The following is a 110,871-nucleotide window of genomic DNA, read 5'->3' on the forward strand; positions in this document are numbered from 1 at the left end:
GATCGCGCGGCGGTCCATTGGACTGAAGCGCGGCGGCACGACGGGCGGCATCGGCTTCGACCCGGCGCACCGCATCTTCGAGCGCCAGCCGCTCACGGGTGATTTCGGCTTCACTCAATGCGGGCTGCACGCCGCGCAGCTGGGAAATCAGGGCCGTCCGTGCGCGCTCATAGAGCGCACGACGTTGTTCGCCGGGAGCACTGGGGTCCAGTCCGGCGATGGCACGGGCTATGAGCGGATAGTAATCAGCCATTCTGGTCCAGTTTGCAGGATTCTCCCCGAACCCTGTACTTAAAAAACGTCAATCAACAGAACACAGTCAACACGCTACAGGCGATCTTTTGCGCAAGCACGGCCCGATCCGAAAACCGGGTCCCACTTTTCGGGGCCACGCTTATGCCTCAAACGGGTTTTGCACGAGGATAGTATCCTCGCGTTCCGGGCTGGTGGAAAGCAGCGCAATCGGGCAGCCGACCAATTCCTCGACCCGGCGAACATACTTGATGGCTTGCGCCGGCAGATCCGCCCACGACCGGGCGTTGGCCGTCGGCTCTTTCCAGCCTTCGATGGTTTCATAGATCGGCACGACGCGCGCCTGGGCGCCCTCACCGGCCGGCAGATGATCGATCTCCTTGCCGTCGAGCGTATAGCCGACACAGACCTGGATCTCATCGAAGCCGTCGAGGATGTCGAGCTTGGTCAGCGCGAGACCATGAATGCCGCAGGTCCGGGCCGTCTGCCGCACCAGCACGGCATCGAACCAGCCGCAGCGGCGCTTGCGTCCCGTGTTGACGCCGAATTCCTTGCCGCGCTGGCCGATCAGTTCGCCGATCTCGTTGGTCAGTTCGGTCGGGAACGGGCCTTGCCCGACGCGAGTCGTATAGGCCTTGCAGATGCCGAGCACATAACCGACCGAACTCGGGCCCATGCCGGTGCCGGTCGCGGCCTGCGCCGCCACGGTGTTGGACGAGGTGACGTAGGGATAGGTGCCGTGATCGACATCGAGCAGCGCGCCCTGCGCGCCCTCGAACAGGATGCGCTTGCCTTCGCGGCGCTTGTGGTCGAGCAGGTTCCACACCGAATCCGCGAACGGCAGCACCTGCGGCGCAACCGCCATCAACTCGGACAGGACGTCTTTGCCATCGATCTCGGGCAGGTTCAGGCCGCGACGCAGCGCGTTGTGATGTGTCAGCAGGCGGTCGATCTTGTGCGGCAACGTATCGGGGTCGGCGAGATCCATCAGCCGGATCGCCCGGCGGCCGACCTTGTCTTCATAGGCCGGGCCGATGCCGCGCTGGGTGGTGCCGATGGCGTTAGCCTTGCTGGCGTTCTCCCGCACCGAATCCAGTTCGCGATGCAGCGGCAGGATCAGCGTGACGTTCTCGGCGATGCGCAGATTGTCGCGCGTGATGGACACGTCCTGGCTGCGGAGCTTGTCGAGTTCGGCGAGAAAGGCTTGCGGGTCGAACACCACGCCGTTGCCGATGACCGACAGCTTCGACGGCCGCAGCACGCCCGAGGGGAGCAGCGCGAGCTTGTAGGTCTTGCCGTTGATGACGAGCGTATGGCCGGCATTGTGGCCGCCCTGAAAGCGAACGACGATGTCGGCTTGCTCCGACAACCAGTCGACGATCTTGCCTTTCCCTTCGTCGCCCCACTGGGCGCCGACGACAACAACGTTAGCCATTTCCAGACATTCTCCCGCAACCCGCAAATCCGCTCGAATTCCAGCCGGCAGAATTCCAGCGCCTTGCAGCTTGGGTGGCGCGCTAGCGAGGCATGTCACCGGATAACGGATGCGCGCAGGGGACGCAAGCGCCAACGGGTATCGATGCTCGCGCCGAATGGGGTGCAAACCATTGATATCCCCAAATAATTCTGGATAGCCCCAGCCATCCTTGCAAAGTCTCCAATTCGCCACCGACATAAACAGCCTCGCACGGCGTTCTCCCGTCAAACTGCGGAGTTTTCACTCCTGGTTGAGGGGGGAGCGAGGAAGGCCCACCTGGCCTTCGCTTGACGGCGCCTGTCGGGATTGCTGCTTCGCTCGCAATGGCAAGGCGATGCAGGCAAGCGCCAATTCGCGCGTTGCCCGCATGGTGCAATGGAGCAATCCGGGATTGGCGGTTGTGACGGTGCGAAATATCGGCACAACTTGACGCACCCTCTTTCCCAAAGCCCCATGACCGTCGCCGATCCGCCCTTGCGCAAGCCCTCGCCGGCCAGTTGGCTTTTCAATCAGCCCTATTTGATGCTCAGCCTGATGTCGCTGTTCTGGGCGATGAACATCGTGCTCGGCCGTTTCGTCGCGGGTCATGTGCCGCCATTCGCCCTCACATTCAGCCGCTGGGCCGGGACATTTCTTGTACTCGTTCCTTTCGCCTGGCCCTACCTCGTGCGCGACTGGCCGGTGATCCGAAAGAACCTGCCGCTGTTGCTGCTGCTCGCGTTTACCGGCTTCGCGTTCAACAACGCGCTGTCGTACTGGGGCCTGCAACACACCCAGGCCCTGAACGCGCTGCTGATCCAGTCGTCGGGGCCGCTGTTCGTCGCGCTGTGGTCGCTGATGCTGTTCGGCGTGAGGCTGTCATGGATGCAGGCGGCCGGCATCCTCGTCTCGCTGCTCGGTGTGCTTGTCATCGTCCTGCGCGGAGATCTCGCCGCGCTGGCAGCGATCCAGGTCAACGCCGGCGACATCAGTTTCGCCGCCGCGCTGTTCGTGTTCGGGCTGTACTCCGCCCTGATGCCGAAACGTCCGAGGATCAATCCGCTGTCGCTGATCGCCTTCACCACCGGCATGGGCGCGGTGATGCTGGTGCCGCTGGTGGGATGGGAAATCTCCACCGGCGATCATTTGAAATTTGATACGCTCACAATATCGACGGTCGTGTTCGTCGTGCTGTTTCCCTCGACGCTGGCCTACATCTTCTTCAACCGCGGCATCGAACTGATCGGACCTAACCGCGCCGCGCCGTTCTTCCATCTGGTGCCGGTGTTCGGCTCGGTGATGGCGATCGTGCTGCTCGGCGAAAAGCCGGAGCTGTTTCATCTGGTGGGCTACGTGCTGGTGCTGGCGGGTATTTTCACCGCATCGCGGCGCGGATCGGCCGGGAAACGTCCCGCTTCCTAGTGGAGTGGATTTGACATTCACGCCCCCCCCCGGCAGCGAGTCCTCAAGCGAATGTCAAATCCAAAACTCCACTAGAAACTTATATTTGCCAGTGGTCCTTTGATTCTAACATTTGCAGGAATGCCTGCTGAAACGGGGTGCGAATGTTAGAATCGGACCACTGACTGGCAATTCGCCAGGACTTCGCGCAATCTCTGCCCCAAGCGAACGGCGCAGGTCACCGATGACCTGACGATCGGCGCATAAAGAATCGACAGGGCGGAGACACCATCAATGAACTTTCTGAAATCAACGATTTCGCCAATGGCCGCGGCGCTCGCGGTTGCCGCAGGCGCTCTGGCTGCCGGACCGTCGTCCGCGCAGACGGCCTGGCCCGCGCCGGGCAAGAACATCACGCTGGTGCTGCCGTTCGCGGCGGGAAGCGGCACCGACAGCACCACGCGCCTGATCTCGAAGGAACTCGCCACCGGGCTCGGCGCCAACATCGTGATCGATAACAAACCCGGCGCCAACGGTTCGATCGCGGCGAGTTATGTCGCGCGTTCGGAGCCGGACGGCTACACGATTTTCGTCACGACCAATACGTCGCACTCGGCCAATCCGTATCTCCTGAAGAACATGACGTACGATCCGATCAAGGATTTCACGCCGATCGCGCGCACCGGCGACCTGCCGTTCATGCTGGTGATCAATCCCGAAATCCCGGCCAAGTCGGTCGCCGAACTGGTCGCGCTCGCCAAGGCGAATCCCGGCAAGTACTCCTACGCCAGCGGCAGCTCGTCGGCGATTGTCTCCGGCGCGACCTTCGCGACGCTGGCCGGCATCGATCTGCTTCACGTGCCCTACAAGAGTTCGCCGCCGGCGCTGACCGACGTGATCGCCGGCCGGGTCTCCATGATGTTCGTGGACGTGCCGACCGGCCTGCCGCACGTCAACGCCAATGCACTGAAGGCGCTGGCGGTGACCACGATGAAGCGTTCCGCGCTGTTGCCCAATCTTCCCACGATGGACGAAGCCGGCGTGAAGGGCTTCGACATCACGTCATGGCAGGGCTATCTCGGCCCCGCCAACATGCCGAAGGATATCGTGACGAAGCTGAATGCGGAGATCCGCAAGGTGATCGAGCGGCCCGACATGCAGAAGGAACTGGCCGGCCGCGGCATGGAGGCATTTTCCGGCACGCCCGAGAGCTTCGACAAGTTCCTGAAGGAGCAGCTCGTGGTGTGGGAAAAGCTGATCCGCGAAGCCAAGATCGAGAAGCAGTAGTTTTATCCCTCCCCCTTGTGGGGAGGGTGGCTGGCCCAAATCCTTTTATTTGGGCCAGTCGGGTGGGGGATTTTTTAGAAGCACTGGCGGCGCTGGCCCCCCACCCTGACCGGCTATGCCGGTCTTCCCTCCCCACAAGGGGGAGGGAGAAGACGAACGCGGCCGTTAAGCCGCCCGCACCTTGCCGAGGAATTCGTCCACCGCCGAGCGCAGCATGCCCGATTGCTGGTCGAGATCGCGGGCGCTGGTAAGAACGACCGACGCCGCATTGCCGGTGGCCGAAGCCGCCGCGCTGACGCCGCCGATGTGATCGCTGATCTCGGCGGAGCCCGCCGCCACCGACTGAATGTTGCGCGCGATCTCCCGGGTAGCGGCGCCCTGTTCTTCAACGGCGCTGGAGATATTCAGCGTGATCTCGCTCATGCGCGCGATCGTCGCGGTGATGCCGCCGATCGACGTCACCGCATCGTTGGTCGTCGCCTGCATCGCTGCGACCTGAGCCGAAATCTCTTCGGTTGCCTTGGCGGTCTGGGTGGCCAGCGCCTTCACTTCCGATGCGACGACGGCGAAACCGCGCCCCGCCTCACCCGCGCGCGCCGCCTCGATGGTGGCGTTGAGCGCAAGCAGATTGGTCTGCGCTGCGATACTGTGAATGAGCTGCACCACCTCGCCGATCTTTTCGGCGCCGCTGGAAAGAACCTGCACCGTCGCGTTGGTGCGCTCGGCATCGGCCACGGCCTTGCTCGCGATCTCATTCGACTGATTGACCTGGCGGGAGATTTCCGCGACCGAACTGGACAGTTCCTCGGCGGCGGCCGCCACCGTACCGACGTCGTTCGATGCCTTCTCCGAAGCCGATCCCACGGTCGCCGCGCGGGCGCTCGCGTCCGTCGCCGAATGGGTCATCGATTGCGCTGTGGTCTGCATGCCGGCCGCAGACGATGCCACCGAACGCACGATACCGTTCACGCTGCTCTCGAATTCCAGGGCGATCGCATGCATTGCGTTCGTGCGTTCCTCCGCCGCCCGCTTCCGCGTCTCGGCGTCGGTGCTTTCAAGGTCACGCATGCGCAGCGCGTTGTCCTTGAACACCTGCACCGTCTCCGCCATGGCGCCGATCTCGTCGCGCCGGCCGATGCCCGGTATCTCCTCCTCAAGCCGGCCATCAGCCAGCGTCTTCATGCGCGCGCCGAGCTGGCCGAGCGGACGGGTAATGCTGCGGCCGATGAACCAGGCCACCGCGCCGGAAATCACGCCGATACCAAGGATCGCGGCGCCCAGCGCCATTGCGATCTGCATCAGCTTGGCGTCGAGGTCGTCGACATATGCGCCGGTGCCGACGAACATATTCCAGCCGGGAATTCCGGCGGCATAGGAGACTTTCGGGGCCAGTTCGGGCTGGCCCGGCTTCTGCCAAAAGTAATGGATCGTGACGTCGCCCTTGGCGGCAACACCGTCGCGCATTTCACGGGTGGACTTGCGCCCGTTCACCTCATTGTCGAGATGGCTGGTGCCGATCTGCTTCGGATTGAGCACCGCAACCGCAATGCCCTCCATTGTGTAGACGAACATGTAGCCCGCGCCGTTGTCGTAAGTCATGTTCTGGACCCGCTGGACCCACTGCTCGATCGCAGCGTCCTTGGTCAGCTTCCCGGCATCCACCTGCTTCTGGTATCCGATGGCCATGTTCTTGGCAGTATCGACGATCGCACGGAGCTGCTCCTTCCGCGCGCTGAACATTTCGTTCTGCATCATGCGGGCGGCAAAAAAGCCTGCGGCACACAGACCAATCAGAGTGACGCACACCAGAACGCCCAGCTTCAGGGCAACGGGCCAGTTATTCAAAAATTTCACGCGGCTTCTCCGGGAAAATTGGCGCGGACGCGCCACAAGCAAGAAGTAAGAATTCACTTCCTTTATAGGAAGATTGTTGAATCTTTCTTACCCGTCGTCCGCCTGGCGCCCACGGCTGGCATTCGAGACACTGAGACAAAAAGGCGCGGCTGCCTTCCAGCAGCCGCGCCTGTTGTGTGTTCGATGGTATTCGATGCTTCCGGATCAGCACCGGAGGATCGCTCTCCTCAGCGGAGAGATTACGCCGCCCGCACCGCCGTGCCGGTCGCGGCGGCCGCCGCGCTGACGCCGCCGATGTGATCGCTGATCTCGGTCGATCCCGCCGCCACCGACTGGATGTTGCGCGCGATCTCCCGCGTAGCGGGCGCCCTGCTTTTCGACGGCGCTGGAGATATTCGGCCCTAAAAGGTCAGCACCTTGGCCTGCTTGACCTGCGGCAACGCCGCCACCTTGGCGAGAACATCGGCCGGCACCGCGCCGTCGACTTCGACCAGCGCGATGGCGTCGCCGCCCTGCTCGTTACGGCCGAGATGGAAGGTCGCGATGTTGATCTTGGCGTCGCCGAGCAGCGAGGCGAACTTGCCGATGAAACCCGGCTTGTCCTCGTTGGTGATGTAGATCATCGACTTGCCGAACTCCGCATCGACGCGGATGCCCTTGATGTCCACGAGGCGCGGCTTTCCGTCGTGATAGACCGTGCCGGACACCGACCGCTCCTGCCGTTCGGTCGTAACGGTGACCGTGATCAGGCTTTCATAGTCGCTCCGTGCGGCACGAGTCACCTCATCCACCACCATGCCGCGCTCCTTCGCCACCACCGGCGCGGAAACGACGTTGACGTCGCCCAGCATCGGCCGCAGCAGCCCGGTCAGCGCCGCCGAGGTCAGCGCCTTGATCTTCATGTCCGCGACCACGCCTTCATAGGTGATCGTGACCTTGGCGATGCCGGTCTCGGTCAGCTGGCCCGCGAATGAGCCGAGCTTTTCGGCCAGTTCAATAAAGGGCTTCAGCTTCGGCGCTTCCTCCGCCGTGATCGAGGGGAAGTTGACGGCGTTGGAGATCGCGCCAGTCAAAAGGTAATCCGACATCTGTTCGGCGACCTGCAACGCGACGTTTTCCTGCGCTTCCGTAGTGGATGCGCCCAGATGCGGCGTGCAGATGACGTTGGGATGACCGAACAGCACGTTGGTCTTGGCCGGCTCCTCCACGAACACGTCGAAGGCGGCGCCCGCGACCTGCTTGGAATTCAGCGCATCGACCAGCGCCTGCTCATCGACCAGACCGCCGCGCGCGCAATTGATGATGCGCACGCCCTTCTTCATCTTGGCGAGCGAGGCCGCATCGATGATGTTCTTGGTCTTGTCGGTCAGCGGGGTGTGCAGCGTGATGAAGTCGGCGCGCTTGAACAGATCCTCAAGCTCGACCTTCTCGACGCCGATGTCCTTGGCGCGCTCCGGCGACAGGAACGGATCGAACGCGATGACCTTCATGCGCAGCCCAAGCGCGCGGTCGGCGACGATCGAGCCGATGTTGCCGGCGCCGATCACGCCGAGGGTCTTGGCGGTGATCTCGACGCCCATAAAGCGGTTCTTTTCCCACTTGCCGGCCTGGGTCGAGGCATCGGCGGCGGGAATTTCGCGGGCCAGCGCCAGCATCAGCGTGATGGCATGTTCAGCGGTGGTGATCGAATTTCCGAACGGCGTGTTCATCACGATGATGCCCTTGGCCGTGGCGGCCGGGATCTCGACGTTGTCGACGCCGATGCCGGCGCGGCCGATCACCTTCAACCTTGTCGCCTTCTCGAGGATCTTCGCCGTCGCCTTGGTGGCGGAGCGGATCGCGAGGCCGTCATAGTTGCCGATAATCCCGGCGAGCTTGTCCTTGTCCTTGCCGAGATCCGGCTGGAAATCGACCTCGACGCCGCGATCCTTGAAGATCTGCACCGCGGCAGGAGACAACGCATCGGAAATGAGTACTTTGGGTTTGGACATGGAAGCTCCAATCAGAAATTTGGGGGGCGCGGCCGGTTCTGCCGCGTCTCGATGATTTCGTAGTGTTGGGATGTCGCGTCGAAGCGCGACAGCACGGCACGCGCCTTGTCAGGCACGACGCCTTCTTCGTAGTTCGGCCCGGCGAAGGCGATCACCGCGTCGAGCGTCTCGAACGTCATGATGGTGACGAACTCGACCTCCACGCCGGCATCACGCCGCAGAAGCTGAATGTCGTGGAAGCCCGCGACCTTGCGCGCGAGAATCCCGGGGAAGATTTCCGTCCGCAGCAGACGTTCGTAAACGTCTGCGTTCGCGGGCGTGGTCCAACCATGCCAGATGCGCGAGATCATGAGGGCCTCCGAAGCGGAGAACCCCTCCCCCATTATGGGAGAGGGAGACGTCATCTTTGGAAAATCACGCCGCCTTGGCGAGCGAAGCCTTGGTCTCGGCGAACGCCCAGTCGATCCACTGCGTCAGGACCTCGACGTCCCTGGCCTCAACCGTCGCGCCGCACCAGATGCGAAGACCCGCAGGCGCATCGCGATAATGCGCGAAGTCGTAACCGGCGCCTTCTTTCTCGACCGCAGCGACGAGCTTCTTGGCGAAATCCGCCTGCGCATCGGCGGACAGCGCCGTGATCGCCGGATCGACGACCTTCATGCACACCGAGGTGTTGGAGCGGATTGCCGGATCGGCCGCGAGGAAATCCACCCACGGCGTCCTGGCCTTCCAGTCCGCCAGCACCTTGGTGCTGGCATCGGCGCGCGCGATCAGCGCCTTGAGACCGCCAACAGACTTGGCCCAGTTCAACGCATCGAGATAGTCCTCGACGCAGAGCATCGACGGCGTGTTGATGGTTTCGCCCTCGAAGATGCCGGCATTGAGCTTGCCGCCCTTGGTCATGCGGAAGATCTTCGGCAGCGGCCACGGCGGCGTATAGCTCTCGAGCCGGGCGACAGCGCGCGGCGACAGGATCAACATGCCGTGCGCAGCCTCGCCGCCCAGCGCCTTCTGCCAGGAGAAGGTCACGACATCGAGCTTCGGCCAGTCGAGCGGCTGCGCGAACGCGGCGGAGGTAGCGTCGCAGATCGTCAGACCTTCGCGGTCGTCGCGGATCCAGTCGGCGTTCGGAACCCGCACGCCGGAGGTGGTGCCGTTCCAGGTGAACACGATGTCCGAGTTCTTGTCGGCTTTCGACAGATCCGGAATCTCGCCGTAGCCCGCGTGGAGCTTGACGACGTCCTTGAGCTTCAATTCCTTGACGATGTCGCTGACCCAGCCTTCGCCGAAGGATTCCCATGCAATGGTGGTGACGGGGCGCGGCCCGAGCAGCGACCACAGCGCCATCTCGACGGCGCCGGTGTCGGACGCCGGCACGATGCCGATCTTGTAGTCGGCGGGAACTTCAAGCACTTCGCGCGTCAGTTCGATCGCGAGCTTGAGCTTGGCCTTGCCGACCTTCGCGCGATGCGAACGGCCGAGCGCTGCGTCCTTGAGATTTTGGGGGTTCCAGCCGGGGCGCTTGGCGCAGGGGCCGGACGAAAAATGCGGCACGTTAGGCCGCGAAGCGGGCTTCGCTACAGTCATCGTCTATCCTTCCAGATAGTGAGCCTCCCGTTGGGGGGAGGTGTCCCGCCGCCGTCAATATGGGAGCTTCCTGTTTTCGTCAAGAAACTTCGCCCTTCCCCGTTCACAAGGCTGGGATGCAACGGGACAAGCAGCAGTGACGAAGCGGCTCCCTCTCCCCGTAAACGGGCGAGGTAATAAAGGATCAAAGCCCCAGCACCTTCTCGGAATCCGCAACCCAGCGCCGCACCGAGGCATAGCCGTCGAGGTGAAAGCCGCCTTCATGGGCGACGCGGGTATAGGCCAGCAGCGCCACGTCCGCGAGCGACAGCGCGTCGCCGACCAGAAACCGTGTGTCGTGAAGCTGATGCTCCATTCGCGCCAGCGCGAAGTAACCGCGTTTGACCTTCTCGGGATCAAGGTCGCCCTGCGACTGGCCGAGGTAGAACATCTGGAAGCGGCAAACCGCGAGGTAAGGCTCATGGCTGTACTGTTCCCAGAACAGCCACTCGTCCATTTTCGCCGCGAGAAAGGCCTCTGCGGGGATCAGATCGGTGCCGCGCGCCAGATAACGGATGATGGCGTTGGATTGCGCCAGCGTGCGCCCGTCGTCGAGCTCGAGCACAGGCACCTGCCCCGCCCCGTTGAGCTTGAGAAACTCCGGCGTGCGGCTTTCATTCTTCAGGGTATCGATCTCGACCCAGGTGTAGCGGCGCGAAAGCCTGTCACACACCCATTTCACCTTCAGGCAATTACCGGATTTCAGGTCACCATAGATTTTCATGACCGCACCTTCCCGATGGCCGCCGCCTTGAGACGAACGACAGCACAACAGGCGATACGGCCCCTGTCAACGACAGGAACCGCAGGAATTGCGCAAGAAAAAATTGCAGACGACGGATCAATCAGAACCGGTAGCCGAGACCGCCGCGCACGGTATTGATGCTGGTATCGATGGGGCCGACGAACTTGAGATACTCCCACTCGCCGCGCATGAACAGGCCGCCGGCGAGCATCACATCGACACCGAGACCCGCTGCATAACCGTAGATGAAGCGATTGCTCTGGCCTTCGGTCTGACTGACCGAGAAAGGAACAACAGTGTTTGGAGGAGCAATTTGCACTTGCGTGCCCGAAACGGTCGCACTCTTAAAGACGTCGGCCCGGCCGAGCGAAACACCGCCGAACGCATAGGGCAGGAAACTGCCCCAGGCGTATCCGGCGCGCGCGCGGATCGATCCCATGTCCTTGATCGTGAAACTCGACTTGGCGGAATAGTCCACGAAGTTGGTAGAACCTCCCGCAACGAAGAACCGCGACATCGTGCCTGAATCGCTACCGCCGAAATTGCCATGCATGTAATTGGCTTCAATGCCAAGCACGACGTCATCCCACTGCGAGTTGTAGCCGACGAAACCGCCGACGCCATCGCCCCGCTGCGATTTCCTGCCCATGACCGGCCACTCGGAAACCCGGCCAACGTTTTCGATCGCGGTATTCACCAGAAGTTTGGCTACGATATCCTGCGTCGTGCCGGCGAAATTCATATCCGACGAACCGGTCCCCGCCTGTCCGCCGACGTAGAAGCCCTGCCATCGCGGGATCACTCCGTCGCGAAAGCCTCCGCGCAGGACCGGGAGATCGGTCAGGTCGGGCAAGTCCGCGGCATGCGCGCCGTGCGCCGCCGTAACCAGAGCCATCGCCAAAACAATTCGACGCATCACGAACTCCGTCATAAACGCTTAACTACGTTCGATGATGCCGCGTTAACCTTAATCAATCGTTCCCGCCGCACGCTTCGCACAAAAGAAACGGCGCGCCGCGCCAAAAAGAAAACGGCGCGGAAAGATCCGCGCCGTTGAAGTTGTTCCGGAGGGAAGAAGAAAAATTCCGATCAGCCCTTGCGCATGAGCGGAGGCATCGGCGGCGCGTAAACCGGAGCCGGATCGAGCGCCCAGCGCACGCCGAACTTCAGATCGTGCGAGGTGATTTCCTTGAACTGCATGGGAACGCCTCGGGTGAAACCATCATAGGTCGAGACCGCTCCGGTGGTGCCGTCGCCGAGATTCATGTAGCTGTAACCGAGTTCGATGGTCATCGCCGGATTGACCTTGTAGGCCAGACCAGCGTGAGCGGCCCATGCGAAGTTCCACTTGGATGCAGCAGGCGCGCTGGCATAACTCGCAAACGGGCCGCCGAAGAAGGGCACACCGCCGGCATAGCCAATATTGATCGCACCGTTATCCGTGTAGTCCGCGATACTGACGCGGGCCATGCCGACGCCGGCGCCGATGAACGGCGTCACGCTCCACCAAGTGCCAAGATCGACATAGCCATTGGCCATCACCACCCACTCGGACTTGGTGCCGGTGTAGTTGTTCACGCCGTCGCCAATGAGACCGCCGCCCGCAGGGAAGGTTATGAGATCGGTGCCCTTGAAGTTCGAATTGCCACGGTATTGACCGGTGATGTCACCGCGCAGCCAGTTATTGAACTGGTAGCCGATGCCGATCTGGTAGATACCCGCGGTATCGAACGAGCCCGTCTGATTGAGTGAGAGAAGGTCCCGCGCGTTGCGGTTGTCGCCCATCTCGAAGCGCTTCACCTTCTGATTGCTGAATCCGATATCGCCGCGCAGATACCATCCGCCGAAATCTTCGACCGGAGGCGGAATGTAGGGCGGCGGCATCGGGAGATCGGCAGCGAAGGCCGCCGAGGAAAGCAATGACGCCGCTCCTGCGGCAAGCAAATTCTTCAGAGTACGCATTGGGTCCGGTCCTTTCGTCCGGTGAGGCAAACGCAAGTCCTCACTCACAAAACTCATGGCCGGACGATGCCATCAAATGCTTAAGCGGCACTTAACCCTAATTCTTAACCGCGATTTTTAATCTGGCTTAAGCAAGACGGTAAACGTTTACACAACGCGCGCGGCGGCGCGCGCCACAAATCCTAATGATGTGTTGATGGGTGAGTCAGAGATGCTGACGAAGTGACGGCCATGGCCACATGGTCACGACTTGCATTCGTCATTGCGAGGAGCACTTGCGACGAAGCAATCCAGAATCTGTGACAAAGACTGGATTGCTTCGCTTCGCTCGCAATGACGAAGCGAGCGTCAGAGCTTGCGGCGTTTCATCTGCGGCAGGAAGATTGCGAGCAAACCGATCGCCGGCAGGAATGCGCAGACCTGATAGACGAAGTTGATGTCCTTCCAGTCCGCGACCTGACCGAGCACCGCGGCGCCGATGCCGCCGAAACCGAACGCCATGCCGTAGAACAGTCCGGAGATCATGCCGAGGCGGTGCGGCATCAGCTCCTGCGCATAGACGATGATCGCGGGCGTCGCCGACGAGATGATGAAGCCGATCACGATGCTCAGCACCGCATTCCAGTAGAGATCGACGTAGGGCAGCGCCAGCGTGAACGGCAGCGCACCGATGATCGAAAACCAGATCACGTACTTGCGGCCGAAGCGATCACCGAGCGGACCGCCGAAGAATACGCCGACCGCGCTCGCGCCCAGAAACAGGAACAGATAAATCTGAGACGCCTGGGTGCTGACACCAAATTTTTGCATCAGAAAGAAGGTGTAATAGCTGCCGATGCTCGCGGTGTAGAACGTCTTCGAAAACAGCAGCACCATCAGCACGGTGAGCGCGACCATGGTGCGCGCCGAAGACGGCCCGTCTTCCGGCAGGGACGTATGAGCGCCCTTGCGCTGCGCGATGCGCGGCTCGTACCAGCGCCCGATCTGCCACAGCACAACGATCGCGAGCGCCGCGACCAGCGAGAACCACGCGATGCTGCCCTGCCCGAACGGCACGATGATCAGCGCCGCGAGCACAGGGCCGATCGCCGTGCCCAGATTGCCGCCGACCTGAAACACCGATTGCGCCATGCCGACGCGGCCGCCAGACGCCATGCGCGCGATGCGTGAGGATTCCGGATGGAAGACGGCGGAGCCGGTGCCGACAAGGCCGGCGGCCAGCAGGATCACCCAGTAATGATGCGCGACGCTGAGCAGGATCAATCCCGCAAAGGTGAAGCCCATGCCGAGCGCGAGCGAGAACGGCTTCGGATACTTGTCGGTGTAGGCGCCGATCACCGGCTGCAACAGCGACGACGTGAACATGAAGGCCAGCGTGATCATGCCGATCTGGCCGAAGTCGAGCGCGTAGTTGTCCTTCAGGATCGGATAGACCGACGGGATCAGCGACTGCATCAGGTCGTTGAGGAGATGCGAGAAGCTGATGGCGCCGATGACGGCGAAAGCAGGCGCGGCCGGCGCCGGCGCCGCCGGTGCATCCACGACGATAGGTGCAACAAGGGTGTCTTCAGACAAAATAACGGGCTTGTTCACGGCAGCTTCCCGGCAAATTCAAAATCGAATGCACCACGAAATACAAATCCAGCGGCAATCCCACCAGTCGCGATTGACCATGGCTGATGTGCCGGATTGGCGAGACTGCGGCGGGAAAAGGCCTGCGTCGTCCCGGCGAATGCCGGGACCCATAACCACGAAGCCCTCAATTGGGCCACGTGATTTGGACATCCTTTCGCAACACAACACCGACAGGGAGTGTGGGTCCCGGCATTCGCCGGGACGACATCGGGTTTTACGCCGCCGCCGATGCCGTTCCCAGGGCCGAGACGATCATGTCGACGGCTTCCTCGACGAGGTCGCGGTTGTCGCCCTCGCCCATCACGCGGATGACCGGCTCGGTCCCGCTTGGGCGGATCAGCAGACGGCCGCAGCCGTTCAGGCGTTTCTCGGCATCGACGATCGCGGACTTGACCGTCGGATTGTCGAGCGGCTTGCCGTTGCGGTAGCGCACGTTTTTGAGGATCTGCGGCATCGGCTCGAAGCGGTGGCAGACTTCCGAGACCGGACGGCCCAGGCGCTGGACCACGGCCAGAACCTGAAGCGCTGCAACGAAGCCGTCGCCCGTGGTCGCGAAGTCGGACATAATGATGTGACCCGACGGTTCGCCGCCGAGGTTGTAGCCACCCTTCAGCATCTGCTCGAGCACGTAACGGTCGCCGACCGGCGTGCGCAGCAGTTCGATGCCCTGCTCCTTCAGATAGCGTTCCAGACCGAGATTGGACATCACGGTGGCGACGATGCCGGGCTTGGCCAGCCGTCCATCGTCCTTCCAGCTCTGCGCGATCACCGCGAGAAGCTGGTCGCCATCGACCACATGGCCGCGCTCGTCGACGATGATGACGCGATCGGCGTCGCCATCGAGCGCGATGCCGATGTCGGCACGCATCTCGCGCACCTTGCGCGACAGCGCTTCCGGCGAGGTCGAACCGCAATCCTTGTTGATGTTGAAACCATCCGGCTCGACGCCGATGGAGATAACATCAGCTCCCAATTCCCACAGCGCTTCCGGCACCACCTTGTAGGCTGCACCGTTGGCGCAATCGACCACGACGCGAAGGCCGTCGAGGCTGAGATCGCGCGGCAGGGTGCGCTTGGCAAATTCGATGTAGCGGTCATGGACGCCGTCGATGCGGCGGGCGCGGCCGAGACTGGCGCTCTGGGCGAGCCGCTTGTCGAGGTTCTCGTCCATCAACTGTTCGATCTGCGTTTCGACATCGTCGGACAGCTTGAAACCGGCAGGGCCGAACAGCTTGATGCCGTTGTCGTCGAACAGATTGTGCGACGCTGAAATCATCACGCCGAGATCGGCGCGCATCGACTTGGTCAGCATAGCGACGGCCGGCGTCGGCATCGGGCCGAGCAGCAGCACGTCCATGCCCACCGAGGTGAAGCCCGCCACCATGGCGTTCTCGATCATGTAACCCGACAGGCGGGTGTCCTTGCCGATCACCACGCGATGACGATGGTCGCCGCGCTGAAACACCAGCCCGGCCGCCTGCCCGACCTTGAGAGCCAGCTCAGGCGTGATCAGACCATTGGCGCGGCCACGAATGCCGTCGGTCCCGAAATATTTGCGCACCATGAATTCCCCCGCTCCGCCGCGTCTCCGGCCAGGTCCCCGTAAAGCACCTGTTTGGCTCTGGCGAACGCCCCATTATAGCGGAGAGCAGATTATAAAGCCTCTGCGGGCGGGAATCCTTCAAATAATATGATGAATCATTACCGCCGGGCCAGATACGGAATTCGACGTATCTAATTGATAAGAATAGAGTTTTATATTTCCATTCCTTCATGAGAGACAGATGCTCCCCGGAAAGCGGTGGGCGACATGCCAAAGCGCATACGAAAGCGGCGGGTGAAATAAGCCGCGTCAGTAAACCCGCAGGCACCGGCGATATCCCCAATCCCCATCTGCTCGTGCCGGATGTCGGTCAGCATGCGCCGCGCCTTCTGCAACCGCAATTCAGCGACACGCTCGGTGAAACCGCATCCGCTGTCCTGCAGGAGAGTCTGCACGTAACGGGCTGAAAGCCGCTGCTGTCTCACGATCGAATCCAGCGAAAATTCCGGATCGTCGAAATGGGCCTCGATCTGCGCGAGGATCGTCCGCAGGCGGGCCGCGCGCAAGCCGCGCATCCGCGCCAATTCGATTCCGTCGCGATTCGGGCCGATCGCCAGAGCGATCAGATCGAGAAGGGAATTGCCGATGTGTTCGGCCAGAGCCGGATCATCACCAGCAGTCCCCTCTTCGGAAAGAAAACGCGCATAGCGCTGCAAATGCTTCATGGCTTCGCTTTGCGAATCCAGAGGCATGGCGACCAGATCCTCGACATTGCGCACGAGGGATCGCAGACGATGGCGCTCCACCGTGAACGCCGTCCAGAGATGGTCTTTCCCGTGCCGGCAATCGCCTGGCTCATAGTAATTCAGGAGAGCCGACGTGCCCGGCTGCACCACAAGCTCGCGGCCGCACTGATGGACTTCAATCGGCGAATGTCCGCAGTTGAAGAACAGAAACAACTCGTCGCGCGCATCCCGCCGCAGCTCATGCCGCGTCCGGCGCGCGCGTATCAGGGCTCCTTCGAACCATCCGGTCGCCACCGGGCCGAACTGGGCAAACTCAAGACGTGCGGTGAAAGGCCGGTCTTCCGCGCGGGTGAAGTCAAGCAAGCCGTATTGCGCCGAGTACAGATCGCGCCACAAACCAAAGCGCTGGCGGTCATCAAAAGCGGCTGGCAGTTGATCCGACGAAAAAAGCATCTTTCCCGTCATGTCGCTCGTTCCTTTTTCGTGACGGGCCCAGAATTGCCAGACGTTCGCGGAGTTGAAAGCGCAATCTGAAGCAAGCCGCTGTGGCAATTTATCACTGCCGTCCGCCGCTGTTTCGCATGACGCAAGAATCCAACTCGATTGCGCAATCGTCCGCATGTACGTGGCGCGGAGGTCACACATACGGGAAACGCGCCGCGTGTGCGCAGCAGTCCGTATCTGTTGCGGCGATGTGCAAGTGTCCCGGCAATATCCGCCTTAGGGTGCTTCCGACTGCTCCCGTCCGGAGCTCTTCTCAGGAACCGCAAATGATTCCACGCACACCACACCCGACGGCGATCGCGCTGCTGCTGTCCCTTTCCGGAACGACGCTCGCCAGCGCAGCCGACCTCGCGCCGGTTTACAAGGCTCCGCCGTCTGTACCCTCATGGTCCGGCTTCTATGCGGGCCTCAATGCAGGTTATGCATTCGGCGATGCCCACACCGCGCTGCCGTTCAACGGTCCCGCAGTGACATCCACCTATGACGGCTTCATCGGCGGCGGGCAGATCGGATTCAACTGGCAGACAGGCGCGGCAGTTTTCGGACTGGAAGCAGACATCCAATATGCCGACGTCAAGGGAAGCGAAATCCTTCCGGGCACAACGGTCACCGCTTCGAATACATTGGACTGGTTCGGGACAGCGCGGGCACGCGCCGGTTTCGCATTCAACAGCGTACTGCCTTATGTCACTGGCGGCTTTGCCTTCGGACGAAACGCCTATCAGTTTACGGATATCACAACAGGGAACGGGGCCGGAGGCACGGCAACACATACCGGATGGGCGATCGGCGGCGGGATCGAATTTGCCGTGCGCGAAGCATGGAGCCTAAAGCTCGAATATCTGCACGTCGATCTTGGAAGTCAGAATACCGTTAGAGGCATTCCCTTCGCCAATGAGGTCACTCCCATCGACCTCAAGTTTGACCTTGTGCGCATGGGCGCGAATTATCGCTTCTGATGCGACGCATCACACGAAAAAGGGCGCTCCGTTCCGCGGAGCGCCCTTTTCTGATTCCGATGTCGGACCAGTGACTGCAGCCGATCGGCCATTGCTGGTAATATAATACAGATCAACTCTTCCGCTTGATGTCCTGATCGTGCCTGGACGGCGGCGGCTGGGTGACATTCACCGGATCGGAGCCCGGAAATGATTCCTCCAGCCCCTTCTCAAGGGCATCGTCGAGCTTCTTTTTCTCCGGGTCTTTCGGCTTGTTGTCGTTTTTCGGCTTGGTGTCGGCGCCGGCCATGATCTGCTCCTGCGTGGGTTCGCGGGGTCAAACGTCCGGCGACGACCCATGTTCCGGCACAGATCAGCGCGGCTGGCCGCTCACTTTTCGGCGTCGGGCTCGACGTGCTGGTCCGGCTGGGTCAGCTTGACCGGGTCGGAGGCGGGGAAGGTGTCCCTCAAGGCTTCATCCAGCTCTTCGTCCAGCTTGCGCTTTTCGGCTTCAGCCTTTTTGACGGCTTCCGGATCAGCCTTTTTCGTGGTCATGACGATCTCCCGGGCGGGCGGCTGTTTGCGCGCGCCTCAACCATGATAGATGATCGTCTCAATAATAAATTCAATGACGTGAGGATGCGTCCATGAAGAACATTACCTGCATCGAGGACCTGCGGCAGATTCACAAGCGCCGCGTGCCGAAGCCCTTCTTCGACTACGTGGACGGCGGCTCCTATGCGGAAGAAACCCTGCGCGCCAATATCAGCGACATGCAGAAGTACAAGTTTCGCCAGCGCATCCTTGTGGACGTCTCCAAACGCGAACTGAACACCACTATCCTCGGCGAGCCCGCCGCGATGCCGCTGATCCTCGCGCCGGTCGGCTCGACCGGAATGCAGTATGGCGACGGCGAGATCTACGCCTGCCGCGCAGCGCAGGCGCTCGGCATTCCCTACACGCTCTCGACCATGTCGATCTGCTCGATCGAGGACGTCGCGGCGAATGTCGACAAGCCGTTCTGGTTTCAGCTTTACGTCATGAAGGATCGCGGCTTCGCGAAATCACTCATTGAACGCGCCATCGCCGCGAAATGCAGCGCCCTGGTGCTGACCGTCGATCTGCAGGTGCTCGGGCAGCGCCACGCCGACGTCAAGAACGGCCTGTCGGTGCCGCCGAAACTGCTGACGCTGAAGAACATCATCGATTTCGCCACCAAACCTGCATGGGTCTCGGGCATCCTCAAAGGCAAGAGCCGGAATTTCGGCAACATCGCCGGTCATGTCGCAGGATCGCAGGATCTCGGCTCGGTTTCCGAATGGGTCGCCTCGCAGTTCGACACCACGCTGAACTGGAAGGATGTCGAATGGATCCGCAGCATCTGGCCGGGCAAGCTCATCATCAAGGGCATCCTCGACGTCGCGGATGCGCGCGAGGCGGTGAAGACCGGCGCGGAAGCGATCGTGGTCTCGAACCACGGCGGCCGCCAGCTCGACGGCGCGCCATCATCGATCTCGGTGCTGCCGGAGATCGTGCAGGACGTCGGCTCGCAAACTGAAATCATGTTCGACGGCGGCATCCGGTCCGGTCAGGACGTGATGCGCGCGCTGGCGCTCGGCGCGAAGTCCTGCATGATCGGCCGCGCTTACATCTACGGTCTCGGAGCCGGCGGACAGGCCGGCGTGACCATGGCGCTCGATCTGATCGGCAAGGAGCTCAACACCACGATGGGCCTGTGCGGCATCAACCGCGTCGACGAAATCGATCGCCGCGTGCTGACCGATTACCTGCAGACCAATGCGGTGAGCAGCCCGCGGAATTGACGTCATTGCGAGCGAAGCGAAGCAATCCAGAGCAGCACATAATAAGACTGGATTGCTTCGTCGCTACGCTCCTCGCAATGACGACTCGCAACGAAGCTTGCACGTCTTACTGACAGCTCCAGGACGTGGTCACCTTGTCCTCGGCCATCGTCGCCGTGCAGGCCTTCTGCTGAATCTCGTCAGAGCCTTGCGCCTTCAGCTTCACCGAACCGACCAGTTCGCGCGGGCCGCGACGAAGCATCGTGATTTCGGTCGCCGTGATGTTTTTCGCGGCGTAGTCCGCGCGCATCCGCTCCTTCAGATTATCGATCGACGCCGGATTGAAACCCTGCGTACCCTGATAGACGGTCCAGGCGCTGTAGAGCACAAGCGCGAGCGCCGCGAGGACAATGAATTTTCCGGTTCTGTTCACATCAATTCCCGTATTGAGGATGCCGCTTTAACTTCGCGCCCGGCGAAGCTGAAGGGCGCGTTTCGACGCAGCCAATCAGCTTTTGGCGACCAGATCCGCCTCGACCAGCGCCCGCAGTTCCGCCGTCACTGCGGGGCGCCTGCCGAACCACAACTCGAACCCGCGTACCGCCTGATGCAGCAGCATGCCGAGGCCGTCGGCGGTTTTCAGGCCACGCGCCCTGGCCGTCTTCAGCAGATCGGTTTCCAATGGCACATACACCAGATCGGCGACGGTCGCACCTGACGGAAGCGCACCGACATCGATATCGAGCGGCGGCTGTCCCTTCATGCCGAGCGACGTGGTGTTCACCAGCAGTTTCGCGCGCGGCAGCACATTGTTGACGGCGTCCCATGCCAGCGGCTGCACCTGCGCGCCGAACTGGTCCGCCAGCAATTGCGTCCGCGACGCGGTGCGGTTCGCAAGATGCACGCGCTTGATGCCGCGTTCGATCAATCCGAAGATCACTGCGCGCGACGATCCGCCCGCACCCAGCACCAGCACCTCGTCCGCGCTGTCCCATCCCGGTGCGCTGGCGTCGAGATTGCCGATGAAGCCTTCGACATCAGTGTTGGTCGATTGCAATGCGCCGTTGTTGAAATAGAGCGTGTTGGCAGCGCCCACCGCCTTCGCCCGCGCATCGGGGGACGACAGAGCAAGCGCCTGCTCCTTGTGCGGGATGGTGACGTTCGCGCCCTTGTAACCGCGCGCCGCAAGATTTCCGATGAAATCCGCGAATGCAGCCGGCTCCACCGCTTCGATACGATAATCGCCGTCGATGCCGAAGGACGTCAGCCAGTATTTGTGGATCAGCGGCGAGCGCGAATGCGCCGCGGGCCAGCCGATCAGACATGCCGCTGGGATGACGCTCATAGGAGACTCCGGTTCGACCTGATCGGCAATATGCCAGAATGGCATATTGCCGGGTCAAATCACGCGCCCCCCGGCGCTGTCAATCGCTTGATCTCGGAGACGGCGCTCGCGATGTCGGAGCGGTATTTCGCCTGCGGCGGCCGCGCGCCATAGGACAGCAGCGTTCGCCGTACACCTGGCGATGCGCCAGTGATGAACACCCGCACGCCCTGACGCCGCGCCTTGGCCGCGATCTGCGCGATGGCATTCGCCGCGGTGGAATCCAGGAGCGGTACCGCCTTGAAGTCAATCACCAGCGCCTTGTAGCCGGACAGGCGATCGAGCACCGATGCGACGGCAGCCACCGCGCCGAAGAAGAATGCGCCGCTGATGCGATAGACCATGATGTCGCGGTCCGCAGCGAGGGCGGGATCGTAGCGTTCGCGGTCGCCGTTTGACCTGTCGGCCTTGTCGTCGACGGTGAGCGGCGCATAAGTGTCGATGCCGGTGATCTGCGACATGCGATGGATGAACAGCAACGCGCCAAGCGCGAAACCGACCACGATGCCTTCGGTGAGATCGCGGAACACCGTGAGCAGGAATGTCGCGAGCAACACGACGGCATCGCCCCATGACGAGCGAATGAGTGTCGCGAACTCGTGTTTCTCCGCCATGTTCCACGCCACCACGGCGAGCACCCCCGCTAGCGTCGCCAGCGGAATGTAGCTCGCCAAAGGCGCAGCCAGCAGCATGAACGCCAGCAGGAACACCGAATGCAGCATGCCCGCCACCGGCCCGCGTGCGCCGGCGCGAACATTGGTGGCGGTGCGCGCGATGGTGCCTGTGACGCAGATACCGCCGAAGACAGCCGAGCCGATATTGGCGAAGCCCTGCGCCACCAGTTCAGAGTTGGAGCGATGGCGGCGGCCGGTCATGCCGTCGGCGACTACAGCGGACAACAGCGACTCGATGGCGCCGAGCAGCGCGAAAGCCATCGCGTCGGGCAGGACAGCCTGAATCTTCGCCAGCGTGATAACGGGAAGCGACGGAGCCGGAAACGATTGCGGAATGCCGCCAAAGCGCGTGCCGATGGTTTCCACCGGCAGTGCCAGCAGCGCCGCCGCTACACCGGTAACGACGACCGCGATCAGCATGCCGGGCCAGGTCGGACGCAGTTTCCGCAAACCGGAGATGATCGCGATGGTCGCGACCGAGATCGCCACCGCCGCAACATTCGTGGTGCCGATGGCGCGTCCCAGTGTTTCAAGCTTCGGAATCAGTTCGCCGGGTTCCTGGCCCGCAAGCGTGAGGCCGAGCAGATCGCGAATCTGGCTGGCAAAGATGATGACGGCAATCCCTGCGGTGAAGCCCACCGTCACCGGATAGGGAATGAACTTGATGTAGGTGCCGAGCCGCAGGAATCCGGCAGCGACCAGAATCAGTCCGGCGATCATCGTCGCCAGCAGCACGCCGTCGATTCCGTGACGCGCCATCGATGCCGCAACCAGCACGATAAACGCGCCGGCGGGGCCGCCGATCTGAAACCGGCTTCCGCCGAGCAACGAGACAAGGAAGCCGCCGAAGATTGCTGCGTAAAGTCCGCGGTCAGGCGTAGTGCCGGAGGCGATCGCAATGGCCATCGACAACGGCAGCGCGACGATGGCGACGGTCAGACCCGCGGCCACGTCGGCGCGAAGTACATCAAGGCTGTAGCCTTCCCGCAGGACCGTGACGAATTTCGGCGTGTAAAGTTCGGCGAATGTCGGCTGCGGCTGGCTCGACTGTGAACTCGATGCGTCCATGTGTCCTGCGCCTCACACGGCGTTGCCGCGCTTTATCGCCGGCGCATGGCCGGCCCTAACTTTGTTCGATCCGCACCGGCGCGGGTTCCTTCAACCGCACGCCGCGTCCACCGCTTTCGCTGCGCGCGTTGTCGCCGATCAGGTCGATGCCCGCGCGGTTCAGCGCATCGACGACCTTGGTCAGCGAATCCACAATGCCCCGCACATTGCCGCCGCTGGCTTCCATCCGCTGGATGGTCGGAAGCGACACGCCGGACAATGCCGCGAGAGTCTTTTGGTCGATGCCCAGAAGTGCCCGCGCAGCCCGCATTTGCGATGACGTGATCAATGCCAGAATTCCATGTTGGGAGACCAGAATGCAAGTATAAAGCGGCTTAAGTGATGTATTATACATCACTTAAGCCGCTTGTATCCTTCAACTTTGCGCGATCTGACCACCACCACCACCGGCAACCCCTCACCTCTCCACGCGCGGGGAGAGGTGAAGACTGCGGGCTTTCTCGTCCGGCCTACGCAGCCGCGCGATGCGCGGCGATGATCTGATCCGCCGCGCGGCCGGTTACTTCCGACATGTGGTCGAACTGCCGGGTGAAGCCGCCCGCGCCGGCCGTGGCGGATCGCACCTCCACGATCAGATCGCCGATCTCCGCTTCAGGCATCATCGCCCGCACCAGATCCCAGCCGGTCCAGCCTTCGCGGGTATCGAAGCCGAGAATTTGGCCGCGCCGCCCGGACAGGATGGAGTTGATCTTCGCAGTCGCGTCGGTCGGGCAAACGATCTCGACCACATGGATCGGCTCGAGCAGCACCGGCGCGCATTGCGGCAGGGCTTCGGTAACGCCGATCCTCGCCGCAGTCCGGAACGCCTGATCGGACGAGTCGACGCTGTGATAGGAGCCGTCCGTCAACGTCACCTCGATGTCGATCACCGGGAAGCCGAGCGGCCCGCGCGCAAGACCATCGCCTGCGCCCTCCTCGACCGCGCCGATATAGTTCTTCGGCACCGCGCCCCCGACGATCTTCTCGATGAACACGAAGCCGCTGCCGCGTGGCAGCGGCTTGATGGCCAGCACCACATCGCCGAACTGGCCGTGGCCGCCGGATTGCTTCTTGTGGCGTCCGCGCTGGGTGATCGTCTTGCGGATGGTCTCCTGATAGCCTACCGGCGGTGCGTGTTGCTTCACGCTGACGCCAAAGCGGTCTTGCAGGCGCTCGACCGCGACGCGCAGATGCATTTCGCCCTGCCCCCACAGCACCATCTGGTGGGTGAGCGGATTGTGGACGACGCTCAGCGACGGATCTTCCTCGACAAGGCGCGTCAGGGCTTGGCCGAGTTTGACGTCGTCCTTGCGATCCGTTGCTGCGAGCGCCGTTGCCAGCACGGGCGCGGTCGGCACGACGTCCACCAGCGTTTCAGGCGCGGTCTTGCCCGTCGTCAGCGTATCGCCGGTCTTCACCGCATCCAGCTTGCCGAGCGAAACGGTGTCACCCGCAACGGCTGATACACGCTTGGTGTCACTGCCGACATTCGGCGCAACAATTCCCGAGATGCGGCCAGCGCTGCCGCCTGAGGACTGCACGGTGTCGCCGTCGGCGACGTGGCCGCGCAGAATCCGCGTCAGCGACAGCTTGCCGCCATGCTGGAGGTGCGTGGTCTTCATGACGTAAGCGAGCGCCGTCTTCTCGTCGGAAGCGCCGAGCCGTTCGGCGGTTACCGTGACACCGGGCGCTTCGTGCCGCAGCGCCTTCATCAAACGCAGCACGCCGTTCTCGCGCGTCGCGCAGCCGAGCAGCACCGGGCATATCTGCCCTTCGCGCAGTTCGCTGGCGAGATCGTCGAACACCGCGTCGCGCGGCGGCGGAATGTCTTCCAGCAACTGTTCGAGCAGCCGGTCGTCATGATCGGCGAGCTTCTCCAGCATCGTAAGCCGGGCTTCCTTTTCGCGATCGAGATCGCCGGGTTCGAGATCGATCACCTCGGAGGGCATGTGCTCGCGATAGACGAAGGCGCGCTCCAGCGCGAGATCGACAAAACCGGCGATCAGATCGCCCTTCCAGATCGGAATCTGCCGCAACACCAGCGGCGTGCGCGACGCCGGCTGCAAGGTTGCCAGCGTTTCGCGGATGCGCTTGTTCGCCTTGTCGATCTTGTTCAGAAACAGGAAGCGCGGAATGCCGAGATCTTCCAGCTCGCGCATGATGAGTTGCAACTGCGGCAGCTTGCGCTCGTCGGCTTCGCACACAATCACTGCGGCATCGACCGCCGGCAGCGCCGCACGCATGTCATGGGCGAATTCGACCGAACCCGGACAATCGATAAAGGTGTAGCTGTCGCCCATGAACGTCGTGGTCGCAGCAGTCAGGCCAACGCTCATGCGATGGTGCCGCGCCTGCGGAGATGAATCCCCGATAGTGTTACACGCCTCGATGGTGCCTGCTTTGGGAATGGCCCCGGTCCGGGCCAGGATCGCTTCAAGTAACGTGGTCTTGCCACTCTGAAATGGGCCCACCAGCGCAATGCACCGGGGACCACGGGGACTTCTCAGGTTGTCTTGTCCCATCTGCCGTCTCCTGTCTGGAGCACGGCCCGCATCGAGCGAGTTCCGGCGAAGCATGTCCCTGGGCAAGCGCTATGGGCCTGACCCGAGGATGGAATCCGGTCGCCGCCGGAACACTCTTACTTCAATGTTGCGCGCATTCCGCTCGCGCCAATCCCACTTCTGCTGAATGCGCTCACGCGGGTCGGCAACAGGATCGTCTCAAGGCGCGGCGGGGTTGGCAAGCGGGAAACATACCGCTGCGCACCATCGACCGATCACCTAAAGTTGCTGTCCTGTTGCAGACATTATCGAAAACAAAAGGCCCGCCGTCGCGGCGGGCCTTCGCAAAAAAATAAATGTGGAGCTTAGAAGCGGCCGGGACGCAGTTCCAGGCTCTGCACGCCGCCAGCCACGCTCAATCCGGTCTGGCCCTGCACGCTGAGCGGCTGCAAGGCGAACGAGTTCTGCGAGCCGCCGATCAGCGCGTTGGCGCCGAGGCCGACACCAACCGCGGCGCTGGCGGTGACGCCGGCATAGTTGCCGGACAGATCGCCGGGGCCGACCTGAACGGTCGGCGCGAACACGGCCCATGACAGCGCTGTCTCGGTGGTGATGCCGATATCGACGCCGAGCTTGGTGATGCGCGCGGTATAGAGATCGTCCGGACGGCCCTGCGAACGCAGGACGCAGCCGAGATTGGAGACCGAGCCGACGATCATGCCGACATTCGGACCGCCGCGGCATTCAAGCACGCCGACCTGGGTGCGCCCCGACTGCGCATGAACAAGAACAGCCGACGCAACGAGGGCGGCCGAGGCAACGGACAGGAAGGTCGAAAGACGGCGCATGGGATATCTCCGGCTGAATGGCGCGAACAGAACTGACGATTTGAAAAGAATACAGGGAGTTCGCGCATCTAGTCATAGCAATGTGGTGGTTCGCAAGTCCGCATCATTCTGGGGCAGTAAATTCCTTTTCGGACTTGTGAACCAAAACCACACGGGCCGCAAAACGAGGCGAACTCCGGATTTAGGACACTGGCGCAGCAATGTTCAATTGCCTTCTGACAACAACACTTAAAGAGTAACAAAAAAGGCCCGCATCAGCGGGCCTTTCTCATTCCGTTTTGTTAACTCAAACGCCTGAAGCGTTTTCCGGCGAAGTGGACACCGGTTCGCCGCAGAAAACGCAACCAACAGGACTTTTAGTGATGGTGGCGATGCTGACGCTTCTTCTTGTAGGCGCGCTTGAAGGTGACGGGTTCAAGCTGGAGGCCGACGATGCCGCCGGTTACGTTCATGCCGGTCTGGCCCTGCAGGCTGAGCGGCTGAAGCGCGAAGGAATTCTGCGAACCGCCCCACAGCAGGTTGCCGCCGCCGCCGAGGAAGAACGAGGCGTTGCCGCCCACACCGCCGTAGCTGCCGGCGAGATCGCCAGGGCCAACGCGCCGGGTTGGCGCATGCACGGCCCACGCAAGGCCGGTGTTCTCGGTGATGCCCAGATCGACGCCGAAGCGGCTGACATGCGCCAGGTAAGGCTCGGGACGGCGGCCTTCGCTGCGGAAGGCGCATTCGAGCGTGGTCGCGGATGTGATCACCATGCCGACGTTCTGGCCGCCGCGGCATTCAAGCACGCCGACGCGCACGCCCTGCTGCTGTGCGTTCGCCGTGGCGACCGAGGCGACGAGTGCCGCGAACGCGACACCGAGGAGGGATGAAAGACGCATGAATTAGAACTCCAGATTGCATGTTTTGGTTAGCGGCCGGACAAAAGGGAAGCGCCGTGTCAAAAACATGGCGCTTCGCCCATTTGCTATCAAAATGTCGGCATAATTCGCAAAATGCCAGCATAATTCACAAGTGTTGCCTTATCGCAAATTACCGCAGAGCACCGGGTGCGTTTGCAGGCCGGACGATCATGTCGTCGCGGCGGCGGCTTCCTCAATAAGCGCCGCAACCTCGCGCGGCATTGATGCGAGGGAGGCGTGGCTTGCCTTCAGGGTAATTATCTTCTTGGCTCCAAGCCGCGCGGACATCCATTCCTGATTTGCCGGGGCGATCATCCGGTCCTCACTGGATATCTGATACCAGGAAGGCTTCTTCTTCCATGCCGGCGCGGAGATTTCGTCCGCAAACGTACTGGCGAGGGGCGCCTTCTGGGTCACGCCCATGACCAGCCCTTCCTCCGGGGCCAGATCCTGACAAAAGCTTTCGTGATATTTGTCCGGCTTGACCCAGAGATAGCCATCACTGTCAGGCGCAAGATTGGCGGCGCCAGCCGGCGGATGCTTTGCGGTAATGCCACCCGGGCTTTCGCCGGCATCGGGAGCAAATGCCGCGATGTACACCAGACCAACCACATTCGGCTGGTTGCCTGCCTGCGTGATAACGGCGCCGCCATACGAGTGACCGACCAGCAGGACCGGCCCAGCCTGCTGCGCAATCATCTTTCGGGTCCGCTCGGCATCATCGGCCAGCGAGGTCAAAGGCATTTCAACGGCATGGAGAGACGTGTGACCGCGTCGCGCAAGTTCGACGATAACCTTGCTCCAGTGCGCGGCACCGCCCCAGAATCCATGCACCAGAATGATCGAAGGCTTGTCAGTCATGACTGTCCTCCCGAGGTTTGGTCCTGGCCCCTTACCTCACGGTACATCGAAAGGCCCACCCTGTCGAAACAAGGTGGGCCGGAAGACACCGCCGCAAAGACTTGGCAGTTACCTATTATCGCAGGTTGCCGCAGAAGCGCTGAATGCGCCTGCAGGCTTCCTCAAGGTCCGAAGTTTTCGTCGCGTAGGAGATGCGAAACGCCGGACCGAGGCCGAATGCGGACCCCTGCACCACCGCAACGCCCTCGGTCTCCAGAAGCTCGGTCACGAAATCTTCATCGGTCGCGAGCTTTTTGCCCGACGGCGCTGTCTTGCCCATGGTGCCCGCGCAGGACGGATAGACATAGAACGCGCCTTCCGGACGCGGGCAATCGATGCCGCTCGCCTGATTGAGCATGGCGACCACGAGATCGCGGCGCTCCTTGAACACGGCGTTGTTGGCGGGGATAAAATCCTGCGGACCGTTGAGCGCTTCAACCGCAGCCCACTGCGCGATCGACGACGGGTTCGAGGTCGATTGCGACTGGATGGTCGCCATCGCCGAAATGAGCTGCTGCGGGCCGCCTGCATAGCCGATGCGCCAGCCGGTCATGCAATAGGCTTTCGACACACCGTTCACCGTCAGCGTGCGGTCGAACAGTTTCGGCTCGACCTGCGCCGGCGTGGTGAATTCGAAGTCGTCGTAGACGAGGTGTTCGTACATGTCGTCGGTCATCACCCAGACATGCGGATGCTTCATCAGCACGTCGGTGAGCACCTTCAACTCCGCGCGCGTATAGGCGGAGCCGGTCGGGTTCGACGGCGAGCACAGGATGATCCACTTGGTCTTCGGCGTGATCGCGGCTTCCAGCGCGGCAGGCTGCAGCTTGAAACCGAACTCCGCGGTACAGACCACAGGCACAGGCGTGCCGCCGGCCAGCGCCACCATTTCCGGATAGCTCACCCAGTACGGCGCCGGGATGATGACCTCGTCGCCCGGGTTCAGCGTCGCCATCAGCGCATTGTACAGCACCTGCTTGCCGCCGGTGCCGACCGTGATCTGGTTCGGCTTGTAGGTCAGGCCGTTCTCGCGCTGAAACTTGGCGATGATCGCCTCTTTCAGTTCGGGAATACCGTCCACCGCGGTGTACTTGGTCTTGCCGGCCTCGATGGCGTGGATCGCCGCCAGCTTGATATTGGCGGGCGTGTCGAAATCCGGCTCGCCGGCGCCAAGGCCGATGACGTTGCGGCCCGCGGCTTTGAGCTGACGTGCTTTATCCGTGACCGCGATGGTCGCGGACGGCTTCACACGGTCAAGCGCAGCGGACAGAAACGACATCATATTCTCCTAAGGATGCTGATGGTCGCGAAGGCCCGGATTCGCGGATTTTTGCGGGCGGGGCACCCTAAAACGGGCGACGCTGCATCGCAAGAAACTTTGCCGGAAACACACGAAATTGGTTGAGGGACTAAGGAAACCTTAAAGCGCCCCGCCTAGGGTCGGTGCGCTCAAAGCGAACCCTGCAACATTCGTAAATTCTGGCGAGAAAATGAGCCATATCTGGCAAGATCTACGGACCGGAAGCTGGCTCACGCCAGGCCGTATCCGCGGCTATGCCCTGCTGGTGCTCGCCATCTCGCTGGCCGGCCTGATCGGCCTGCTTGCGACCTCAAGCCACTTGATCGACCGCAACGGCAAACCGATCGGGACAGACTTCTCGAACGTCTACGCTGCCGGTGCCCTGACGCTGTCTGGCAAAGCGCCCGACGCCTACGATCCGGAACTTCAGCATGCCGCCGAGATCGCGGTGTTCGAAGGCCGCGACGTACCATTCTTCGGCTGGCACTATCCGCCGTTCTTTCTGATGGTCGCCGCACTGCTCGCGCTGATGCCCTACGCGCTCGCGCTCGCATGCTGGCTCGCGGTCTCGCTCCCCGCTTTCATGGCGGCGGTCTATGCCATTGTGCCACGGCGCGAGACGCTGTTGGCGACGGCGGCGTTTCCCGCCGTATTCGTCAATGCCGGTCACGGCCAGAATGCGTTTTTCACCGCGGCCCTGCTCGGCGGATTCCTCACTCTGCTTGATCGTCGGCCTGTGCTGGCCGGGATATTGCTCGGCCTGCTGTCGTACAAGCCGCAATTCGGAATCCTGATTCCGCTCGTGCTGCTCGTGACCGGACGCTGGACCACGATCCTGAGCGCCACCGCCACCGTGGCGGCGCTGATCGTCGCATCGACACTGCTGTTCGGCATGAGCGTCTGGCACGCCTTCGCCGAGTCCGCGACTTTCACGCGGACGGTGGTGCTGGAAGCCGGCGGCACCGGCTGGGAGAAAATCCAGTCGCTGTTCTCGGCGGTGCGGATGTGGGGTGGGAGCATCGATGTAGCCTATGCCGCGCAGGGCGCGCTGGCGCTGGCGCTCGCCGCCTCCATCGTCTGGCTATGGCGCTCGCAGGCCGCGTTCGAACTCAAGGCCGCGGCGCTCGCGGTCGCCAGTCTCCTCGTGACACCCTATGTGCTGGACTACGACATGGTGGTGCTGGGCATTGCCATCGCATTCCTCGTCCGTCACGGATTCGCACGCGGCTTTCATTCTTACGAAGTGTCGCTGCTGGCGCTGGCCTGGGCCGCGCCGTTCCTCACCCGCAGCATCGCGGGACTGAGCGGCATTCCGCTCGGCCTCATCGTCATGCTCGCGCTTTACGCCATGACGCTGCGGCGCGCGGCGAGCGACCTCGGCATTCATGCAATCGGGAGCAGCCGCCTTGTCAAAGCTTGACCGCGTCCGCGACGAAATCGATGACCTGTTTCCGCACAGTGCGATGGTGCGCAATCGTTCCATCGCGGTGCTGCTGCCGTGTTACAACGAGGAAGCCGCGATCGGCACCGTGATCGACGGCTTCAAGCGCGCGCTGCCCGGCGCGCGGATCTACGTCTACGACAACAATTCCACCGACGGCACCTATGAGGCCGCCGTCGCAGCCGGCGCCATCGTCCGGCGTGAAATGCTTCAGGGCAAAGGCAACGTGGTCCGCCGCATGCTGGCCGACATCGATGCCGACATCTACATCCTCGCCGACGGCGATGCGACCTACGATCCGAGCGCCGCAGGCGCGCTGATCGAGGCGCTGGTGACGCGCAATCTCGACATGATGGTCGGCACCCGCAACGGCGGCGACGGCGCATTTCCGCGCGGACACCGTTTCGGCAACCACCTCTTCAACCGCATCCTCGCGCACATGTTCGGCGACGGATTCACCGATATTCTCTCGGGCTACCGCGTGCTGTCGCGGCGCTTCGCGAAATCGTTTCCGGTCACGTCGAGCGGTTTCGAAATCGAGGCGGAGCTTTCGGTGCACGCGCTCGATCTCAAGATCGCCACCGGCGAGATGCCGCTGCCTTATGCGACACGGCCTGAAGGATCGCAAAGCAAATTGCGGACGTATCGCGACGGCACCCGCATCCTGCTGACGCTGATCAAGCTCTACAAGGAGACGCGGCCGCTGCGCTTCTTCAGCGCGATCGGCGCGATGCTGCTGCTGATCTGTCTTGGTCTCGGTGCGCCGCTGATCGTCACCTATCTGGAGACTGGCCTCGTACCGCGTTTTCCGACCGCGATTCTCGCCGCCGCCATCGCGCAACTCGGCTTCCTCAGTTTCGCCATCGGCTTGGTGCTGGAAGCCATCGCGCAGGGCCGCCGCGAAGCGAAGCGCATGCGCTATCTCGATCTTGACGCAGTTGCGAACAAATCCTGACGATCACGGATTGCAGATCATTCCTTCACGCCGATTTGCGTGAAATTGACGCGCGAGACCCCGTTCCGCAGCATAAAATCGTGGTCACGCGCATGGCTGTGAGCGATTTGACTTTTTCTAACGTGAAGGCCTTGCGGCACGCGGCCCGGAACCTCATTGTACATCGGCCGAGGGTCGGGCCGGACAGCACTCCGCTCGCGCCGCTGGTCACAGACGGTATTTTTCGAAGGCCCGCATGTATAAACTTTACTCGATGCAACGTTCCGGCAACAGCTACAAGGTCCGCCTTGCGCTGTCGCTGTTGAACGCGCCCTACAAGGCGATCGAGGTCGACATTCTGCGCGGCGAAAGCCGCACACCGGAATTTCTTGCGCGCAATCCCTCAGGACAGGTGCCGCTGCTCGAAGTCGCCGACGGCCGTTACCTTGCGGAGTCCAACGCGATCCTCTGGTACGTCGCCATCGGCACGTCGCTCGCGCCGGAAGATCGCATCGATCGCGCGCAGGCGCTGCAATGGATGTTCTTCGAACAGCATGCGCTGGAGCCGAGCGTCGGCGCCGCGTATTTCTGGCTGGTGCTGGTGCGCGGCGGCCGCGACCTGCAGACCCATTCGCTGGAAGACTGGATGGAGCGGGGCTACGCCGCGCTGCGGGTGATGGAAAATCACCTCAAGACCCACGACTATTTCGCGGCGGGTCATCTCACCGTCGCGGACATCGCGATGTACGGTTACACCCACGTCGCCAACCAGTGCGACTTCGACCTCTCCGGCTATCCGTCGGTGCGCGCCTGGCTGAAGCGGATTGAACAAGAGCCGCGCTTCGTCTCGATGGCGTGGAAACCCGCCGAGGTGGCGGCCCCCGAAACCGCTCCGGGGACCGAGACCGGCCTGAGGGCCGAGGCCTGAAGCGCGCCGGTTCCAGCCGGGATATCGGGCATAACCCGCTGATTTTGCTCACGTCGCCTCGCTTCCGCCACGTTTAGCGCCCCCGCGCCGCAATATTGACAGCGATTCCTGAGAAATTCCGGTCAGCGGTGATTCGCCGCCCGATTTGAGGATTCACGACCATGATCCGGTCGCCGGTTTCAGGAATTGGTTTCGGACTGCGATCCGCGCGTATTGCATCGGCCCGATTGTCGAACGCCCTCGCCGCGTCGCTCGCGGTGGCGTCGCTGTCGGTATGCCTGCTCGTCACTGTCACGGCGCTGTCGATCAAGGTCGTGGCCGCCATGCCGATTGCCGGCTGAGGCCACTTACTCCCTGCGCACCAAAATGACCCCGCGGCCTCGCTTTGACGTGCGCGGTGGAGAGACACGGATGAAAACACCGCTTGTCGTGGTTTCAGCGACTCTGACGCTGGCGATCGTCCTCCTTGCAGGATTTCTGATCGCGACGCAGGCGCTTGGCCAAAGCCCGGCGCAGCCGCTGGACTGCGTCGCGACGCGACTCACGACCATTTGTGGAAAATGAAAAACGCGCCGGCGGCGATGAACGCGAAGCCGAGGGCGTGATTCCAGCCCAGCGGCTCCTTCAGGTACAGCACCGAGAAACCAGCGAACACCACCAGCGTGATGACTTCCTGCATGGTCTTGAGCTGCGCCGCCGAATAGACCGCGCTGCCCCAGCGGTTGGCCGGCACGGCGATGCAGTATTCGAAGAAGGCGATGCCCCAGCTCACCATGATGACCAGCGGCAGCGAGTGTTCCTTGTATTTCAGATGCCCGTACCAGGCGAAGGTCATGAAGACATTGGACACGAGGAGCAGCAGGAACGGCTGAAGCCCGGGAGAGATGGCAATGGGCATGGAGATCCTTTCGAGAGGGAAGGCAATTTGGCGGATTCTGGATCGGGACTTTGAGGGCAACAGGAGACGGCTGAAGTTTGCGATGAATCCCAGCGGCGCAACCAATCCGATGTCATCCCGGCGAAAGCGGGACGGCGCAAGAATTCTCATTCGGCATATCATCGCAGATTGAGGCGCCCTGTGGACAATTTGCCCTGTCATGGCCCTGTAATACTCAACCTCTAGCCTGACGACGGCGCGCGATCCCGCCCCCGTCATCGATCGCGCGTTTCGGCGGCCCCCGGCCGCGTAAATCCCCTCTGCGCTGCATCCGGCCGGGGCCGCATTTTTTCGGGAGAGTCAGCGGGAGATTCATGCCGCGACGTGACGGTAAACAAGCCAGCCCGCAAGCACAGCAGACGCAATCCAGACACAAACGATTGCAAATGCAGCGATGCGGCTCACTGGGCGATCCTGCTGCGCCAGCGCCAACGCGCGATGTTCGGCCATGATCGATGGCGGGATCAGCTTCAGAACCAGCACGATTCCCAGCGGCACAAGAATGATGTCGTCCAGATAACCGAGGATCGGAATGAAATCGGGAATGAGATCAATCGGAGAAAGAGCATATCCCGCCACCGCCACGGCCAATGCTTTCGCGTACCACGGCACGCGCGGATCGCGGCTGGCGAGGTAGACCGCATGAACATCGCGCTTGAGAGCACGCGCCCAATCTCTCAGCTTTCCACTCATGCCTCGACCTTACCCGCTTTTGCCAGCCGCGCACGACCCGCTATAATCGGTCTGCAGGTTCCCCGCAGCCGCGCGCTTTTTCACTCTCACGACACGTCATCATGATCCGCTGTATCTACGTGACCATCGTCATGGTCTTTATCGCCCTGCTGCTGTTGCCGTTTCAAGCCGCTGGCATTCTGTTCAATTCCCGACTCCAGCGTATCGTGCCGAACCTGTTTCATCGCGCCGCCTGCGCCGTGATCGGCATCCGGATTACGCAAATCGGCGAACGCACCCGCGAAAGTCCGGCGCTGATCCTGTCCAACCATGCATCCTGGCTCGACATCATCGTGCTTGGCGCGATCGCGCCGGTGGTGTTTGTCGCCAAGTCCGAGGTCGCGGACTGGCCGCTGTTCGGCCAATTGGCGAAACTGCAGCGCACGGTGTTCGTCGAGCGCGAGCGCCGCCACAAGACCGGCGACGCGGCCCGCGCGATGGGCGACCGCTTGCTCGGCGGCGACGCCGTCGTGCTGTTTCCCGAAGGCACCTCGAGCGACGGCATCCGCATCCTGCCGTTTCGCTCCGCGCTGATCGGTTCGGTGCATCACGCCATCGGCGATTCCACCCATCATGAACGCGTCACCGTGCAGCCGGTGTCGCTGGCCTATGTGCGTTATGGCGGCGTTCCGGTCGGCCGCGCGCTCCGCGACAAGGTGGCGTGGTACGGCGACGTCGATCTGATCCCGCACCTGCTCGGCGTGTTCTCGTCGGGCGCCGTCGACGTCACGGTGAGTTGGGGCGAGCCCATCGGCTACGGCATGACCGCGAACCGCAAGGAGATCGCGCGGGACGCCGAAAACGCCGTGCGGCGCATGACGGCGCGCGCTTTGCGCTCGCCTGCGGCGCGGCCGTCAGGTACGCATGAGGCGGCGGCATCGGCCGTTCCCGCATTCGACCAAACCTGACAGGAAAGATCATGGAAATCAGAAATCTGGGGAGCTCCGGCCTTCGTGTGTCCGCCGTCGGCATCGGCTGCAACAACTTCGGCCAGCGCAGCGATCTCGAAACCTCGCGCAAGATCATTCACAAGGCCATCGATCTCGGTATCACACTGTTCGACACCGCCGACATCTATGCCGGGCGCGGCGGCTCGGAAACCGTTCTCGGGCAGGTGCTCGGCGACCGCCGCAAGGACATCGTGCTCGCGACGAAATATTCCAAGGCGATGAGCGATGACGGCACCAAGCAGGGTGCATCGCGCCGCTACATCATGAATGCGGTGGAAGACAGCCTGCGCCGGCTGAAGACCGACTACATCGATCTCTACCAGCAGCACGATTTCGATCCGCTGACGCCGATCGAGGAAACGCTGCGTGCGCTGGAAGACCTCATCACCCAGGGCAAGGTGCGCTACATCGGCTGCTCGAATTTTCCGGCATGGCGCATCGCCGAAGCGCAATTCACCGCGCGCGGCATCAACACCCATGCCTTCGTGTCGTGCCAGGACGAATACAGCCTGATCGTGCGCGGTATCGAAACGGATCTGCTGCCGGCCGCGCAGGCCTACAATCTCGGACTGTTGCCGTTCTTTCCGCTGGCCAGCAGCCTGCTGACCGGAAAATACAGGCGCGGCGAGAAACCATCCGCCGACTCACGCTTCGGCAAGGTAGCGTCTCTCGGCGAGCGCTACATGACGGACAAAAACTTCGACATCGTGGCGAAGCTTCAGGACTTTGCCAACGCGCATGGCAAGACGATGATCGAACTGGCGTTCTCATGGCTGGCTGCGCGGCCGCAGGTCTCAAGCGTGATCGCCGGCGCATCCAGCGCCGAACAGATCGAGCAGAACGCCAAGGCCATCAACTGGAAGCTGACGGCGGACGAGATGGCGCAGATCGACGCCATCACCAAGGGCTGACGTCATCGTCGTCCGCCGCAAGCGGGGCAACCCGGCAATGAAATCATAGGGTTGCGATGCCAGAACGGACCATTGTCCGGGATCGCATCAGCCCCGCGGCTCATCGCCAGCACTGGCCCACCTTTCCGAAATTCACTTGGTGCAAGGGAGCAGGTAACTCTAGACTATCCAGGTTAGCTCGCTTCATCTCCGGGAGTTCGCAAAATGAGGTTATGGATTGGCGTGACAGCTCTGGCGGCAGCTTTCCTTGGCGCTCCTTTTCTCGTGGAACGTGCCTCTGCAACACCGGTGGAAGCATCACATCGTTACGATGCGCATTTGGGTGCGGACCGGGTAACCGATATCAGCGCGCGTCATCGCTATCGCCACCATTCATATTATCATCGTCACGGCTATGCGCGGCGTTATCGCGCTGCACTTCCGTATGACGGCTATCGTCCCTATTACCCTCAACCATATTGCGACCGGACCTATTCGCTGCCGTTCTTCGGCCGAGGTTGGTAGTTTCGAAGCGTATCTGGCGGCGATCGGCGCCTTGATCAGACGACCAATCCCTGAATCGCCTTCACAGCACCGCTGTCGGGAAACACGGTTTCGGCGAGCACGCGGTCGCGCGTATCGAACGTAATTGCCGGCGCATCCAGCACCGAACAGATCGAGCAGAACGCCAAGGCCATCAACTGGAAGCTGACGGCGGACGAGATGACGCAGATCGACGGAATTACGAAGAGTTTGAGTTAAGTTATGATTGAACCGCAGTGCATCCCTCCCCTGAATGGGGAGGGTGGCTGACCGTAGGTCAGCCGGGTGGGGTGATCGAGATCGATGCAGAATGCGCGAGCCAGAGAACTCCGAAAGCGGTTGACGCCGCAAGAAGTGAAACTTTGGGTCAAGCTCCGCGATTTAAGGACGTTGGGTTATCACTTCCGCAGACAAGCACCAATTGGTCCCTTCATCGCCGACTTCGTTTGCTTCAAACACCATTTGATCATTGAAGCAGACGGCGGACAGCACGGTATGAATCCGCATATTTTAAGAGACATGCGCCGCAATGATTTTTTGAGATCGCAAGGCTTTCGCGTTCTCAGATTCTGGAATTCTGACATCGATCATTATCTTGATGGAGTTGTCGAGACGATTGTTGCTGAGCTAAAGCCCCCACCCCGACCGGCTGACGCCGGTCGACCCTCCCCACAAGGGGGAGGGATAAGAAAGCCAACCGTGTGACTACACAACCAGCCCCTGCACCCCTCTAACAGCACCGCTGTCGGGAAACACCGCATCCGCCAGCACGCGGTCGCCGAGCCCGAGGTGATCGCGCAGCACGCCCTTGATGACGCCGCGCAGATCGGTGGTCGGCTTGAGATCGCGGCCTTCATAAAGACTGGCGGCTTTCAATCCCGGCCAATCCGAGATCACGCGTCCGCCGTTGACCGCACCACCCGCAAGCAACGCGACCGTGCCGGTGCCGTGGTCGGTGCCCTCGGTGCCGTTGATCCGCGCGGTGCGGCCGAACTCGGTGGCGACCACGATCACGGTATCGCGCCAGCGCTCGCCGAGGCCGCTCTCGAATTCCCCCAGCGCGCCGTCGAGGCCAGACAGCAATTGTGCCAGGCGGCCGACAGGCCCGCCTTCATTGGCGTGGGTGTCCCAGCCGTCGAATGCCAAGGCCGCGATGCGCGGCCCGTCATCGGCCGCCATCAACCGCGCTGCACCCTTGGCCGCAAGCCGCATCCCGGCCGCGCCGTTCATGCCGGACTTCGGCTTCATGCTATCGTCGCGCGCCGCGATCTTGTCGATCTGCAAGCCCTGCGACAACGCCGCTGCCAGTGCGGGATCACGATGGTTGTAGAGATTAACCAGCCGCATCGCGGTGTCGTCGGCAGCTTGCGGAATATAGGGCGGTGCCCAGCCGACCGTCGGAGCGGCGCCGCGCAGCACCAGCGGTGTGGTGGGCCCGACGGCGAGGCCGCTCATCACGCGCTCGCCGCGCGGCAGCGCTTCCAGGGCGCGGTTGAGCCAGCCGCTTTGCACGCGGCCCGGCCCGCCAAAGCCGCTTTCCAGCACATCCTGCCCGTCGAAATGCGAGCGCTCGCGATATGGCGTCGCCACGGCATGGACGACGGCGGCCTTCTTGTCCTTATACATGCGCGAAAATTCCGGCATCGACGGATGCAGCGCGAAAAATGAATCGAGCGCGGTCGCCGCGTGCGCGCCGTCGAGCGACAGCGCGATCGATCCATGCAGCCCGGCGTAATCGGGATCGCCGACCGGTGCGACGGTGGCAAGACCGTCCAGCGCGCCGCGCAGGATAATGGTGACAAAGCGCGGATCGCGGCCATCTTTCGCGCGCACGAATTTCGGCAGGTAGGCCCAGGCCGCAAAGGTCGCCGATCCGAGCAGCAATGCGCGCCGCGTCAACCCGCGCGCGGTATGGCTTTCGCAGCAATCGGCCGAAATGCTGGACATGCTCATCTCCTCTGGAATTCCGGCGACATCAGCAGCAGCGCGAAGGCCTGCTGCCGCGACTCCGCGCGTTCAACAGTTTGCCGCGTCTCCACCGAGGCGGCCTCCCCCGCCACCACGTCAAGCAGCGCGCGCGGATCGATGCTGTCGGCAATGCGCGACGAAATCTGCGACGCGATATCGAGGCGAAGCTTCAAGCCTTCCGGCGCGGCCCAGGCCGCGTTCGTATCGGCAAATCCATTCGGGCCTGCGGGCGCCCACAACGGCTGGCCAAGCACATTGAGCCCGCCGAGATAGCGCTGCGGATCTTCGGGAATGCGGCCCATCATCCGCCCCGCAGCCACCAGATATTCATACGGCATCCGGATTTTGGTCATCGGCGCGCGCCATGCCTCGTCCGCATCGGCCAGCGCCAGCGTCATCGCGCGCAGATCGCCACCGGTCTTCTTGAACGTGCTTTCGAGCTTCGCCACCAGCGCGGGCGGCGGATCGTCAGCCACGAAGTGACGCACGAATTTCGTGGCGATGAACTTTGCCGTCGCCGGATGCCGCGCGATATCGGCCAGCGCCGCCTCGCCCTGCGCGAGGCCGGTGTCTTCATAGACCTTGCCGAGCAGCTTTTGCGGCCCCGGCTCATGCGCATTGGCGAAGAAGGCGAAGGTGCCGGGTGGCGCGATCTTCCCGTCGCGCCCGGCGAAGGTCCAGCCGGTGATAATGCGCGCCAGCGAGGTCACGTCGTCCTGGGTGTAGCCGCCGTTCACGCCGAGCGTATGCAACTCCATGATCTCGCGCGCGAGGTTCTCGTTGAGACCTCGCTTGCGGTTCTGCCCGGCGCGTGACAGCGGACCGAACGAGCGCTGGTTGTCGAGGAAGAACAGCATTGCCGGATGCTGCTCGACCGCGCGCAACATGTCGCTGAAATTGCCCAGCACATGCGGCCGGATCGCTTCGCGCTCGAACGCGCCGGACCACATCCGCGCCAGTTCGCCCTTGCTGGCGGAGGTGCAGAAATGATTCGACCAGAACGTCACCAGCCGTTCGACGAAGCCACTCTCTGCCATGGTGGCACGTTGCAGCCGCGCCAGCGCCTCGGCGCGGAATGTCTTCTGGATGATGTTGAGCGGCTTCGGCGGCTCCTTGCGCGGCGGCGTATTCGGCTGCATCGCATCGGGCGACGTCATCGACGTTGCAGCGTCGGGCTTCATCTCGAGCCCGGGCTCTGGCGCCAGTTCCTTCGGCAAGTCCTTCCGCATGCCCTTGGTTAGGTCGTCAGCAACAGCTGCCATCGCCTGCGCAGTTTTCGCGGCGGCTTCGCGCTGCTGCTTGATGTCGTGCTGATAGTCGAACACGGCCTGCGCCAGCGCGGGGGATGGCTGCAAACCCGGCGCATCGAGCAGCGCGGCATTGGGCCGGCCCAGTTCCGCCTTGACGAATCCGCGCGGATCGGAGGCCGCACTGGAAAAATCGCTGGCTGCGCCGCCGCGCGCGCCAAACCCGAACCGGTTGAGTGCGATGTGAGCGCCCTGCGGGTCACGCGCCATAGCTGGAACTCACGATTGATCTCGCCGACGGAGTAGCCGAATATGAATCGGGTGCGTAAATTATGCGCTTCCGGCGCATGAACGTCACATGAAGGATTCGACAAAATCGTGAACGGCATTGTGACAAGGCCTCCAACAAATCCCGCAATGCAGCGCGCCCTGAGCTGCTCGCGTTGCGGAACGGCCTTCACTTGCGACCTGTCCGGGCATTGCTGGTGCATGAATGAGCCCGCCAAGCTGCCGATGCCTGCTGAGGGTGAGGATTGCCTGTGTCCGGCGTGCCTCCGGGCGGCGGCCGAGAAAATCACAGCCGGCGAAACAAAGTAGTCCGTCATCCTGAGGTGCGAGCCCGCTTGGGCGAGCCTCGAAGGATGACAGGACAGCACCGGCGGCCATCCTTCGAGGCGCGCAAGAAAAAGCGCGCACCTCAGGATGACGACATTTCGCGCAGCAGACCTTCCCTACACCGCGTAGCCCGGCGAATTCCGCGCCATCCCGCCGAACGCATCGAGCAACTTCTCGCGCCAGGCGTAGATCGGATCGTCTTCTTTCAGCAACTTGAACGGGCTGATCGCACGCGCCCACTGGAACGGGCCGAACGCAATATAGTCGGCGTAGTTTGGCGACGCGCCGCCGAGCCAGGGCTGTGTCTTCAGCGTCAGCCGCATCGGGGTGAGGCTTTGGCGAAACACTTCGACGGCCTCGTCGCGATTGGCAGCCGCCTGCTCCAGCGTCTTGCCGAGACGCGCCTCACGGGTCTTGCGGAAATACGCCTGATCGGCCGGCCGCAAATGGCCGTGAATATCGGCAGCGATCATCGGAAAGATGCCGCCAAGCACGACCGTATCGCCCCACCAGTTCAGCATCCGGCCCATGGCGCGTCCGCCCTCGCCGCCGAACAGCGAGGGACGATCGGGATAGGTGTCTTCCAGATAGTTCGCGATGGCCCACGAGTCGGCGACCGATGTCTCGCCATCAATGAACACCGGCACCTTGTTCGACTGATGCGGCGCGATGGCGTCTCTTTCACTGAAGCGCCAGGGGATCGTTTCGGCCTTGATATCCTTGTGCGCCAGCGCCATGCGCGTGCGCCAGCAAAACGGGCTGAACACACGCTCGGTCTCAATCCCGCAGAGTTCGAAGAGTTTTCGTGTCATCGCTCACCTTGCATCTTGCCTGCTTAGCTCCCTCTCCCCATAAACGGGGAGAGGTGAACGCCGTCTCAGCCCTTCACGACGGCGGCGGTCTGCCCGAACAGCACCTTCTTCTGCTCGCCGGTGAATGTCTTGCCCACATTCGAATTGACCCTGGGTCCGAGTTCGTAGGCGCGCACCGTCGCGGGCTTTGCCCTGATGGTCTCGAACCAGCGCTTGAGATGCGGGAAGTCCTCAAGCTTCTGGCCCTGCCGCTCATACGGCACGATCCACGGATAGGCCGCCATGTCGGCGATGGAATAGTCGCCGGCGACGTACTCGCGATCCGCGAGACGCTTGTTCAGCACGCCATAAAGCCGGTTGGTCTCGTTGATGTAGCGGTCGATCGCGTAAGGGAGTTTTTCCGGCGCGTAGACATTGAAGTGATGGTTCTGTCCGGCCATCGGGCCAAGGCCGCCCATCTGCCACATCAGCCACTGGATCACATCGAAGCGCTTGCGCAGATCGGACGGCATGAACTTGCCGGTCTTCTCCGCGAGATAGATCAGGATCGCACCGGATTCGAAGATCTTCACCGGCGCGCCGCCGTCGGCCGGCGCCCGATCGATCATTGCGGGCATGCGGTTGTTCGGCGAGAACGCCAGAAATTCGGGTTTGAACTGGTCGCCGGCGCCGATGTTAACCGGATGAATCTTGTACGCGAGGCCGGTTTCTTCGAGGAACATCGTGATCTTGTGACCGTTCGGCGTCGGCCAGTAATAGAGATCGATCATCTTGCTATCCTTGGAATGAGGAGCGTCAAGCAGGCAGCGCAAAGTCAATGCGATTGCATGAAATTTGCGCTTCGCGCCTGCGAAGTCAATGCCGCGCTGCGCATATCAAGTATATCTCATTGCTCCCAGCCCGTGCGCGTGAAACATTTTCGTCGCTTCACTCCAACCAAGAAACAGTCCCTCTCGCGTCCTGACGATAGAGTTCCGCCAAATCCAGACTCGGGGTCAAGAAAGGCCGACAATGACAAAGGAATTCGCACGGCGTGATTTTCTGAAACTCTCCACCGCAATGGGGCTGGCCGCGACCGGCGGCTTTTCCTGCGTCAGCATCGCCAGCGCGGCGCCGATCCAGGTGCCGACCATCGACAAGCTGTCGATCCGGGTGCTGGTAGAGGCAGCACCGTGAATGGCGTCGTTCGCGAAGGCCCGGCCTTCATCTATCTCGTCGACCGCGACGGAAAGTATCTCGGCTTCTTCCCACCGGGAACTGACGCGCCAAGACTTGTCGAGATGATCAGGCCGCATTTGAAGGGCGGCGCGGAGCGGTAATCGCGCCGTGTCTTGCCACTACACTATCCACTCGCTCAAAGATCACCCCACCCGACCGGCCCAAGCTTGGGCCGGTCACCCTCCCCCATTCAGGGGAGGGACAAAAATGCGGCGTTCACAGAAGACCTGTCTTCTCCCTCCCCCTTGTGGGGAGGGTGGCGCGAAGCGCCGGGTGGGGGTGATCCGCCTGCGTCTTACTCCACCGCCACCTTCCTCGGCTCCACGATCTCGAAACCGGTGGAGAATTCATCGAACATCCCGAACAGTTCACGCAGCTTGAGCGGATTGCCGCCGATCGAGACGTCACCGGTCAGCACGCTGCCAAGGAATGTCCGCTGCTTCAGCGTAATCGCATCAAGCGCCGCGCGGGTCAGCGTGACGCTGGCGTCGGCCTTGTCGGAAAGCTTGCCCGATGTGTGCGTCAGCGCGGAATTCTCCAGATTCATCACGTAGGTCTCATTGAGATCGGTGAAGGTCCAGTTGATCACGATAGTCTTGCCCTCCGCCTTGGCCGCATTAAGCCGCACGCCGAGGAAATCGAACGCAAGATCAATCGAGATGCCTTTCAGCAGTTCCGCATTCACCAGCGCCGGCGGCTGCGGGCCGACGCCGCCACGCAATTCCAGCGCGCCGAGCAGGTAGGCGTTGCGCCAGGTCGCTGCCTCGCTCTGGTAGCCGAGCTGTTCGAGCGCGTCAGCGCCAAGTTCTCGCGCCGCCTTGTTGGCGGGATCGGCGAACACCACCTTGCTCATCACGCTGGCGACCCACCGATACTGCCCGGCCTTGTAGTCCTCGCGCGCGCGTTTGATCGTCGCTTCTGCCCCGCCCATGTATTCGACCTGCTTCTTCGCCTCCTCCGCGCGCGGCAGCGGATTGAGATCGGCGGGATTGGCGTCATACCAGCCAAGATAGAATTGATAGACCGCCTTGGCGTTGTGACTGAGCGTGCCGTAATAGCCGCGCGCAGCCCAGTCGCTGGCCAGCGATGGCGGCAGCTTGAGCTGCTCGGCGATCTCCGTCGATGTCAGGCCGTGATTGAGCAGCCGCACGCTTTGGTCGTGGATGAACTTGTAGAGGTCGCGCTGCTTCTTCAGAAAAGCGACGACGCGCGCATTGTCCCAGATCGGCCAGTGATGCTGCGCGATCACGATGTCGGTCCTGTCGCCGTAGCGCGCGATCGCGTCATTGATGTAGCGCGACCACAACCGGCCGTCGCGGATTTCCGCGCCGCGAATGGTGTAGAGATTGTGCATGTTGTGGGTGGCGTCTTCCGCCATGTTCAGCAATTTGAACTGGGGGAAGTACATGATCATCTCGGAAGGCGCTTCCGAGCCCGGCACCAGATGAAACTCGATGTCGACGCCATCGACGGTGCGCTTTTCGGAAGGTTGCTTGATCACATCGTTGGGCGGGATCAGCGAGATCGAGCCGCGCGCGAGCGCTTTGCCCAATCCCGTGTCGATCTGCGCCCGGTCTCCGACCGGCAACGCGCTGCCGAACTGATACTGCGCGCGGCGTGACATCGCGTTGCCGGCGATGACGTTCTCGGCCACCGCATGCTCCATGAAGCCATCCGGCGCGATCACCTTGACCTTGCCCTGCCTGGCGTCGTCCTCGCTGATCACGCCTTTGGCGCCGCCGAAATGATCGGCATGGCTGTGGGTGTAGATCACAGCAGCGACGGGCCTCAAAGGCCGGTTCTTGAGATAAAGGTCGAGTGCGGCCTTCGCGGTCTCGTTGGACAGCAGCGGATCGATCAGGATCAGGCCGCTGTCCCCCTCAATGATAGTGAGATTGGCGATGTCGAGCCCGCGGACCTGATAGACGCGCTCGGTGACCTTGAAGAGACCATTGATGGCGTTGAGCTGCGCCTGCCGCCACAGGCTGGGATTCACCGTCGGCGGCACCTGCTCGCTGTTCAGAAAATCGTATTGCTTGGTATCAAACGCCGGTTTGCCCGCAGGACCGGGAATGATGCCGTCGGGCAGCGTGGCGATGAAGCCGCGCCGGGCGTCCTCGAAATCCGCGCGGTCACCGAACGGCAGCGTCTTGAGGAAAGCGTCGTTGACTGCGCGGCTGGCAGGTTCTGCGTCCTTCGATTGAGCGTGCGACGGCGATGGATGAAGGTTGAGGCCAAACAGGACGGCGGCCAGCAGGCTGGCGAGGCGCAATAACGACATGGGACACTCCCGGACTGTGGCGTGGTCCTCGGCATGGACCACGCGTTGGTTCCAGCCTATCAGGGGAAATGCGTAAGTTTCATCGCAAAGTTCGTTGCAGGCAGCGAAGAAAATGCCCTTTTCTCTCCGCGCTTCGCATCCCATATTCCGCCCATGGCGAAGAACCCCGATTCCTCGAAGAAGTCCCCCAAAACCCCGAAGTCGAAAGCACATCGTCCCGATGTGCAGCCGATCGGGCCCGCGCTGGCGGAGCTTTTGAACCCGGCGATCAACCGCGGCGATGCGGGCATGGGGTCGGGCACCGGCTTGCAGCCGCCGCCGGACAATTCAAGGGACCGGCGCTCTGGCGGCGAGGCCGCGATCCATCGTGCACGGAAATCGACGCCGAAGGATTTTAACGAAGGCAAGACGCACACTTCGACGAAACCTTCTGCAAGTTTTCCCCCCACCCCCGACTCCTCCCCACCACTCGCTTCGCTCGCGGAGGGAGGGGAGGAAAATGCGTCTAACTCCCCTCCCCCCTTTGGCGGGGAGGGGGCGGGGTGGGGGCGGTTCGCAAGGAGGTTTCGACGAAGCCCCGCAAGCCAACTACGGCACCAGCGCGCCGATCCCGACTCTCGATCCCGAACTGGCGAAGCAACTCGGCTACACCACCGAGGAAGAAGACGAAGCCGCGATGGCCCGGCCGCCGCGCAACAAGATGGAAGCGCTGGGCGTGCAGGCCACCGCCGACGCGCTGGAAGCTCTGGTGCGCGACGGCCGTCCGGAATTTCGCGGCGAAGACGGTCAGGTCAAGATCTGGGCGCCGCATCGCCCGCCCCGCCCGGAGAAATCCGAAGGCGGCGTACGCTTCGAACTGAAATCCGAATACGAGCCGAAGGGCGACCAGCCCGCCGCGATCAAGGAACTGGTCGAAGGAATCAAGCGCAACGACCGCACCCAGGTACTGCTCGGCGTCACCGGCTCCGGCAAGACCTACACCATGGCGCAGGTGATCCAGGCCACGCAAAGGCCGGCGATCATTCTTGCGCCGAACAAGACGCTGGCGGCGCAGCTGTACGGCGAGTTCAAGCATTTCTTCCCCGACAACGCCGTGGAGTATTTCGTCTCGTATTACGATTACTACCAGCCCGAAGCCTACGTGCCGCGCACCGACACCTATATCGAGAAGGATTCCTCGATCAACGAGCAGATCGACCGGATGCGCCACTCGGCAACGCGCGCGCTGCTCGAGCGCGACGACGTCATCATCGTGGCCTCGGTGTCGTGCATCTACGGTATCGGTTCGGTGGAAACCTACACCGCGATGACGTTCGCGATGAAGCGCGGCGAGCGCATCGACCAGCGCCAGCTGATCGCCGACCTCGTCGCACTTCAATACAAGCGCACCTCGGCGGATTTCACCCGCGGCACCTTCCGCGTGCGCGGCGACACCATCGATATCTTTCCGGCGCACTATGAGGACCGCTCGTGGCGCGTGAACATGTTCGGCGACACCATCGAAAGCATCGAGGAGTTCGATCCGCTCACCGGCCACAAGCAGGACGAACTCGAGTTCATCAAGATCTACGCCAACTCGCACTATGTGACGCCGCGCCCGACGTTGATCCAGGCCATCAAAGGCATCAAGAGCGAGTTGAAGTGGCGGCTCGACGAACTGAACGCGCAGGGCCGCCTGCTCGAAGCGCAGCGCCTCGAACAGCGCACCACCTTCGATCTCGAAATGATGGAAGCGACCGGCAGCTGCGCCGGCATCGAGAACTATTCGCGCTATCTCACCGGCCGCAAGCCGGGCGAGCCGCCGCCGACACTGTTCGAATATGTGCCCGACAATGCGCTGGTGTTCGCGGATGAAAGCCACGTGAGCGTGCCGCAGATCGGGGCGATGTTCAAAGGCGACTTCCGCCGCAAGGCGACGCTGGCGGAATACGGCTTCCGCCTGCCGTCCTGCATGGACAACCGGCCGCTGCGCTTTGAAGAGTGGGACATGATGCGCCCGCAATCGGTCGCGGTGTCGGCGACGCCGGGCGGCTGGGAATTGAACGAGAGCGGCGGCGTGTTTGTCGAGCAGGTCATCCGCCCGACCGGACTGATCGATCCGCCGGTCAACATTCGCCCGGCCCGCACCCAGGTCGACGATCTCGTCGGCGAGGTTCGCGGCACCGCGCAGGCGGGCTATCGTTCGCTGATTACCGTTCTGACCAAGCGCATGGCGGAAGACCTCACCGAATACCTGCATGAGCAGGGCATCCGCGTGCGCTACATGCACTCCGACATCGACACCATCGAGCGCATCGAGATCATCCGCGATCTTCGCTTGGGCGCGTTCGATGCGCTGGTTGGCATCAACCTTTTGCGTGAAGGTCTCGACATTCCGGAATGCGCGCTGGTCGCGATTCTCGATGCCGACAAGGAAGGTTTTCTGCGCAGCGAAACCTCGCTCATTCAAACGATCGGACGCGCCGCGCGTAACGTCGACGGCAAGGTCATTCTCTATGCGGACCAGATCACCGGCTCGATGGAACGCGCCATCGCCGAGACCGACCGCCGCCGCGAGAAGCAGGTCGAATACAACACCGCCAACGGCATCACACCGGAAAGCATCAAGCGCGATATCGGCGATATTCTCGGCAGCGTCTATGAGCGCGACCATGTGCTGGTGGAAATCGGCGACGGCGGCATGGCTGACGACGCGGTGGCCATCGGGCATAACTTCGAGGCGGTGCTGAGCGATCTTGAAACCCGGATGCGCGAAGCCGCCGCCGACCTCAATTTCGAGGAAGCCGCCCGGCTGCGCGACGAAGTGAAGCGCCTGCGCGCCACAGAACTCGCCGTGGTGGACGATCCCACCATCAAGCAGCGCAGCGTGGCGGCAAAGGCCGGTGCCTATGCCGGCAAGAAAAAATATGGCGACGCCGCGAATCTGCCCGCGCAACTGGACAAGGCCGCAGCACGCAACAAGTCCCGCGCGCGCAAGCCGACGCTCGACGAAATGGGACCGGGGATGGAAAGCAAGATCTTCCAGCCGACCAACTCGCGCCAGTCCGGCCCGGAGTTCTCAGGCCGCTCCACCGGCGGCGCGCCGGGCAAGCGCGGCGGATGGAAGAAGCGGTGAGGGATAAGCTTCCTACAGAGGGCGGTTCATTGAGCCGTTTAATCATTGAAGTTACCCACTGAGTTCACAAGAACCAGCGCAGAGAATTCTTGGAAAGAATTTATCGAATGGATTGGCTTTTCGACGCTTCGTGAGTCGCTGAATAGAAAGCATAAATCTCTAGAAGATTGGGCTGCATTTAAAGACATGGCTCCCCGACTCTTCTCTATCGAATACGGCTTACAGTCGGTTTTGAGAAAATGGAGGTCGACCCGAAAACTTTGGTACCCCAAAGAAAAGCCGGTATATGACGCCTACGCATTTGTCAGTTCGTGCATAGAGATAAAAAAGCACCTCACTCACGAACAAGCACGGGTATTTCGCCGCAGGATCATCTCGGAGATCCTCCCCAATGGTCGACTGTGCCATCTAGATCACGAATTTCGAACAGCTCAGAGTTTGACCGAGTTTGGATGGAACATCACACACTTCGGCTTCTGTGGTGATCCCGGTCCAGACTTCGTTGCTAAACGCGGAGAGATTGAGGTGGAGATCGAAAGCAAATGCCTCTCACCGGAGATCGGGCTAGGTGTATCTTACGACTTCGCGGCCCGCTTAATGGCACGTTTAAATCGAGAATTGCAGTCTCGTCACACTAACAGTTTTACTACGATCCGGATAAAAATTAATGGATCGTCACAGCCAGGTGGAGGAATTGACGGAGTCAAAAGCCAAATATTGGAAACCTATAAAGCCGGTCATCATTTCTCTTCAGAGACACTCTCAATTGAGATCGAAACGACCCCACTCGAAGAGTTTTTTGCTCGTTTTCCGAATTTTCAAAGCGAGGATTGGTTGCAGCGCACCTTTAGCGAAATTCGCACTCAGAAAGGCGATTTTGGATACTTTATCCGACGAAGCGAAGAGTTGATATTCTGCAATCTCGTGTCCATGAGAACTAACCAGCAAGCGAAAAAGATTATGAAGCTCGTTAGCACCACGTGCGAGCGCCAATTCAGCAAGCGGCGCCCCGCTTTACTTTGGCTTCACTTACAGGGCTTGGCCCCCGGCCAAATCGACAGCAACCCCGAATGGGCGTCAGCGTTCTTTCAAATGCTTGCGCGTCACGCTTTCACGAACAACCGTCGAGATCATCTTGCTTCGCTTGTATTTACAAGCGATGCTGACCTAGACCATCAATCTGTATTGTATCGCGGAAGGGATCGAAGACGCGCGAGTGCTGCTGGCCACCTTAAGGGCTACGACAATAAACGCTGCCGCTTCGGGACAGTCCAGGTTTTGTCGCCAACGCTTTCATGAAACGATACAAGCTCCTAAGAAGCCTCGCTAGTGCGACAATTTCTGGTACTTCGTCATCCCGCCTATTTGCAATCCCCCCTCAGCCCCTGCTAGGTCATCATCCAGGTTTTCTGCATGTGACTTGGGGGACTAAATGGCCGACGCCGATCTCGATGCGCTCATCCGGCAGCTTGCAAAGCAACAGAACAAGGCCCTGACGGCTGCCGTGAAGAAACGGCGGGACCGCGCCATAGCGCTCGCCGCCAAGGCGAAGGATGCCGGGAGCAAGCAGCGCCAGCGGCAGCTCGCGAAAGACATTCTTGAGATCGGCACGGCGACCGTGAAGCGGCTGCAGATGTCCGCCGACAACGCCGCCTACAGCTACGCCCGGTCGGTTCGGCAGGCAACTGACGCCGCTGCCGCCCAGAAGACGGTCGCATCCGCCAAGCCGGAGAAAAAGTCTGCGAAGAAATCCACCAAGAAGGCGACTAAGGTGGCTAAAAAAGCCAAGGGCTAGTCGCTGATGGAGCCCGGGCGGACATCACAAATTACGCCGCCGACGTTCCGTCGCCACGTTAGTAATCTGCGTCTTCCGTTCGCGCCGCGTCATCGCGGGCTCTCCGAGAAACCTCGGTGCGCCGGACTGGACGTATTGAAGTGATCATGCTGTCGCTGCGTAAGGACAGCAGTCCTTCGTCCCGTCGGGAGCGAAAATATACTAGCACCGGAAGCAATTCTGTCTATCCCCGAACATCGATGTCGTCCCGAATAGGCCGGACGACCTTGCTCCTGTGAACTCGCTCATCTAGACAACAAGATGTTGTAGCGAGGCAGGAATGTTTCTTCTGCCGCGTTGAAGATATAGATGCACCACGTCCGGCAGTGCACGAACGCGATCGATGAATGTGACCTCCGCCCCCATCACCTATGACGACTTCGCCAAGGTTGACCTTCGCGTCGGACGCGTTCTCGAGGTGCAGCCGTTTCCGAAGGCCCGCAACCCGTCGTGGAAAGTGCGCGTCGATCTCGGCGGCCTCGGCGAGAAATGGTCGAGCGCACAGATCACCAACTACACGGCAGAACAGCTCGTCGGCTCGGTGGTGGTCTGCGTCTGCAATTTTCCGCCGCGCAACATCGCAGGCTTCATGTCCGAGGTGCTGATTCTTGGCGCGCCGGACGCCGATGGAAAAGTCATCCTGCTGTCGCCGCGCAAGGATGACGCCGACCGCGATATCGTCGCGCCCGGCGCGAAAGTCTACTGACGCGCCGGCTCTCTCCGCAACGCCACTGATTTGAAATCGGCCTACTGCGCCAGAACGCGCGCGAGTTCGATCAGATTGGTCGAGATCGGCTTGGTGCGTCCCGCGATCTCGGCCAGCGGCGTGCGGGTAATCTCCCCGCGCTGCTCGCCGACCAGAACTCCCGAGACACCCTCCGCCAGTGAGGTGAGCGCGGCGACGCCCAGCCGTGTCGCAAGCAACCGGTCGAACGCCGTCGGCGGCGCGCCGCGCACCACGTGGCCCAGCACTGTGGCGCGCAGTTCGAACCCGACCATGTCCCGGTCCTTCTCGAAGTGAGCCAGAATACGCGCGGCGTTCTCCGTGACGCCCTCGGCGATCACCACGATCGCATGGGTCTTGCCGCGGTCGTAGGCCGCGCGCAGCCGCTCGGCAATTTCAAAGGCCGACACTTCAAACTCAGGCGTTGAAATGACCTCGGCGCCTCCGGCAAGACCGGCCATCATGGCGAGATAGCCGCAATTGCGTCCCATGGTCTCGACCAGAAACGCCCGCGTGTGCGACGAGCCGGTGGTGCGCAGGTTGTCGATGGCCTCCAGCGTCACGTTGATGGCGGTATCGCAGCCGATGGTGACGTCGGTGCCGTAAAGATCGTTGTCGATGGTCGAGGCGATTCCAACGACGGGAAAGCCGAGGCTATGCAGCGCGGCGGAGCCGGTCTGCGAGCCGTTGCCGCCGATCACCACCAGAGCGTCGATGCCGCGCGTCGCCAGATTGCGCAGCGCCTTCGAGCGCCCGCTTTCCTCGCGGAATTCCTGCGAGCGCGCACTGCCGAGAAACGTCCCGCCGATCTGGATAATGCCGCCGACGTCACGCGCATTGAGCCTCGTCATGCGATCGTCGATCAGGCCCTGCCAGCCTTCGCGCACGCCAAATACCGCGATATCGCGGTTGAGTGCGCTGCGCGTGACCGCACGGATGGCGGCGTTCATTCCGGGGGCATCGCCGCCGCTGGTCAGGATCGCAATGGCTTTCATGCTGGTGTCCCGTATCCGACGTTCGCTTCACTCTGCGGCGTCTCCCGGGCGAACGTCGGATACGAAAGGACACTCGCCAATTATGACTCTGGTGATCCTTTGGTTCTGACATTCGTAAAAGTGCCTGCGAAGAGGATGATACGAATGTCAGAACCGGATCACCAGAACTTTATGACGCCATCGGCGGGACGTCCATCCATGGGGCAATGGACGTGTAATCACGCGCCGCATTTCTTGCCCTCATCCGGACCTGCGGTTGCTGGTGTTCTGCTTCATGTTTGCGTGGTCGCCCTGCTCGTCGATGTTCTGTTTTTCATCGTCACGGTGGCCCTTGGTGTTGTCGGTTGTCACCTTCGGCGTGCCGCCGGGGCCCTTGGCGCTGCGGTTGTCTTCCGGGACAGGCGGGATGGTCCTGGTCATGCAGTCCTCCTGTATACGAGGAGACAATGCGCATAATGGACAGCCGTTCCTCGCGACCTTGCAACAAAATGTAGTAGGATGGCGTCACAAATTCAGGCGACACATCGCGGACCGAGCTATGACATACATAAAGGCCTTGTCCGGCGCCCTGCTGATCTCCGCTTTCGCACTGAGCGGCGCCGATGCAGCGAAGAAGGCCGCCAAACCGGCCGAGCCGATGGCGCAGGATACCTCGCTCAACAATCTCAAGGACGCGCCGAAGGCTCCGCCTCTCACCTGCGAAGGGCCGTTTGCGAAAGACACCACGCACGAGAGACTGGCCGCTGAATTCGGCGCGAAGAACGTGGTGTTCAAGGACGTCGATGTCTCAAGCAACGTGCTGACCAAGGCCACCGTGGTTTTCGACACCGATCCGACCCGGCGTCTGGTGGTCTTCTGGAAAGACGAGAAGACCCGAACCAAACCCTTGTCCATCGCTATCGACACACCTTCGACCTGGACCGGCCCCGGCGGCGTGCGCAACGGCCTGACGCTGAAGGATCTCGAGAAGCTCAACGGCGGAGGCTTCAGCATCACCGGTTTCGGCGGCATTGGTGGTGGCGAGGCCTCGAAGCTCGGCGGTCCGTTTGTCGATCTGCCCGGTGACTGCACTTTAAAAATCCGATTCGACCCCGGCATCGCTAATCCGTTACCGCCGCGCTTCGCATCGGTGACGGGCGACGTGCTGATCGCATCGACGAATCTTGTGTTACGCCGCGTGCGTCCACAAATCGTGCAATGGAGCATTAACTACCGTTGAAATTTGCATCCGAAATGGCGTGCGCCCACCGAGAACCGGCGCGGACAATCATCAACAAATTGGAGAGACTTCGTTAAACCTCGCATTGCATGCGGCTTGATCCTCAATCGGTTCCCAACTACGGAACCGGCCAGGCGGGGGAGACGACGCAATGAACAATCCACAGTCCGAAAAGTGTGTGCGGACGTTTATCGAATCCTATTATTCCGGTGACATCGCGCGCATGGAGCAGTGCTGCGACGACGCATTTTTTTCAATCACCTATGCCCCCGTTGAAATCTTTCCGCATCTCGGCATCCAGCAGAGCAAGGCGTGGATCGCGCAGGCAATCCAGATCCAGCAGGAGCGCTATTCCGACCGGCGCGTTACGATCGATTTTGTGATCGCGGATGACACCCAAGCCGCGACATTGGTGCAGGCGACCCTGACCAAGCGCAGTGACCAGCGCGTCATCACACTCAGTGTCGGAGAATTCTTCACCCTGCGTAACGGCCGCATCGTGGAGCACCGCTCGCTGTTCGATACCTTCGATCTGCTGCAGCAATTGCTCGGGAGCGATCTGACCGACGAATTCGCCGCCCGCCTGAAGAACGCGATGCGGCGATAGCCGCCGAACCTAACGCGCGGCCGATACGCCAAGCTCCCGCACCAGCCCGAACCACAGCGCGGTCAGTTCGCGCGCAGCGGGGTCCTTGCTCGGCTTCAGCCGGACCGCGGTGTGCACCAGCACGAGCTTCGAGACCGGATCGACGAAGATCGCCTGCCCGTTGGTGCCAAGCATCGCGAACATGCGGCGCTTCGCCGGCATGATCCAGGTCTGGTAGCCGTATCCATAGAACGGCGTCGCCACGCGCGGCGAACGGAATGATCCCTCGGGAGCGGTGGTCGCCTCGATCACCCATGATTCCGGAATGATTCCGCCGCCGTCCCGGGCGAGCAGAAGGCCAAAACGCGCATAGTCCCGCAGCCGCGCAGCGAGACAGCAATAGGCCTGCTCCTGATTGTGGCCATCGACAGTCCAGCTTGCTTCATCCTCCGCGCCCATCGGCTTCCAGATCTTCTCGGACAGATAGTCCGACAGGCGCTTGCCGGTCGCGGCCATCAGCACAAGCCCGAGGGTTTCGGTCTGCGATCCGGCATAGGCGAATTTCGTTTCCGCCGGCGCAAACCGGGTGCTGTAGCGGCGAAGCAGATTGGCGGCGCTCGGCAAATCTGAGCGGCGCAGATCGCGGCTGAAGGCAAAAGCATCGTCCTTGCCATCATAGACTTCGGAAAACTCAATGCCTGCGCTCATGGTCAGCAGCGCGCAGCGATGTCTGGCCGTAGGCGCTGCCCTTCATCTCCGGCACATAATCCTGCGCCAGATCTCCGATCGAGCGGATCTTGCCCTCCTTGATGGCGATGCCGACCAGCATCGCAACCATGGTTTTCACCATCGAGTTGGAGAGCAGACGGTCGGTGTCGCGGCGTCCGTACTGATAACGCTCGAACAGAATGGTCGAATCCCTCGCGATCAGCAGTCCCGTCGCGGGATGCCGCGCCAGATACTGGTCGATGGTGCGGCGCGCGCCATCGAAATCATAGTGCCAGCCGGCGCGGCCGCAATCGCGCGCCAGCGGGGATGGCTCAGCGGGAGGAAGCACCGCATGTGCGGGCAGCAGCCTGTCGAAATTGCTGAACGTCGCGACCATGTAATCCTGACGCGTCCGGTCGGCGATGGTGCCGAGCGGGTAATTCCGGCCGGCGCCGTAAGCCTCGGCATCCGGTCCCGAATTGGAAAACGACGGCGCGCATGTCGGCATCGCAGGCGCCTCCTCCGCCCTCGCCGTGCCGCCGCCAAACAGCAGGGCGCAAAGACATGCTGCCGCGCGCAACCGGTTCAGGGCGGACAAAAATGTCATCGGAGATTCCCGGTGTCCTCAATCCGAAGTTCGTTTCATTCAATTCCCCCCGAGGATGGCGCGGGACAGTATCGCGTTCAAGCCAGGCCGGGCGATGAACCAGCCTGCGCTGCCGCCCGACAAACCTGTGTCCGGGAACATAACCCCGGATCACGGGGGATAGAATGAAAGCAGTCGTTCTCGCGGCTCTTGGGACCGTCGTCGGTCTCATTCTTGGAGTGGCGCTGGGCATCCTGGCGGGAATCGCCTGGGTCAGCATTTTCAACACCACTGATTTCGAAGGTTACAGCGCGATGCTGGTGTTCTTCACCTTCGCGCCCGCCGGCGCCGTTCTCGGCGGGCTCATCGGCGCGATATGGGCCGCTTACGCCGCCTCACGCGCGCGCATCCGCGTGGAAAGCGACGCCTGACGCCCATTCAGCGCCGCCGGGCTGCCGCCGTTTGCGCCACCACACGTTCTGATTGAATGTTGAGCGCCAAACCCGCGTTTCGCACAATTGTGCATTGCAATATCGTGCATTGCCATCCGGGTTAAATTTGATACTTCCACTGTCATCAATTTGGAATTCCAGCATCCAGGCCCGGCGTCATCGGCGACGCCACATGGGCAGTTTGCTGCGTGGCTAAGTGACATTTCAGGACCTCAAAATGACAGAGCAGAGCCTCTGGCGTTTCTCGCGCGCGTTTCATCGTGCACTGAACGAGCGCCAGACCGATCACCTTGAATCGATCCTCGACGATAACGTCGACTGGGCGATTTACGGTCCGATCGACATGTTCGCCTTTCTGGGCCCCCGCCACGGCAAGCGCGCCGTGATCGACGTCGTTCGCGAAATCTCCGGGATCGTCAGTCTCCACCGTTTCGACCGGGAATCGATCATGATCGGCGAGGATTCCACGGCGTCGCTGATGCGGTACTCGCTGACGTCGACAACCTCGGGCACGCCGATCAGTGTCCGGATCGCGATCTTCGCGAAGTTCAAGGCCGGCCGCCTGATCAGCCTTCGCGCTATCATCGACACGTTCGATCTGGTCGAGCAGGCGCTGGGCCGTCAGATTCACCTCCCCAAGATCGCGTAAGGCAAGCCCCGGATTCCTTCGGCAACACGAGCGGCCCCGATGCGGGGCCGCTTGTGTATGCAGCGTCTCACAAGGTTCATGCGCCTGAACCCGCCGAGACACAATTGCGACAAACACAATTGAGACAACATCGCTGCGACCAGCGACGATGGCGTCGAAAGACGATATTAACCTGCTTGATAACTTGATGGCTCCTGATCAGCCATAACGACCCGCGAATGCCGGACGCAATGCAATGACGCCGCGAATGCCGCACCTCACGCCATCACGAAGCTGGATCACAATCGCGCTGGCCGCGGCGTGCAGCTTGTCTGTCGCCACCGCCGATGTCGCGCTGGCAGAGGATGGCGCGGGACCGGAAGCGGTTGAAGTCACCGAAACCGCAACGCCGGAATTCATCGAGCCTGCGGACATCGACTGGAGCATCCTCAACACCGATCCCTCATCGGTTTATGAATCGCCCTCCGCGATCGACCGCAAGGTCCGCGCCGCAATCGATGACCCGTGGTCATGGAGCCGCAACGACAGGCCGGACGGATCGTCCGCCGTCACCATCAAGCAGCCCATCACGCCGTTCTGGGATACCCGCGTCGGCGCCGACCTGAACGTCGCAACGCAGACGCCGACGACCTCGTCGGAGGTTCTGGCGCAGAAGATCGCTCACGACAATCAGCTCACGCAATCGTCGGGCAGCGCATGGGCGGCGATGACCGCGCCCGGCCTCGGCTCGATCTGGGACAAGACCGCCATCGAGGCGCGTACCGATCCCGCGCAGGACCAGAGCAAGCTCGCAACCTCGCTGACCAAATCCTTGCCGTTCGGCGGCGATCAATACTCGCTCACGCTTCAGAACGGTTACAACGTCACGCAGCAAACGCTGGTGCCGGTGTTCGGCCTCGGCGCGTCGTCGCGGATTTACGAAGTCGATCAGTCGGCCAGACTGGGTATCGTTGAAACCGGCACCAGTTTCATCGCGGGCCAGACCCATTCGACCGCCGACGATAAATGGCTGCGCCGAATCGGCGCGGAACAGAAACTGTTCGGCGGCGTCACCGTCACTGGATCGATCAGCGAGACGCCGGACGGAAGCGCCAACCGCAGCCTGACCGCGGGCTTCAAGACCCGCTGGTAAGTTCCGCTTAACCGAATGGCTACCATCCCGCAGTTTCTCGTTTTGTCCACGGTATGAATAGGCCTTCGCCGCATCCCCGCCGCGTTTCGGTCACGATCGGCTGGACTGATGTACCTCTATTCGTCGTGCGGGGGACATCCGCGCTCGCTCAACTCGCGAAACAAGGAACAGCCGATGAACGCTCTTCAGGCAGAAAAGTCCGAAATCACTGATGAGGACAAGAACCTCGCCGCCGTCACCGAAGTCGAAGCCGGGATTCGAGATTTCGTCCGCAAGGACGTCGCCTATCTCCGCCGCAACCCGGCATCACCGGCCACCGACGCACCGGCAGATACATCCGCCGAAGCGGCGGTCTCAAGCGTCAACACGCTGATCCACCGCGTCGCGGGCGCATCGCTCGGCGAAATCGAAAATCTGATCGCGGAGCTCGAAGGACTGCGCACGCTGATGCACAACGAAGGCCAGCGCATCCAGCGCGAACTCGCCGGCTACGCCCAGCTCGGCCAGACCGCGATGAAATCGACACGCATGATCGCCGACAATCTGGCGCAGTGGAAGCGAACCGCTCCCGAACCGCGCCAGGACTAACCAAGGACTGAACTCTATTTGTCGGGCATGATCTTTCAGGATGACGCCTAGGCAAATTCTCCCTGAGACTTGTCGCCGCCCCTCCATGACACGAGCGGGCGGCGCTTTTTCCTTGTCGCATGCCTGAGACGTCTAGGCGGCGGGCCGCCTCGGCGCGAACACCGAGCCCATGAACGAGAACGCCAGTTCGCCGCGCTGGTTGACGCCGGTGTTGTAGAAGCCGACGAAACCAAATTGCGGACGCGACTCCAGCGGACGCATCGAGGTGACCTCCGACGCATAGGTCAGCGTATCGCCGGCCAGCACCGGCTTAATCCATTTCAGTTCGCGAAAGCCCGGCGAGGGACCTGTCGCGACCGGCTTTTCGCCGCGCGCGATCAACTCCGCCGCCTCGCGCTGGAAGCTCGCGACCGTCAGCTTCATATAGACCGCGGCGACGTGCCATCCCGATGCGGCGAGACCGCCGAACACAGACTTGCGGCCCGCCTCCTCGTCGAGATGAAAGGGCTGCGGATCGAACTTCGTGGCGAAGGCCTTGATGTTCTCCGGCGTAAACGTGAACGATCCCAGTTCGCGGCGATCGCCGATCTTGATGTCGTCGAAATACGGCATTGCGGAACCTTACGTCGCTTCCACGGCATGTCGCCGCAGGACCATAATCTTAATCGTACTGAACATGAGAACCTGCCCGGATGCGTTTCGCATCTCCTGCTTGAGATGGACAAATCCGATGTCCGGCATGCTCTTCGATTCACGCGTGTCGAGGACCTCGACATCAAGCATGAGATCGTCTCCCGGCCGCAGCGGCGAGACCCACTTGACCTCCTCGACCCCCGGAGCGCCCATTGAAGCGATGCCGCTGATGAAACCGTCCCATGCCATGCGCATCCAGAGTGCGCACATATGCCAGCCGGAGCCCGACAGGCCTTTCAGAATCGTGCGGCTGGCGGCTTCCTCATCGAGATGCATGGGCTGTGGATCGAACTCGGTGGCAAATTCAATAATGTCCTCGCGGGAAACATGATGCGGGCCGAATGTACCAAGATGACCGGGCTTAAAGTCTTCGAATGTGAGTTTCATCATTTCAATCGCGTTGTGGATAGGCGCAGTTTGGCCGTTATTTGGAGACACCTCAAGTGAGGCGTTTCGCCGTCGCCTTCCGTCCTTTTCGGCGATATGCGACAACCCTCAGCATCCGGAGCGAGTCAGTCGGCCGCTGATTCGCTCAATCGCCTGACGGCTCCGGGCGCCCGTTCGCCTGCCGTCGCTCATCTCTGCGGTTTATCTGGAGACAAACCCATGTTTCAGTTTCAGGATCTTTTCCAGTGGGACAGGTTCATCACGCCCACCATCATCAAGGTATTCTACTGGCTGGTGATCGCGCTGATCATCCTGTTCGGCATCGCGGGTATATTCTCAGCGCTGACCCTGATGGCGATCAGCCCGTTCGGCGGGTTCATCCAGTTGCTGTCGGCACTGGCGGGCATCGTCGTCGGAATCATTTTCTCGCGCATCAGCGCCGAACTGATTCTGATCGTATTCCGGATCAACGAACATCTCGGCGCGATCCGCGATCAGGGCCGCGACCACGAGCGGCAGGTTTAGATCTCTTTCTGGTCATCCCGGCGAAAGCCGGGATCCATACTCCCTGAGAGACGATTGGGTTCGTGGAAGTTGATCCCTTCACAATCGCGGGACAGTGGTTATGGGTCCCGGCCTTCGCCGGGACGACTCGGAGAGTGTGTCCCGGTCGACTACGTATTAAACCGGAAATGCATCACGTCGCCGTCGGCGACAACGTATTCCTTGCCTTCCAGCCGCAGCTTGCCGGTGTCGCGCGCACCGGCCTCGCCGCCATTCGCGATGTAGTCGTCATAGGCGATGGTTTCGGCGCGGATGAAGCCCTTTTCGAAATCGGTATGGATCACGCCGGCCGCCGCGGGCGCCTTGGTGCCCTTGGTGATGGTCCAGGCGCGGGCTTCCTTGGGGCCGACCGTGAAGTAGGTGATGAGATGAAGCAGCTCATAACCGGCACGGATCAGGCGATCGAGGCCGGCTTCTTCCAGCCCGAGCGTATCGAGGAAATCGGCGCGCTCCTCGCGCGACAGCGTCGCGATCTCGGATTCGATCTTGGCTGAAATCGCCACCGCAACCGCGCCTTCTTTCTTGGCGTGTTCGAACACGGCTTGCGAGAATGCGTTGCCGGTGGCGGCAGCGCCTTCCTCGACGTTGCAGACGTACAGCACGGGCTTCGACGTCAACAGACCAAGCATGCGGAATGCACGCTCCTCCTCTGCCTTGCGTTCAAGAAAACGCGCCGGCTTGCCGTCGCGCAGCAGCTTCAGCGCGCGCTCGACCAGTTCGAGCTGCTCCTTGGCGTCCTTGTCGTTGCCCTTGGCCTTCTTGGAGAGATTGTCGACGCGCTTCTCGAGGCTGTCGAGGTCGGCCAGCATCAGTTCGGTTTCAATGGTTTCGATATCGGCCAGCGGCGCGATCTTGCCTTCGACATGGGTGATGTCGGAATCCTCAAAGCAGCGCACCACATGCGCCACCGCATCGACTTCGCGGATGGTGGCGAGAAACTGGTTGCCGAGGCCCTCGCCCTTGGACGCACCGCGCACGAGGCCTGCGATGTCCACGAACGTCAGTTGCGTCGGGATGATCTGCTGCGACTTCGCAATCTCCGACAACTTGTCGAGCCGCGGGTCCGGCACAGCAACCGCGCCGACATTCGGCTCGATGGTGCAGAACGGATAATTCGCTGCCTGCGCCGCCGCCGTTTCCGTCAGCGCGTTGAACAGAGTGGACTTGCCGACGTTGGGCAGTCCGACGATGCCGCATTTGAAACCCATGATTTTCTTTCGACTATGTCACGTCTGATCGATTGAATTCTGTCCGTCATACGCGGGCCCGACCCGCGTATCCATCTTCTTTGAAAAGATGGATGGCCGGGTCAAGGCCGGCCATGACAGCATTGTTGTTCGTCAAGCATCGGCGAGAAACCCAGTGCTACTTGCCGCCGCCGTTGTCTTCGTTGGAGCCAAAGCCCTTGGCCTGCATTGCCAAGTGCACCTTGTTCTGAAACGTCGAGTCCTTGCCGGCCGCGAGCAATTCCGCGTTCTCGGCGATGATGTCGCACAACGCCTCGACCCACGGCCGCTCGGCCTTGGCGAAATCGTTGAGCACGTGGGCATGCACCAGTTCCTTGACGCCGGGATGGCCGACGCCGAGACGAACGCGGCGATAATCGTTGCCGACATGCGCGGAGATCGAGCGCAGTCCGTTGTGTCCGGCGATGCCGCCGCCGGTCTTCACGCGCACCTTCGCAGGCGGCAGTTCGATTTCGTCGTGCAGCACCACGATGTCCGGCAGATCGATCTTGAAGAACTGCGCGGCTTCTCCGACGGAGCGGCCCGACTCGTTCATGAACGTCGCAGGCTTCAGAAGAACGACGCGCTCGCGCTCCAGCGTGCCTTCGGAGGTTTCGCCCTGAAAGCGACGGCGCCATGGTGCGAAACCATGACGCCGCGCGATCTCGTCGACAGCCATGAACCCGATATTGTGCCGGTTGCCCTGATACTTCGTGCCGGGGTTGCCCAGTCCGACGAACAGGCGCATGGCGCGGGTTCTCTTGCTTTACGTCCTGGCCGCTATTTCTTCTTGTCGGCAGGTGCCTTGGCAGCCGCAGCCGCAGCCGCAGGCGCCTTGGCAGCACCGGCCGCAGGAGCCGCAGCACCGGCCGCAGGAGCAGCACCGGCCGCGGGAGCTGCGCCACCGGCAGCAGCCGCAGCAGCAGCCTTCAGTTCTTCGTTGTAGCCCGATGGCGGAACGATGGTGACCAGCGTTGCGTCGTCACGCGTCAGGAGCTTGACGTTCGCAGGCAGCTTGATGTCGGTGATGTGCAGCGAGTTCGAAATGTCGAGCTTGCCGACGTCGGCTTCGAGGTACTGCGGAATGTTGTCCGCCGGCACTTCGAGTTCGATGGTGTGGGTCACGATGTTGACCGTGCCGCCGCGCTTCACGCCCGGCGCGGTTTCGGCGTTCAGAACGTGCAGCGGAACGCTGACGCGGATCTTGGCGCCTTCGCCGAGGCGGAGGAAATCCACATGCAGCGGGAAGTCGCGCACCGGATCGAGGCTGAAGTCGCGCGGAATCACGCGGTGCTTCTTGCCGTCGAGTTCGATGTCGTGGACCGTGGTGAGAAAACGTCCCGCATTGATGCGCAGACGCAGTTCCGCGTCGTCGAGCGAGATGGTGAGCGGGGGCTGGTTGTTGCCATAGATCACTGCCGGGATACGGCCAGCGCGACGTTCAGCCCGAGCGGCCCCCTTGCCGGCCTTCGGACGAGCGGTCGCCTTCAATTCCTTGACGGTCGCCATTGTTCAGTTCCTTGAGTCTTGAAAAGTGAAGGGCCGCTAAGCGGCCCGGTTTCACGCCGCGACAAGCCTCCAGGGGTGCGGGGGCCGCGAACGTGGCGGGTTCTTAGCCCCAAACCGCCAGAAAGACAAGGAAATCAGGGGATTTTATCGGTAATTTCGGCGGCAAAAGTGCACGCCGAAGGGGCAACTGGGGACCAGATAGCGCCTATTCAGCGGCCTGGGCGGGCTTAACGGCCAATCGATCGGGTTTGTTTGCCGGGTTGGAACCCGATACCGACGGCAATCCCGCCAGCCAGTCTTCCGAGTCTGCCAAGGCGCGAAGCGCCTCGCATTTCCGCAACAGGCTCGCCCGCTCCTTCGCGTCGGTTGTCGAGGCGGCCATCTCTTCGCAACGGGCGGCCCATTCGCGAAGCTCGACGGAATTGGTGTTGATCATCGGAACATCCTTACGGGAAAGGTGAGTTGCTCCCCCCTAGCCCAAAGATACCTATCCGCGCCCCAATACAAGTCATAACTATTTGATATTAAAGAGTTTTATACTCAATCGGCGACTCATCATAGAAATTGGGAACTTCCTCAGAATGAGTGAGTTGAGTAATTTACTCACGCTGCAACATGACGTCCGGTTGCGCTCCGGACGATCACACAGGAGGGAAAAATGAACGATTTGCGCGGGGAGCGCCTGCAGATCATGCTTTCACCCGAGGAACTGTCGGCGATCGACGATTTCCGCTTCAAGCACCGGATGCCGACGCGCGCTGCGGCTGTGCGGGAACTCCTCAAGTTCGGTCTTGCGTCTGCCAGCATCGAGACGGGCGACGGTACCAAATCCAGCGACTACGGCGTTCTGCGCCGCGGGCCAACAACTGGCCGCGAAGGCGACAGCAGCGAGGGCGCGGAATAGCTTTCAGATGGTTCGGTGCGCGGCAATTGGCGGCGCTCGCCGAACCATAGTCGCCAGCGTCCTGCAAGCCGCGAGAAGCGGCTTCTCGATCAGATAATACGCACCCACCCCGGCCGCGATGCTCGCGGCGCATCCGGCAAAAATGAAAATGACGGACATCAAAGGCTGCGTCCCCAACAACATGACCGCGCTCTTCACCGCAGAGAGCACGATACCATGGGTGAGATAGATCGAATACGACGCATCGCCGAGCAGCATCGGCAACCGCCATTCCTTCAGCTTCGATTCAAGAGCAAGCGCGGCGGTCACAATCAGGAACGACGGCAGTCCCCAATGGAAGAAGCGCGCGGCCGTGATGTTCGCCGCTGACAACCCGCTGGATGTCAGCAACAGACCGCATCCGATGACAAGCAGGAACACCGCGACACCCGGACGGGGCAGCGCCCTGCGCTCATACATAACCCCGAGCAGACACCCGGCCATGAATTCGATCAGCAGCGGACTGGTATAGGTCAGCGCCACCGGCCCAGAAGGTGAGACAAACAGCGGCGATGCCACCAGCGCTGCAAGGATCGTGCAGACGAACAATGCGCGATGACGCCGCGCAATCAGCAGCCCGCAGGCGAACACGGCGTAAAAGAACATCTCGAAATTCAGCGTCCATCCGGCAATCAGCAGCGGCTGGATCTCTCCGGTGCGCGGCGAGACAAACGGGATGAACAGCAGCGACCGCACCAGATTCCACAGCGACGGCAGCGTCGCCGGGTCGCGGAAAATCAGCCAGCCGCCATAGAGCAGCAGCGTCATCGCCCAATACAGCGGAACGATGCGGATGATCCGGTTCACGGCGAACGATGCCGGCGTGATCCGCTCCGACGCGGTCGTGATCCACATGATGAAACCGCTGATCACGAAGAAGATATCGACGCCGGCCGCGCCGAACGACAATCCGGTAAAATTGAAATATTCCTGCGCCATGCCGTCGGCATGGAAAAACACCACCATCAGGGCAGCGGCGGCGCGCAGGTATTGAATCGACAGGATCTTCGGCATGCCTTTGTGCACTTTACTCTATCGTTACCATCGCGACGGGACGCCGGATTTGATCCAACTTTCATAAAGGTAAGACGAGCGAAAGCCACGGTGATCGGCATAGCCATTTACTGTTAAGGATAACTGTTAAGGGTCGAGAACCGGTTTTTCGCTACACCTGTGGAGTACATAACCACCGAACGCCCCGCAGAGGACGGACATGGCAGCTTTGGCAAAACTTCCGGCTTTGGTAGACGTGCCGCAATCCACCCGGCGCCTGCTGCTCGCATCGGATTGCGAAGACCAGAGCGAAGAGCTTGCGCGCATTTTGAGAAATGCGGGCAGCGTGGAGTCGATTTCGATTTTCGATCTGCCCGACCGACCGGCGAGCGATTTCGCCGGCGTCGTCATCGACATTGATCTCACCTCGGCCACAGCGGTGCAGCGTGTCCGCAGCAAGCTGACCGGCAACGCCTATCTGCCGCTGCCCCGGCTGTTCGTACTGGCCGACGCTCTCCATCACGGATCAGCGCAGGCCTGGGCGCTCGGCGCGACCGACACGATCCAGCGGCCGTTCCATCCGGAGAGCATCCTGCACCGGATCCGCCAGGTGTTTCCGGAAACACCTGAAGACGAAGACGCCATCGATGCACGAATCCTGAGCAACGGCGTCACCGCCGCGCTTGTCGTGATGTCGAAGATTTTCCGCCGGCTCCCTGCCGGAATTCCGATCTCGCTCGACGACGTGATGCAGGCGGAGACGCAGATCCTGCGCGCGCTGAAGCGCTGCTCGCTACGGCAATGGCTGATCGCCGTCAACAAGCATCACAACAGGAGCTATCGCCACACCCTCCACGTCACCGGCTACGCCGTCGCCTTCGCGCACCATCTCGGCATGCGCGAAGACGACCAGCGCCGCCTGACACGCGCCGCCTTGCTTCACGATGTCGGCAAGGCGTTTGTGCCACTGCCGATCCTCGACAAGCGCGGCGAACTGACCGACGACGAAAGCGCCATCCTCGCCCAGCACACCCGGCTCGGATACAATGCGCTGAAAGAGCAGCGCGGATTTCCAGGCGAGGTCCTCGACGTCGTGCTGCATCATCACGAGATGCTCGACGGCACCGGCTATCCCGACGGTCTTCAGGGACAGCAGGTCAGCGACATCGTCCGCATCATGACGCTGGTGGACACCTACGCCAGCCTGCTCGAACCCGACGCCACCACATCGGCGATGACGCCGGAACAGGCCTTCGGCATCATGGAATTGATGGGCGACAAGCTCGACGGCGCGCTGCGTCAGGCGTTTCGCCCGGTCGCGCTCGGGACGTGAGCAACAGCGAATAGCCCTTCAGGCCGTCCCGGCGAAGGCCCGGCCCCATAACCACCGGTCCCATCTGCTGAAAGGCAGCTGGTAGACTTTTAACTGCACCAGCAGGGCGTATGGGTCCCGGCCGTCGCCGGGACGACGCAGAGTCCGGTTCTTCCTGAAGATGTTGATTTCGCCCGCGGGACGCGATTGGATGCATGTGCAACCAATTCAAGGCGCGCCGGCACGCATCGGCTGCGCAGGGAGAACGTCCATGCCGATCGATACGCTGCTGACCCGCCGTTCGTTCATCACGACCACCGCTGCGCTCGGCGCGGGTTTGACGGCACCCGGCCTGGCCGCGACCGCCTGGGCGCAGGCGGCCTATCCGGCGCGACCGGTTCATCTCATCGTCCCCTACGCCGCCGGCGGCGGCACGGATTTCTTCGCGCGGCTGGTGGCGACCTCGATGAGCGCAACGCTCGGACAGCAGATCGTGGTGGAGAACCGCCCCGGCGCCGGAACGCAGATCGGCGCTGAAGCCGCCGCCAAGGCCGAGCCTGACGGCTATACTTTCCTGCTCGGCGACACCTCGACCTATGCCTCCAACAGAAGCCTCTATCAAAAGCTGGCTTACGATCCGCAGAAGGACTTCGCGCCGATCTCGCTGACCGGCCGCTTCGCCATCGTGCTGCTGGTGAACACCGACAAGCTCAATGTCAGCTCAGTGCAGGCGCTGATCGACGCGGCGAAGAAAGCGCCCGGCTCCATCGACTATGCGAGCGCCGGCGTCGGTTCGCCGTTTCATCTGGCGGCGGAACTGTTCGCACAATCGGCGGGCATCAAGCTCAACCACGTCCCCTACAAGGGCGCAGGACCGGCGCTGCAGGACCTCGCCGGCGGGCAGATCGGAATGATGTTCGTCGATTTCGCCACCGCGCGGTCGCAACTCAGCCTGAAATCGATCAAGGCCATTGGCGTGTGCTCGCCCGGTGAATTCTACGGCCTGCCCGGCGTGCCGGCTGTCGCCGCCACAGTGCCGGGTTTCGAGGCATGGGCCTGGCAGGGATTTTCCGCGCCGGTAAAAGTCTCGCCCGACATCATCGCGAAGCTGCGCGAGGCGTATCTCAAGGCCGTCAACGATCCTGCGAACAAGCAGAAGCTGATCGACGCCGGCATCGATCCGCTACAAAGCACGCCGCAGGAGATGGCTGCCTATGTCGCGTCGGAAACAGCGAAATGGGAGAAGGTCATCAAGACCGCGGGCATCAAGCTGGACTGATCCGTCAGCGGCAAATCCGCAATCGCGATGCGTCATCCGATACACGCGAGTTCAAGTCTCTTTTGTGATTGAAACATCCCGAAGCTCAGCCAACCCGCGAACAAACATCTCGACAGCGAAGACATAGCTCTTTTGATATTCCATGGGTCGGGCCACCGGGGCCGACATTTCGTTGAGCACAAATCCGCGGACAAGGCTCCTCAGGATTCGGATCGCATGCCTGGCCGCTTCGTTACTGATGCCGGCCTCGGAAAAAATACGAAGGACGGTCTGAGCCAATTGGCCCGCAGCTTTCTGGTACTCGGGGTTGTCGACATCCGGATCGCGAAATGAAGCGATTGCCAATCCGGGACTGCCGAGTGCAAAGCTGCGCATCGCATGGGCCATCCCCCGGACCGCATCCAGATGCGTCTTGCCTTCAACAGCCTTTTCAATCTGCCGCTGAAGTCCCTGATAGCCTGCGATGGCCAGGGCCTGCTTCATCTGTGGAATCGTATCCACTTTTCCGAAGAACGCTTCCATTTCGGAAATCAGATCGGCGGCAATCTTCTTGTCCCACCGCGATGCAGGAGCCTTTATAACATGCTCAACTTCGGAGATGTTTGTGCGGTTAAACGGAGCCATGGCTCACCTCGCAACGTCAGCTCGCAGTACGCTACTCCAAAGCGACCGAAATAGTTCCGAAAACACATTGGTCAGCGTCTTTGACGCAAACGGAAAACCGATCTTTCGATTCAAATGATCGGCTTCACGCGGAAGCAGACTGTGTGCATCTGCAACTGCGCCGGCGGAAACCTGGTCATTCGGCAGCGGCATCACGCAATATGCGTAAACGTACTTACTGACGCGCCGCCCATTTCGAGACGGCATTGAGATGCCAGATCTGAGTTATCGCCGCCGTCACCGACAGAAAAATGAGAGAGTATGAAAGGCCGGCGACTTTTTCGCTTTCAACGAAACGCATCATTGCAAGCAGGCCGCCGCCGATAATCAGCGTAAACGGATGACGCCGCAATAACGAGAAGCGCCAGAATAAAAAGGATTAGCGCGAGCGTTTGCAACTCAGGCATTCGGCCGTCACGTCTCTGCGACAGGTCCGAGTTTCTTCTCGAGCGCGGCGATGCGCGTTTTCAGCGCCTCGTTCTCCTCGCGCGCCAGACGCGCCATATCCTTCACCGCCTCGAATTCCTCGCGCTTGACGAGGTCGAGGTCGCGCAGGATGCGCTCGGCCTGGCTGCGCACGACGGTTTCCACCTCGCGCTTCACGCCCGAGGCGGCGCCCGCGGCGTCATTCATCAGGCGCGCGATCTCGTCAAAAAAACGGCTGCTGGTCTGGGTCATCATCAAACTCCGAAGGGCCGATTACCGCGTCTGGTGGAGCGGATTTGACATTCGCTATCCAACTAACCACACGCCGGCGAAGCGAATGTCAAATCCAAAGCTCCACCAGAGACGTATATTTCCCAGTGGTCCTCCGTTTCCAACATTCGCAAAAGTGTCTGCTGAAACAGGGTGCGAATGTTGGAAACGGACCACTAGCGTGTCCAGACAATGGTGATGGCCTTGCCGGGGCGCAAGATGTAAGAAACACGTGAATTGTTAAACGCGCGTTCTTGTCGCAAACCGGGGCTAATTTTTGCGAACCCCACCGGACATCGGCTGCTCATGTTTCTGACCATCGCGTTCCCCGTTTTCGATCCCATTGCCATCGCTATCGGGCCAATCGCAATCCGCTGGTACGCGCTGGCCTATATCGGCGGCATCGTGCTGGGCTGGCTCTATGCGCGCAAGATTATCCGCAGCGAGAGGCTGTGGGGCGGCAAGGCGCCGTTCACGGTGCTGGATTTCGACGACTTCATCCTGTGGGTGACGCTCGGCATCATCCTCGGCGGCCGCACCGGCTACGTGCTGTTCTACAATTTCGGTTTCTTCGCACAGCACCCCGCGGAAATCTTCAAGCTGTGGACCGGCGGTATGTCGTTCCACGGCGGGTTCTTGGGCTGCGTGATCGCGGTGCTGCTGTTCGGCTGGAAGCGCAAGATCTCCGTGCTGTCGCTCGGCGACGTCACCTGCGCGGTCGGCCCGATCGGCCTCTTGCTTGGGCGTATGGCGAATTTCATCAACAGCGAGTTGTGGGGCCGCACAGCGGACGCGAGCGTTCCCTGGCGAATGGTATTCCCGAACGGCGGGCCGCTGCCGCGTCACCCAAGCCAGCTTTATGAAGCGGGGCTTGAGGGCGTGGCGCTCTTTATTGTGCTGGCGCTGCTGATCCGCGGCGGTGCGTTGAAACGTCCAGGCCTGATCATCGGCGCGTTTGCCGCGCTCTACGGCGTGGCGCGCATCATCAGCGAATTGTTCCGCGAGCCCGACCCGCAACTGGGATTTCTCTGGGGCGGTTTGACGATGGGGATGATCCTGTCGGTCCCGATGATCATTGCCGGCCTTGCCTTCATCACGGCCGCATGGCGGCGGGGACCGCGAACGGCGGATGCAAACCCGGCCAAGGCGTAATAACGTAGGTCATACTGTAAGATGATATTGAATTGACGATTCCCATTGCCGTGAAAGATCGCCGTGTCCGACTACTCCCCGCTTGAAACCCTGATCCGGAAGCAGATCGCCGCCAGCGGCCCGATGCCGGTGTGGCGGTACATGCAGATCTGCCTGACGCATCCCGAATACGGCTACTATCTCAAGCGCGATCCGCTCGGCCGCGACGGCGATTTCATCACGGCCCCGGAAGTCAGCCAGATGTTCGGCGAACTGATCGGCCTGTGGGCGGCATCGGTCTGGAACGCGATGGGCATGCCGCAGGAAGTCATGTTCATCGAGCTCGGACCGGGCCGCGGCACCATGATGGCCGATGCGCTGCGCGCAGTGCGGATTTTGCCGGCCTTCCATGACGCCATCAGCGTGCATCTGGTCGAGGCGAGCCCGACGCTGCGCGACAAGCAGCGGGACAAGCTCGCCGACGCAGCCTATGTGGAATGGTACGACAAAATCGAAGACATTCCCGAAGGCCCTGCGATTATTCTCGCCAACGAGTTCTTCGATGCGCTGCCGATCCATCAGGCGGTGAGGAAAGAAACCGGGTGGCATGAACGCACCATCGAAATCGACGACGACATTCTCGCCTTCGGCACCGCCCCGAATCCGATGCCTCGCTTCGAGGTGCTGCTGCCTCCGCTGGCACGCGCTGCGCCTGTCGGCGCGATCTTTGAGTGGCGTCCGGACAACGAGGTCATCACCCTCGCACGCCGCGTCCGCGATCAGGGCGGCGCTGCGCTGATTGTCGACTATGGCCATCTGCGCAGCGATGCAGGCGACACCTTTCAGGCCGTGGCGCGGCACAACTACACCAACCCGCTACGCAATGCGGGGCTCGCCGATCTCACCGCGCATGTGGATTTTCAGGCGCTTGCCCGCGCGGCCGAGGATGTCGGCGCCCGCGCGCATGGTCCGGTGGAGCAAGGCGCATTTCTCAAAAACCTCGGCATCGAGACCCGCGCGCAGGCGCTGATGAAAAACGCGACGGAAGATGGCCAGAAGCTGATTACCGCTGGCCTCGCCCGTCTCACTGGCCCGAGCCCCGAAGGCATGGGCTCGCTGTTCAAGGTGCTCGGCATCTCGCATCCCGCGATCAGGACGCTGGCGGCGCTGTCCGATCAGGACGCCAAATCATGACGTTCTCGTCGTCGCTTCTTTCGGCTGTGCCGGGCCTGCACCACGCCTTCTTTTCGCGCGAGGGCGGCGTCTCAAGCGGCATCTATGAAAGCCTCAACGGCGGCATCGGTTCGAATGACGATCCGGCGCATGTCACCGAAAATCGCCGGCGCATGGCCGAGCATCTCGGCGTCGCGCCCGCGCAATTTCTCACCGTGTTCCAGATTCACTCGCCCGATGTCGCGGTCGCCACTGCGCCGTGGAATACCGAGACGCGCCCGCGCGCCGATGCCCTCGTCACCAACGTGCCGGGACTCGCACTCGGCGTCACCGCGGCGGATTGCGGACCTATCCTGTTTGTCGACCCGCAAGCGCGCGTGATCGGTGCAGCGCATTCCGGCTGGAAGGGCGCGATCGGCGGCGTGATCGAGAATACGATTGCGGCAATGGAAAGCCTCGGCGCAGCGCGCGGGTCCATCATCGCCGCGATCGGCCCGCTGATCCGCCAGCAAAGCTATGAGGTCGGCGCGGAATTCGTCGCGCGGTTTTCGGAAGGCGATGCTGGCAATGCGCGCTTCTTCGTGCCGTCAACGCGCGCGGATCATTCCATGTTCGACCTTGCCGGATACATCCGGTTTCGGCTGGAGCGTGCGGGAATTTTGATGATCGACGATGTCGGCGTCGACACCTATGCGGACGAGCGGTTTTTCAGCTACCGCCGCACGACCCACCGCAAGGAACCGGATTACGGCCGCAACATCCACGCCATCGTGCTGGACGGCTAGCGCACGCCCCCCGCGACGTTATCGAACGTCGTGACCGGAATTTGCGGCGGCAAGCGGCCTTGACTCTCCACCCGGTGGAAGCCTCACAACGCTTCCATGACACATCGGACCTACACCATTGGAGAGGCCGCGCGCCTGAGCGGCGTTTCGGTCCGGCGGCTGCGGTTTTATTCCGACAAGGGATTGCTGCCGCCCGCGGGACGGACCGAAAGCGGCTATCGCGTGTTCACTGACGAAGAACTCGTTCGTCTCGACCTCATTCGTTGCCTGCGCGACGCGGGCGTCGGTCTCGACGCCATCCGCGAAGTGCTGTCGCACGAACTGTCGCTGACCGATGCGCTGAAGCTGCGACTCCGCGCACTCGAGGCGGAGATCGCCTCGCAACGCCGCGTGGCCTCCGCGCTGCGCGCCGCGCTCCGTTCCCCGGAGCTCACTGAAGCAGACCTGAGGAGATTCTGGACCATGACCAATCTGTCCCGCACCGAACGCCGCAACGTCATCGAACGCTTCTACCGCCAGGTGTCCCAGGACGTCCGCATCGATCCCGAATGGATGCGCCAGATGATCGAGGCCAGCACGCCGGAACTGCCGGACGATCCGACACCCGAGCAATGCGACGCATGGATCGAGTTGTCCGCGATCCTCGATGATCCGGAATTCGTCGCCACCACGCGCGCCAACGCGAAGGAAGTCTGGAACCGTGCCGACTTCGATCTCAATGCCTGGCAGGCAGCGGCCGAACCATTCCTGGCAAAAGCCAGGGACGCCTTCGAGCGGGGATTTGGACCGGAATCAGAAGAAGCTCGCGCGCTTGCTCAAGAGTGGCTGGAAACCTCCGCGCGGGTGATGGGCCGCGCACCGGATGACGATTACAAAGTCTGGCTGCGGAACCGATACGCTGCGCATGATGCCCGCGCGGTGCGTTACTGGGAGCTTGTTGCGATCATGAAGGGCCAGTCGCCGCAGACCAGTCCCAACCGGGAGTGGACGTGGGTCGTCGGCGCCATGAAGCATCATCTGGCCGGATAGCCCGCTCCTGGTTTGGATTTGGCTCAAATCCTCGTGGCCGTGGTCGCGGATTACAAACCCTGCCCACGGCCTGCCCTAGACGTTAACGCTCATTAACGATATCGCTGGACCGAACCCCGCCGCGCAGGGCAAAACCCCGCCGGCGACGAAATCGGGGCTGGCATGGATTTCAAAGGGCAAACAATCACTTCGGCGGCGCGGCGGATTGCGCGGGTCCCCCTGTTGCTTGTCCTGCTGAGCCTGACGGCGGCCTGCACCACCAACGGCTCCGGCCCGGTTGCGACCACCGCCAGCTTTGGCCCCACCGTCGCCTTCGAATCCGTGGACGGGCCGCCGCCGCAGGTGTTCGACCGGCTGGTGCGCGCGCTGGAGACGGAATCCGCCGCCCGCAGCTTCACCATTGTTTCCCGCGAGGCGCAGGCCTCCTACCGGGTCCGCAGCTACCTGTCGGCACAGGTCCGGCGTGGAAAGACCAGCATCGCCTGGGTCTGGGACGTCTATGACCGGGATCAGGAACGCGCCATCCGCCTGAGCGGCGAGGAACCCGGCGGCAAGGGCGGCCGCGACGCCTGGGCCATGGCGGACGATCAGTTGATGCGCCGGATCGCGCTGGCGGGACTGAACGGCCTGAATGGTTTGATCAGCGGAGCCGGCGCTCCCTCGGAATCCCCCGCCCCGGCGGCGCCGCGGTCCGGCCCCGCCATCGCGCAAACGGACGAGAATCGGCCTGAATCGGCCTCCGAACAAATGCAGACACTGGCCTTCAGCGCCCATTAGGGATGCACGTGCCACGAGGCGCCGGTTTTTGCAGGAAAACGTACCCGAACCCTTGGCTTTGTATTGCCAGCCTTGTTCGGTCCTTGTTATCACGCGCCTGCAAAAAAGCTGGATCACCCGGTTCCCAGTGTGGTAGTTCGCACGCCCGCATCTGCCCTTGAAGCGCGCTCTATTGCGGGCGTGCGAACCAAAACCACACTGGCGTTATGATTTTCTAGTGTCCTTTCGAATCCGAAGTTCGCTAAGGAGGACACTGCAGAGTTCGAGCGAACTTCGGATTCGGGACACTAGGCTGCTGATATGTTGAAGAGCGTTTCCCCCACGTCAAAAGGAGAAGCTGCAATTTCAGCGAAGAATGGCTCCATCAAGCTGGTGGCCGGCAATTCAAACCCTGAATTGGCCGCTGAGATTTCCTCTGTCCTCGGCGTGCCGCTGACCAAGGCGAGCGTGCGCCGCTTCGCCGACATGGAAATCTTCGTCGAGATTCAGGAAAACGTCCGCGGCTCCGACGTCTTCATTATCCAGTCGACGTCGTTTCCGACCAACGACCATCTGATGGAATTGCTGATCATCACCGATGCGCTGCGCCGCGCCTCCGCGCGCCGCATCACCGCCGTGATCCCCTATTTCGGCTACGCGCGGCAGGACCGCAAGGCCGGCGGCCGCACCCCGATTTCGGCCAAGCTGGTAGCTAACATGATCACCCATGCAGGTGCGGACCGCGTCATGACGCTCGACCTGCATGCCGGCCAGATCCAGGGCTTCTTCGATATCCCGACCGACAACCTTTATGCCTCGCCGCTGATGGTGCGCGACATCAAGGACAAGTTCGACCTTGCCAAGGTGATGGTGGTGTCGCCGGACGTCGGCGGCGTGGCCCGCGCACGCGGTCTCGCCAAGCGGATCAACGCGCCACTGGCAATCGTCGACAAGCGCCGCGAACGCGCCGGCGAATCCGAAGTCATGAACGTGATCGGCGATGTCGCCGGCTACGACTGCATCCTGATCGACGATATCGTCGATTCCGGCGGCACGCTGGTGAATGCCGCCGACGCGCTGCTCAAATACGGCGCCAAGGAAGTCTCGGCCTATCTCACCCATGGCGTTCTGTCGGGCGGCGCGGTGGCGCGCATCACCTCATCGCGGCTCAAGGAACTGGTCATCACCGACTCGATCCAGCCGACTGACGCGATGCGCAAGGCTCCGAACATCCGCGTGCTATCGGTCGCCTCCCTGATTGCCGAAGCGATCGGCCGCACCGCGTCCGAAGAGTCGGTGTCGAGCCTGTTCGACTGAACGGCTCAATTTCAAAAATATTTTTTCTTCGACCTGCGCGCGCAATCAGTTCGCGCGACTCGCCTGCCGCGAATCCGATTCCGTTTTGTTCTCGTGCACGAGAGCGTCAGAACACGAAACAATCCGGCATAAGCTCATGCGCGGACTCACGAATTGACGCGTGAGCTGGCACAAACCTGGATTTGTCCTCGCTCTCGCCGCTTCCTGTTGAAGACTGACGAAATTAACCGTTTGCCTGTGGACGGGATTCGGTGCGGCGTTGCGCAGATTCCGCAAATCACCGATCAATCTTGTCACAAGGTTGCCGTTGCGGCGCACGACTCAAAAGCCGGGTCATGATCGTAAACGGAGAACTTGCAGCGACAGTCATCGCTCGTTCTTTGCGTTTCGTTCAGCGTTTCACATCCCACGCCAACTTAGGGTGAAGGCAGCATGTCCCATCTGGACATCATCACGGATTCGCGGAACAGCCCGCTGTCGGTGGTCGAAGAGATCGCGTCGACGAACGACTGGTCATTCGAACGATCGGGCCAGGACGAGATCACGATCCTGACGCAGGGTCAGTGGACCGACTATCAACTGTCCTTCACCTGGATGGGTGACATCGACGCGCTGCATCTGGCTTGCGCCTTCGACATAAAAATTCCCGAGGCACGGCGCAGCGAAGTGCAGCGCCTGATCGCCGCGATCAACGAGCAATTGTGGATCGGCCATTTCGACGTCTGGCTCACGACCGGATCGATCATGTACCGGCAGGCGCTGATCCTGCCCGGCGGCATGACCGCATCGCCCGCGCAATGCGAGCTGATGCTGGAAGGCGCGCTGCATGCCTGCGAGCGCTATTATCCGGCGCTGCAATTCGTGGTCTGGGCCGGCAAGACCGCCGCGGAGGCCATGACCGCCGCGATGTTCGATACCGCGGGTGAAGCGTAAGGCCTCTTTCATACCGAATACTCACGACTTGTAGGATGTTGTCCCGGCGAAGGCCGGGACCCATGCTCCCTGTCGTGCCAGTTGAACACGGCGTGTTGCAAATTCCCCGATTCAATGGAAAGTCGGTGGTTATGGGTCCCGGCCTTCGCCGGGACGACGCGAGTGTTATGTCGATGACCACATCTTCCGACGCGCTGAAGAATTTCACAGGCTCCCTCGTGCTCGCGGGTGCGGGCAAGATGGGCGGCGCAATGCTGTCAGGCTGGCTCGACGGGGGACTCGATGCCAAACGCGTGACGATCATCGAACCGCATCCCTCCGATGACACGCGCGGCTTCTTGGCGCGCGGTGTGCATCTCAATCCGGATATGAAAAGCATCGGCGCAGCCCATGTGCTGGTGCTGGCGGTGAAGCCGCAGATGTTTCGCGATGCCGGGCCGCAGCTGCGATCGCTGGCCGGCCCGTCCACCCTCGTGGTCTCGATCATGGCCGGGACCACCATCGCCGCCCTCACTGAGGTGTGCGGCGGCAGGGTGATCCGCGCCATGCCCAACACACCGGCCGCCATCGGACGCGGCATCACCGTTGCTGTGCCGGCCAGCGATGTAACGCCGGATCAGCGTGCGGTTGCTGACGCGCTGCTGCGCGCCACCGGCAGCGTCGAGTGGGTCGAGGATGAAGCGCTGATGGATGCGGTCACAGCCGTCTCAGGCTCAGGCCCGGCCTATGTGTTCCTGCTCGCAGAAGAACTGGCGCGCGCCGGCGTCGCGGCAGGATTGCCGGAAGCACTGGCGACCAAACTCGCGCGCGAAACTGTCGCGGGGTCAGGCGAGCTGCTGCATCGGTCCGATCTCGACAGCGCGACCTTGCGCCAGAACGTCACTTCGCCCGGCGGCACCACGGCGGCGGCGCTCGAAGTGCTGATGGGCTCCGACGGTTTCCAGCCGCTGCTGACCCGCGCAATCGCAGCGGCGACGAAACGGTCGAAGGAACTGGCGAAGTAGAGCAAGTTCGTTCAACACATGATGCTTGTCATTGCCGGGCTTGCCCGGCAATCCATCCCTTCAAAATAGCTTCTGGAAATTCGATGGACCACCGGGTCAAGCCCGGTGATGACGATGGAGTGCGCTGAAACGCTTGGCGCTACGTTGAGCCCTACGAGGCTACACCGGCACGCGCACGCGCGCCCGCAGTCCGCCAAGCGGGCTGTCGCCAAGCGTGATATCGCCGCCATGGGAGCGTGCGATGTCGCGGGCAATCGCAAGACCGAGACCTGTGCCGCCCTCGTCCTGATTGCGCGCATCGTCGAGCCGAAGGAACGGCTTGAACACCTCCTCGCGCATCTCAAGCGGAATACCCGGGCCGTCGTCGTCCACCGTTACCGTCAGATAGCGATGATCGCGATGGCCGGTGATCGAGATCGCATCACCGTGACGCGCGGCATTGGAGACGAGATTGGCAAGGCAGCGCTTGAACGCCGCAGGCTTCACGATCACCACCGGCAAGCCATGAAAGACCACCGTTGCCGCATGACCATGACGCTCCGCGTCGCTGCGCAATTCCTCCAGCGCCTGCTCCATGTCGGTCGGCTGCGCCTGCTCGCCGCTGTCGCCGCGCGCGAAGGCCAGATACGCCTCCAGCATGCCGCTCATCTCGTCGACGTCCTTGCGCATGCCCTCAACTTCCGGGCTGTCGCCGATCAGCGCCATTTCAAGCTTGAAGCGGGTCAGGATGGTGCGCAGGTCGTGACTGACGCCGGCCAGCATCGCGGTGCGCTGCTCGATGCTGCGCTCGACACGCGATTTCATTTCCATGAAGGCGAGCGCCGCGCGGCGAACCTCGCGCGCGCCGCGCGGACGGAAATCCGGCACCTCGCGGCCCTTGCCGAAACTCTCCGCGGCATCCGCCAGCCGCAGGATCGGCTTGATCTGATTGCGCAGGAACAGCACGGCGACGATCAGCAGGATCGACGACGTCCCCAGCATCCAGAAGATGAAGATTTCCGAATTCGACGCATAGGCCGCGCTGCGCTGCGCGAAAATGCGCATCACGGTATCGTCGAGCTTGATGCGGATTTCAACCAGCGATGACCGGCCGACGGTGTCGATCCAGAACGGGCGCGCGATCTGGCGGCTGAGCTGCACCGACAAAGTTTGATCCAAGAGCGAGAAAAACGGCTTCGGCCCCGGCGCCGGCATGTCGCTGACCGGGAGGAAGTCCACCACCAGCCCGAGGCGCTGCTGCGCGATCCGCTTGATCTGCGTGCGGTCCTTGTCCTGCGGGAAAGATCGATAGACGTCGATCAGCGCGGAAATGTCCTGCACCACGGCGGCGGACAGGCGCCGCGTCACCGTGTTCCAGTGCCGCTCCATGAACACGAAGGCGACCACCGACTGCAGGATGACCATCGGCACGATGATGATCAGCAGCGCGCGGGCATAGAGCCCCTTCGGCATCAGCTCCTTGAACCAGCGCCCCAGCCATTCGCTGGCGCTGGAGACACGCCGCGACGCGGTGCGGATGAAGGTGAGGCCGGTGTCGAGAGTGCTCATAGCGGCGCGTCCGGCCCGGTCACGGCGACGCCACGAGGCGATAGCCGATGCCGCGCACCGCCTGCAGGAACAGCGGATTGGCGGGATCGCGCTCGATCTTGCGCCGCAGCCGGTTGATCTGCACGTCGACCGCGCGCTCGTTGGCGCTGCCGTCACCACCGGTCAGCGCGCCGCGCGGCACCGTCTCGCCGGGCGTCGCCGCGAGAATGCGCAGCATGTCGCGCTCGCGGTCAGTGAGATGGACGATTTTCTCGCCGTCGCGCAGTTCGCCGCGCTCCAGGTGATAGACGTACGGCCCGAACGCGACCGACTCCACCGGCGGCGCGACGACCGGCGCGGCGCGCTTGAGGATATTCGCGATGCGCAGCACCAGCTCACGCGGCTCGAACGGCTTGGCCACGTAATCGTCGGCGCCGATCTGCAGCCCCTCGATCCGGCTTTCGGCTTCGTGCCGCGCGGTCAGCATGAGGATTGGCACCGCGGAAGTTACGCGGATCGAGCGTGCGAGATCGAAGCCGGTTTCTCCGGGCATCATCACGTCGAGAATCAAAAGGTCGAAATGCAGGCCGGTCAGCTTGGCGCGTGCATCCGCCGCGCTCTTGGCGGTGGTGACGCGATAGCCCTCGTTGCCGAGGAAGCGCGACAGCAGATCGCGGATCCGGCGGTCGTCATCGACCAGCAACAGATGCGGCGCGTCGTCGGCCAGCTGCTGGCGGGTTCGCTCCGGGGTTGCGATGTCGATCACCTTGCATCCTTCGCCGTCGTGCGGCCGCTTCGGAGGATTTCCTCCAGCACCTTGTCGGGATCGGTGTAGTCGATCATCCCGAGCAGAAACTGGCGCGCAGCAACGGCCCCTTCCGGGCTGATCGTCTCGAGTGCGCGGTTGATGCGCGCGGTCTGCAGTCCGGCCAGTTTCACCACAAGGGCCTCGCCCTTGGGGGTGGCAAAAAGAAGACGCTGACGCCGGTCATGGTCGCCGGCCTTCTGAACGATATAGCCCTCATCGAGCAGCTGTTTCAGGACACGCCCCAGCGACTGCTTGGTGATCCGCAGCACGTCCAGCAGGTCCGCGACCTTCAGCCCGGGGTAGCGGGTCACGAAATGCACCACGCGATGATGGGCCCGGCCGAAACCGAACTCCTCCAGCACGTGATCGGCGTCGCCGACGAAGTCCCGATAGGCGAAAAACAGCAGCTCGATGATGTCCCAGCGCTGGTCGCCGCGCGGCAAGGAACCGGCAGCCCCTTCCTTGGCGGGAGGCTGCCCTGCACCCTGCGCTTTGAAATTTACGTCAGGCATATTGACATATCTTGGGTTCAATATTACAAAAAGACCAAGCTTCACGAAATATTCGGATATTTCGCCGTCGCCGGGCCCTCGGAGTACCTGATAACTTCGGCCGGAAAAGAAGCGAATTTTTCGCCGTGCGATTGTCGGTCGACATTCCACGAAACATACTGGACTTAACCGCTCTCGACAAACGAACGAGCGCCTGCCGGCTCCTGAAAATGGGCTGGCCGATCTGGAGAAAAGCGATGGGAGTTTCGTTCGATAAAATCGATGGCGCGATGGTGCTGGAATTCGAAACGCAGCCTGCGGCCAATCCGACGTCCGAGAAGGAGCGCACGGCGAAGCTGGTTGATCCCGGCTTCGGCCGGATTTTCACCGATCACATGGCTGTGGTCCGCTACAGCCATGCGAAGGGCTGGCATGGCGCGCGCGTCGAATCCCGCGCGAATTTCGCGCTCGATCCGGCGACGGCCGTCCTTCATTACGCTCAGGAAATTTTCGAAGGCCTCAAGGCCTACAAGCGCGACGACGGCGGCGTGAACCTGTTCCGTCCCGATACCAATGCCCGGCGCTTCCGGAATTCGGCCGAACGGATGGCCATGGCGCCACTGCCCGAGCCTGTATTCATCGAAGCGGTCGAGCAGCTCGTGCGCATCGACCGCGACTGGATCCCCGGCGGCGAAGGCAGTCTCTATCTGCGGCCGTTCATGATCGCGAACGAGGTCTTCCTCGGCGTGAAGCCATCCGCGGAATACATCTTCGCCGTCATCGCATCGCCGGTCGGATCCTATTTCAAGGGCGGACCTGCACCGGTGTCGATCTGGGTGTCGGAGAACTACACGCGCGCCGCGATCGGCGGCACCGGCGCCGTCAAATGCGGCGGCAACTACGCCGCAAGCCTGCGCGCGCAGGCCGAGGCCATCGATCACGGCTGCGATCAGGTTGTTTTCCTTGATGCGGTCGAGCGCCGCTACATCGAGGAACTTGGCGGCATGAACGTCTTCTTCGTGTTCGACGACGGTTCGCTGCTGACGCCGCCGCTCGGCACGATCCTGCCGGGCATCACCCGGGATTCGATCATCGCGCTCGCGAAGGAATCCGGCACGCGCGTGCGCGAGGAGACCTACACGATCGACCAGTGGCGCGCCGACGCAGCCAGTGGAAAGCTGAAAGAGGCCTTCGCCTGCGGCACGGCGGCCGTCATCTCGCCGATCGGCAAGGTGTGTTCCGCGAGCGGCGATTTCACCATCAACGGCGGCGCTGCCGGCCCCGTCGCGATGGGACTGCGCAAGAAGCTGGTTGACATCCAGTACGGACGCGCAGCCGACCCGCACAACTGGATCAGAAAGGTCCTGTAACCGGCGGCGGAATTATTCCGCCGCTTCCTTTCACTCACTGATCGCGCGGCGTCGCGCGCCACATTCGCTCACCATGAAGTCCACCAGCGCGCGCACGGACGGAAGCAGTCCGCGGCGTGACGGGAAGACGGCGTGAATGATGCCGCTCTTGGGAGTCCATTGCGGCAGGACGTGAGTGAGCCGTCCCGCCTGGACATCCTGCCAGACCATCATTGTCGGCAGTTGCACAATGCCGACGCCCTTGATCGCGGCCTCGCGCAGCGCGGCCATATCATCCGTCACAAGCCGCGGCACATACGGGACGATGGCCGTCCTGCCGTCGGACTGTTCGAGCGACCAGCTATGTTCGCGATGCGGCGGACCCAGATCGAGACTCGGCCAGCCATGAAGATCAGCCGGGCCCTCGGGATGCTTTCGTCCCTCAAGCAATGAAGGACTGGCGACGAGACATTGCGTGCTTTCGTCGAGCCGCCGCATCACCAGTTCGGAATGTTCGAGCGGTGGAAAGCGGACCCGGATCACCACATCGAATCCTTCGCCGATCACATCCACCCGCCGGTTGGTGCTCTCAAGATGGATTTCGACGCGCGGATTCTCAATCATGAAACGCGCAATCAGTTCGCCGAACTGAAAGTTGAGCAGCGCGGTCGGGCACGCCATGCGGATCACGCCCTGCGGCTCCGAGCGGACCCGCTCGATCACCGACTGCGCGGCTTCCGCCTCGACCAGCACGGCGACGCAGCGCTCGTAATATTCCTGTCCGATCTCGGTGACCGAGAAGCGCCGCGTGGAGCGCTGGATCAGCCGAACCCCGAGCCGCTCTTCAAGCAGCGCAACCCGGCGGCTCAGTTTGGATTTCTGCATTCCCAAGGCACGGCCGGCGGCGGCGAAGCCGCCGCGGTCCACCACCTGGACGAAATAGTAGAGATCGTTGAGGTCCTGCATTGTCCTATTTATGGGACGCAGTGTGCCCATTTACAATCTTTCTGCAATATCGTCCGAAGAATACAACCTTCCCGTCAGCAATCGGGGATCGCCCCGCTGCTTCAAGGAGATCTGAGATGAAGAAGGTTCTCGGCGTTTACAGCAATCCCAACATGCACTGGGTCGGCGACGGCTTTCCGGTCCGCTCGCTGTTTTCCTATGACACGCTCGGCCGGCATGCGAGCCCGTTCCTGCTGCTCGATCAGGCTGGGCCGCACTACTTCGATCCCGCAATCAGTCCGCGTGGCGTCGGGCAGCATCCTCATCGCGGCTTTGAGACCGTGACGATCGTCTACGACGGCGAGGTCGAGCATCGCGACTCCACCGGCAACGGCGGCGTGATCGGTCCCGGCGATGTCCAGTGGATGACGGCGGCCGGAGGAATCCTGCACGAGGAGTTTCATTCGAAAGGCTTCACGCGCAGCGGCGGGCCGTTTCGCATGATGCAGCTCTGGGTGAATCTCCCCGCGAAGGACAAGATGAGCAAGCCCGGCTATCAGACCATCACCGACGGCGACATTCCTGTGGTCGATCTGCCGGGCGACGCCGGGCGGGTTCGCGTGATTGCGGGCGCCTTCGACGGCCGTAAGGGACCGGCGCGGACGTTCACGCCGATTAATCTCTGGGACGTGAGAGTGAACCGCGACGCGGCCGTCACCCTCGATCTTCCCGAGGGTCACACAACCATGCTCGTCGTTGTCTCCGGCCGGATTACCGTCAACGGTACGCAGGACGCGGGCGAAGCGGAAATGGTGCTGCTTGATCGCAACGGCAGCAGCGCGACCATTGATGCAAGCAGCGATGCCATCGTGCTGGTGCTCACAGGCGAGCCGATCAATGAACCGATCGTCGGCCACGGTCCGTTCGTCATGAACAGCGAGGCGGAAATCCGTCAGGCGATCGACGACTTCAACGCAGGTCGTTTCGGCGCGATAGCCCAAGCATAAGCCAAGCCAACATCGACTCCGGCCTGACTGACCAGGCCGGAGTCTTTTCTCAAAACATCACATCGGGGCAGAGCGCTCGCCTGCCCGACCGGCGGAGGCGTGGCCTGCGCACGGAACCCTTGCGAGCATTTGAAGAAGGAAAAACCATCATGACCAGCGAAGCCATCCGCGATCCGGTGAAGGATCATCTGCTCACGCCCCAGAACGCAGCATTCATTGTCATCGACTACCAGCCGGTTCAGGTGAACTCGATCGCCTCGATGGACAGACCACTGCTCGTGAAGAACATCGTCGGTACCGCGAAGACCGCCGTCGCCTATGGCCTTCCTATCGTCCACTCCACGGTCAACGTGAAGACCGGCCTCAACAAGCCACCGATCTCGCAGCTCCAGAAGGTGCTGGCGGACTATCCAACCTATGACCGCACCACCATCAATTCCTGGGAAGACGTCGAATTTCTCAAGGCCGTGAAGGCCACCGGCCGCAAGAAACTGATCATGACGGCGCTGTGGACCGAGGCATGCCTGACCTTCCCCGCGCTCGACGCGCTCAAGGACGGATATGAAGTCTACGTCGTGGTCGATGCCGTGGGCGGCACGTCGGTCGTCTCGCACGACATGGCGCTGCGCCGGATCGAGCAGGCCGGCGGCAAGATGATCACGCTCGTACAACTGCTCTGCGAACTTCAGCGCGACTGGAAGCGCACCGACACCGTACCGGCATTCCTCGACATCAACATCGAACTCGGCGGCACCGCCGGTTTGCAGTTCGCCTGGGACCGGGCCGAGCACACAAAGAAATAAATATGACGGGCGAGGCCGCGCAGGCCTCGCTCGCCCTGCCGTCAAACGCGCCCGAGTCTATCGGACGGCAGACGCCCACATCCTGTAGAGATCTTCCCGTCCGGACGAACGGGGAGATAGGCAACCTTCAGGGACTGCTCGGGCAGCGGCCGCGCCAATTGCGCGTAGATCGCCGCCGTCGACAGGCCGTAAGGTTCGCCGTCTTCGTTGGAATAGGCGTAGGTCACTTCGGTGACACCGGTGAGATGCATCGCTGCAAGGCACATCGGACACGGATGACCGCTGGCATAGATCGCGCAACCATCAAGCCGGGGCGAGCCGAGCGCACGACTCGCGACGCGGATGGCCTGCAGTTCGGCATGTGTGGTCGGATCGCCGGTCGCCGCGATCTCGTTGACGCCGGTCGCGATCGTCTTGCCGTCCTTCACCAGCACGGCTCCGAACGGACGGCCGCCGCGACGGACATTGTCACGCGCCAGCCCGATCGCTTCACACAAAAAGCGTTCAGCGGACATGCAGTCTCTCCCCCGTCTGTTCGGATCAGAGCGCCTCGGCCGGAAGCCAGAACACCTCGCCGTCGGACTCCTCGGTGTCGAGCCACAGCAGCGGCAGATTCGGATAGGCATCCCCCAGCACATCGCGGCCGCGGCCGATCTCGCACAGCAAGCCGCCGTCAGGCGTCAGATGATCCTTCGCCGCGTCGAGAATCCGGCGCACGATGTCGAGTCCGTCATCGCCGCCATCGAACGCAATCAGCGGCTCATGCCGGCATTCGCGCGGCAGACCCGCCATGCCTTCAGCGTCAACATAAGGCGGATTGGTGATGATGAGATCGTAGCGCGAATCGCTCACCGCATCGAACAGGTCGCCCTGATACAGTGACACGCGATCCTCAAGACCGTAATCGGCGACATTGCGCGCGGCCACCGCCAGCGCGTCCGGCGAAATATCCACCGCATCGACAGTCGCATTCGGGAAACTCTGGCACGCGAGAATCGCCAGGCACCCCGAGCCGGTGCAAAGGTCGAGCACGCGGGTGATATTGATCGGATCGTCGATCAGCGAACCGCCTTCCTCCTCGACCTCACCGCTGAAATGCGAATCCAGCAGTTCGCCGATGAAGGAGCGCGGCACGATCACCCGTTCGTCGACATAGAACGGCAGCCCGCGCATGTAGATCTTGTTGACCAGATAGGCGGCAGGTTTGCGGGTGGCGATGCGCTTGTCGATGAGCGCGAGAATTCTTGCCGCTTCATGCGAGGTGACGCGCGCATTCGCAAACATCTCGAACTGGTCCGGATGCAGATGCAGGGCCTCGCACACAAGAAAGGCTGCCTCCGCCACGGGATCGGTGGTGCCGTGGGCGAACACCACTTCGGCTTCGACGAAACGGCTGACGCCGTAGCGCATCAGGTCGAGCAGCGTTACGAGTTCGCCCGGCGCAATCTTGGGCGGTGCCGCACTCTTCAGCACCTTCTTCGCCTTTGCACGCGCAGCGCCGCGCTTTGCGGACGCCTTCACGGCCGCGGACTTTGTTTTCTTTGCCATTATTTTTTCCACCGCGCGGCTGCATTGTCGTCATGGGCCTGCGCATCGACCCAGCTTGTTGAAGAAGAATCACCACCCGCGCGTTCCTCGGATTTCCAGAACGGCGCGCTGGTCTTGAGAAAGTCCATCAGAAACTCCGCCGCCTGAAACGCCGCCTCGCGGTGAACCGAAGCCGTCAGCACCAGCACGATGTTATCGCCCGGCACCACGCGGCCATAGCGATGGATCACCGTGACGCCAGTCAGCGGCCAGCGCGTGATTGCCTCGGACACATGCCGCCCGATCTCGGCCTCGGCCATGCCGGGGTAATGTTCGAGCGTCATTGCGGCGATGGCGTCCTTGCCCTCGCCGCCCCGGCAGATTCCTGAGAAGCTCACCACCGCGCCGACGTCGTGCCGCGCCTTGGTCAGCGCCGCGATTTCCGCCGCGATGTCGAAGTCCGCGGACTGAATTCGGATTGTGACGGGCGTCGTCATAAAGCTTTTTCAGTTTTGCGCATGATCTGATCGGAAAACCGGTGCGCACTTTTCGCTAACGCGGCCGTTCCGGTCCGGATCATGCGCGTTAGCCGCCGGTCATCGGCGGAAAGAACGCGATCTCGCGGGCGCCCGCGATCACGGTATCGGGTTTGACGTGGGTATGGTCGATCGCGGCGCGGATGGTTTTCGGCGACGCGAATGCGTTGGCGTATTCCTCGCCCCGCGCCACCAGCCACTGCATCAGGTCCGCGACCGTGCGCACATCAGCCGGCGGATCGAGCGTTTCCTCGGTCTTGCCAATACGTTCGCGCACCCAAGCGAAATAGAGCACCTTCACCGGTCTTCCTCGGTCAGATGATGGATTCCCGCGCGGAGGTAATCCCATCCGGTGTAGATGGTGAGAATCGCCGAAATCCACAACAGCGTGATGCCGATCACGACGGTCGGCGGCAGGATCATTTCACCGGCTTCGCCCGCGATGAGGAAGCCGATGGCGACGAGCTGCACCGTGGTCTTCCACTTTGCCAGTTGCGACACGGGGACGCTGATGCGGATGACGGCGAGGTATTCCCGCAGGCCCGACACCAGAATCTCGCGGCACAGGATCACGATGGCCGCCCACAGCGACCAGCCGCGAATGGTTTCGTCCGCAGCCAGCATCAGCAGGCACGACGCCACCAGAAGCTTGTCTGCGATCGGGTCCAGCATCTTGCCGAGTGAGGACTGCTGGTCCCAGATCCGCGCGTAATAGCCGTCGAGAAAATCAGTGACACCGGCGGCGATGAACACGAACAGGGCCACCCAGCGCAGCCACAGCGGCGCGCCCATGATGGACTGCGCATACATGCAGCCGATCACCACCGGGATCGCGGCAATCCGGGAGTAAGTCAGGATATTGGGCAAAGACAGCGAGCGTTTTGCTGGCTTCGGGGCGGCGACACTGGTCATGGCTTTACCAATACTGCGAAAGTGCCCGCGTCAACAGCCCAGCGGGCGCATTTCGGCCAAGTGCTAGATGCGGGCAGCGGCAAGACGTTCACCCACTGCCGGGATGGAAGAAATCGAAGATTTTACGAGCACTTTCAGCGCTGACGCCCGGAACCTTACCAAGATCGGCGACCGAGGCCCGCTCGATCTCCTTCAGGGTCCCGAAATGATGCAGCAGCGCACGCTTGCGTGATGGACCGATGCCGGGGATTTCCTGCAACCCCGCCTCGCGGATGTCCTTCTTGCGCAGCTTGCGGTGCGACCCGATCACGAACCGGTGTGCCTCGTCGCGCAGCCGCTGGATGAAATACAGCACCGGATCGCGTGGCTCGAGCTTGATCGACGGCCGATCCGGCATGAACAGGGTTTCGCGTCCGGCGTCGCGGTCCGGTCCCTTGGCCACCGCAATCAGCGACACATCGGTCAGGTTCAGGCCGGTGAAAATCTCCCGCGCCGCGTTGAGCTGGCCCTGACCGCCATCGATGATGACAAGATCGGGCCATTGCGGCACGGCGTCGTCGCTCTCCTTGTCCGGCTTCTTGCCATCGGCTGCGTTGCCGATCAGCCGCTTGAAGCGGCGCTCCAGCACTTCGCGCATCATGCCGTAGTCGTCGCCCGGCGTCAGGCCTTCCGACTTGATGTTGAACTTGCGGTATTGATTCTTGAGGAAGCCTTCCGGTCCCGCGACGATCATCGCACCGACCGCGTTGGTACCCTGAATGTGACTGTTGTCGTAGACCTCGATCCGCTTCGGCACGCGCGGCAGACCAAGCGCAGTCGACAGCCCCTGCAGAAGACGGGTCTGTGTCGCGGTGTCGGCGAGCTTGCGGCCCAGCGCCTCGCGCGCATTGGTCAATGCATGCGCGACCAGCTCCTTCTTCTCGCCGCGCTGGGGCGTCGAGACCTCGACCTTGTATCCCGCCTTCACGCACAGCGCGTCCGAGAGCAGGGCCTGATCCTCGACCCGGTGGGAGAGCAGAATGAGTTTCGGCGGTGGCTTGTCGTCGTAGAATTGCGCGAGGAACGAGCCCAGCACTTCCTCCGGCGGCATCGCCTTGTCGGCGCGCGGGAAGTAGGCGCGATTGCCCCAGTTCTGTCCGGTGCGAAAGAAGAACACCTCGACGCAGGAATAGCCGCCTTCCTGATGGATCGCGAACACGTCCGCTTCCTCGACGGTGCGCGGATTGATGCCCTGCTGCGACTGGATCGCGGAGAGCGCAGCGAGACGGTCGCGATACAGCGCTGCGCGCTCGAACTCGAGTTCGTGCGACGCCTTCTCCATTTCGCCCGCGAGTTCCTGCTTCACCAGCCGCGAGCGGCCGGAAAGAAATTCATTCGCCTCGCGCACCAGTTCGGTATAGCCGGGAAAGTCGATCTCGCCGGTACAAGGACCGGAGCAACGCTTGATCTGGTACAGCAGACACGGCCGCGTCCGGCTCTCAAAGAACGAGTCGGTGCACGAACGCACCAGGAACGCGCGCTGAAGTGCGGTGATGGTGCGGTTGACCGCGCCGACCGACGCGAATGGCCCGAAGTAACGGCCGGGCCGGGTCTGCGCACCGCGATGCTTGACGATCTGCGGCGCCCAGTGATCGCCGGTGATCAGAATATAGGGAAACGACTTGTCGTCGCGCAGCTGCACGTTGAAGCGCGGACGAAGCTGCTTGATGAGGTTGGCTTCCAGCAGCAGCGCTTCGGTCTCGGTCGCCGTGGAGACCATCTCCACATTGACCGTCGCCGCGATCATGCGCGCGATGCGCGCCACCTGGCCGGTCGGGCGCGCGTAGGACGCCAGCCGTTTCTTCACGCTCTTGGCCTTGCCGACATAGAGCACGTCGTTCGCCGCATTGAGCATGCGATAGACGCCCGGTGATGTCGGCGCGAGTTTCACCGCGCGCTCGATCGCGGCGCGGCCGACCGCGAGCGTGGCTTCGCCGGCAAACTCGGCGGACTCGTCATCCTGCTCCGGAAGCCGGGCTTCGTCATCGTCCTCGGCAACGGCGATTGATGCCGGGTCGACGTCCTGTCCGCGCAGGTTCCGCGGCGACGGTTCCTGCGGAAGCGCCGTTGGCGCCGGCTGATCGGGCGGCTGTGCGGGATCGGAGGTGTCGTGATTCATGACCAGAACTTAAGAGCTAGTACCCACCTTTCGAAAGGCGGCACCAGGAGCGAATTTATCCAGCGACGCGGACGCATGACGGAACCTGAAGAGATTTGAGCCCGGCAGCACCGCACCCCGATTTGTAACACTTTCTTAAGGATGTGAATGGGGCCGCAGGCCGCCTTAACGAGTGTTTAACGTAAAACTCTCGATAAATTTTATGAAGAAAAGGTTGGCTTTCGTAACCATGCGGGGGCCGCCGCGCCATTTGGTCAAACAACGGCCACGCCGGCGCGTGCGTGAGGAGAATACGATGAAGAAGACGACTTTCGCCGCGATTGTCGCCGCGACATGCATGACCGCGTCGGCGCACGCCGCCGACATCTACGGCCGCCGCCCCTATGCGCAGCCCTACACGGTCAATCAGCCACTCGCCAATAGCTGGATCGGCCCCTACATCGGCGGCAATCTCGGCTATGGCTGGGGTGACGTTTCCAACAGCGGAGCAAAGCCGTCCGGCGTGCTCGGCGGTCTTCAGGTCGGCTACAACTGGCAGAACGGCGCATGGGTCGCCGGTATCGAGGGCGATCTCCAGCTCAATTCCTCGGACGATACGTTCGCAGCGTGGAAATTCTCCAACCCCTGGTTCGGCACCGTGCGCGGCCGCGTCGGTTATGCTTTCAACAACGTACTGCTCTACGGCACCGGCGGTCTCGCGTTCGGCGCGCTGAAAGTCGAGCGGCCCGGCGGCTTCTCCGAAAGCAACACCTCGGCTGGCTGGACGATCGGCGCAGGCGCGGAATTCGCCATCAACCAGAACTGGTCGGCCAAGATCGAGTATCTCTACGTCGATCTCAGCGAGAGGAACTTCATGATGACCGGTCTGTCGAACGGCTATCACTTCAGCACGGTCCGCCTCGGCGTCAACTACCGCTTCTGATCGGCGACGCGCAGCAACGTTCGATCAATCCCGGGCCTCGCGCCCGGGATTTTCATTTGCGGGGTTTGATCCCGGGAAATGCGTCAGGGCGAAACGACGAGATCGACCGCCTTCGGTCCCTTGCCCTTCTTGTCGGGCTCGACTTCGAAAGTGATACGCTGTCCTTCGATCAGATCCTTCAATCCCGCACGCTCGACTGCGGTGATGTGCACAAACACATCGCGTCCGCCGTCGTCAGGCTTGATGAATCCGTAACCGCGTTCGGCATTGAAGAACTTGACTATACCCGTCATGGCCATCGGGAACCCCTCCCCGCATTGCACCGCCGGCGCGCAACGCGCGTCGGCTAGGCCCGACATTCACTGCCGGAAAGCGGCGGCCTGGGAGAGCGGTCCCGCAATATGGGATGACGCTCGGGGCCTCTCGTCATTCCGCCGCGGCCATTCGCGGGCGCGGGACGTAAAAGCCGACCTTCACGACTGTAGCATAATACGGTTCCCGGCGAATTGGCCATGCCGCATTTGGGGTATTCGTGCGCACAGAATTCAGGCACATGACAACCGCCGCGCGTGCAGTGCGTCAGACCTTGACGGCTTCCACCCGGTAGCGCCCGGCGCCGCCCTGACCGAGCGGCTTCTCAAGCTCGTGCAGGATCGCCTTCAACTCCGCAGCGAGAGTCCAGGGCGGATTGACGATCAACAGACCGGCGGACACCAGTCCTGAGTCCTGCGTCTGCGGTGCGACGCTGAATTCGACGCGCAAGCATTTGGCATCACCGCTGCCGGCGTTCGCCACGCGCGCCACATGTTCCGCCAGTGAGTCGGTGGCACGGCGTTCTTTCACCGGATACCAAAGCATGTAGATGCCGGTCGGCCATTTGGCGTGAGCCGCGCTGAAGCCGTCGGCCAGCCGCTTGAATTCGTCGCGGCTTTCGAACGGCGGATCGATCAGCACCAGCCCGCGCCGCTCATTCGGCGGCACGAATGCCGGCAGTCCGGTCCAGCCGTCGAGATCGACCACACGCGCCTGCTCGTCACGGCGCAATGCGGAGATCAGTTGCTTGCGTGCGTTCGGCTCCAGTTCGCAGGCGACCAGACTGTCCTGCGGCCGCAGCAGCGCGCGTGCAATCAGCGGCGATCCGGGATAGGCGGTGAGATCGCGTTGCGGATTGAACGCGCGCACGATGTCGAGATAGGGCGCGACCAGCGCCATGACCTGCTCGGACAACCGCGCCTGCATCAGCCGCGCGATGCCGGTGCGCCATTCGCCGCCGCGTTCGGCCTCGCTGCTGGTCAGATCGTACAGCCCGGCACCGGCATGGGTATCGATCACGCGGAACGCGGCCGGCTTCTCGTGCAGATAAGTGAGGATGCGCGCCAGCACGATGTGCTTGATGACATCGGCGAAATTTCCGGCGTGGAATGCGTGACGGTAGTTCATGGCGCGACAGTTACGACATCGCGCGGCGAAAGTAACCTGCGCTTATCCCCCGCGCACCGGCGGCATCACCACCTTGTCGCGGCGGCAGGCGCGGCGATCGATCTCCTCGCAGGCGCGGAACTGCAGATCCTTGCTCATGCAGATGCGCACCTCGCTGAGACGCTTGCTGTCGCAGGTCACCGCAATGGCCGAACTGGAGAGGCCGGGATTGGCCTTGATGAAGGCCTCCTCGATGTCGGCCGGCGCAACGAGTTTTGTGTCTGTCAGTTCGAGATATTCGGCCGGAATCTTCACCGCCGCGCGCGCCTTGCGGGTGGTTTCGAAATAGGCGCGGGCGCCCAGTCCCGAACAGGTGCCGTGCTTGTCCCATTCGCTGTAGATCAGGCCCGGCGCCGGCATCAGATCGAGCATCGAGGTCATGACGTTGCGCTCGAGCCGCGGCGACGGCCGCTGGCAATAGTTCGGAAAGCCGCGGTCGTATTGCGGCCACAGGCCGTGCACGACGAAGGAAAACGGACGGCCGGCGCACTGGGTCTGGATGCCGCGGCTGGAATTGCCGCGTTCGTGCGCGGCCTGACAGAACGACGGCGACCACGACAGCGCCAGCACATAGAAGTCAAACTCGCCGGGGGCGTTCTGGCGATGATCCTGCGCCGACGCGGAGCCCGCGACGACGCCCGCCGTCACGAGGCCGAGCAGCAGGACGGCGAACCGGCGGAGCAAAAAGTCAGCGCTCAAAAATCGACATGCAAAGACAGCGGCCGACGAACCGGACCTGAAACCGAACATGGCGACGCCCCCTACCCATTCTCCGCATCCTCCGGCCAGTCACCGGGTCGCTTTCATGCGGATACATGCTGTTCAAAGCCTAGTCAGGCAAAAAGAACATTTCAAGAACAAAATCGCCGCATCCATGGCGGACGGGCGATTCGGTCACCAATCGATTTGTGAAGCTCAGGGCCGCGCGGCCTTGCAGGATGGATTGTAGGCCCAGTTACGGTCGAGGCCGACCACGCACCATTCGACACCCGAGTTGTACCCGGCGAAACCGCCATCCTCGATGATCGAATAATGCACCTGCCGCGCGCGGCCATCGTTCAGCATGGCGCTGGCAGTGCAGAAACGGCGCGGAATGCTGTCATTTGCCCAGGCCCGGAATGCGACCTCGTGGACGTTGGCGTAGCCGGTGATCACCAGGGCGGAATTCCAGAACTTGCTCTCTTTTTCAGCGAACTGATAGGAAATCGCGGCGAGCGCGTCGGCGCATTGCCCCATCTCGCCGTCGTAGCGCGGGCCGGACAGCCAGAAATTCCGCTCCAGCACGTTGGCGGCTTCGGCCGCAGGGCTCAGCGTCATCAGGCCGGCCACGGCGCCCAGCGCCACAGCCAGAGTTAGCTTTCGCAATGTCGAGAAAAGGTCGCGCATGAAGGCGGTCCGCCGAATGTTCGTTGTGCCGGAAGGTGCCGCGAAGCTGCCAGCCGGTCAAGTGCAGCGCGGCAACACTCGGCAGCCAACCCCCATCAAAACGCACGGCATTCTTTCCATGACAGCCCGGCCGCCGTATGGTGAGGGCGGATTCGAACGGAGGGCATGATGCGAGCGACTGGAACAGCGATCCTGACAGCAGTCTTGGGGACCCTTGCGCTGACGCCAGCAAGCGCGTTTTTCGACACGGTGCCGCCTTTCAAGGGCAACGACACCGGCGGCATCATTGCCTATTCGCTCTACAAGGAAGGCGTGGACATCAAGGCGCTCGCGGTCAACCACTGCGCCAGCTACGGCAAGTCGGTGAAGCTGACCGGCACCGATGCGCAGTACGGCGGCTACATTTCCTTCGCCTGTGTCTGGGTCCATCCGGGTCACCTCGACCGGCCGCTGCGCGTCGGCTACTGACGACATCCACACATCAAGGGGGCAGCCCATGCGAACGCCTTCATGTCATGTGACGGCGCTGACGCTCTGCGCCGGCATGTTCGCCCTTCCCGCGCTGGCGGGGCCGGTCGAAATGCCGAACCGCAAACCCGGCCTGTGGGAAATCAAGGTCAGCCCCGGCGCCCTGATGCCTGCAATGACCATGCAGCAATGCACCGACGCCACCACCGACAAGGACATGGCCGCCTCGTTCAGTCCGATGGCGAAGGAGATGTGCGCCAGGCAGGACATGCAGAAGACGGCGACCGGTCTCGTCATTGATTCGACCTGCACGGTCGGCGGCGTAACCTCGGTCTCGCGCACCGAAATCAATGGCGACTTCAATTCGGCCTATACGGTGAAGGTGTCCACCAAGGGTGACGGCAACCTTCCGGAATCTGTCACGATGATGGATGCGACATGGCTTGGCGCCTGCAAGGCGGACCAGAAGGCCGGTGACATTGTCATGCCCGGCGGCATGAAGATGAACATCAAGGACTTGCAGGCCATAAAGGGCATGCTGCCGAAGCAGTAAGGCCGATCTCACCTCTCCCCGTAGGAACAGGGCGAGGGAGAGCTACTTCCCGATCTTCCAGGGATCGTACTTTTCTTTCGAATCCGGGACGTTCTTCATCGCGGCCTTGGCGGCGGCTTCTTCCCGGGCCATGCGCTTTTGCGGATCCTCGCCCTTGGCCTGCTGGGAGCCTCCGCTCGTGTCGGGACGTCCCCTGCCCTGCGCATGAGCCTGCCCCGCAAACAACACAGCAGCCGCTACAGCAATCAGGACGAAACGCATTGGATATCTCCGCCGGAGGCTAACGGCCGGAAACCTAGCCTCGTTCGACGTTTCAGAACAATCAGAAATGCTCGAGATCGGGGACCGGCGCAGCCCGTCTCAGCTGACGCCGAACCGCTTTTCGAACGCCGCGATGTTGATCACCCCGCGCCGGTGGGTGCCGTCACCGATCTTGCGGGAACCGTCCCAGGCTTCGACATCGAACAACACGCTCTTGGCATCGATCTGGCGCACCCGCGACGTCACCCGCACCGTGCGTCCGACCGGCGTCGCCGCCAGATGCCGGACATTCACCTCCATGCCGACGCTGACATAGCCATCCGGCAACAGGTCGGCGATGGAGGCGGTGCTGGCCTTTTCCATGTGCAGGATCATGACCGGGGTCGCATAGACCGCCGGCATGCTCGACAGGAAGTGCTGCACCGTCATGTCATGCGCAACGGTGACGACCGTTTCGCCGGGAATGCCGACGGTGACTTTCTCAAGCACGTTCATGCCAGTGTCCTGAATCCGAAGTTCGCTTCACTTTGCAGCACCTTCCATAGCGAACTCCGGATTCAAAAGGACACTAGAAGGTATCATTCTCGTGTGGTTTTGGTTCGCAAGTCCGCGAATGAAAGTGCCGTGAACATGATGCGGACTTGCGAACCACCACACGAGGCTTACTTCGCTGCGGCCTTGCGCTCGAGGAAGGTCTTGCCGCCCTTCATCTTGTGGGTCAGCGGCGCTTCATTGATCTGCACCGTCACGACCTCTGCATCGACGCCGAGGTTCTTCACCAGCGCCTGGGTGATGTCGAGCATCACGCCCTTCTTCTGATCGTCGGTGCGTCCGGCGGCCATGTTCACGATTACCTCAGGCATGTTCGTTTCCTTTTTCTTTGCGACGCGCCGAAGTGGCGTTCATCTGCTTTCTCTTCCCCTCTCCCCTTGTGGGAGAGGGTGCCCGAGCGAAGCGAGGGCGGGTGAGGGGGGATGAACTCCGTATGTTCATACCCCTCACCCGCCTCGATCTCGTTTCACTCGATCTCGCCACCCTCTCCCACAAGGGGAGAGGGCGAAATTCACTTCCAGTTCACATTATGCCGCGTAAGCACCTTGCGCACGGCTTCGACCAGATCGCTTTCCTTCGCAGCGAACTGCGCCTCGGCCTGCTTCTGCAGATAGTCGTCGCGATTGCCGGTGTCTCCGGCAATTTCCGCGCCGATGATCAGATCCTTGATCTGCACTTCGCCCTTGGCCTTTTCGTCGCCGCCCTGAATGACGACGCACGGCGAATTGCGCCGGTCGGCATACTTGAACTGCACGCCGAGATTGTTCTTCGGATTGCCGAGATAGAGTTCGGCGCGGATGCGAGGCCCATCCGGCCTTGAAGGATCAACAAGAGAGTTGCGCAGCGTGGCAACGAATGTCTGATATTGCGCGATCTCGTTGCGATCCATCACCACGACAACCACCGGACCGAACTCCGGCGCGGTGTCGATCTTGCCGAGCAACGTCAGCGCAGCCTGCAGGCGCGAGACGCCGATGGAGAAACCGGTTGCCGGAACCGGTTCGCCGCGAAAGCGTGAGACGAGTCCGTCATAGCGACCGCCGCCGCCGACAGAGCCGAAACGGACGGGGCGGCCCTTCTCGTCCTTGGTGTCGAGCAGCAGTTCAACCTCATAGACCGGGCCGGTGTAATATTCGAGACCGCGCACGACGGAGGGATCGATGCGGATGCGCAGGCTGCCGTAGCCTGCAGCATCTACAAACTCAACGATCTGCCGCAGTTCATCCAAGCCCGCACGACCTATTGCACTGTCACCAACAAGTTCTTCAAACGATTCTATCAGCGCGGCATTGGATAGATAACGTCCGGGCAATTCGCTATTTTTCAACTCGTCTTCAAAACGAGGTAGCTTCAGAGCTTCATTAGAGCGAGATAGTAAATCTGATGGGCCATTTTTCGAGTCGGATGCGTCCGCTAGAGACCAAATTTGATCGAGAGAAAAGAAACGCAGAACGCGATCAATTTCGACTTCGTTTAAATGCGCGCCCGCCGTGAAATCCCCGGACTCATCTAGCCGTCCCTCGCCCAGCAGTTGAGTCACGCCGTTTGTTCCAAGTCGATCCAATTTATCGATCGCCCTAAGTACTAGGAGACGTCGAGCCGAGTTGTTTTCATCCGCGAGACCAATGGATTCAAGAATTCCATCGAGCACCTTGCGGTTGTTGACCTTCACCACATAGGAGCCGCGCGGAATGCCCAGCGCTTCCATCGTGTCCGCCGCCATCATGCACATCTCGGCGTCGGCGGCAGGCGATGCGCTGCCAACCGTATCTGCGTCGAACTGCATGAACTGGCGGAAGCGGCCGGGGCCGGGCTTCTCGTTGCGATAAACGTAGCCGCTGCGATAGGAGCGATACGGTTTCGGCAGCGTGTCGAAGTTTTCCGCGACATAGCGCGCCAGCGGCGCGGTCAGGTCGTAGCGCAGCGAGATCCACTGCTCGTCGTCGTCCTGAAACGAGAACACGCCTTCGTTGGGCCGGTCCTGATCGGGGAGAAACTTTCCGAGCGCGTCGGTGTATTCCATCGCCGGGGTTTCCACCGGCTCGAACCCGTAGCGCTCATAGACCTCGCGGATGGTCTCGACCATTTGACGCGTGGCGGCGATCTCGGCGGGCGTGCGGTCCACCAGCCCGCGCGGCAGGCGCGCGCGCAGTTTCTGCGGTTTTTTGGGTTTCTTGTCGGACATCTGAATCTGCATTGGCTACGTTTACTGTCTGCATATATGCAGACAGTCTCCATAGCCAGCCGCGAGTTTCGGTGAAGCGCAAGCCGCGCAGCGGAATGCCCTTTTCTCCCTCCCCCTTGTGGGGAGGGTGGCGCGTGTGAGCGAAGCGAAATACGCGCCGGGTGGGGGAACGTTCGGACAAGCTGCCCCCACCCCGGCCTCCGCTTCGCTCGGCCGACCCTCCCCACAAGGGGGAGGGATTTTACTCAACGTCCGAATGTACTCAATTCACCAGCACCGCACCGTCGCAGCGGATGCCGTTGACCCAGACATCCGCCTGACCGAGGCCGATGCCGAGGGTCTGCAACACCGAGTTCAGCAGCGTGTCGATCGAGCCGGTTGCACCGCCGATGATGCTGGCGACCAGCGCGCCGATGCCGGGGATCGGCAGGCCGAGCGGCCCGAGTTGCACGCCAAGTTGCAGATCGCCCAGCAGGCTCGACGTCAGCGACGCGGTGAACGATGTGGTGTTCACGGTCTTCCTGGTCCGCGCCTGAATGTCGGCGTAGCTGAAGCTCACGCTGGTCGGTGAGGTGTTGGCCATGGTGGCATGCGCCCGGCCCGACACCTGGATGCCCCCAAGATTGACGATGTTAGCCGCCGGCGGATTCGGCTTGGTGGAAAAATTCGTCATCATGGCCGGCGTCACGTCAGCGATCCACGCGTCCACAATGCCGGGCGAAACGCCGAGCGTCACCGACGAGGTGTTGACGTTGGGATAGCCGCACGACACCGCGTTGAGCGTCGCCGTGCCCGCCGCGACTTCGACATAGACCGGAAGATTGACCACCGATACCGCGCCCGAACCGACCAGCTGGATCTTGAGCAGGATGCGCGTCTGCGCGGTATGGACGCTCGCACCCGTGGAGCCGACGGTGATCCAGCTCGTGCCCACCGGGCGCTCGCCGACCGTCGCCTGCAGGGTGACGCCCGCGATGCCCGGCAGCGACAGGTTCACATTCGCCGCGATCTGGTTGGTGCCGTTGGCCAGCGCCGCCATGGCCGAGAGCAGATCGAGCGCCGACACGCTCGCGCCGACCTTCGGCTTCTGCCCGACGGTGAGACTGGAATAGGGCCCGACGTTGATCAGCGACGTCGGCGTGATCCGCGTGGTCAGCCCCGAAATCGACGATGACAGGCTGGAGAGCCCCGCAATCGCGCCGCTGTTGCCGGCTACGGCGCTCTGCAGCGCTGCCACAATGTCTGTCACCTTCAGGTTGCTGCTCAGCAGCGCATCGTAGGTGACGCCCGTCAGGCTCACGCGCGTCGCCAGCGCCGAGAGGAAATCGAATGCATCGACTTGCGCGCCAAGCAGCGCGTTGTAGTCCATCGCCGACAGCGACAACGTGGTGCCGAGCATCCCGCCGAGCAGCGAATTCAGCAGCCCGCCGTTGAGCGACGCCAGCCGCGAGCCGATGGCGAAGGTCGCAAGCTGCGTGGTGCTGGCGATGGCAGTTGCCTTAACGTCCCACTGGCTGTCGCCGGTCAGCACCTTGCCGAAATACAGCGGCGTCTTTGTTTTCAGGGACACACGAACCGCATTGGCAGGTGCCGCGCCCGCCACGAAGCGCTGCTGCGGCGCGAGAGACGCCTTCGCCGTGTAAACACCGGGTTCGACAGCCACGAGCGACTCCGGGGGATAGTTGTTTTTGGCGACGGTCGCCGCAGCAGCGCGGGACGCATTGGTCAGGTCGCTCGCGGCGACAATCGCCGCGAGATCGGCAGCGCTCTGGGTCCGCCGCTTGTCGGCGAAGATGGAGCCGACATCGACGCCAAGCGCCGTGCAGGCGATGACAAGCAGCAGGAAGCCCGCACCCATGATCGCGATGTTGCCACGGTCATCGGCTGCGAAGCGGCGCGTGGTTTGCCTGAGGTTTTTTGCCGTCACCCTGAGGCGGCTGCGCAGCAGCCCTCGAAGGGCGATGGCGCCTGCCGCGTATCCTTCGAGGCTCGGCGGACATGCGCCTCGCACCTCAGGATGACGAGAGACCGCGGGGCGCGCCTTCATCTTCAGTATCCTCCGCGCGGAATCGCGGCCGAGCGCACGATGGCCGGGGACGGCGCCGGAACGAAAGTCGGCAGCGAATAGATGAACATGCCGGAGGCGTCGTAATTGACGGTGACGACGAACACGTTGGCGTCGGCACCGGATGTCGCCGCGTTGACGGTCAGATGCACGGGATTGATCAGCGGATACGATTTGGCGTTGCCGGTGATGTAGCTGTTGGCGAGCGTGCTGCGTTCGCTTTCATTCAGCCCGGCGACGGAAGACCGCGCGGCTTCGGCGGCCAGTTGCTGCACGCCGTGAATGACCGCGAGATACGAGCCGTACATGAGGATGCCGAACACCATCATCAGAAACACCGGCGCGATGATCGCGAACTCGACCGCGATCGCGCCGTCGCGCGCGGCGAGAAATTTTCCGGCAGTGGTTCTGTTGAGCATGGCGCGGGCCCGTTTCATGACGGGCATTTGCGCACACAACTTTTAAGGGCACACTAATTCATAAAACAACTATAAGGTGTATTATCCTGCGATGGCGCTACGTGAAATCACCTATGGGCGACCATGCGTCACGATGCGTTCCGGACAACGCCGGAAACTGATAGGCTCTTCTTCCAAGAAAGAAACTTGCTCCTTGCCGGAAGGAAAGTCCCTTGAATATTCAACACCCTCGCCCGACCGTTGCGACGCCGAACGATCTCGATGCTTTCTGGATGCCGTTTACGGCTAACCGGGCGTTCAAGGCCCGCCCGCGCATGCTCGCCGGCGCCAAGGACATGCATTACTTCACCACCGACGGCCGCAACATTCTCGACGGCGCCGCAGGCATGTGGTGCAGCAACGCCGGCCACAGCCGCGATCCGATCGTGAGCGCGATCCAGAAGCAGGCCGCGACCCTCGACTACGCGCCGCCGTTCCAGTTCGGCCATCCGCAGGCCTTCGAGCTCGCCAGCCGCATCGCCGCGCTGGCGCCGAAGGGCCTCGAGCATGTGTTCTTCTGCAACTCCGGTTCGGAAGCGGTCGATACCGCGCTGAAGGTGGCGCTTGCCTATCACAACGGCCGCGGTGAAGCGGGACGCACCCGGCTGATCGGCCGTGAGCGCGGCTATCACGGCGTCGGCTTCGGCGGTATTTCCGTCGGCGGCATGGTCAACAACCGCAAGATGTTCGGCACGCTGCTGACCGGCGTCGACCATCTGCCGACCACCTATGACCGCGAGAAGATGGCCTTCTCCAAGGGCGAGCCGGAATGGGGCGCGCACCTTGCCGACGAACTGGAACGCATTGTCGGAATTCATGGCCCCGGCACCGTCGCCGCCGTCATCGTCGAACCGATGGCCGGCTCCACCGGCGTGGTGGTGACGCCGAAGGGCTATCTCGAACGGCTGCGGGCGATCTGCGACAAGCACGGTATCCTGCTGATCTTCGACGAGGTCATCACCGGCTACGGCCGCCTCGGCTACGCCTTCGCAGCGGAGCGTTACGGCGTGCTGCCCGACATGATCACCTTTGCCAAGGGCATTACCAACGGCGCCGTGCCGATGGGCGGCGTCCTGATCCGCGACGAGATCTACGATTCCTTCATGAAGGGACCGGATCACGTCATCGAGCTGTTCCACGGATATACCTACTCGGCGCATCCGCTGGCCTGTGCGGCCGGTCTCGCCACCCTCGACGTTTACCGTGACGAAGGCCTGTTCGAACGGGCCAAGACGATGGAGCCGAAATGGGCCGACGCCGTGATGGGCCTGCGCAAGGAGCCGAACGTGGTGGACATCCGCACCGTCGGCATCACCGCGGGGATCGACCTTGCGCCCAACAAGGACGGCCCCGGCAAGCGCGGCTTCGAAGCGCTCGACTCAGCGTTCCACGACCATGACCTGATGATCCGGGTGGCGGGCGATACCCTCTGTCTGACCCCGCCGCTGATCGTCTCGGAAAGCCAGGTCGGCGAGATCATGGACAAGGTCGCCAAGGTGATCCGCGCGGTGGCGTGATTTTCACTTCACCTCTTCCCGTTTAGGGGAGAGGCTGGCGCGTAGCGCCGGGTGAGGGGCGACTTCTTTGGTCCCACAGCCCCTCACCCCACCCCTCTCCCCGCAAGCGGGGAGAGAGAGCGATGAGCAACAACTTCGCGCCGAATCAAACTTGATGCTAAGCTCAGCCCCGTTCGGGGTTGGGCAGGCTTTATGATCCGCATTTCGACGATTTTCATCGCCATCTGCATGGTGCTGATCGCAGCGTCGCTCGGCCTGATGCTGTATTCGCTGGCGGGACTCACCGTTTCCGAATCCGCGATCGTTGCGCTGACGGCGCTGACCTTCCTGATCCTCTACAATGCGGTGTCGATGCGGCTGCGCGACCGCACCGATGTCGGCAGCCAGATCGCCGATCTCTCGCGCGGCACCGCAGACCTCGCGCGGCAAGTCGCCGAATTCGGACGCCGCATGAGCGCGATCGAGGCTCGCCTCTCGGCGACGGATGCCAACGGACAGGAACGCATTCAGACGGTGGCCAGCGAAATCAGCGAGCTCGGATCGCTGGTCAAGCAGCTGGCCTCGTCCGTCGCAGCCCATGACGATGTTCTCGCCAGCGCAGCGACCACCGTCCGGCAGGCCGCCGAACCGGCGGCCGCTCAGGTGGCGAATGAAACAACACCAGCGCCATTGCCTGCGCAGACGACAAGCACAAGTGTACCTGCGGCCGAAGCACCGCCGCCGCCTGCCAATCCGACCAACGCGCAGCTTCTCGTCGCGGTGAGAAACGCCATCGAAGCCAACCGCATCGATCTGTTCCTGCAGCCGATGGTGACGCTGCCCCAGCGCAAGGTACGGTTCTATGAGGCGGTGGCGCGGCTGCGCGACGACAAGGAACAGTTGCTGACCGCGAACGATTTCGTCGGCACGGCTGAAGCCGCCGGCCTGATGGGCCAGGTCGATCACACCGTCATGCTCCGCTGCGTGCAGGTGCTGCGGCGGCTGATGGTGCGCTCGAAGGACGTCGGCGTCTTCTGCAACGTCTCGGGCGTGACGCTGAGCAATCCGTCAGTGTTCGGCCAGTGTCGCGATTTTCTCGAAGCGAACAGAATCCTGGCGCCATCGCTGGTTCTCGAATTCAAGCAGAGCACGTTCCGCCATCTCGGCCCGGTGGAGAGCGAGCATCTCGCCTCGCTGCAGAGGCTCGGCTACGGCTTCTCGATCGACAACGTTACTGACTTGCGGCTCGATCCGCGCGAACTCGCCGACCGCGGCGTCAAGTTCATCAAGGTCCCGGCGACGATGTTGCTCGACCAGAAGCAGCTCTCGACTGCCGACATTCATGCCGCCGACCTGTCCGACCTGCTGGGGCGCTTCGGCATCGATCTGGTCGCCGAGCGGATCGAGGGCGAGCGCGCCGTTGTCGATCTGCTGGATTACGATGTCCGCTTCGGCCAGGGCTTCCTGTTCGCTCCGCCCCGCCCGCTGCGCCCGGAAGGCGCAGCCTCCCCGGCGGAACCCGCCCCTTCGGCGGCTTCAACGGTTGACGCACCGGCCCGGAAAGAAGAAAAAGCCGACGCCAAATTCGACGCGAGAGCCGAGGCTCCCCGCGTGACCGGCAATGCCGCGCTGGCGCGCCGAGCGTCCGCGCAGAATTAGCCAAAGCCTCCACACAGAAGTGATCCGTTCCCATGACTCTGCCTGACGTTACTGCCTTGCGTTTCGCCGACCGTTTGCACGATCTCACGAAAGACGTGGACGTCATCCTCAGCGACGTCTGGGGCGTGATCCACGACGGCGTTCATGGATTTCCCGAGGCCTGCAAGGCGCTGCAAACGTTCCGCGCGCAGGGCGGCACGGTGATCATGATCACCAACGCACCGCGCCCGGCCGACTCCGTACAGCGCCAGCTACGCAAGATGGACATTTCCGACGAGACCTACGACGCCATTGTGTCGTCCGGCGACCTGACGCGCAGCTTCGTTGCCTCGCGCCTCGAACAGCCGCTGCTGCAAATCGGACCGGAGCGCGACAACCCGATGTTCCGCGGCCTCGACGTCAAGTTCACGACGCTCGAGAACGCCGAATACATTGTCTGCACCGGTCCTTACGACGACGAGGTCGAGACCGAGGAAAACTATCGCGGCATGATGGAAGAGGCGCTCAAGCGCAATCTCACCCTCGTCTGCGCCAACCCGGACATGGTGGTCGAACGCGGTCATCGCCTGATCACCTGCGCGGGCGCCATCGCCGAACTCTATCGCAGCCTCGGCGGCGAGGTGATCTTCTACGGCAAGCCGCACCGGCCGATCTACGACCGCGCGCTTGAACTCGCGGCGGAAAAGCGCGGCGGCGCGACGCCCTCCAGCCGCATCCTTGCGATCGGGGATTCCGTGCGCACCGATCTCACCGGCGCAAACCTGATGGGGCTGGATTGCCTGTTCCTGACCCGCGGCATCCATTCGGCGGATTTCGAAGGCCTCGATATTGCGGACGAATTCGCGGTCCGGCGGCCGTTCGGCGAGAACAAGCCGCCCCGCGTGCTGATGCGCGATCTAAAGTGAGCGCGACAGATTCTCTCGGCCAGCTTCCGGACTGATCTGCTTCAGCGTCGATGAAACCCAATCAGCCCTCAAAGCGGGACGCTACCTTCCGAGAGCCCTGATTCGTCCGATCACCATCGCATGCAGGTTCGGCAGGTCATCGACGTCCGAATGGCTGATATTCGGATCGGAGATGTAGAAATTCGTGAGCTGGCCGCGAAATCCGGGACCGCGTGTAATCTGGACGCCAGCGCTCTTGTACAGGTTCAGGACGCGCCCGACGTTGGCGCTTGCCGCATGAGATGACGTGCCGTCAAAAGGAACAATCAACGCAACGGGCACGCCCTGACGGCCGAGATAGTCGCCCATTTCCATGATGGCATCCGCGCCAAAGGAGTGACCGATCAGCACGATGGGTCCGCGGCGTCCGGCTTTGTATCCCGCGGCAATCTGATCCGCCAGCGACCGCCATTCCGTGTGGTTGATCACCGTCACGGAAATGCCGCGGCTATTGAGCTTGGTGGCCAGGGTGTCCATTCCCAACGAGAAAACGTTCAGGAACCCGCGCACCAAATACACCTGCGGGCCAGAGCGTGTTTGCACATGAGACTGCGGCGATACGTTTGTGCGGGCGGCGACCTGCTGGCTGACCGCGTACTGGCTGCCGCTAAAATAAAATATCGCAGCAACCGCCGTGGCTGCCGCAGAAATCCAAGGTCTTTTCATGATCAAATCGATGCCCCCCGTTATCAATCTCAAGGCGCAATGCCCACGTTGAGGCATCAGGCCGAACCTGGGCCGCAAGAGCAACACCGATCATGGTCAAAATGTCGGGAAGCTGTGCACTACCCCGGATGCGTGGCAGATTTGCTGCATTCCTGCGCAATGAGCGATCCGGGCGATCCGTCTTGATACTGCAAAAACGTCATCGCCCGCGACAGGCGCGGGCGATGTGAAATCTAAGAACAGTGGCGCGGGCTTACGCCGGCACGTTGTCCGGGAATACCGCTTCGATCTTGGTCTTCAGCGTCGCGGCATTGAACGGCTTGACGATGTAGTTGTTCACGCCGGCCTTCTTGGCGGCGATCACGTTCTCCGTCTTCGATTCAGCCGTGATCATGATGAAAGGCGTGGTGGCGAGATTCGGATCGCTGCGCACTTCCTTGAGCAGGTCGTATCCGGTCATCGGCTCCATGTTCCAGTCGGAGATCACGAGGCCGTACTTCTTGCCGCGCATCTTGTTCAGGGCTGCGGAGCCGTCGCTGGCGTCATCGATGTTCTCGAAACCAAGTTGCTTGAGCAGATTGCGGATAATTCGGATCATCGTGTTGTAGTCATCCACAACCAGAACCGGCATCGACAAATCCATGGCCATCGCTGATTTTCTCCCTCGAACGCAGCAACCGGCGTGCGTTATCAACCACTTTGCGAGTGTCTTCTGACATCGCAGTCGGGGCGAACCTAGCATCGGCTGCTTAAACAGCCCGTTAATCCGACCGCTTCGGGATTATCTTAAGTTGCGCCGTTAAGGTCCGATTCAGCAGCTTGACTCCGTTGGCGGACCGGGGTCAGGTCCGGGCCGATTTCTCCAATGTCTTCCTCCCGGACCTCATGACGACACGTTTTTCCGTCATTCGTGACACCACGCCCGCCAGCGCAATCACCAAGGGCGCAGTGGTGGCGATGGGCAACTTTGATGGCGTTCATCTCGGCCATCGGGTGGTGATTTCCGCAGCCATCGACATGGCGCGCAAGCACGGCAAGCCGGCCTACGCCGTGACCTTCGAGCCGCATCCGCGCAGTTTTTTCAGCCCCAACACGCCGCAATTCAGGCTGAGCGACGAAGCCGCGAAACTGCGCCTGCTCGCCGGGACCGGCCTCGACGGCGCCGTTGTGATGACGTTCGACGGCACACGCGCCGGCACCAGCGCTCAGGATTTCATTAACCACGATCTCATCGGCCGGCTCGGAATCAGCGGGATCGCCGTCGGTTACGACTTCCACTTCGGCAAGGGCCGCGCCGGATCGCCGTCGCTGCTCGCCTCCGAAGCGCCGCGGCTCGGCATCGAGGTCCACATCCAGTCCCACGTCGATATCCTGGATCGTCCGGTGTCATCGAGCGCCATCCGCATGGCGCTGGCCGAGGGCCAGGTGACCGAGGCGACCGCCATGCTGGGCGAGCCGTGGTTCGTTTCCGGCCAAGTGATCCACGGCGAGAAACGCGGCCGCGACCTCGGCTATCCCACCGCCAACATCCGCCTCGACAAGCATTGCGGCCTCAAGCACGGCATCTATGCGGTGCGGGCCGGCATCGGCGACAAGCGGATCGACGGCGTCGCCTCGTTCGGCCGCCGCCCGACCTTCGACAACGGCGCGCCGCTGCTGGAAGTGTTCCTGTTCGATTTCAAGGGCGACCTTTACGGCCAGCGGCTGGATGTCGCATTCATCGGCTTCATCCGCGACGAACTGAAGTTCGACGGCATCGACGCGCTGGTGCGCCAGATGGACAACGATTCGGCCCGTGCCCGCGCGGCCCTCGCCGCGGCGCCGGCCGCGTTTCCGAAACTCGGAATTGTCGCGGATTGAGCGGCTTGCGGGCCTTTCCGATGCCACCCATGCCTGCTATCTAGGCCCCATGTTGGCGCAGCGCACCAGAATAGGCATTAGCGGCCCGGCTTCCGTCTGAGCATCACGCTCGGCGCAAGACCGGGATCGATTTCATCGCTGCGAAGCGAATGTCAAATCCACCACACCAGCGCCATTCGAGCCAAGCCAGAGCATTCATGTCCGACAAGCCCCAAAAGCCCGTTGCCTCCAAAGCCGACGGCAACGATTACTCCAGCACTCTTTATCTGCCGCAGACAGATTTCCCGATGCGCGCGGGCCTGCCCCAGCGCGAACCGGAAATTCTGGCGCGATGGAACGCCATCGACCTGTACGGCAAGCTGCGCGAGACCGCCAAGGACCGCGCGAAATTCGTGCTGCACGACGGCCCGCCCTACGCCAACGGCAACATCCATATCGGCCACGCGCTCAACAAGATCCTCAAGGACGTGGTGACGCGCAGCCAGCAGATGCTGGGCTTCGATTCCAACTACGTGCCGGGCTGGGACTGCCACGGCCTGCCGATCGAATGGAAGATCGAGGAGCAGTACCGCGCCAAGGGCAAGAACAAGGACGCGGTGCCGATCGTCGAATTCCGCCAAGAGTGCCGGGCGTTCGCGCAGAAGTGGGTCGACATCCAGCGCGAGGAATTCAAACGCCTCGGCGTGGTCGGCGACTGGTCGCATCCCTACACGACGATGAGCTTCCCGGCGGAAGCGCAGATCGCGCGCGAGCTGATGAAGTTCGCCGCCAACGGCACGCTCTATCGCGGCTCCAAGCCGGTGATGTGGTCGGTCGTGGAAAAGACCGCGCTCGCCGAAGCCGAGATCGAGTACGAGGACTACACCTCGGACACGGTCTGGGTGAAGTTTCCGGTCAATGCCGCCCATGGCCGTCTCGCCAAGGCGTCGGTTGTGATCTGGACCACCACGCCATGGACGCTGCCCGGCAACCGCGCCATCAGTTTCTCGCCGAAGATTTCCTATGGCCTCTACAAGATCACCGACGCGCCCGCCGACAACTGGGCCAAGACCGGCGATCTCCTGATCCTTGCCGACAAGCTGGCTGAGGATGTGTTCAAGCAGGCGCGCGTCACGTCGTATGAGAAAGCCGGCGAGGTTTCGGCCGACATTCTCGATGCGATCGAGTGCAGTCATCCGTTGAAAGGCCTTGCAGGCGGTTATGAGTTTACCGTGCCCCTGCTCGCCGGCGATCACGTCACCGACGACACCGGCACCGGCTTCGTGCACACCGCGCCCGGTCACGGCCGCGAGGACTTCGATATCTGGACCGCGAATGCGCGCGAGCTGGAAGCGCGCGGCATCAGCTCGGTAATCCCCTATACCGTCGATGCCGACGGAGCGTTCACCGAGCAGGCGCCGGGCCTCACCGGCAAGCGCGTGCTCAACGACAAGGGCGAAAAGGGCGACGCCAACGAGACCGTCATCAAGGCGCTGGTCGAGCGCGGCATGCTGCTCGCGCGCGGCCGCCTCAAGCACCAGTATCCGCATTCGTGGCGTTCAAAGAAGCCGGTGATCTATCGCAACACCCCGCAATGGTTCATCGCGATGGACAAGGATATCTCGGACAACGGCAAGGCCAAGTCCGGCGACACCCTGCGCGCCCGCGCGTTGCAGGCCATCAGTGTCACCCGCTGGGTGCCCGAGCAGGGCCAGAACCGCATCACCGGCATGATCGCAGGCCGCCCGGACTGGGTGATCTCGCGTCAGCGCGCGTGGGGCGTGCCCATCACGGTCTTTGTGCGCGAAAAGGGCGACGGCTCGGCCGAAATCCTTCAGGACGAGGCCGTCAACAAACGCATCGCCGACGCCTTCGAGACCGAAGGCGCGGATGCGTGGTATGTCGAAGGTGCGCGCGAGCGTTTCCTCGGATCGCACGCGAATGAAGAGTGGAAGAAGGTCGACGACATCTGCGACGTCTGGTTCGACTCTGGCTCGACCCATGCCTTCGTGCTGGAAGACCCGGTGCATTTCCCCGGCCTCGCCGGCATCAAGCGCAAGGTCGACGGCGGCAACGACACCGTCATGTATCTCGAAGGAAGTGACCAGCATCGCGGCTGGTTTCATTCGTCGCTGCTGGAAAGCTGCGGCACCCGCGGCCGTGCGCCCTATGACGTGGTGCTGACCCACGGCTTCACGCTCGACGAGAACGGCCGCAAGATGTCGAAGTCGCTCGGCAACACCACCGAGCCGCAAAAGGTCATCAAGGATTCCGGGGCGGATATCCTGCGGCTGTGGGTCTGCGCCACCGATTACGCCGACGACCAGCGCATCGGCCCGGAGATCCTCAAGAACACCATCGAAACGTATCGCAAACTGCGCAACACGCTGCGCTGGATGCTGGGCACGCTGCATCACTTCAAGCGCAGCGACGCCGTCTCCTTCAGCGAGATGCCGGAACTCGAGCAGCTGATGCTGCATCGGCTGTCCGAGGTCGATGCGATCGTTCGTCCCGCCTATGCGAACTTCGACTACAAAACGGTGATCGCGACGCTGGCGAATTTCATGAACACCGAACTGTCGGCGTTCTATTTCGACATCCGCAAGGACACGCTGTATTGTGATCCGCCGTCGTCGCTCGCCCGCAAGGCCGCGCTGACCACCGTGGACATTCTCTGTGACGCGATCCTGAAATGGCTCGCGCCCGCCATCAGCTTCACCGCCGACGAGGCATGGCAGATGTATCGCCCCGACGCCGAGCCGTCGGTGCATCTGACCACGTTCCGCGACGACCTCGATCGTTTCGGCAACGAGGCCTTAGCGAAGAAGTGGGAGACCATCCGGGATGTCCGCCGTGTCGTCACCGGCGCGCTGGAAGTCGAGCGCGCGGCCAAGCGCATCGGCTCCTCGCTGGAAGCCTCGCCGCTGGTTTACGTCTCCGACAAGGCGGTGTTCGCGACCCTGTTCGATATTGATCTCGCTGAAGTCTGCATTACCTCGAACGCCATGGTCACCAACGAGGACCCGCCTGCGGGTGCGTTCACGCTGAACGATGTGCCGGGCGTCGCGGTCGTCGTGGAGAAGGCCGCCGGCACCAAATGCGCGCGGTCGTGGAAGATCCTGCCGACGGTTGGCGACGATCCCGAATATCCCGATGTGTCGCCCCGCGATGCCGAAGCGCTGCGGGAATGGAAGGCGCTCAGCGCGTGAGTCCCCTCCTCCGCTCCGGATTGATCGCCGCCGTCGCAGCCCTCGTGCTCGATCAGGCTTCGAAACTCTGGCTGCTGCGCGTGTACGAACTCGGCCCGCGCGGCACGGTGCAGGTGACGCCATTCTTCGATCTGGTGCTCGCCTGGAATACCGGCATCAGCTACGGCTGGTTCCAGGATGCCGGTCCAGTCGGCCAGGCCGCCCTGCTGGCGTTCAAGGCCGCCGCGATCCTTATGCTGGGCATCTGGATGGCGAAATCCGGCACCCGGCTTGCGACCATCGGTCTCGGGCTCATCATCGGCGGCGCCATCGGCAATGCCATCGACAGGCTGGCCTACGGCGCTGTGGTCGATTTCGCCCTGTTTCACATCCAGATCGGCGAGAAAACCTACAACTGGTACGTGTTTAACCTTGCCGACGTGGCCATCGTTGCCGGGGTTGCCGCCCTCCTGTATGACTCGTTTGTAACCCCGGATGCCGCAAAAAGGCCCCGATAACCGGGGATACGCTTTGCAGGTTTTTGGCCATTTGCCTTCCGGCAATCTGGCTTGCAGCGCAACGGTTTGCGGCGATATGGCCGCGCCCGTGGACAACGGATCAGGATGAACGCAAATGACGGGCGGCATCGGTTCAGGTTTGCATCTCTCATCACGCCTCTCGACGCGCGCCTTTCGGGTTGCCGCCGTCCTGCTGGGCGTCGGCCTGTTGCTGGCGACCGGCCCCGTTCGCGCCCAGGATGCGGACGAAGATGACGGCAAGACCTTCGAAGAAAGGCTGATGGACAACCTGATGAGCGGCCTCGGCGGCAAGAAGCTCGAAGACGGCTCCATCGAGTACCGCGAGCGCTCGCCGCTGGTGGTTCCTTCCAAGATCGATCTTCCTCCGCCCCAGACCGGCAAGGCGAAACTGGCGCCGAACTGGCCGAAGGATCCGGACGTGGCCGAGCGCGCGGCCGCGCGCGAACGGGCCAAGCAGAAAGCGATGAGCCCGGAAGAAGCGCGCATGCCGCTGATGCCGAGCGAACTCAACAAACGCGTTCCGCGCAGCAAGACCGCGGAAAGCAATGCGCCTGGCGGCAACAATTCGAATTCCCCGCTGATGATGCTGCCTTCTGAACTCGGATATAACGGCGGGCTTTTCTCGAACCCGTTCGGCGGCAGCACGAAGACCGAAACCGAGAAATTCACCTCCGAACCCGAACGTACCGAACTCACGCAGCCTCCGAGCGGTTACCAGACTCCGTCGTCCAACTACGCCTATGGCGTCGGCCAATTGAAGCCGCCGAAGGAAAAGTGCGACGCCGCCAGCGGCCGGTGCGAAAAGACCTGGGACTGACGACCTTGGGATTGAAGACCTTGGGATTAAGGTCTGGATTGAACTTGGGCTGAACTTCCTTGGGCTGAACTTCCTGGCCGCGCCGTCAATGGTCGCGGCCCCATGATCGCGGTCCGCCACGGGTGTTTTCGAGGTACGATCGTTTCAGGTCCCGCAGTGTCGCCTCTCGCGGATTTGAATGTTTCCCGGGCGATAAATCTGCGATCCGGTAAAACACCATGACAGCTTTCCGCCTCTCCATGACCCGGGCCTTCGCTGCGCTCGGCATTCTGTTCGCGCCGGCAGCGATCAACACCGCAACGGCGCAGACCGCAACCGCGCCGGCGACCTTCACGCTCAGCAACGGCCTTCACGTCGTGGTCATTCCCGACCGCCGCACGCCGGTGGTCACCCAGATGATCTGGTACAAGGTCGGCTCCGCCGACGAGACGCCGGGCAAGTCAGGCTTGGCGCATTTTCTCGAACACCTGATGTTCAAGGGCACCGCCGCGCATCCGGCCGGCGAATTCTCTCAACTCATCTCGCGCATCGGCGGCAACGAGAACGCCTTTACCTCCTACGACTACACCGCCTATTACCAGCGCGTGTCGCGCGACCAGCTCGCGACCATGATGGCGTTCGAGGCCGACCGCATGACCGGCCTCATTCTCAAGGACGAAAATGTGCTGCCGGAGCGCGACGTGGTGCTCGAAGAGTACAACATGCGCGTCGGCAACAGCCCCGATGCGCGGCTGACCGAGCAGATCATGGCGGCGCTGTATCTCAACCATCCCTATGGCCGCCCGGTGATCGGCTGGCATCAGGAGATCGAGAAGCTCAACCGCGAGGATGCGCTCGCCTTCTACAAGCGCTTTTACGCGCCGAACAACGCGACCCTTGTGCTCGCCGGCGATGTCAGCGTGGACGAGGTTCGCCCGATGGTCGAGGCCGCCTACGGCAAGATTCCGCCGCAGCCCGCGATTCCGCCGCAGCGGATCAGGCCGCAGGAGCCTACCCCTGCCGGGCCGCGCACTGTCACGCTGGCCGATCCGCGCGTCGAGCAGCCGAGCGTGCGCCGCTACTATCTCGTGCCGTCGTCGGTGACCGCGGCCCCGGCGCAAGGCGCCGCGCTCGAAGTGCTGGCGCAACTGATGGGCACCGGCAGCAACTCGCTGCTGTATCGCGCGCTGGTGGTGGACAAGCCGCTCGCGGTCAGCGCCGGTGCCTGGTACCAGGGCACGGGCGTCGATCCGACCCAGTTCGGGATTTCCGCCTCGCCTAAACCCGGCGTTGAATTTCCGCAGGTCGAGCAGGCGATCGACGAGGTGATCGCCAAGCTGGCGCAGACTCCTGTGCCCGCCGAAGAGCTCGAGCGCATCAAGACCCAGATGATCGCTCAGGCCGTTTATGCGCAGGACAGCCAGACCACGCTGGCGCGCTGGTACGGCGCCGCCATTACCGTCGGCCTCAGCGTCGATGACGTCCGGGCGTGGCCCGACCGTATCCGCGCGGTCACCGCC

At 62.1% G+C, this 110,871-nt stretch carries 117 protein-coding genes and 2 pseudogenes (1 of these 119 running past the window's edge); 53 read left to right on the forward strand and 66 right to left on the reverse strand.

Annotated elements, in window-relative coordinates:
• Together BN32_RS22305 and BN32_RS22310 are read right to left on the reverse strand one after the other, a co-directional pair.
• Window positions 1-253, reverse strand: a pseudogene (locus BN32_RS22305) (hypothetical protein); the annotation flags it as partial.
• Between the two features lie 141 nt (window positions 254-394).
• Window positions 395-1,687, reverse strand: a complete 1,293-nt coding sequence (locus tag BN32_RS22310) for an adenylosuccinate synthase (RefSeq protein WP_019195794.1) — start codon at window positions 1,685-1,687, stop codon at window positions 395-397.
• A 495-nt stretch (window positions 1,688-2,182) separates the two neighbouring features.
• Here BN32_RS22310 and BN32_RS22315 point away from each other — a divergent pair, with 495 nt between their 5' ends.
• Window positions 2,183-3,130, forward strand: coding sequence for a DMT family transporter (locus tag BN32_RS22315; RefSeq protein ID WP_019195792.1), 948 nt, complete (start codon window positions 2,183-2,185; stop codon window positions 3,128-3,130).
• A gap of 273 nt (window positions 3,131-3,403) precedes the next feature.
• Window positions 3,404-4,396, forward strand: a complete 993-nt coding sequence (locus BN32_RS22320) for a Bug family tripartite tricarboxylate transporter substrate binding protein (RefSeq protein ID WP_019195791.1) — start codon at window positions 3,404-3,406, stop codon at window positions 4,394-4,396.
• A gap of 165 nt (window positions 4,397-4,561) precedes the next feature.
• On the opposite strand, the gene BN32_RS22325 is transcribed toward BN32_RS22320, so the two are convergent.
• The 10 genes from BN32_RS22325 to BN32_RS22370 form a co-directional block, all read right to left on the reverse strand.
• A complete protein-coding gene (locus BN32_RS22325; protein ID WP_040427235.1) occupies window positions 4,562-6,250 on the reverse strand; it encodes a methyl-accepting chemotaxis protein in 1,689 nt (562 codons plus the stop codon).
• 401 nt (window positions 6,251-6,651) lie between these two features.
• Window positions 6,652-8,241, reverse strand: coding sequence for a phosphoglycerate dehydrogenase (gene serA / locus BN32_RS22330; protein ID WP_019195788.1), 1,590 nt, complete (start codon window positions 8,239-8,241; stop codon window positions 6,652-6,654).
• Window positions 8,242-8,252: 11 nt separating this feature from the next.
• Window positions 8,253-8,591, reverse strand: coding sequence for a hypothetical protein (locus tag BN32_RS22335; protein ID WP_019195787.1), 339 nt, complete (start codon window positions 8,589-8,591; stop codon window positions 8,253-8,255).
• Window positions 8,592-8,655: 64 nt separating this feature from the next.
• Window positions 8,656-9,828, reverse strand: coding sequence for a phosphoserine transaminase (locus tag BN32_RS22340; protein WP_040427237.1), 1,173 nt, complete (start codon window positions 9,826-9,828; stop codon window positions 8,656-8,658).
• 184 nt (window positions 9,829-10,012) lie between these two features.
• Window positions 10,013-10,591 carry a glutathione S-transferase family protein gene (locus BN32_RS22345; RefSeq protein ID WP_019195785.1) on the reverse strand — a complete coding sequence of 193 codons (579 nt, stop codon included), beginning with the start codon at window positions 10,589-10,591 and terminating at the stop codon, window positions 10,013-10,015.
• A gap of 121 nt (window positions 10,592-10,712) precedes the next feature.
• Window positions 10,713-11,528 (reverse strand): outer membrane protein, encoded by an 816-nt coding sequence (locus BN32_RS22350; RefSeq protein WP_040427467.1) that lies wholly within the window; start codon window positions 11,526-11,528, stop codon window positions 10,713-10,715.
• Between the two features lie 173 nt (window positions 11,529-11,701).
• Window positions 11,702-12,574, reverse strand: a complete 873-nt coding sequence (locus BN32_RS22355) for an outer membrane protein (RefSeq protein ID WP_019195783.1) — start codon at window positions 12,572-12,574, stop codon at window positions 11,702-11,704.
• 348 nt (window positions 12,575-12,922) lie between these two features.
• Entirely contained in the window at window positions 12,923-14,167 is a 1,245-nt protein-coding gene (locus tag BN32_RS22360) for an MFS transporter (RefSeq protein ID WP_019195782.1), read from the reverse strand.
• A gap of 256 nt (window positions 14,168-14,423) precedes the next feature.
• Entirely contained in the window at window positions 14,424-15,773 is a 1,350-nt protein-coding gene (glmM, locus tag BN32_RS22365) for a phosphoglucosamine mutase (RefSeq protein ID WP_019195781.1), read from the reverse strand.
• A gap of 191 nt (window positions 15,774-15,964) precedes the next feature.
• Window positions 15,965-17,119, reverse strand: coding sequence for a helix-turn-helix domain-containing protein (locus tag BN32_RS22370; protein ID WP_019195780.1), 1,155 nt, complete (start codon window positions 17,117-17,119; stop codon window positions 15,965-15,967).
• A 149-nt stretch (window positions 17,120-17,268) separates the two neighbouring features.
• Here BN32_RS22370 and BN32_RS22375 point away from each other — a divergent pair, with 149 nt between their 5' ends.
• Window positions 17,269-17,961 carry an outer membrane protein gene (locus BN32_RS22375; RefSeq protein WP_019195779.1) on the forward strand — a complete coding sequence of 231 codons (693 nt, stop codon included), beginning with the start codon at window positions 17,269-17,271 and terminating at the stop codon, window positions 17,959-17,961.
• A gap of 112 nt (window positions 17,962-18,073) precedes the next feature.
• Here the strand turns inward: BN32_RS22375 and BN32_RS27290 are convergent, their stop codons facing one another.
• Both BN32_RS27290 and BN32_RS27295 read right to left on the reverse strand, forming a co-directional pair.
• Window positions 18,074-18,250 (reverse strand): hypothetical protein, encoded by a 177-nt coding sequence (locus BN32_RS27290; protein WP_019195778.1) that lies wholly within the window; start codon window positions 18,248-18,250, stop codon window positions 18,074-18,076.
• Window positions 18,251-18,330: 80 nt separating this feature from the next.
• Window positions 18,331-18,495, reverse strand: a complete 165-nt coding sequence (locus tag BN32_RS27295; protein WP_019195777.1) for a hypothetical protein — start codon at window positions 18,493-18,495, stop codon at window positions 18,331-18,333.
• A gap of 92 nt (window positions 18,496-18,587) precedes the next feature.
• Between BN32_RS27295 and BN32_RS22380 the strand changes: the two genes are divergently transcribed.
• Window positions 18,588-19,763, forward strand: a complete 1,176-nt coding sequence (locus BN32_RS22380) for an alpha-hydroxy acid oxidase (RefSeq protein ID WP_019195776.1) — start codon at window positions 18,588-18,590, stop codon at window positions 19,761-19,763.
• 106 nt (window positions 19,764-19,869) lie between these two features.
• Here the strand turns inward: BN32_RS22380 and BN32_RS22385 are convergent, their stop codons facing one another.
• From BN32_RS22385 to BN32_RS22425, 9 genes are all read right to left on the reverse strand, one after another.
• Window positions 19,870-20,175 (reverse strand): hypothetical protein, encoded by a 306-nt coding sequence (locus tag BN32_RS22385; RefSeq protein WP_019195775.1) that lies wholly within the window; start codon window positions 20,173-20,175, stop codon window positions 19,870-19,872.
• Window positions 20,176-20,250: 75 nt separating this feature from the next.
• Entirely contained in the window at window positions 20,251-21,087 is an 837-nt protein-coding gene (locus BN32_RS22390) for a shikimate dehydrogenase (RefSeq protein WP_040427469.1), read from the reverse strand.
• Between the two features lie 59 nt (window positions 21,088-21,146).
• Window positions 21,147-22,868 carry a SulP family inorganic anion transporter gene (locus BN32_RS22395; RefSeq protein WP_019195773.1) on the reverse strand — a complete coding sequence of 574 codons (1,722 nt, stop codon included), beginning with the start codon at window positions 22,866-22,868 and terminating at the stop codon, window positions 21,147-21,149.
• A 55-nt stretch (window positions 22,869-22,923) separates the two neighbouring features.
• Entirely contained in the window at window positions 22,924-23,196 is a 273-nt protein-coding gene (locus BN32_RS22400; RefSeq protein WP_040427240.1) for a helix-turn-helix domain-containing protein, read from the reverse strand.
• Window positions 23,197-23,377: 181 nt separating this feature from the next.
• The gene (locus tag BN32_RS22405; RefSeq protein ID WP_040427242.1) at window positions 23,378-25,429 is read right to left on the reverse strand and encodes an elongation factor G; all 2,052 of its coding nucleotides are present in this window, start codon (window positions 25,427-25,429) and stop codon (window positions 23,378-23,380) included.
• 344 nt (window positions 25,430-25,773) lie between these two features.
• Entirely contained in the window at window positions 25,774-26,256 is a 483-nt protein-coding gene (locus tag BN32_RS22410; RefSeq protein WP_019195770.1) for a DUF992 domain-containing protein, read from the reverse strand.
• Window positions 26,257-26,612: 356 nt separating this feature from the next.
• Window positions 26,613-27,134, reverse strand: a complete 522-nt coding sequence (locus BN32_RS22415; RefSeq protein WP_019195769.1) for a DUF992 domain-containing protein — start codon at window positions 27,132-27,134, stop codon at window positions 26,613-26,615.
• Window positions 27,135-27,323: 189 nt separating this feature from the next.
• Complete coding sequence (locus BN32_RS22420; protein ID WP_019195768.1) at window positions 27,324-28,016, reverse strand: alpha/beta hydrolase; 693 nt, start codon at window positions 28,014-28,016, stop codon at window positions 27,324-27,326.
• 115 nt (window positions 28,017-28,131) lie between these two features.
• Window positions 28,132-29,334: a pyridoxal phosphate-dependent aminotransferase gene (locus tag BN32_RS22425; RefSeq protein WP_040427471.1), complete on the reverse strand. Its 1,203-nt coding sequence runs from the start codon at window positions 29,332-29,334 to the stop codon at window positions 28,132-28,134.
• A 211-nt stretch (window positions 29,335-29,545) separates the two neighbouring features.
• Between BN32_RS22425 and BN32_RS22430 the strand changes: the two genes are divergently transcribed.
• The 5 genes from BN32_RS22430 to BN32_RS27010 all read left to right on the forward strand — a co-directional run bounded on the left by BN32_RS22430 (window position 29,546) and on the right by BN32_RS27010 (window position 33,222).
• Window positions 29,546-30,775 (forward strand): glycosyltransferase family 87 protein, encoded by a 1,230-nt coding sequence (locus tag BN32_RS22430; RefSeq protein WP_019195766.1) that lies wholly within the window; start codon window positions 29,546-29,548, stop codon window positions 30,773-30,775.
• Window positions 30,741-31,751, forward strand: coding sequence for a glycosyltransferase family 2 protein (locus BN32_RS22435; protein WP_019195765.1), 1,011 nt, complete (start codon window positions 30,741-30,743; stop codon window positions 31,749-31,751). The genes BN32_RS22430 and BN32_RS22435 overlap by 35 nt, the downstream gene beginning before the upstream one ends.
• 235 nt (window positions 31,752-31,986) lie before the next feature.
• Entirely contained in the window at window positions 31,987-32,658 is a 672-nt protein-coding gene (locus BN32_RS22440; RefSeq protein ID WP_040427244.1) for a glutathione S-transferase family protein, read from the forward strand.
• Between the two features lie 161 nt (window positions 32,659-32,819).
• Window positions 32,820-32,999 (forward strand): hypothetical protein, encoded by a 180-nt coding sequence (locus BN32_RS22445; RefSeq protein ID WP_019195763.1) that lies wholly within the window; start codon window positions 32,820-32,822, stop codon window positions 32,997-32,999.
• A gap of 70 nt (window positions 33,000-33,069) precedes the next feature.
• On the forward strand, window positions 33,070-33,222 hold the full coding sequence (locus tag BN32_RS27010; protein WP_019195762.1) for a hypothetical protein: 153 nt from the start codon (window positions 33,070-33,072) through the stop codon (window positions 33,220-33,222).
• On the opposite strand, the gene BN32_RS22450 is transcribed toward BN32_RS27010, so the two are convergent.
• Window positions 33,200-33,556 carry a DMT family protein gene (locus BN32_RS22450; protein WP_040427475.1) on the reverse strand — a complete coding sequence of 119 codons (357 nt, stop codon included), beginning with the start codon at window positions 33,554-33,556 and terminating at the stop codon, window positions 33,200-33,202. The two genes, BN32_RS27010 and BN32_RS22450, sit on opposite strands and share 23 nt — an antisense overlap.
• Before the next feature lie 351 nt (window positions 33,557-33,907).
• Window positions 33,908-34,288 (reverse strand): YkvA family protein, encoded by a 381-nt coding sequence (locus tag BN32_RS22455; protein ID WP_019195760.1) that lies wholly within the window; start codon window positions 34,286-34,288, stop codon window positions 33,908-33,910.
• A gap of 101 nt (window positions 34,289-34,389) precedes the next feature.
• Between BN32_RS22455 and olsA the strand changes: the two genes are divergently transcribed.
• The 5 genes and pseudogenes from olsA (at window position 34,390) to BN32_RS26490 (ending at window position 37,415) form a co-directional block, all read left to right on the forward strand.
• Complete coding sequence (olsA, locus tag BN32_RS22460) at window positions 34,390-35,235, forward strand: lyso-ornithine lipid O-acyltransferase (RefSeq protein ID WP_019195759.1); 846 nt, start codon at window positions 34,390-34,392, stop codon at window positions 35,233-35,235.
• Window positions 35,236-35,246: 11 nt separating this feature from the next.
• Window positions 35,247-36,188 carry an aldo/keto reductase gene (locus BN32_RS22465; RefSeq protein WP_019195758.1) on the forward strand — a complete coding sequence of 314 codons (942 nt, stop codon included), beginning with the start codon at window positions 35,247-35,249 and terminating at the stop codon, window positions 36,186-36,188.
• 204 nt (window positions 36,189-36,392) lie between these two features.
• The gene (locus BN32_RS27015; RefSeq protein ID WP_152343887.1) at window positions 36,393-36,692 is read left to right on the forward strand and encodes a hypothetical protein; all 300 of its coding nucleotides are present in this window, start codon (window positions 36,393-36,395) and stop codon (window positions 36,690-36,692) included.
• Between the two features lie 96 nt (window positions 36,693-36,788).
• Window positions 36,789-36,929 (forward strand): annotated as a pseudogene (locus tag BN32_RS27020) (aldo/keto reductase); the annotation flags it as partial.
• A gap of 120 nt (window positions 36,930-37,049) precedes the next feature.
• Window positions 37,050-37,415: an endonuclease domain-containing protein gene (locus tag BN32_RS26490; RefSeq protein ID WP_244438246.1), complete on the forward strand. Its 366-nt coding sequence runs from the start codon at window positions 37,050-37,052 to the stop codon at window positions 37,413-37,415.
• Here the strand turns inward: BN32_RS26490 and BN32_RS22470 are convergent, their stop codons facing one another.
• On the reverse strand, window positions 37,416-38,657 hold the full coding sequence (locus BN32_RS22470; protein WP_040427247.1) for a DUF1501 domain-containing protein: 1,242 nt from the start codon (window positions 38,655-38,657) through the stop codon (window positions 37,416-37,418). It lies immediately after the preceding gene.
• Between the two features lie 2 nt (window positions 38,658-38,659).
• Entirely contained in the window at window positions 38,660-40,195 is a 1,536-nt protein-coding gene (locus BN32_RS22475) for a DUF1800 domain-containing protein (RefSeq protein WP_019195755.1), read from the reverse strand.
• Between the two features lie 147 nt (window positions 40,196-40,342).
• Between BN32_RS22475 and BN32_RS27925 the strand changes: the two genes are divergently transcribed.
• Window positions 40,343-40,522, forward strand: a complete 180-nt coding sequence (locus BN32_RS27925) for a cysteine-rich CWC family protein (protein WP_082773446.1) — start codon at window positions 40,343-40,345, stop codon at window positions 40,520-40,522.
• A gap of 134 nt (window positions 40,523-40,656) precedes the next feature.
• Here BN32_RS27925 and BN32_RS22480 read toward each other — a convergent pair whose 3' ends face one another.
• Both BN32_RS22480 and BN32_RS22485 read right to left on the reverse strand, forming a co-directional pair.
• Window positions 40,657-41,352, reverse strand: coding sequence for a glutathione S-transferase family protein (locus tag BN32_RS22480; RefSeq protein WP_019195754.1), 696 nt, complete (start codon window positions 41,350-41,352; stop codon window positions 40,657-40,659).
• Between the two features lie 65 nt (window positions 41,353-41,417).
• Complete coding sequence (locus tag BN32_RS22485; protein WP_040427477.1) at window positions 41,418-42,122, reverse strand: glutathione binding-like protein; 705 nt, start codon at window positions 42,120-42,122, stop codon at window positions 41,418-41,420.
• A 241-nt stretch (window positions 42,123-42,363) separates the two neighbouring features.
• On the opposite strand from BN32_RS22485, the gene BN32_RS26500 reads away from it, so the two are divergent.
• Both BN32_RS26500 and BN32_RS26505 read left to right on the forward strand, forming a co-directional pair.
• The gene (locus BN32_RS26500; protein ID WP_019195752.1) at window positions 42,364-42,528 is read left to right on the forward strand and encodes a twin-arginine translocation signal domain-containing protein; all 165 of its coding nucleotides are present in this window, start codon (window positions 42,364-42,366) and stop codon (window positions 42,526-42,528) included.
• Window positions 42,525-42,671 (forward strand): thioredoxin domain-containing protein, encoded by a 147-nt coding sequence (locus BN32_RS26505; RefSeq protein ID WP_019195751.1) that lies wholly within the window; start codon window positions 42,525-42,527, stop codon window positions 42,669-42,671. Before BN32_RS26500 ends, BN32_RS26505 begins: the two co-directional genes overlap by 4 nt.
• A gap of 194 nt (window positions 42,672-42,865) precedes the next feature.
• On the opposite strand, the gene BN32_RS22490 is transcribed toward BN32_RS26505, so the two are convergent.
• Both BN32_RS22490 and BN32_RS28290 read right to left on the reverse strand, forming a co-directional pair.
• Entirely contained in the window at window positions 42,866-44,851 is a 1,986-nt protein-coding gene (locus BN32_RS22490; RefSeq protein WP_019195750.1) for an alkyl/aryl-sulfatase, read from the reverse strand.
• A gap of 59 nt (window positions 44,852-44,910) precedes the next feature.
• Window positions 44,911-45,300, reverse strand: a complete 390-nt coding sequence (locus BN32_RS28290; RefSeq protein WP_193603626.1) for a hypothetical protein — start codon at window positions 45,298-45,300, stop codon at window positions 44,911-44,913.
• Between the two features lie 50 nt (window positions 45,301-45,350).
• Between BN32_RS28290 and uvrB the strand changes: the two genes are divergently transcribed.
• The 4 genes from uvrB (at window position 45,351) to BN32_RS22515 (ending at window position 50,506) form a co-directional block, all read left to right on the forward strand.
• Window positions 45,351-47,966: an excinuclease ABC subunit UvrB gene (uvrB, locus tag BN32_RS22500; protein WP_084494594.1), complete on the forward strand. Its 2,616-nt coding sequence runs from the start codon at window positions 45,351-45,353 to the stop codon at window positions 47,964-47,966.
• 45 nt (window positions 47,967-48,011) lie between these two features.
• Entirely contained in the window at window positions 48,012-49,265 is a 1,254-nt protein-coding gene (locus BN32_RS22505) for a hypothetical protein (RefSeq protein ID WP_152343701.1), read from the forward strand.
• 133 nt (window positions 49,266-49,398) lie between these two features.
• Window positions 49,399-49,761, forward strand: a complete 363-nt coding sequence (locus tag BN32_RS22510) for a hypothetical protein (RefSeq protein WP_019195746.1) — start codon at window positions 49,399-49,401, stop codon at window positions 49,759-49,761.
• Window positions 49,762-50,143: 382 nt separating this feature from the next.
• Window positions 50,144-50,506: a tRNA-binding protein gene (locus tag BN32_RS22515; RefSeq protein ID WP_019195745.1), complete on the forward strand. Its 363-nt coding sequence runs from the start codon at window positions 50,144-50,146 to the stop codon at window positions 50,504-50,506.
• Window positions 50,507-50,547: 41 nt separating this feature from the next.
• Here BN32_RS22515 and BN32_RS22520 read toward each other — a convergent pair whose 3' ends face one another.
• Entirely contained in the window at window positions 50,548-51,519 is a 972-nt protein-coding gene (locus tag BN32_RS22520) for an ATP-dependent 6-phosphofructokinase (protein ID WP_019195744.1), read from the reverse strand.
• Window positions 51,520-51,759: 240 nt separating this feature from the next.
• On the reverse strand, window positions 51,760-51,939 hold the full coding sequence (locus BN32_RS22525) for a hypothetical protein (protein WP_019195743.1): 180 nt from the start codon (window positions 51,937-51,939) through the stop codon (window positions 51,760-51,762).
• A 118-nt stretch (window positions 51,940-52,057) separates the two neighbouring features.
• On the opposite strand from BN32_RS22525, the gene BN32_RS22530 reads away from it, so the two are divergent.
• Together BN32_RS22530 and BN32_RS22535 are read left to right on the forward strand one after the other, a co-directional pair.
• Window positions 52,058-52,738 carry a hypothetical protein gene (locus BN32_RS22530; RefSeq protein ID WP_019195742.1) on the forward strand — a complete coding sequence of 227 codons (681 nt, stop codon included), beginning with the start codon at window positions 52,058-52,060 and terminating at the stop codon, window positions 52,736-52,738.
• Between the two features lie 151 nt (window positions 52,739-52,889).
• A complete protein-coding gene (locus BN32_RS22535; RefSeq protein ID WP_019195741.1) occupies window positions 52,890-53,345 on the forward strand; it encodes a nuclear transport factor 2 family protein in 456 nt (151 codons plus the stop codon).
• Between the two features lie 9 nt (window positions 53,346-53,354).
• Here BN32_RS22535 and BN32_RS27935 read toward each other — a convergent pair whose 3' ends face one another.
• Window positions 53,355-54,032 carry a serine hydrolase gene (locus tag BN32_RS27935; RefSeq protein ID WP_244438247.1) on the reverse strand — a complete coding sequence of 226 codons (678 nt, stop codon included), beginning with the start codon at window positions 54,030-54,032 and terminating at the stop codon, window positions 53,355-53,357.
• Window positions 54,016-54,639 (reverse strand): serine hydrolase domain-containing protein, encoded by a 624-nt coding sequence (locus tag BN32_RS27940; RefSeq protein WP_244438248.1) that lies wholly within the window; start codon window positions 54,637-54,639, stop codon window positions 54,016-54,018. The genes BN32_RS27935 and BN32_RS27940 overlap by 17 nt, the downstream gene beginning before the upstream one ends.
• Window positions 54,640-54,803: 164 nt before the next feature.
• Here BN32_RS27940 and BN32_RS22545 point away from each other — a divergent pair, with 164 nt between their 5' ends.
• The 4 genes from BN32_RS22545 (at window position 54,804) to BN32_RS22560 (ending at window position 57,439) form a co-directional block, all read left to right on the forward strand.
• Window positions 54,804-55,049, forward strand: coding sequence for a hypothetical protein (locus tag BN32_RS22545; RefSeq protein WP_019195740.1), 246 nt, complete (start codon window positions 54,804-54,806; stop codon window positions 55,047-55,049).
• Window positions 55,050-55,287: 238 nt separating this feature from the next.
• Window positions 55,288-55,719: a nuclear transport factor 2 family protein gene (locus tag BN32_RS22550; RefSeq protein ID WP_019195739.1), complete on the forward strand. Its 432-nt coding sequence runs from the start codon at window positions 55,288-55,290 to the stop codon at window positions 55,717-55,719.
• A 235-nt stretch (window positions 55,720-55,954) separates the two neighbouring features.
• Entirely contained in the window at window positions 55,955-56,851 is an 897-nt protein-coding gene (locus BN32_RS22555; RefSeq protein ID WP_040427250.1) for a hypothetical protein, read from the forward strand.
• Window positions 56,852-57,025: 174 nt separating this feature from the next.
• Window positions 57,026-57,439, forward strand: a complete 414-nt coding sequence (locus tag BN32_RS22560; RefSeq protein ID WP_040427480.1) for a hypothetical protein — start codon at window positions 57,026-57,028, stop codon at window positions 57,437-57,439.
• A 132-nt stretch (window positions 57,440-57,571) separates the two neighbouring features.
• Here BN32_RS22560 and BN32_RS22565 read toward each other — a convergent pair whose 3' ends face one another.
• Together BN32_RS22565 and BN32_RS22570 are read right to left on the reverse strand one after the other, a co-directional pair.
• The gene (locus tag BN32_RS22565) at window positions 57,572-58,051 is read right to left on the reverse strand and encodes a MaoC family dehydratase (RefSeq protein WP_019195735.1); all 480 of its coding nucleotides are present in this window, start codon (window positions 58,049-58,051) and stop codon (window positions 57,572-57,574) included.
• Window positions 58,052-58,060: 9 nt separating this feature from the next.
• On the reverse strand, window positions 58,061-58,519 hold the full coding sequence (locus BN32_RS22570) for a MaoC family dehydratase (RefSeq protein WP_040427482.1): 459 nt from the start codon (window positions 58,517-58,519) through the stop codon (window positions 58,061-58,063).
• Window positions 58,520-58,738: 219 nt separating this feature from the next.
• On the opposite strand from BN32_RS22570, the gene BN32_RS22575 reads away from it, so the two are divergent.
• Window positions 58,739-59,044, forward strand: a complete 306-nt coding sequence (locus tag BN32_RS22575) for a DUF4282 domain-containing protein (protein WP_019195733.1) — start codon at window positions 58,739-58,741, stop codon at window positions 59,042-59,044.
• 149 nt (window positions 59,045-59,193) lie between these two features.
• Here BN32_RS22575 and ychF read toward each other — a convergent pair whose 3' ends face one another.
• From ychF to BN32_RS22595, 4 genes are all read right to left on the reverse strand, one after another.
• Window positions 59,194-60,291: a redox-regulated ATPase YchF gene (ychF, locus tag BN32_RS22580; RefSeq protein WP_019195732.1), complete on the reverse strand. Its 1,098-nt coding sequence runs from the start codon at window positions 60,289-60,291 to the stop codon at window positions 59,194-59,196.
• A 157-nt stretch (window positions 60,292-60,448) separates the two neighbouring features.
• Window positions 60,449-61,057 carry an aminoacyl-tRNA hydrolase gene (gene pth / locus BN32_RS22585; RefSeq protein ID WP_019195731.1) on the reverse strand — a complete coding sequence of 203 codons (609 nt, stop codon included), beginning with the start codon at window positions 61,055-61,057 and terminating at the stop codon, window positions 60,449-60,451.
• 32 nt (window positions 61,058-61,089) lie between these two features.
• Window positions 61,090-61,818, reverse strand: a complete 729-nt coding sequence (locus BN32_RS22590; protein WP_019195730.1) for a 50S ribosomal protein L25/general stress protein Ctc — start codon at window positions 61,816-61,818, stop codon at window positions 61,090-61,092.
• 205 nt (window positions 61,819-62,023) lie between these two features.
• On the reverse strand, window positions 62,024-62,254 hold the full coding sequence (locus BN32_RS22595; RefSeq protein ID WP_019195729.1) for a hypothetical protein: 231 nt from the start codon (window positions 62,252-62,254) through the stop codon (window positions 62,024-62,026).
• A 222-nt stretch (window positions 62,255-62,476) separates the two neighbouring features.
• On the opposite strand from BN32_RS22595, the gene BN32_RS22600 reads away from it, so the two are divergent.
• Window positions 62,477-62,722 carry a hypothetical protein gene (locus BN32_RS22600; RefSeq protein WP_019195728.1) on the forward strand — a complete coding sequence of 82 codons (246 nt, stop codon included), beginning with the start codon at window positions 62,477-62,479 and terminating at the stop codon, window positions 62,720-62,722.
• Between the two features lie 3 nt (window positions 62,723-62,725).
• Here BN32_RS22600 and BN32_RS22605 read toward each other — a convergent pair whose 3' ends face one another.
• Entirely contained in the window at window positions 62,726-63,787 is a 1,062-nt protein-coding gene (locus BN32_RS22605; RefSeq protein ID WP_244438249.1) for an acyltransferase family protein, read from the reverse strand.
• 187 nt (window positions 63,788-63,974) lie between these two features.
• Between BN32_RS22605 and BN32_RS22610 the strand changes: the two genes are divergently transcribed.
• Both BN32_RS22610 and BN32_RS22615 read left to right on the forward strand, forming a co-directional pair.
• A complete protein-coding gene (locus tag BN32_RS22610) occupies window positions 63,975-65,087 on the forward strand; it encodes an HD-GYP domain-containing protein (RefSeq protein WP_019195726.1) in 1,113 nt (370 codons plus the stop codon).
• Between the two features lie 250 nt (window positions 65,088-65,337).
• The gene (locus tag BN32_RS22615; RefSeq protein ID WP_019195725.1) at window positions 65,338-66,345 is read left to right on the forward strand and encodes a Bug family tripartite tricarboxylate transporter substrate binding protein; all 1,008 of its coding nucleotides are present in this window, start codon (window positions 65,338-65,340) and stop codon (window positions 66,343-66,345) included.
• A gap of 51 nt (window positions 66,346-66,396) precedes the next feature.
• Here BN32_RS22615 and BN32_RS22620 read toward each other — a convergent pair whose 3' ends face one another.
• A complete protein-coding gene (locus BN32_RS22620; RefSeq protein WP_019195724.1) occupies window positions 66,397-66,969 on the reverse strand; it encodes a TetR-like C-terminal domain-containing protein in 573 nt (190 codons plus the stop codon).
• A 453-nt stretch (window positions 66,970-67,422) separates the two neighbouring features.
• Window positions 67,423-67,686 (reverse strand): accessory factor UbiK family protein, encoded by a 264-nt coding sequence (locus BN32_RS22630; RefSeq protein ID WP_040427484.1) that lies wholly within the window; start codon window positions 67,684-67,686, stop codon window positions 67,423-67,425.
• Between the two features lie 324 nt (window positions 67,687-68,010).
• Between BN32_RS22630 and lgt the strand changes: the two genes are divergently transcribed.
• The 8 genes from lgt (at window position 68,011) to proC (ending at window position 75,832) form a co-directional block, all read left to right on the forward strand.
• Window positions 68,011-68,856, forward strand: a complete 846-nt coding sequence (lgt, locus tag BN32_RS22635) for a prolipoprotein diacylglyceryl transferase (RefSeq protein WP_019195720.1) — start codon at window positions 68,011-68,013, stop codon at window positions 68,854-68,856.
• Between the two features lie 63 nt (window positions 68,857-68,919).
• Complete coding sequence (locus BN32_RS22640) at window positions 68,920-70,029, forward strand: class I SAM-dependent methyltransferase (protein WP_019195719.1); 1,110 nt, start codon at window positions 68,920-68,922, stop codon at window positions 70,027-70,029.
• Complete coding sequence (gene pgeF, locus BN32_RS22645) at window positions 70,026-70,793, forward strand: peptidoglycan editing factor PgeF (RefSeq protein WP_019195718.1); 768 nt, start codon at window positions 70,026-70,028, stop codon at window positions 70,791-70,793. The genes BN32_RS22640 and pgeF overlap by 4 nt, the downstream gene beginning before the upstream one ends.
• A 96-nt stretch (window positions 70,794-70,889) precedes the next feature.
• Window positions 70,890-71,822, forward strand: a complete 933-nt coding sequence (locus tag BN32_RS22650) for a MerR family transcriptional regulator (protein WP_019195717.1) — start codon at window positions 70,890-70,892, stop codon at window positions 71,820-71,822.
• A 162-nt stretch (window positions 71,823-71,984) separates the two neighbouring features.
• Window positions 71,985-72,599 (forward strand): hypothetical protein, encoded by a 615-nt coding sequence (locus BN32_RS22655; RefSeq protein ID WP_019195716.1) that lies wholly within the window; start codon window positions 71,985-71,987, stop codon window positions 72,597-72,599.
• A 342-nt stretch (window positions 72,600-72,941) separates the two neighbouring features.
• Complete coding sequence (locus tag BN32_RS22660; RefSeq protein ID WP_040427486.1) at window positions 72,942-73,895, forward strand: ribose-phosphate pyrophosphokinase; 954 nt, start codon at window positions 72,942-72,944, stop codon at window positions 73,893-73,895.
• 432 nt (window positions 73,896-74,327) lie between these two features.
• Window positions 74,328-74,828 (forward strand): type III secretion system chaperone family protein, encoded by a 501-nt coding sequence (locus tag BN32_RS22665; protein WP_019195714.1) that lies wholly within the window; start codon window positions 74,328-74,330, stop codon window positions 74,826-74,828.
• Window positions 74,829-75,001: 173 nt separating this feature from the next.
• Window positions 75,002-75,832, forward strand: coding sequence for a pyrroline-5-carboxylate reductase (gene proC / locus BN32_RS22670; protein WP_040427488.1), 831 nt, complete (start codon window positions 75,002-75,004; stop codon window positions 75,830-75,832).
• A 159-nt stretch (window positions 75,833-75,991) separates the two neighbouring features.
• Here proC and BN32_RS22675 read toward each other — a convergent pair whose 3' ends face one another.
• Genes BN32_RS22675 through BN32_RS22685 form a run of 3 tightly spaced genes read right to left on the reverse strand, consistent with a single transcriptional unit; the run spans window position 75,992 to window position 78,679 of the window.
• Window positions 75,992-77,380, reverse strand: a complete 1,389-nt coding sequence (locus BN32_RS22675) for an ATP-binding protein (RefSeq protein ID WP_019195712.1) — start codon at window positions 77,378-77,380, stop codon at window positions 75,992-75,994.
• Window positions 77,381-77,399: 19 nt separating this feature from the next.
• Window positions 77,400-78,125 (reverse strand): response regulator, encoded by a 726-nt coding sequence (locus BN32_RS22680; protein ID WP_019195711.1) that lies wholly within the window; start codon window positions 78,123-78,125, stop codon window positions 77,400-77,402.
• The gene (locus BN32_RS22685) at window positions 78,122-78,679 is read right to left on the reverse strand and encodes a MarR family winged helix-turn-helix transcriptional regulator (protein WP_019195710.1); all 558 of its coding nucleotides are present in this window, start codon (window positions 78,677-78,679) and stop codon (window positions 78,122-78,124) included. Before BN32_RS22685 ends, BN32_RS22680 begins: the two co-directional genes overlap by 4 nt.
• A 236-nt stretch (window positions 78,680-78,915) precedes the next feature.
• Here BN32_RS22685 and BN32_RS22690 point away from each other — a divergent pair, with 236 nt between their 5' ends.
• Window positions 78,916-80,028, forward strand: a complete 1,113-nt coding sequence (locus BN32_RS22690; protein ID WP_040427253.1) for a branched-chain amino acid aminotransferase — start codon at window positions 78,916-78,918, stop codon at window positions 80,026-80,028.
• 30 nt (window positions 80,029-80,058) lie between these two features.
• On the opposite strand, the gene BN32_RS22695 is transcribed toward BN32_RS22690, so the two are convergent.
• Window positions 80,059-80,973, reverse strand: coding sequence for a LysR family transcriptional regulator (locus tag BN32_RS22695; RefSeq protein WP_019195708.1), 915 nt, complete (start codon window positions 80,971-80,973; stop codon window positions 80,059-80,061).
• A 116-nt stretch (window positions 80,974-81,089) separates the two neighbouring features.
• Here BN32_RS22695 and BN32_RS22700 point away from each other — a divergent pair, with 116 nt between their 5' ends.
• Window positions 81,090-81,959 carry a pirin family protein gene (locus BN32_RS22700; protein ID WP_019195707.1) on the forward strand — a complete coding sequence of 290 codons (870 nt, stop codon included), beginning with the start codon at window positions 81,090-81,092 and terminating at the stop codon, window positions 81,957-81,959.
• A 149-nt stretch (window positions 81,960-82,108) separates the two neighbouring features.
• Window positions 82,109-82,762 (forward strand): hydrolase, encoded by a 654-nt coding sequence (locus BN32_RS22705; protein WP_019195706.1) that lies wholly within the window; start codon window positions 82,109-82,111, stop codon window positions 82,760-82,762.
• A gap of 41 nt (window positions 82,763-82,803) precedes the next feature.
• Here BN32_RS22705 and BN32_RS22710 read toward each other — a convergent pair whose 3' ends face one another.
• The 6 genes from BN32_RS22710 to uvrC all read right to left on the reverse strand — a co-directional run bounded on the left by BN32_RS22710 (window position 82,804) and on the right by uvrC (window position 87,895).
• The gene (locus BN32_RS22710) at window positions 82,804-83,277 is read right to left on the reverse strand and encodes a nucleoside deaminase (protein ID WP_051488563.1); all 474 of its coding nucleotides are present in this window, start codon (window positions 83,275-83,277) and stop codon (window positions 82,804-82,806) included.
• Window positions 83,278-83,302: 25 nt separating this feature from the next.
• Window positions 83,303-84,310, reverse strand: a complete 1,008-nt coding sequence (prmB, locus tag BN32_RS22715; protein WP_019195705.1) for a 50S ribosomal protein L3 N(5)-glutamine methyltransferase — start codon at window positions 84,308-84,310, stop codon at window positions 83,303-83,305.
• Window positions 84,310-84,786 carry a molybdenum cofactor biosynthesis protein MoaE gene (locus BN32_RS22720; protein ID WP_019195704.1) on the reverse strand — a complete coding sequence of 159 codons (477 nt, stop codon included), beginning with the start codon at window positions 84,784-84,786 and terminating at the stop codon, window positions 84,310-84,312. Before BN32_RS22720 ends, prmB begins: the two co-directional genes overlap by 1 nt.
• Before the next feature lie 88 nt (window positions 84,787-84,874).
• Window positions 84,875-85,126 carry a molybdopterin converting factor subunit 1 gene (gene moaD / locus BN32_RS22725; RefSeq protein WP_019195703.1) on the reverse strand — a complete coding sequence of 84 codons (252 nt, stop codon included), beginning with the start codon at window positions 85,124-85,126 and terminating at the stop codon, window positions 84,875-84,877.
• Window positions 85,123-85,737, reverse strand: coding sequence for a CDP-diacylglycerol--glycerol-3-phosphate 3-phosphatidyltransferase (gene pgsA / locus BN32_RS22730; RefSeq protein ID WP_019195702.1), 615 nt, complete (start codon window positions 85,735-85,737; stop codon window positions 85,123-85,125). Before pgsA ends, moaD begins: the two co-directional genes overlap by 4 nt.
• A gap of 88 nt (window positions 85,738-85,825) precedes the next feature.
• Window positions 85,826-87,895, reverse strand: coding sequence for an excinuclease ABC subunit UvrC (uvrC, locus tag BN32_RS22735; protein WP_019195701.1), 2,070 nt, complete (start codon window positions 87,893-87,895; stop codon window positions 85,826-85,828).
• Between the two features lie 295 nt (window positions 87,896-88,190).
• Between uvrC and BN32_RS22740 the strand changes: the two genes are divergently transcribed.
• The gene (locus BN32_RS22740) at window positions 88,191-88,817 is read left to right on the forward strand and encodes an outer membrane protein (protein WP_019195700.1); all 627 of its coding nucleotides are present in this window, start codon (window positions 88,191-88,193) and stop codon (window positions 88,815-88,817) included.
• Between the two features lie 83 nt (window positions 88,818-88,900).
• Here BN32_RS22740 and BN32_RS22745 read toward each other — a convergent pair whose 3' ends face one another.
• The 4 genes from BN32_RS22745 to BN32_RS22760 form a co-directional block, all read right to left on the reverse strand.
• Complete coding sequence (locus BN32_RS22745; RefSeq protein ID WP_019195699.1) at window positions 88,901-89,116, reverse strand: cold-shock protein; 216 nt, start codon at window positions 89,114-89,116, stop codon at window positions 88,901-88,903.
• 280 nt (window positions 89,117-89,396) lie between these two features.
• The gene (locus BN32_RS22750) at window positions 89,397-90,257 is read right to left on the reverse strand and encodes a 23S rRNA (adenine(2030)-N(6))-methyltransferase RlmJ (protein ID WP_019195698.1); all 861 of its coding nucleotides are present in this window, start codon (window positions 90,255-90,257) and stop codon (window positions 89,397-89,399) included.
• Between the two features lie 42 nt (window positions 90,258-90,299).
• Window positions 90,300-91,046 carry a ribonuclease T2 family protein gene (locus BN32_RS22755; protein WP_019195697.1) on the reverse strand — a complete coding sequence of 249 codons (747 nt, stop codon included), beginning with the start codon at window positions 91,044-91,046 and terminating at the stop codon, window positions 90,300-90,302.
• A gap of 165 nt (window positions 91,047-91,211) precedes the next feature.
• Entirely contained in the window at window positions 91,212-91,682 is a 471-nt protein-coding gene (locus tag BN32_RS22760) for a hypothetical protein (protein WP_019195696.1), read from the reverse strand.
• Between the two features lie 168 nt (window positions 91,683-91,850).
• Here BN32_RS22760 and BN32_RS22765 point away from each other — a divergent pair, with 168 nt between their 5' ends.
• Window positions 91,851-92,150 carry a hypothetical protein gene (locus BN32_RS22765; protein WP_040427490.1) on the forward strand — a complete coding sequence of 100 codons (300 nt, stop codon included), beginning with the start codon at window positions 91,851-91,853 and terminating at the stop codon, window positions 92,148-92,150.
• 28 nt (window positions 92,151-92,178) lie between these two features.
• Window positions 92,179-92,703, forward strand: coding sequence for a DUF3617 domain-containing protein (locus BN32_RS22770; RefSeq protein ID WP_040427255.1), 525 nt, complete (start codon window positions 92,179-92,181; stop codon window positions 92,701-92,703).
• A 42-nt stretch (window positions 92,704-92,745) separates the two neighbouring features.
• Here BN32_RS22770 and BN32_RS22775 read toward each other — a convergent pair whose 3' ends face one another.
• The 6 genes from BN32_RS22775 to BN32_RS22800 all read right to left on the reverse strand — a co-directional run bounded on the left by BN32_RS22775 (window position 92,746) and on the right by BN32_RS22800 (window position 98,185).
• A complete protein-coding gene (locus BN32_RS22775) occupies window positions 92,746-92,964 on the reverse strand; it encodes a hypothetical protein (RefSeq protein WP_019195692.1) in 219 nt (72 codons plus the stop codon).
• 99 nt (window positions 92,965-93,063) lie between these two features.
• Window positions 93,064-93,459, reverse strand: a complete 396-nt coding sequence (locus BN32_RS22780; protein WP_019195691.1) for a thioesterase family protein — start codon at window positions 93,457-93,459, stop codon at window positions 93,064-93,066.
• A 167-nt stretch (window positions 93,460-93,626) separates the two neighbouring features.
• On the reverse strand, window positions 93,627-93,827 hold the full coding sequence (locus tag BN32_RS22785; protein WP_019195690.1) for a tautomerase family protein: 201 nt from the start codon (window positions 93,825-93,827) through the stop codon (window positions 93,627-93,629).
• 200 nt (window positions 93,828-94,027) lie between these two features.
• Window positions 94,028-95,701, reverse strand: a complete 1,674-nt coding sequence (hisS, locus tag BN32_RS22790; protein WP_051488583.1) for a histidine--tRNA ligase — start codon at window positions 95,699-95,701, stop codon at window positions 94,028-94,030.
• Window positions 95,702-95,963: 262 nt separating this feature from the next.
• Window positions 95,964-97,748, reverse strand: coding sequence for a TadG family pilus assembly protein (locus BN32_RS22795; RefSeq protein ID WP_019195688.1), 1,785 nt, complete (start codon window positions 97,746-97,748; stop codon window positions 95,964-95,966).
• 2 nt (window positions 97,749-97,750) lie between these two features.
• The gene (locus BN32_RS22800; protein WP_040427493.1) at window positions 97,751-98,185 is read right to left on the reverse strand and encodes a TadE/TadG family type IV pilus assembly protein; all 435 of its coding nucleotides are present in this window, start codon (window positions 98,183-98,185) and stop codon (window positions 97,751-97,753) included.
• A gap of 212 nt (window positions 98,186-98,397) precedes the next feature.
• On the opposite strand from BN32_RS22800, the gene aptA reads away from it, so the two are divergent.
• The 3 genes from aptA to BN32_RS22815 all read left to right on the forward strand — a co-directional run bounded on the left by aptA (window position 98,398) and on the right by BN32_RS22815 (window position 102,284).
• On the forward strand, window positions 98,398-99,741 hold the full coding sequence (gene aptA / locus BN32_RS22805; protein WP_019195686.1) for an omega-aminotransferase AptA: 1,344 nt from the start codon (window positions 98,398-98,400) through the stop codon (window positions 99,739-99,741).
• A gap of 192 nt (window positions 99,742-99,933) precedes the next feature.
• Window positions 99,934-101,379, forward strand: a complete 1,446-nt coding sequence (locus BN32_RS22810) for an EAL domain-containing protein (protein ID WP_019195685.1) — start codon at window positions 99,934-99,936, stop codon at window positions 101,377-101,379.
• Window positions 101,380-101,411: 32 nt separating this feature from the next.
• Window positions 101,412-102,284 carry a TIGR01459 family HAD-type hydrolase gene (locus BN32_RS22815; protein WP_019195684.1) on the forward strand — a complete coding sequence of 291 codons (873 nt, stop codon included), beginning with the start codon at window positions 101,412-101,414 and terminating at the stop codon, window positions 102,282-102,284.
• Window positions 102,285-102,365: 81 nt separating this feature from the next.
• Here BN32_RS22815 and BN32_RS22820 read toward each other — a convergent pair whose 3' ends face one another.
• Complete coding sequence (locus BN32_RS22820) at window positions 102,366-103,076, reverse strand: thioesterase domain-containing protein (RefSeq protein ID WP_156947014.1); 711 nt, start codon at window positions 103,074-103,076, stop codon at window positions 102,366-102,368.
• 166 nt (window positions 103,077-103,242) lie between these two features.
• Window positions 103,243-103,638: a response regulator gene (locus BN32_RS22825; protein WP_002713246.1), complete on the reverse strand. Its 396-nt coding sequence runs from the start codon at window positions 103,636-103,638 to the stop codon at window positions 103,243-103,245.
• A gap of 236 nt (window positions 103,639-103,874) precedes the next feature.
• On the opposite strand from BN32_RS22825, the gene BN32_RS22830 reads away from it, so the two are divergent.
• The 5 genes from BN32_RS22830 to BN32_RS22850 all read left to right on the forward strand — a co-directional run.
• Window positions 103,875-104,849 (forward strand): bifunctional riboflavin kinase/FAD synthetase, encoded by a 975-nt coding sequence (locus tag BN32_RS22830; RefSeq protein WP_040427495.1) that lies wholly within the window; start codon window positions 103,875-103,877, stop codon window positions 104,847-104,849.
• 197 nt (window positions 104,850-105,046) lie between these two features.
• Window positions 105,047-108,037 (forward strand): isoleucine--tRNA ligase, encoded by a 2,991-nt coding sequence (gene ileS, locus BN32_RS22835; RefSeq protein ID WP_019195681.1) that lies wholly within the window; start codon window positions 105,047-105,049, stop codon window positions 108,035-108,037.
• Window positions 108,034-108,534 carry a signal peptidase II gene (gene lspA / locus BN32_RS22840; RefSeq protein ID WP_040427496.1) on the forward strand — a complete coding sequence of 167 codons (501 nt, stop codon included), beginning with the start codon at window positions 108,034-108,036 and terminating at the stop codon, window positions 108,532-108,534. Before ileS ends, lspA begins: the two co-directional genes overlap by 4 nt.
• Window positions 108,535-108,649: 115 nt before the next feature.
• Entirely contained in the window at window positions 108,650-109,372 is a 723-nt protein-coding gene (locus BN32_RS22845; protein ID WP_019195679.1) for a hypothetical protein, read from the forward strand.
• A gap of 218 nt (window positions 109,373-109,590) precedes the next feature.
• Window positions 109,591-110,871, forward strand: partial view of a M16 family metallopeptidase gene (locus BN32_RS22850; protein ID WP_040427257.1) — the 5' portion only. Its footprint extends 114 nt past the window's final position; only the first 1,281 of its 1,395 coding nucleotides appear in the window; the start codon lies at window positions 109,591-109,593; its stop codon lies off the right edge, out of view.

The sequence above is a fragment of the Afipia birgiae 34632 genome (assembly GCF_000308295.2).
In the GTDB taxonomy this organism is placed as follows: domain Bacteria; phylum Pseudomonadota; class Alphaproteobacteria; order Rhizobiales; family Xanthobacteraceae; genus Afipia; species Afipia birgiae.

Excerpts from the sequence above, each read along its gene's own strand:
- BN32_RS22310 (WP_019195794.1), bottom strand. The coding sequence starts at position 1,687 with ATGGCTAACGTTGTTGTCGTCGGCGCCCAGTGGGGCGACGAAGGGAAA.
- BN32_RS22315 (WP_019195792.1), top strand. The coding sequence starts at position 2,183 with ATGACCGTCGCCGATCCGCCCTTGCGCAAGCCCTCGCCGGCCAGTTGG.
- BN32_RS22320 (WP_019195791.1), top strand. The coding sequence starts at position 3,404 with ATGAACTTTCTGAAATCAACGATTTCGCCAATGGCCGCGGCGCTCGCG.
- serA (WP_019195788.1), bottom strand. The coding sequence starts at position 8,241 with ATGTCCAAACCCAAAGTACTCATTTCCGATGCGTTGTCTCCTGCCGCG.
- BN32_RS22335 (WP_019195787.1), bottom strand. The coding sequence starts at position 8,591 with ATGATCTCGCGCATCTGGCATGGTTGGACCACGCCCGCGAACGCAGAC.
- BN32_RS22340 (WP_040427237.1), bottom strand. The coding sequence starts at position 9,828 with ATGACTGTAGCGAAGCCCGCTTCGCGGCCTAACGTGCCGCATTTTTCG.
- BN32_RS22345 (WP_019195785.1), bottom strand. The coding sequence starts at position 10,591 with ATGAAAATCTATGGTGACCTGAAATCCGGTAATTGCCTGAAGGTGAAA.
- BN32_RS22350 (WP_040427467.1), bottom strand. The coding sequence starts at position 11,528 with ATGCGTCGAATTGTTTTGGCGATGGCTCTGGTTACGGCGGCGCACGGC.
- BN32_RS22355 (WP_019195783.1), bottom strand. The coding sequence starts at position 12,574 with ATGCGTACTCTGAAGAATTTGCTTGCCGCAGGAGCGGCGTCATTGCTT.
- glmM (WP_019195781.1), bottom strand. The coding sequence starts at position 15,773 with ATGGTGCGCAAATATTTCGGGACCGACGGCATTCGTGGCCGCGCCAAT.
- BN32_RS22370 (WP_019195780.1), bottom strand. The coding sequence starts at position 17,119 with ATGCGGACGATTGCGCAATCGAGTTGGATTCTTGCGTCATGCGAAACA.
- BN32_RS22375 (WP_019195779.1), top strand. The coding sequence starts at position 17,269 with ATGATTCCACGCACACCACACCCGACGGCGATCGCGCTGCTGCTGTCC.
- BN32_RS27290 (WP_019195778.1), bottom strand. The coding sequence starts at position 18,250 with ATGGCCGGCGCCGACACCAAGCCGAAAAACGACAACAAGCCGAAAGAC.
- BN32_RS27295 (WP_019195777.1), bottom strand. The coding sequence starts at position 18,495 with ATGACCACGAAAAAGGCTGATCCGGAAGCCGTCAAAAAGGCTGAAGCC.
- BN32_RS22380 (WP_019195776.1), top strand. The coding sequence starts at position 18,588 with ATGAAGAACATTACCTGCATCGAGGACCTGCGGCAGATTCACAAGCGC.
- BN32_RS22390 (WP_040427469.1), bottom strand. The coding sequence starts at position 21,087 with ATGAGCGTCATCCCAGCGGCATGTCTGATCGGCTGGCCCGCGGCGCAT.
- BN32_RS22395 (WP_019195773.1), bottom strand. The coding sequence starts at position 22,868 with ATGGACGCATCGAGTTCACAGTCGAGCCAGCCGCAGCCGACATTCGCC.
- BN32_RS22405 (WP_040427242.1), bottom strand. The coding sequence starts at position 25,429 with ATGGGACAAGACAACCTGAGAAGTCCCCGTGGTCCCCGGTGCATTGCG.
- BN32_RS22410 (WP_019195770.1), bottom strand. The coding sequence starts at position 26,256 with ATGCGCCGTCTTTCGACCTTCCTGTCCGTTGCCTCGGCCGCCCTCGTT.
- BN32_RS22415 (WP_019195769.1), bottom strand. The coding sequence starts at position 27,134 with ATGCGTCTTTCATCCCTCCTCGGTGTCGCGTTCGCGGCACTCGTCGCC.
- BN32_RS22420 (WP_019195768.1), bottom strand. The coding sequence starts at position 28,016 with ATGACTGACAAGCCTTCGATCATTCTGGTGCATGGATTCTGGGGCGGT.
- BN32_RS22425 (WP_040427471.1), bottom strand. The coding sequence starts at position 29,334 with ATGTCGTTTCTGTCCGCTGCGCTTGACCGTGTGAAGCCGTCCGCGACC.
- BN32_RS22430 (WP_019195766.1), top strand. The coding sequence starts at position 29,546 with ATGAGCCATATCTGGCAAGATCTACGGACCGGAAGCTGGCTCACGCCA.
- BN32_RS22435 (WP_019195765.1), top strand. The coding sequence starts at position 30,741 with ATGCAATCGGGAGCAGCCGCCTTGTCAAAGCTTGACCGCGTCCGCGAC.
- BN32_RS22440 (WP_040427244.1), top strand. The coding sequence starts at position 31,987 with ATGTATAAACTTTACTCGATGCAACGTTCCGGCAACAGCTACAAGGTC.
- BN32_RS22445 (WP_019195763.1), top strand. The coding sequence starts at position 32,820 with ATGATCCGGTCGCCGGTTTCAGGAATTGGTTTCGGACTGCGATCCGCG.
- BN32_RS27010 (WP_019195762.1), top strand. The coding sequence starts at position 33,070 with ATGAAAACACCGCTTGTCGTGGTTTCAGCGACTCTGACGCTGGCGATC.
- BN32_RS22450 (WP_040427475.1), bottom strand. The coding sequence starts at position 33,556 with ATGCCCATTGCCATCTCTCCCGGGCTTCAGCCGTTCCTGCTGCTCCTC.
- BN32_RS22455 (WP_019195760.1), bottom strand. The coding sequence starts at position 34,288 with ATGAGTGGAAAGCTGAGAGATTGGGCGCGTGCTCTCAAGCGCGATGTT.
- olsA (WP_019195759.1), top strand. The coding sequence starts at position 34,390 with ATGATCCGCTGTATCTACGTGACCATCGTCATGGTCTTTATCGCCCTG.
- BN32_RS22465 (WP_019195758.1), top strand. The coding sequence starts at position 35,247 with ATGGAAATCAGAAATCTGGGGAGCTCCGGCCTTCGTGTGTCCGCCGTC.
- BN32_RS27015 (WP_152343887.1), top strand. The coding sequence starts at position 36,393 with ATGAGGTTATGGATTGGCGTGACAGCTCTGGCGGCAGCTTTCCTTGGC.
- BN32_RS22470 (WP_040427247.1), bottom strand. The coding sequence starts at position 38,657 with ATGTCCAGCATTTCGGCCGATTGCTGCGAAAGCCATACCGCGCGCGGG.
- BN32_RS22475 (WP_019195755.1), bottom strand. The coding sequence starts at position 40,195 with ATGGCGCGTGACCCGCAGGGCGCTCACATCGCACTCAACCGGTTCGGG.
- BN32_RS27925 (WP_082773446.1), top strand. The coding sequence starts at position 40,343 with ATGCAGCGCGCCCTGAGCTGCTCGCGTTGCGGAACGGCCTTCACTTGC.
- BN32_RS22480 (WP_019195754.1), bottom strand. The coding sequence starts at position 41,352 with ATGACACGAAAACTCTTCGAACTCTGCGGGATTGAGACCGAGCGTGTG.
- BN32_RS22485 (WP_040427477.1), bottom strand. The coding sequence starts at position 42,122 with ATGATCGATCTCTATTACTGGCCGACGCCGAACGGTCACAAGATCACG.
- BN32_RS26500 (WP_019195752.1), top strand. The coding sequence starts at position 42,364 with ATGACAAAGGAATTCGCACGGCGTGATTTTCTGAAACTCTCCACCGCA.
- BN32_RS22490 (WP_019195750.1), bottom strand. The coding sequence starts at position 44,851 with ATGTCGTTATTGCGCCTCGCCAGCCTGCTGGCCGCCGTCCTGTTTGGC.
- uvrB (WP_084494594.1), top strand. The coding sequence starts at position 45,351 with ATGCGTCTAACTCCCCTCCCCCCTTTGGCGGGGAGGGGGCGGGGTGGG.
- BN32_RS22510 (WP_019195746.1), top strand. The coding sequence starts at position 49,399 with ATGGCCGACGCCGATCTCGATGCGCTCATCCGGCAGCTTGCAAAGCAA.
- BN32_RS22515 (WP_019195745.1), top strand. The coding sequence starts at position 50,144 with ATGAATGTGACCTCCGCCCCCATCACCTATGACGACTTCGCCAAGGTT.
- BN32_RS22520 (WP_019195744.1), bottom strand. The coding sequence starts at position 51,519 with ATGAAAGCCATTGCGATCCTGACCAGCGGCGGCGATGCCCCCGGAATG.
- BN32_RS22525 (WP_019195743.1), bottom strand. The coding sequence starts at position 51,939 with ATGACCAGGACCATCCCGCCTGTCCCGGAAGACAACCGCAGCGCCAAG.
- BN32_RS22530 (WP_019195742.1), top strand. The coding sequence starts at position 52,058 with ATGACATACATAAAGGCCTTGTCCGGCGCCCTGCTGATCTCCGCTTTC.
- BN32_RS22535 (WP_019195741.1), top strand. The coding sequence starts at position 52,890 with ATGAACAATCCACAGTCCGAAAAGTGTGTGCGGACGTTTATCGAATCC.
- BN32_RS27935 (WP_244438247.1), bottom strand. The coding sequence starts at position 54,032 with ATGAGCGCAGGCATTGAGTTTTCCGAAGTCTATGATGGCAAGGACGAT.
- BN32_RS27940 (WP_244438248.1), bottom strand. The coding sequence starts at position 54,639 with ATGACATTTTTGTCCGCCCTGAACCGGTTGCGCGCGGCAGCATGTCTT.
- BN32_RS22545 (WP_019195740.1), top strand. The coding sequence starts at position 54,804 with ATGAAAGCAGTCGTTCTCGCGGCTCTTGGGACCGTCGTCGGTCTCATT.
- BN32_RS22550 (WP_019195739.1), top strand. The coding sequence starts at position 55,288 with ATGACAGAGCAGAGCCTCTGGCGTTTCTCGCGCGCGTTTCATCGTGCA.
- BN32_RS22555 (WP_040427250.1), top strand. The coding sequence starts at position 55,955 with ATGACGCCGCGAATGCCGCACCTCACGCCATCACGAAGCTGGATCACA.
- BN32_RS22560 (WP_040427480.1), top strand. The coding sequence starts at position 57,026 with ATGAACGCTCTTCAGGCAGAAAAGTCCGAAATCACTGATGAGGACAAG.
- BN32_RS22565 (WP_019195735.1), bottom strand. The coding sequence starts at position 58,051 with ATGCCGTATTTCGACGACATCAAGATCGGCGATCGCCGCGAACTGGGA.
- BN32_RS22570 (WP_040427482.1), bottom strand. The coding sequence starts at position 58,519 with ATGAAACTCACATTCGAAGACTTTAAGCCCGGTCATCTTGGTACATTC.
- BN32_RS22575 (WP_019195733.1), top strand. The coding sequence starts at position 58,739 with ATGTTTCAGTTTCAGGATCTTTTCCAGTGGGACAGGTTCATCACGCCC.
- ychF (WP_019195732.1), bottom strand. The coding sequence starts at position 60,291 with ATGGGTTTCAAATGCGGCATCGTCGGACTGCCCAACGTCGGCAAGTCC.
- pth (WP_019195731.1), bottom strand. The coding sequence starts at position 61,057 with ATGCGCCTGTTCGTCGGACTGGGCAACCCCGGCACGAAGTATCAGGGC.
- BN32_RS22590 (WP_019195730.1), bottom strand. The coding sequence starts at position 61,818 with ATGGCGACCGTCAAGGAATTGAAGGCGACCGCTCGTCCGAAGGCCGGC.
- BN32_RS22595 (WP_019195729.1), bottom strand. The coding sequence starts at position 62,254 with ATGATCAACACCAATTCCGTCGAGCTTCGCGAATGGGCCGCCCGTTGC.
- BN32_RS22600 (WP_019195728.1), top strand. The coding sequence starts at position 62,477 with ATGAACGATTTGCGCGGGGAGCGCCTGCAGATCATGCTTTCACCCGAG.
- BN32_RS22610 (WP_019195726.1), top strand. The coding sequence starts at position 63,975 with ATGGCAGCTTTGGCAAAACTTCCGGCTTTGGTAGACGTGCCGCAATCC.
- BN32_RS22615 (WP_019195725.1), top strand. The coding sequence starts at position 65,338 with ATGCCGATCGATACGCTGCTGACCCGCCGTTCGTTCATCACGACCACC.
- BN32_RS22620 (WP_019195724.1), bottom strand. The coding sequence starts at position 66,969 with ATGGCTCCGTTTAACCGCACAAACATCTCCGAAGTTGAGCATGTTATA.
- BN32_RS22630 (WP_040427484.1), bottom strand. The coding sequence starts at position 67,686 with ATGACCCAGACCAGCAGCCGTTTTTTTGACGAGATCGCGCGCCTGATG.
- lgt (WP_019195720.1), top strand. The coding sequence starts at position 68,011 with ATGTTTCTGACCATCGCGTTCCCCGTTTTCGATCCCATTGCCATCGCT.
- pgeF (WP_019195718.1), top strand. The coding sequence starts at position 70,026 with ATGACGTTCTCGTCGTCGCTTCTTTCGGCTGTGCCGGGCCTGCACCAC.
- BN32_RS22650 (WP_019195717.1), top strand. The coding sequence starts at position 70,890 with ATGACACATCGGACCTACACCATTGGAGAGGCCGCGCGCCTGAGCGGC.
- BN32_RS22655 (WP_019195716.1), top strand. The coding sequence starts at position 71,985 with ATGGATTTCAAAGGGCAAACAATCACTTCGGCGGCGCGGCGGATTGCG.
- BN32_RS22665 (WP_019195714.1), top strand. The coding sequence starts at position 74,328 with ATGTCCCATCTGGACATCATCACGGATTCGCGGAACAGCCCGCTGTCG.
- proC (WP_040427488.1), top strand. The coding sequence starts at position 75,002 with ATGACCACATCTTCCGACGCGCTGAAGAATTTCACAGGCTCCCTCGTG.
- BN32_RS22675 (WP_019195712.1), bottom strand. The coding sequence starts at position 77,380 with ATGAGCACTCTCGACACCGGCCTCACCTTCATCCGCACCGCGTCGCGG.
- BN32_RS22685 (WP_019195710.1), bottom strand. The coding sequence starts at position 78,679 with ATGCCTGACGTAAATTTCAAAGCGCAGGGTGCAGGGCAGCCTCCCGCC.
- BN32_RS22690 (WP_040427253.1), top strand. The coding sequence starts at position 78,916 with ATGGGAGTTTCGTTCGATAAAATCGATGGCGCGATGGTGCTGGAATTC.
- BN32_RS22695 (WP_019195708.1), bottom strand. The coding sequence starts at position 80,973 with ATGCAGGACCTCAACGATCTCTACTATTTCGTCCAGGTGGTGGACCGC.
- BN32_RS22700 (WP_019195707.1), top strand. The coding sequence starts at position 81,090 with ATGAAGAAGGTTCTCGGCGTTTACAGCAATCCCAACATGCACTGGGTC.
- BN32_RS22705 (WP_019195706.1), top strand. The coding sequence starts at position 82,109 with ATGACCAGCGAAGCCATCCGCGATCCGGTGAAGGATCATCTGCTCACG.
- BN32_RS22710 (WP_051488563.1), bottom strand. The coding sequence starts at position 83,277 with ATGTCCGCTGAACGCTTTTTGTGTGAAGCGATCGGGCTGGCGCGTGAC.
- prmB (WP_019195705.1), bottom strand. The coding sequence starts at position 84,310 with ATGGCAAAGAAAACAAAGTCCGCGGCCGTGAAGGCGTCCGCAAAGCGC.
- BN32_RS22720 (WP_019195704.1), bottom strand. The coding sequence starts at position 84,786 with ATGACGACGCCCGTCACAATCCGAATTCAGTCCGCGGACTTCGACATC.
- pgsA (WP_019195702.1), bottom strand. The coding sequence starts at position 85,737 with ATGACCAGTGTCGCCGCCCCGAAGCCAGCAAAACGCTCGCTGTCTTTG.
- uvrC (WP_019195701.1), bottom strand. The coding sequence starts at position 87,895 with ATGAATCACGACACCTCCGATCCCGCACAGCCGCCCGATCAGCCGGCG.
- BN32_RS22740 (WP_019195700.1), top strand. The coding sequence starts at position 88,191 with ATGAAGAAGACGACTTTCGCCGCGATTGTCGCCGCGACATGCATGACC.
- BN32_RS22745 (WP_019195699.1), bottom strand. The coding sequence starts at position 89,116 with ATGGCCATGACGGGTATAGTCAAGTTCTTCAATGCCGAACGCGGTTAC.
- BN32_RS22750 (WP_019195698.1), bottom strand. The coding sequence starts at position 90,257 with ATGAACTACCGTCACGCATTCCACGCCGGAAATTTCGCCGATGTCATC.
- BN32_RS22755 (WP_019195697.1), bottom strand. The coding sequence starts at position 91,046 with ATGTTCGGTTTCAGGTCCGGTTCGTCGGCCGCTGTCTTTGCATGTCGA.
- BN32_RS22760 (WP_019195696.1), bottom strand. The coding sequence starts at position 91,682 with ATGCGCGACCTTTTCTCGACATTGCGAAAGCTAACTCTGGCTGTGGCG.
- BN32_RS22765 (WP_040427490.1), top strand. The coding sequence starts at position 91,851 with ATGCGAGCGACTGGAACAGCGATCCTGACAGCAGTCTTGGGGACCCTT.
- BN32_RS22770 (WP_040427255.1), top strand. The coding sequence starts at position 92,179 with ATGCGAACGCCTTCATGTCATGTGACGGCGCTGACGCTCTGCGCCGGC.
- BN32_RS22775 (WP_019195692.1), bottom strand. The coding sequence starts at position 92,964 with ATGCGTTTCGTCCTGATTGCTGTAGCGGCTGCTGTGTTGTTTGCGGGG.
- BN32_RS22780 (WP_019195691.1), bottom strand. The coding sequence starts at position 93,459 with ATGAACGTGCTTGAGAAAGTCACCGTCGGCATTCCCGGCGAAACGGTC.
- BN32_RS22785 (WP_019195690.1), bottom strand. The coding sequence starts at position 93,827 with ATGCCTGAGGTAATCGTGAACATGGCCGCCGGACGCACCGACGATCAG.
- hisS (WP_051488583.1), bottom strand. The coding sequence starts at position 95,701 with ATGTCCGACAAGAAACCCAAAAAACCGCAGAAACTGCGCGCGCGCCTG.
- BN32_RS22795 (WP_019195688.1), bottom strand. The coding sequence starts at position 97,748 with ATGAAGGCGCGCCCCGCGGTCTCTCGTCATCCTGAGGTGCGAGGCGCA.
- BN32_RS22800 (WP_040427493.1), bottom strand. The coding sequence starts at position 98,185 with ATGCTCAACAGAACCACTGCCGGAAAATTTCTCGCCGCGCGCGACGGC.
- BN32_RS22810 (WP_019195685.1), top strand. The coding sequence starts at position 99,934 with ATGATCCGCATTTCGACGATTTTCATCGCCATCTGCATGGTGCTGATC.
- BN32_RS22815 (WP_019195684.1), top strand. The coding sequence starts at position 101,412 with ATGACTCTGCCTGACGTTACTGCCTTGCGTTTCGCCGACCGTTTGCAC.
- BN32_RS22825 (WP_002713246.1), bottom strand. The coding sequence starts at position 103,638 with ATGGCCATGGATTTGTCGATGCCGGTTCTGGTTGTGGATGACTACAAC.
- BN32_RS22830 (WP_040427495.1), top strand. The coding sequence starts at position 103,875 with ATGACGACACGTTTTTCCGTCATTCGTGACACCACGCCCGCCAGCGCA.
- ileS (WP_019195681.1), top strand. The coding sequence starts at position 105,047 with ATGTCCGACAAGCCCCAAAAGCCCGTTGCCTCCAAAGCCGACGGCAAC.
- BN32_RS22845 (WP_019195679.1), top strand. The coding sequence starts at position 108,650 with ATGACGGGCGGCATCGGTTCAGGTTTGCATCTCTCATCACGCCTCTCG.